Origin of the sequence: Alistipes sp. D31t1_170403_E11, from assembly GCF_015553985.1 — a bacterium.
Classification (GTDB): Bacteria; Bacteroidota; Bacteroidia; order Bacteroidales; family Rikenellaceae; genus Alistipes; species Alistipes montrealensis.
The window spans coordinates 692055-807397 of sequence record NZ_JADNHQ010000001.1; the positions used below are offsets into that span (position 1 = coordinate 692055).

At 58.2% G+C, this 115343-nt stretch carries 106 protein-coding genes, 2 tRNA genes and 1 riboswitch (2 of these 109 cut by a window edge); of the genes, 41 read left to right on the top strand and 67 right to left on the bottom strand.

The features are described 5' to 3' along the window. From I2E69_RS02625 to I2E69_RS02635, 3 genes are all read left to right on the top strand, one after another. Positions 1 to 585, top strand: partial view of a BACON domain-containing protein gene (locus I2E69_RS02625; RefSeq protein ID WP_229095364.1) — the 3' portion only. It extends 1329 nt beyond the left edge of the window; only the last 585 of its 1914 coding nucleotides appear in the window; its start codon lies beyond the left edge, outside the window; it ends in the stop codon at positions 583 to 585. 83 nt (positions 586 to 668) lie between these two features. Next, the gene (locus I2E69_RS02630; RefSeq protein ID WP_195458588.1) at positions 669 to 2603 is read left to right on the top strand and encodes a LamG-like jellyroll fold domain-containing protein; all 1935 of its coding nucleotides are present in this window, start codon (positions 669 to 671) and stop codon (positions 2601 to 2603) included. Between the two features lie 128 nt (positions 2604 to 2731). After that, positions 2732 to 4981 (top strand): CotH kinase family protein, encoded by a 2250-nt coding sequence (locus I2E69_RS02635; RefSeq protein WP_195458589.1) that lies wholly within the window; start codon positions 2732 to 2734, stop codon positions 4979 to 4981. 76 nt (positions 4982 to 5057) lie between these two features. Here I2E69_RS02635 and I2E69_RS02640 read toward each other — a convergent pair whose 3' ends face one another. The 25 genes from I2E69_RS02640 to I2E69_RS02760 form a co-directional block, all read right to left on the bottom strand. Beyond that, positions 5058 to 7292 (bottom strand): GH92 family glycosyl hydrolase, encoded by a 2235-nt coding sequence (locus I2E69_RS02640; RefSeq protein ID WP_195458590.1) that lies wholly within the window; start codon positions 7290 to 7292, stop codon positions 5058 to 5060. Positions 7293 to 7302: 10 nt separating this feature from the next. Continuing rightward, entirely contained in the window at positions 7303 to 10845 is a 3543-nt protein-coding gene (locus tag I2E69_RS15380; protein WP_195458591.1) for a GH92 family glycosyl hydrolase, read from the bottom strand. Beyond that, positions 10846 to 13083, bottom strand: coding sequence for a GH92 family glycosyl hydrolase (locus I2E69_RS02650; RefSeq protein ID WP_195458592.1), 2238 nt, complete (start codon positions 13081 to 13083; stop codon positions 10846 to 10848). After that, positions 13080 to 14090, bottom strand: a complete 1011-nt coding sequence (locus I2E69_RS02655; RefSeq protein ID WP_195458593.1) for a glycoside hydrolase family 130 protein — start codon at positions 14088 to 14090, stop codon at positions 13080 to 13082. The genes I2E69_RS02650 and I2E69_RS02655 overlap by 4 nt, the downstream gene beginning before the upstream one ends. Positions 14091 to 14332: 242 nt before the next feature. Continuing rightward, positions 14333 to 15874, bottom strand: a complete 1542-nt coding sequence (locus I2E69_RS02660; protein WP_195458594.1) for a BACON domain-containing protein — start codon at positions 15872 to 15874, stop codon at positions 14333 to 14335. Positions 15875 to 15909: 35 nt separating this feature from the next. Further along, positions 15910 to 17352, bottom strand: coding sequence for a BT_3987 domain-containing protein (locus I2E69_RS02665; RefSeq protein ID WP_195458595.1), 1443 nt, complete (start codon positions 17350 to 17352; stop codon positions 15910 to 15912). 29 nt (positions 17353 to 17381) lie between these two features. Continuing rightward, positions 17382 to 18563: a DUF1735 and LamG domain-containing protein gene (locus I2E69_RS02670; RefSeq protein WP_195458596.1), complete on the bottom strand. Its 1182-nt coding sequence runs from the start codon at positions 18561 to 18563 to the stop codon at positions 17382 to 17384. A gap of 7 nt (positions 18564 to 18570) precedes the next feature. Then, positions 18571 to 19656: a glycoside hydrolase family 18 gene (locus tag I2E69_RS02675; protein ID WP_195458597.1), complete on the bottom strand. Its 1086-nt coding sequence runs from the start codon at positions 19654 to 19656 to the stop codon at positions 18571 to 18573. Positions 19657 to 19661: 5 nt separating this feature from the next. After that, positions 19662 to 21191: a RagB/SusD family nutrient uptake outer membrane protein gene (locus I2E69_RS02680; RefSeq protein WP_195458598.1), complete on the bottom strand. Its 1530-nt coding sequence runs from the start codon at positions 21189 to 21191 to the stop codon at positions 19662 to 19664. A 12-nt stretch (positions 21192 to 21203) separates the two neighbouring features. Further along, entirely contained in the window at positions 21204 to 24548 is a 3345-nt protein-coding gene (locus tag I2E69_RS02685) for a SusC/RagA family TonB-linked outer membrane protein (protein WP_410489092.1), read from the bottom strand. Between the two features lie 169 nt (positions 24549 to 24717). After that, on the bottom strand, positions 24718 to 25653 hold the full coding sequence (locus tag I2E69_RS02690) for a FecR family protein (RefSeq protein WP_195458600.1): 936 nt from the start codon (positions 25651 to 25653) through the stop codon (positions 24718 to 24720). A gap of 94 nt (positions 25654 to 25747) precedes the next feature. After that, on the bottom strand, positions 25748 to 26320 hold the full coding sequence (locus I2E69_RS02695) for an RNA polymerase sigma-70 factor (RefSeq protein ID WP_229095366.1): 573 nt from the start codon (positions 26318 to 26320) through the stop codon (positions 25748 to 25750). A 261-nt stretch (positions 26321 to 26581) separates the two neighbouring features. Next, the gene (gene pyrB / locus I2E69_RS02700) at positions 26582 to 27667 is read right to left on the bottom strand and encodes an aspartate carbamoyltransferase (protein ID WP_195458602.1); all 1086 of its coding nucleotides are present in this window, start codon (positions 27665 to 27667) and stop codon (positions 26582 to 26584) included. A 184-nt stretch (positions 27668 to 27851) separates the two neighbouring features. Continuing rightward, positions 27852 to 28481, bottom strand: coding sequence for an orotate phosphoribosyltransferase (gene pyrE / locus I2E69_RS02705; RefSeq protein ID WP_195458603.1), 630 nt, complete (start codon positions 28479 to 28481; stop codon positions 27852 to 27854). 9 nt (positions 28482 to 28490) lie between these two features. Next, positions 28491 to 29576, bottom strand: coding sequence for a S41 family peptidase (locus I2E69_RS02710; protein WP_195458604.1), 1086 nt, complete (start codon positions 29574 to 29576; stop codon positions 28491 to 28493). Then, positions 29577 to 29837 carry a thioredoxin family protein gene (locus tag I2E69_RS02715; protein WP_195458605.1) on the bottom strand — a complete coding sequence of 87 codons (261 nt, stop codon included), beginning with the start codon at positions 29835 to 29837 and terminating at the stop codon, positions 29577 to 29579. Between the two features lie 28 nt (positions 29838 to 29865). Further along, positions 29866 to 30570, bottom strand: coding sequence for an orotidine-5'-phosphate decarboxylase (gene pyrF / locus I2E69_RS02720; protein WP_195458606.1), 705 nt, complete (start codon positions 30568 to 30570; stop codon positions 29866 to 29868). A gap of 2 nt (positions 30571 to 30572) precedes the next feature. After that, positions 30573 to 31484 (bottom strand): dihydroorotate dehydrogenase, encoded by a 912-nt coding sequence (locus I2E69_RS02725; protein WP_195458607.1) that lies wholly within the window; start codon positions 31482 to 31484, stop codon positions 30573 to 30575. Beyond that, complete coding sequence (locus I2E69_RS02730; RefSeq protein ID WP_195458608.1) at positions 31478 to 32218, bottom strand: dihydroorotate dehydrogenase electron transfer subunit; 741 nt, start codon at positions 32216 to 32218, stop codon at positions 31478 to 31480. Before I2E69_RS02730 ends, I2E69_RS02725 begins: the two co-directional genes overlap by 7 nt. Positions 32219 to 32298: 80 nt before the next feature. Then, positions 32299 to 35481, bottom strand: a complete 3183-nt coding sequence (carB, locus tag I2E69_RS02735) for a carbamoyl-phosphate synthase large subunit (protein WP_195458609.1) — start codon at positions 35479 to 35481, stop codon at positions 32299 to 32301. After that, positions 35474 to 36565: a glutamine-hydrolyzing carbamoyl-phosphate synthase small subunit gene (carA, locus tag I2E69_RS02740; RefSeq protein WP_195458610.1), complete on the bottom strand. Its 1092-nt coding sequence runs from the start codon at positions 36563 to 36565 to the stop codon at positions 35474 to 35476. Before carA ends, carB begins: the two co-directional genes overlap by 8 nt. Positions 36566 to 36739: 174 nt before the next feature. Continuing rightward, the gene (locus I2E69_RS02745) at positions 36740 to 37999 is read right to left on the bottom strand and encodes a dihydroorotase (RefSeq protein WP_195458611.1); all 1260 of its coding nucleotides are present in this window, start codon (positions 37997 to 37999) and stop codon (positions 36740 to 36742) included. A gap of 414 nt (positions 38000 to 38413) precedes the next feature. Then, positions 38414 to 39187 (bottom strand): DeoR/GlpR family DNA-binding transcription regulator, encoded by a 774-nt coding sequence (locus I2E69_RS02750; RefSeq protein WP_195458612.1) that lies wholly within the window; start codon positions 39185 to 39187, stop codon positions 38414 to 38416. Between the two features lie 136 nt (positions 39188 to 39323). Then, positions 39324 to 40772, bottom strand: coding sequence for an MFS transporter (locus tag I2E69_RS02755; protein WP_195458613.1), 1449 nt, complete (start codon positions 40770 to 40772; stop codon positions 39324 to 39326). A gap of 110 nt (positions 40773 to 40882) precedes the next feature. Beyond that, complete coding sequence (locus tag I2E69_RS02760; RefSeq protein WP_195458614.1) at positions 40883 to 42271, bottom strand: sn-glycerol-1-phosphate dehydrogenase; 1389 nt, start codon at positions 42269 to 42271, stop codon at positions 40883 to 40885. Positions 42272 to 42502: 231 nt separating this feature from the next. On the opposite strand from I2E69_RS02760, the gene I2E69_RS02765 reads away from it, so the two are divergent. The 4 genes from I2E69_RS02765 (at position 42503) to I2E69_RS02780 (ending at position 46575) form a co-directional block, all read left to right on the top strand. Next, positions 42503 to 43699: a purple acid phosphatase family protein gene (locus I2E69_RS02765; protein ID WP_195458615.1), complete on the top strand. Its 1197-nt coding sequence runs from the start codon at positions 42503 to 42505 to the stop codon at positions 43697 to 43699. A 4-nt stretch (positions 43700 to 43703) separates the two neighbouring features. After that, complete coding sequence (locus tag I2E69_RS02770) at positions 43704 to 44573, top strand: HAD-IIA family hydrolase (RefSeq protein ID WP_195458616.1); 870 nt, start codon at positions 43704 to 43706, stop codon at positions 44571 to 44573. A 203-nt stretch (positions 44574 to 44776) separates the two neighbouring features. After that, positions 44777 to 45580 (top strand): zinc transporter ZupT, encoded by an 804-nt coding sequence (zupT, locus tag I2E69_RS02775; protein ID WP_195458617.1) that lies wholly within the window; start codon positions 44777 to 44779, stop codon positions 45578 to 45580. Positions 45581 to 45624: 44 nt separating this feature from the next. Next, on the top strand, positions 45625 to 46575 hold the full coding sequence (locus I2E69_RS02780) for a calcium/sodium antiporter (RefSeq protein ID WP_195458618.1): 951 nt from the start codon (positions 45625 to 45627) through the stop codon (positions 46573 to 46575). On the opposite strand, the gene mutY is transcribed toward I2E69_RS02780, so the two are convergent. Beyond that, on the bottom strand, positions 46551 to 47600 hold the full coding sequence (gene mutY / locus I2E69_RS02785; RefSeq protein WP_195458619.1) for an A/G-specific adenine glycosylase: 1050 nt from the start codon (positions 47598 to 47600) through the stop codon (positions 46551 to 46553). The two genes, I2E69_RS02780 and mutY, sit on opposite strands and share 25 nt — an antisense overlap. Positions 47601 to 47669: 69 nt before the next feature. Between mutY and I2E69_RS02790 the strand changes: the two genes are divergently transcribed. The 6 genes from I2E69_RS02790 (at position 47670) to I2E69_RS02815 (ending at position 50395) form a co-directional block, all read left to right on the top strand. Continuing rightward, positions 47670 to 47966 carry a GNAT family N-acetyltransferase gene (locus I2E69_RS02790; protein ID WP_195458620.1) on the top strand — a complete coding sequence of 99 codons (297 nt, stop codon included), beginning with the start codon at positions 47670 to 47672 and terminating at the stop codon, positions 47964 to 47966. A gap of 226 nt (positions 47967 to 48192) precedes the next feature. Continuing rightward, entirely contained in the window at positions 48193 to 48426 is a 234-nt protein-coding gene (locus tag I2E69_RS02795) for a 2TM domain-containing protein (protein ID WP_195458621.1), read from the top strand. Between the two features lie 12 nt (positions 48427 to 48438). Beyond that, complete coding sequence (locus I2E69_RS02800) at positions 48439 to 48813, top strand: DUF2141 domain-containing protein (RefSeq protein ID WP_195458622.1); 375 nt, start codon at positions 48439 to 48441, stop codon at positions 48811 to 48813. A gap of 74 nt (positions 48814 to 48887) precedes the next feature. Then, positions 48888 to 49514, top strand: coding sequence for a hypothetical protein (locus I2E69_RS02805; RefSeq protein ID WP_195458623.1), 627 nt, complete (start codon positions 48888 to 48890; stop codon positions 49512 to 49514). Between the two features lies 1 nt (position 49515). Beyond that, positions 49516 to 50106 carry a hypothetical protein gene (locus tag I2E69_RS02810; RefSeq protein ID WP_195458624.1) on the top strand — a complete coding sequence of 197 codons (591 nt, stop codon included), beginning with the start codon at positions 49516 to 49518 and terminating at the stop codon, positions 50104 to 50106. A gap of 4 nt (positions 50107 to 50110) precedes the next feature. Beyond that, the gene (locus tag I2E69_RS02815) at positions 50111 to 50395 is read left to right on the top strand and encodes a winged helix-turn-helix domain-containing protein (protein ID WP_195458625.1); all 285 of its coding nucleotides are present in this window, start codon (positions 50111 to 50113) and stop codon (positions 50393 to 50395) included. 86 nt (positions 50396 to 50481) lie between these two features. Here the strand turns inward: I2E69_RS02815 and I2E69_RS02820 are convergent, their stop codons facing one another. Genes I2E69_RS02820 through I2E69_RS02830 form a run of 3 tightly spaced genes read right to left on the bottom strand, consistent with a single transcriptional unit; the run spans position 50482 to position 54502 of the window. Beyond that, the gene (locus I2E69_RS02820) at positions 50482 to 51399 is read right to left on the bottom strand and encodes a lysine exporter LysO family protein (protein WP_195458626.1); all 918 of its coding nucleotides are present in this window, start codon (positions 51397 to 51399) and stop codon (positions 50482 to 50484) included. 5 nt (positions 51400 to 51404) lie between these two features. Further along, positions 51405 to 54065, bottom strand: coding sequence for an AsmA-like C-terminal region-containing protein (locus I2E69_RS02825; RefSeq protein WP_195458627.1), 2661 nt, complete (start codon positions 54063 to 54065; stop codon positions 51405 to 51407). Beyond that, positions 54062 to 54502, bottom strand: a complete 441-nt coding sequence (locus I2E69_RS02830) for a GNAT family N-acetyltransferase (RefSeq protein ID WP_195458628.1) — start codon at positions 54500 to 54502, stop codon at positions 54062 to 54064. The genes I2E69_RS02825 and I2E69_RS02830 overlap by 4 nt, the downstream gene beginning before the upstream one ends. A 67-nt stretch (positions 54503 to 54569) precedes the next feature. Next, positions 54570 to 54770: riboswitch (cobalamin riboswitch) on the top strand. Between the two features lie 93 nt (positions 54771 to 54863). Here I2E69_RS02830 and I2E69_RS02835 point away from each other — a divergent pair. The 5 genes from I2E69_RS02835 to I2E69_RS02855 all read left to right on the top strand — a co-directional run bounded on the left by I2E69_RS02835 (position 54864) and on the right by I2E69_RS02855 (position 60364). After that, positions 54864 to 55901, top strand: a complete 1038-nt coding sequence (locus I2E69_RS02835) for a YncE family protein (RefSeq protein ID WP_195458629.1) — start codon at positions 54864 to 54866, stop codon at positions 55899 to 55901. A 13-nt stretch (positions 55902 to 55914) separates the two neighbouring features. Next, positions 55915 to 56838, top strand: coding sequence for a hypothetical protein (locus I2E69_RS02840; RefSeq protein ID WP_195458630.1), 924 nt, complete (start codon positions 55915 to 55917; stop codon positions 56836 to 56838). Between the two features lie 6 nt (positions 56839 to 56844). Beyond that, on the top strand, positions 56845 to 58899 hold the full coding sequence (locus tag I2E69_RS02845) for a TonB-dependent receptor plug domain-containing protein (protein WP_195458631.1): 2055 nt from the start codon (positions 56845 to 56847) through the stop codon (positions 58897 to 58899). Then, positions 58896 to 59576 (top strand): DNA alkylation repair protein, encoded by a 681-nt coding sequence (locus I2E69_RS02850; protein WP_195458632.1) that lies wholly within the window; start codon positions 58896 to 58898, stop codon positions 59574 to 59576. The genes I2E69_RS02845 and I2E69_RS02850 overlap by 4 nt, the downstream gene beginning before the upstream one ends. 68 nt (positions 59577 to 59644) lie before the next feature. After that, positions 59645 to 60364, top strand: coding sequence for a polyprenol monophosphomannose synthase (locus tag I2E69_RS02855; protein ID WP_195458633.1), 720 nt, complete (start codon positions 59645 to 59647; stop codon positions 60362 to 60364). Between the two features lie 24 nt (positions 60365 to 60388). On the opposite strand, the gene I2E69_RS02860 is transcribed toward I2E69_RS02855, so the two are convergent. Further along, positions 60389 to 60757: a GtrA family protein gene (locus tag I2E69_RS02860; RefSeq protein ID WP_195458634.1), complete on the bottom strand. Its 369-nt coding sequence runs from the start codon at positions 60755 to 60757 to the stop codon at positions 60389 to 60391. Further along, the gene (locus tag I2E69_RS02865; protein WP_195458635.1) at positions 60754 to 62466 is read right to left on the bottom strand and encodes an ArnT family glycosyltransferase; all 1713 of its coding nucleotides are present in this window, start codon (positions 62464 to 62466) and stop codon (positions 60754 to 60756) included. Before I2E69_RS02865 ends, I2E69_RS02860 begins: the two co-directional genes overlap by 4 nt. A 199-nt stretch (positions 62467 to 62665) precedes the next feature. Between I2E69_RS02865 and I2E69_RS02870 the strand changes: the two genes are divergently transcribed. Genes I2E69_RS02870 through I2E69_RS02880 form a run of 3 tightly spaced genes read left to right on the top strand, consistent with a single transcriptional unit; the run spans position 62666 to position 64674 of the window. Next, complete coding sequence (locus I2E69_RS02870; RefSeq protein WP_195458636.1) at positions 62666 to 63433, top strand: threonine/serine exporter ThrE family protein; 768 nt, start codon at positions 62666 to 62668, stop codon at positions 63431 to 63433. Beyond that, positions 63430 to 63930 (top strand): threonine/serine exporter family protein, encoded by a 501-nt coding sequence (locus tag I2E69_RS02875; protein ID WP_195458637.1) that lies wholly within the window; start codon positions 63430 to 63432, stop codon positions 63928 to 63930. Before I2E69_RS02870 ends, I2E69_RS02875 begins: the two co-directional genes overlap by 4 nt. Before the next feature lie 9 nt (positions 63931 to 63939). Then, positions 63940 to 64674, top strand: coding sequence for a DUF6064 family protein (locus I2E69_RS02880; RefSeq protein ID WP_195458638.1), 735 nt, complete (start codon positions 63940 to 63942; stop codon positions 64672 to 64674). Positions 64675 to 64739: 65 nt separating this feature from the next. Here the strand turns inward: I2E69_RS02880 and I2E69_RS02885 are convergent, their stop codons facing one another. The 9 genes from I2E69_RS02885 to uvrC all read right to left on the bottom strand — a co-directional run bounded on the left by I2E69_RS02885 (position 64740) and on the right by uvrC (position 74850). Further along, positions 64740 to 66806 carry a fimbrillin family protein gene (locus I2E69_RS02885; protein ID WP_195458639.1) on the bottom strand — a complete coding sequence of 689 codons (2067 nt, stop codon included), beginning with the start codon at positions 66804 to 66806 and terminating at the stop codon, positions 64740 to 64742. A gap of 229 nt (positions 66807 to 67035) precedes the next feature. After that, positions 67036 to 68391: a fimbrillin family protein gene (locus tag I2E69_RS02890; RefSeq protein ID WP_195458640.1), complete on the bottom strand. Its 1356-nt coding sequence runs from the start codon at positions 68389 to 68391 to the stop codon at positions 67036 to 67038. Between the two features lie 45 nt (positions 68392 to 68436). After that, positions 68437 to 68592 carry a hypothetical protein gene (locus I2E69_RS02895; RefSeq protein ID WP_195458641.1) on the bottom strand — a complete coding sequence of 52 codons (156 nt, stop codon included), beginning with the start codon at positions 68590 to 68592 and terminating at the stop codon, positions 68437 to 68439. A 54-nt stretch (positions 68593 to 68646) separates the two neighbouring features. Continuing rightward, positions 68647 to 68931, bottom strand: a complete 285-nt coding sequence (locus I2E69_RS02900) for a hypothetical protein (RefSeq protein WP_229095339.1) — start codon at positions 68929 to 68931, stop codon at positions 68647 to 68649. Positions 68932 to 68938: 7 nt separating this feature from the next. Beyond that, on the bottom strand, positions 68939 to 70108 hold the full coding sequence (locus tag I2E69_RS02905) for an OmpA family protein (RefSeq protein WP_195458642.1): 1170 nt from the start codon (positions 70106 to 70108) through the stop codon (positions 68939 to 68941). Positions 70109 to 70127: 19 nt separating this feature from the next. Then, positions 70128 to 70538 carry a hypothetical protein gene (locus I2E69_RS02910; RefSeq protein WP_229095341.1) on the bottom strand — a complete coding sequence of 137 codons (411 nt, stop codon included), beginning with the start codon at positions 70536 to 70538 and terminating at the stop codon, positions 70128 to 70130. A 493-nt stretch (positions 70539 to 71031) separates the two neighbouring features. Beyond that, the gene (locus I2E69_RS02915) at positions 71032 to 72003 is read right to left on the bottom strand and encodes a tyrosine-type recombinase/integrase (RefSeq protein WP_195458644.1); all 972 of its coding nucleotides are present in this window, start codon (positions 72001 to 72003) and stop codon (positions 71032 to 71034) included. A gap of 871 nt (positions 72004 to 72874) precedes the next feature. Beyond that, positions 72875 to 72958, bottom strand: a tRNA-Leu gene (locus tag I2E69_RS02920). A 68-nt stretch (positions 72959 to 73026) separates the two neighbouring features. Beyond that, positions 73027 to 74850: an excinuclease ABC subunit UvrC gene (uvrC, locus tag I2E69_RS02925; protein WP_195458645.1), complete on the bottom strand. Its 1824-nt coding sequence runs from the start codon at positions 74848 to 74850 to the stop codon at positions 73027 to 73029. A 116-nt stretch (positions 74851 to 74966) separates the two neighbouring features. On the opposite strand from uvrC, the gene I2E69_RS02930 reads away from it, so the two are divergent. Both I2E69_RS02930 and I2E69_RS02935 read left to right on the top strand, forming a co-directional pair. After that, positions 74967 to 75905 (top strand): hypothetical protein, encoded by a 939-nt coding sequence (locus I2E69_RS02930; RefSeq protein ID WP_195458646.1) that lies wholly within the window; start codon positions 74967 to 74969, stop codon positions 75903 to 75905. Between the two features lie 13 nt (positions 75906 to 75918). Further along, positions 75919 to 77301, top strand: a complete 1383-nt coding sequence (locus I2E69_RS02935) for a DUF5723 family protein (protein ID WP_195458647.1) — start codon at positions 75919 to 75921, stop codon at positions 77299 to 77301. A 309-nt stretch (positions 77302 to 77610) separates the two neighbouring features. Here the strand turns inward: I2E69_RS02935 and I2E69_RS02940 are convergent, their stop codons facing one another. From I2E69_RS02940 to I2E69_RS02950, 3 genes are read right to left on the bottom strand one after another with little or no spacing between them, the layout of a single operon-like run. Continuing rightward, the gene (locus I2E69_RS02940; RefSeq protein ID WP_195458648.1) at positions 77611 to 78456 is read right to left on the bottom strand and encodes a patatin-like phospholipase family protein; all 846 of its coding nucleotides are present in this window, start codon (positions 78454 to 78456) and stop codon (positions 77611 to 77613) included. Continuing rightward, complete coding sequence (locus I2E69_RS02945; protein ID WP_195458649.1) at positions 78453 to 79181, bottom strand: DUF169 domain-containing protein; 729 nt, start codon at positions 79179 to 79181, stop codon at positions 78453 to 78455. Before I2E69_RS02945 ends, I2E69_RS02940 begins: the two co-directional genes overlap by 4 nt. A gap of 2 nt (positions 79182 to 79183) precedes the next feature. After that, entirely contained in the window at positions 79184 to 79717 is a 534-nt protein-coding gene (locus I2E69_RS02950; RefSeq protein WP_195458650.1) for a 5-formyltetrahydrofolate cyclo-ligase, read from the bottom strand. Between the two features lie 209 nt (positions 79718 to 79926). Between I2E69_RS02950 and I2E69_RS02955 the strand changes: the two genes are divergently transcribed. The 3 genes from I2E69_RS02955 to I2E69_RS02965 are packed head-to-tail and all read left to right on the top strand — an operon-like array spanning position 79927 to position 83386. Further along, positions 79927 to 80622: a succinate dehydrogenase cytochrome b subunit gene (locus I2E69_RS02955; protein ID WP_195458651.1), complete on the top strand. Its 696-nt coding sequence runs from the start codon at positions 79927 to 79929 to the stop codon at positions 80620 to 80622. Between the two features lie 35 nt (positions 80623 to 80657). Then, positions 80658 to 82604, top strand: coding sequence for a fumarate reductase/succinate dehydrogenase flavoprotein subunit (locus tag I2E69_RS02960; RefSeq protein ID WP_195458652.1), 1947 nt, complete (start codon positions 80658 to 80660; stop codon positions 82602 to 82604). Positions 82605 to 82642: 38 nt separating this feature from the next. Next, the gene (locus tag I2E69_RS02965) at positions 82643 to 83386 is read left to right on the top strand and encodes a succinate dehydrogenase/fumarate reductase iron-sulfur subunit (protein WP_195458653.1); all 744 of its coding nucleotides are present in this window, start codon (positions 82643 to 82645) and stop codon (positions 83384 to 83386) included. 130 nt (positions 83387 to 83516) lie between these two features. Here I2E69_RS02965 and I2E69_RS02970 read toward each other — a convergent pair whose 3' ends face one another. The 4 genes from I2E69_RS02970 to I2E69_RS02985 are packed head-to-tail and all read right to left on the bottom strand — an operon-like array spanning position 83517 to position 85778. Beyond that, the gene (locus tag I2E69_RS02970) at positions 83517 to 83999 is read right to left on the bottom strand and encodes a DUF4252 domain-containing protein (protein WP_195458654.1); all 483 of its coding nucleotides are present in this window, start codon (positions 83997 to 83999) and stop codon (positions 83517 to 83519) included. 12 nt (positions 84000 to 84011) lie between these two features. Then, on the bottom strand, positions 84012 to 84848 hold the full coding sequence (locus I2E69_RS02975) for an outer membrane beta-barrel protein (RefSeq protein ID WP_195458655.1): 837 nt from the start codon (positions 84846 to 84848) through the stop codon (positions 84012 to 84014). Positions 84849 to 84862: 14 nt separating this feature from the next. Continuing rightward, a complete protein-coding gene (locus I2E69_RS02980; protein ID WP_195458656.1) occupies positions 84863 to 85285 on the bottom strand; it encodes a hypothetical protein in 423 nt (140 codons plus the stop codon). Beyond that, the gene (locus I2E69_RS02985) at positions 85260 to 85778 is read right to left on the bottom strand and encodes an RNA polymerase sigma factor (RefSeq protein WP_195458657.1); all 519 of its coding nucleotides are present in this window, start codon (positions 85776 to 85778) and stop codon (positions 85260 to 85262) included. Before I2E69_RS02985 ends, I2E69_RS02980 begins: the two co-directional genes overlap by 26 nt. Positions 85779 to 86016: 238 nt before the next feature. On the opposite strand from I2E69_RS02985, the gene I2E69_RS02990 reads away from it, so the two are divergent. The 7 genes from I2E69_RS02990 (at position 86017) to I2E69_RS03020 (ending at position 91416) form a co-directional block, all read left to right on the top strand. Beyond that, positions 86017 to 86556, top strand: a complete 540-nt coding sequence (locus I2E69_RS02990; protein ID WP_195458658.1) for a PspC domain-containing protein — start codon at positions 86017 to 86019, stop codon at positions 86554 to 86556. Between the two features lie 3 nt (positions 86557 to 86559). After that, positions 86560 to 86769, top strand: a complete 210-nt coding sequence (locus I2E69_RS02995) for a PspC domain-containing protein (RefSeq protein ID WP_195458659.1) — start codon at positions 86560 to 86562, stop codon at positions 86767 to 86769. A 4-nt stretch (positions 86770 to 86773) separates the two neighbouring features. Further along, positions 86774 to 87115 (top strand): PadR family transcriptional regulator, encoded by a 342-nt coding sequence (locus tag I2E69_RS03000; RefSeq protein WP_195458660.1) that lies wholly within the window; start codon positions 86774 to 86776, stop codon positions 87113 to 87115. A gap of 18 nt (positions 87116 to 87133) precedes the next feature. After that, entirely contained in the window at positions 87134 to 87931 is a 798-nt protein-coding gene (locus I2E69_RS03005) for a head GIN domain-containing protein (protein ID WP_195458661.1), read from the top strand. A 21-nt stretch (positions 87932 to 87952) separates the two neighbouring features. Continuing rightward, positions 87953 to 89275: a PspC domain-containing protein gene (locus I2E69_RS03010; protein ID WP_195458662.1), complete on the top strand. Its 1323-nt coding sequence runs from the start codon at positions 87953 to 87955 to the stop codon at positions 89273 to 89275. A 133-nt stretch (positions 89276 to 89408) separates the two neighbouring features. After that, the gene (gene pfkA, locus I2E69_RS03015; RefSeq protein ID WP_195458663.1) at positions 89409 to 90389 is read left to right on the top strand and encodes a 6-phosphofructokinase; all 981 of its coding nucleotides are present in this window, start codon (positions 89409 to 89411) and stop codon (positions 90387 to 90389) included. 25 nt (positions 90390 to 90414) lie between these two features. Continuing rightward, positions 90415 to 91416, top strand: coding sequence for an adenosine kinase (locus tag I2E69_RS03020; protein ID WP_195458664.1), 1002 nt, complete (start codon positions 90415 to 90417; stop codon positions 91414 to 91416). Positions 91417 to 91465: 49 nt separating this feature from the next. On the opposite strand, the gene I2E69_RS03025 is transcribed toward I2E69_RS03020, so the two are convergent. After that, complete coding sequence (locus tag I2E69_RS03025) at positions 91466 to 92365, bottom strand: glycosyltransferase family 2 protein (protein WP_195458665.1); 900 nt, start codon at positions 92363 to 92365, stop codon at positions 91466 to 91468. Between the two features lie 68 nt (positions 92366 to 92433). On the opposite strand from I2E69_RS03025, the gene I2E69_RS03030 reads away from it, so the two are divergent. Next, positions 92434 to 94500 carry a protein-disulfide reductase DsbD family protein gene (locus tag I2E69_RS03030; RefSeq protein ID WP_195458666.1) on the top strand — a complete coding sequence of 689 codons (2067 nt, stop codon included), beginning with the start codon at positions 92434 to 92436 and terminating at the stop codon, positions 94498 to 94500. A gap of 69 nt (positions 94501 to 94569) precedes the next feature. Here I2E69_RS03030 and I2E69_RS03035 read toward each other — a convergent pair whose 3' ends face one another. Continuing rightward, positions 94570 to 95475 (bottom strand): PLP-dependent cysteine synthase family protein, encoded by a 906-nt coding sequence (locus tag I2E69_RS03035; protein ID WP_195458667.1) that lies wholly within the window; start codon positions 95473 to 95475, stop codon positions 94570 to 94572. Positions 95476 to 95628: 153 nt separating this feature from the next. After that, on the bottom strand, positions 95629 to 95790 hold the full coding sequence (locus tag I2E69_RS03040; RefSeq protein WP_195458668.1) for a hypothetical protein: 162 nt from the start codon (positions 95788 to 95790) through the stop codon (positions 95629 to 95631). Positions 95791 to 95948: 158 nt separating this feature from the next. Between I2E69_RS03040 and I2E69_RS03045 the strand changes: the two genes are divergently transcribed. The 3 genes from I2E69_RS03045 to I2E69_RS03055 all read left to right on the top strand — a co-directional run bounded on the left by I2E69_RS03045 (position 95949) and on the right by I2E69_RS03055 (position 97725). After that, positions 95949 to 96449, top strand: coding sequence for a DUF2867 domain-containing protein (locus I2E69_RS03045; protein WP_195458669.1), 501 nt, complete (start codon positions 95949 to 95951; stop codon positions 96447 to 96449). A gap of 137 nt (positions 96450 to 96586) precedes the next feature. Beyond that, a complete protein-coding gene (locus I2E69_RS03050) occupies positions 96587 to 97030 on the top strand; it encodes a hypothetical protein (protein WP_195458670.1) in 444 nt (147 codons plus the stop codon). Positions 97031 to 97131: 101 nt separating this feature from the next. Continuing rightward, positions 97132 to 97725: a hypothetical protein gene (locus I2E69_RS03055; protein ID WP_195458671.1), complete on the top strand. Its 594-nt coding sequence runs from the start codon at positions 97132 to 97134 to the stop codon at positions 97723 to 97725. A 38-nt stretch (positions 97726 to 97763) separates the two neighbouring features. Here I2E69_RS03055 and I2E69_RS03060 read toward each other — a convergent pair. Continuing rightward, a tRNA-Met gene (locus I2E69_RS03060) sits at positions 97764 to 97839 on the bottom strand. A 63-nt stretch (positions 97840 to 97902) separates the two neighbouring features. Between I2E69_RS03060 and I2E69_RS03065 the strand changes: the two genes are divergently transcribed. Next, the gene (locus tag I2E69_RS03065) at positions 97903 to 98373 is read left to right on the top strand and encodes a hypothetical protein (protein WP_195458672.1); all 471 of its coding nucleotides are present in this window, start codon (positions 97903 to 97905) and stop codon (positions 98371 to 98373) included. 74 nt (positions 98374 to 98447) lie between these two features. Here I2E69_RS03065 and I2E69_RS03070 read toward each other — a convergent pair whose 3' ends face one another. From I2E69_RS03070 to I2E69_RS03120, 11 genes are all read right to left on the bottom strand, one after another. After that, on the bottom strand, positions 98448 to 100229 hold the full coding sequence (locus I2E69_RS03070; protein WP_195458673.1) for a (Fe-S)-binding protein: 1782 nt from the start codon (positions 100227 to 100229) through the stop codon (positions 98448 to 98450). 2 nt (positions 100230 to 100231) lie between these two features. Further along, positions 100232 to 100567 carry a 4Fe-4S dicluster domain-containing protein gene (locus I2E69_RS03075; protein ID WP_009596497.1) on the bottom strand — a complete coding sequence of 112 codons (336 nt, stop codon included), beginning with the start codon at positions 100565 to 100567 and terminating at the stop codon, positions 100232 to 100234. 1 nt (position 100568) lies between these two features. After that, positions 100569 to 101576, bottom strand: coding sequence for an NAD(P)-binding protein (locus I2E69_RS03080; protein WP_195458674.1), 1008 nt, complete (start codon positions 101574 to 101576; stop codon positions 100569 to 100571). Beyond that, positions 101576 to 102667: a CoB--CoM heterodisulfide reductase iron-sulfur subunit B family protein gene (locus tag I2E69_RS03085; protein WP_195458675.1), complete on the bottom strand. Its 1092-nt coding sequence runs from the start codon at positions 102665 to 102667 to the stop codon at positions 101576 to 101578. Before I2E69_RS03085 ends, I2E69_RS03080 begins: the two co-directional genes overlap by 1 nt. Positions 102668 to 102670: 3 nt before the next feature. Continuing rightward, the gene (locus tag I2E69_RS03090; RefSeq protein ID WP_195458676.1) at positions 102671 to 103372 is read right to left on the bottom strand and encodes a 4Fe-4S dicluster domain-containing protein; all 702 of its coding nucleotides are present in this window, start codon (positions 103370 to 103372) and stop codon (positions 102671 to 102673) included. A 265-nt stretch (positions 103373 to 103637) separates the two neighbouring features. Beyond that, the gene (locus tag I2E69_RS03095; protein WP_195458677.1) at positions 103638 to 104117 is read right to left on the bottom strand and encodes a dihydrofolate reductase; all 480 of its coding nucleotides are present in this window, start codon (positions 104115 to 104117) and stop codon (positions 103638 to 103640) included. Then, positions 104114 to 104761 carry an HAD family hydrolase gene (locus I2E69_RS03100; protein ID WP_195458678.1) on the bottom strand — a complete coding sequence of 216 codons (648 nt, stop codon included), beginning with the start codon at positions 104759 to 104761 and terminating at the stop codon, positions 104114 to 104116. The genes I2E69_RS03095 and I2E69_RS03100 overlap by 4 nt, the downstream gene beginning before the upstream one ends. An 11-nt stretch (positions 104762 to 104772) precedes the next feature. Continuing rightward, the gene (gene thyA / locus I2E69_RS03105; protein WP_195458679.1) at positions 104773 to 105666 is read right to left on the bottom strand and encodes a thymidylate synthase; all 894 of its coding nucleotides are present in this window, start codon (positions 105664 to 105666) and stop codon (positions 104773 to 104775) included. Positions 105667 to 105754: 88 nt separating this feature from the next. Next, on the bottom strand, positions 105755 to 106531 hold the full coding sequence (locus I2E69_RS03110; RefSeq protein ID WP_195458680.1) for a UDP-2,3-diacylglucosamine diphosphatase: 777 nt from the start codon (positions 106529 to 106531) through the stop codon (positions 105755 to 105757). After that, on the bottom strand, positions 106531 to 107673 hold the full coding sequence (locus I2E69_RS03115; protein ID WP_195458681.1) for a TlpA disulfide reductase family protein: 1143 nt from the start codon (positions 107671 to 107673) through the stop codon (positions 106531 to 106533). Before I2E69_RS03115 ends, I2E69_RS03110 begins: the two co-directional genes overlap by 1 nt. Positions 107674 to 107803: 130 nt before the next feature. Beyond that, complete coding sequence (locus I2E69_RS03120; RefSeq protein WP_195458682.1) at positions 107804 to 108502, bottom strand: DUF4290 domain-containing protein; 699 nt, start codon at positions 108500 to 108502, stop codon at positions 107804 to 107806. A 282-nt stretch (positions 108503 to 108784) separates the two neighbouring features. Between I2E69_RS03120 and I2E69_RS03125 the strand changes: the two genes are divergently transcribed. After that, positions 108785 to 109921: a sigma-54-dependent transcriptional regulator gene (locus tag I2E69_RS03125; protein ID WP_195458683.1), complete on the top strand. Its 1137-nt coding sequence runs from the start codon at positions 108785 to 108787 to the stop codon at positions 109919 to 109921. Here I2E69_RS03125 and I2E69_RS03130 read toward each other — a convergent pair whose 3' ends face one another. The 5 genes from I2E69_RS03130 to I2E69_RS03150 all read right to left on the bottom strand — a co-directional run bounded on the left by I2E69_RS03130 (position 109922) and on the right by I2E69_RS03150 (position 113980). Then, entirely contained in the window at positions 109922 to 110446 is a 525-nt protein-coding gene (locus tag I2E69_RS03130; RefSeq protein ID WP_195458684.1) for a hypothetical protein, read from the bottom strand. Further along, positions 110443 to 111162 carry a hypothetical protein gene (locus I2E69_RS03135; RefSeq protein ID WP_195458685.1) on the bottom strand — a complete coding sequence of 240 codons (720 nt, stop codon included), beginning with the start codon at positions 111160 to 111162 and terminating at the stop codon, positions 110443 to 110445. The genes I2E69_RS03130 and I2E69_RS03135 overlap by 4 nt, the downstream gene beginning before the upstream one ends. A gap of 68 nt (positions 111163 to 111230) precedes the next feature. Then, on the bottom strand, positions 111231 to 111842 hold the full coding sequence (locus tag I2E69_RS03140; RefSeq protein WP_195458686.1) for a TetR/AcrR family transcriptional regulator: 612 nt from the start codon (positions 111840 to 111842) through the stop codon (positions 111231 to 111233). Positions 111843 to 111893: 51 nt separating this feature from the next. Then, positions 111894 to 112544, bottom strand: coding sequence for an HAD family hydrolase (locus tag I2E69_RS03145; RefSeq protein ID WP_195458687.1), 651 nt, complete (start codon positions 112542 to 112544; stop codon positions 111894 to 111896). Continuing rightward, on the bottom strand, positions 112541 to 113980 hold the full coding sequence (locus I2E69_RS03150; RefSeq protein ID WP_195458688.1) for a Na+/H+ antiporter NhaC family protein: 1440 nt from the start codon (positions 113978 to 113980) through the stop codon (positions 112541 to 112543). The genes I2E69_RS03145 and I2E69_RS03150 overlap by 4 nt, the downstream gene beginning before the upstream one ends. Before the next feature lie 274 nt (positions 113981 to 114254). On the opposite strand from I2E69_RS03150, the gene I2E69_RS03155 reads away from it, so the two are divergent. Together I2E69_RS03155 and I2E69_RS03160 are read left to right on the top strand one after the other, a co-directional pair. Continuing rightward, complete coding sequence (locus tag I2E69_RS03155; protein WP_195458689.1) at positions 114255 to 114461, top strand: DUF4492 domain-containing protein; 207 nt, start codon at positions 114255 to 114257, stop codon at positions 114459 to 114461. Between the two features lie 9 nt (positions 114462 to 114470). After that, on the top strand, positions 114471 to 115343 hold the 5' portion of the coding sequence (locus I2E69_RS03160; RefSeq protein WP_195458690.1) for a cytochrome ubiquinol oxidase subunit I. The gene runs 693 nt beyond the window's last position; the window shows 873 of its 1566 coding nt (coding positions 1-873); the start codon lies at positions 114471 to 114473; its stop codon lies off the right edge, out of view.

Here is a 115343-nt window from a genome sequence, read left to right on the forward strand (position 1 = left end):
GTGTTCGCCGAGCACCTTGCCGAGATGTGCGTCGAATACGGTCTCGACGGTATTTGCATGGACGACGAATATTCGGAGTACTACAAAGCTCCCAACAACGACTATTTCACGGGCAGCAGCACTTCGCTTTTGCAGGCCACCCGCCTTCTGGAGCGCGCGAACTATTACATGAAGAAAGATGTACCCTGGGATACGATGATCGCCGTATTCTACTGGGGCGTCTACGGTTCGGGAATGCCGGAGGTCAACGGCCGCCAGCCGGCTGAGTTCGTCGATATGGTCAATGCCAACTACGGTGGTTCCGCCTGGCCGGTGGCCGGCGGCGACAAGTCGATGTGTTCGTTCATGTCCGTCGAGTGCAACCTCGGAGGCGGTTCGGTTACTGAAGCGTCGGCACGTTCGGCCAAAGAGGCCGGTTACGGCTGGTGCATGTGGTTTGCACTCGACCCTGTACTGTACCGCGAGCCTTGGGGCAAGCTGTCGGCTGCGGCCAAAGGTCTTTACGACCAGGATCTGAAACCGCGCACCGGTTACTACAAGAAACTCGGAGCAGGCAGGTACGATCCCAAACGTTACGAAAACTAATCCAACCAATTCGGCGGCGGTATAAAAAACGCTTGCGCGTACGTACCGCCGCCTTTTTCCCAACAAAAACAAATTAACACACCATGAAAATAGCTAAATGGCTCCTTTTCGCTGCAACCGCACTCGTATGTTGCGGAGCCTGCGACGATAAAGACAACGAGGAACCCGCACCGGGTCCGGACAAAATCGCCATCACTCCGAAAACGGCCAACGTCAGCAGCAAAGGCGGTGAGGCCTCGGTAATGGTTACCAGCTCGGGCGAATGGACGCTTACGGGCGATGCGAACGACTATGTGACCCCTTCCGTCCTGAAAGGTAAGGACGGCGACATCGTAAAGTTCACGGTGAAAGCCAACGACAAGGAGGAGGACCAGACCTTCAACTATACGTTCACCTGCGGCAAGGAGAAGGCTCCCTATGCAATTACCCTTAAGAAGAAAGCCTCGCAGACCGAGGAGCAACTCGAAATTACCTTCGTGCCCGAATCGAACATTCTAACCCGCGAAGGCGGAGATGTCTCGGTGTTGGTAACCAGCTCGGACAAATGGACGCTCGAAGGCTCCTACACCTTCGTACACCCGTCGGCCACCAGCGGCAGCGACGGCGCCGAAGTGACCTTCACCGTCGATCCCAACGAAACCGAAGAGGACAAAGTCGCCGACTACATCTTCAAAATGGGCAGCAAGGAGGTCGCTTTCCAGATCACGCTGAAAGGCGGCGTCATCTATACCCTGGAGATCGTCGGGGAGAAGGAGCTGAAGTTCGCCTACACGAAACAGGACAGAATCGCCGTAACGCTGAACACGAATGTTCCGTACCGCGACCTGGCCGCCGAGATCACCTCGACCGAGGAGGGCTGGCTGACAAAGGGCGTGACCGTTCAGGGAGCCACCGAGACCGAAGCCATCATGTACTTCGACATGACGCAGAACAACGGCCTCAATCCGCGCGAGGCTTCGATAAAGATCACCGGCCCCGAGGGCGGTGAAGACATCCTGAAGATCACGCAGATGCCCCAGTCCAAAATCAGCGTGGAGGAACTTTCCTACTATCTGGAGACAACGGGTACGACGCTCGAAGTTCCCGTAGCGGCCAACGTCGAGTTCGACGTAACGCTCTCCGAATCGGCAGGAACCTGGTTCTCTTACAGTGGAATGGTGGACAACAAACTGAAATTCACGTATCAGGACCTGCCCGAGGGAACCATACGTTCCTGCACGGCGACCCTCACCGAAAAGAATCCCGCCGAAGGCACGCAGCCGCTGACCGTTGTTCTTATGTTCTCGCAGAAGACCAAGGGGATGATCAGCACGGCCGTCAACATGACGGGAACGCGCGCATGGCCCGCATGGACCGACCCTGCGCCCGTTACCAACATGAAGGCCTTCACGCTCGAAGCGCTGGTGAACCCGACAGTCAACAGAACCAGCGGCAGCCTGTCGACGATCATGGGCATCGAGGGCAAATTCCTTCTTCGCCTGGGCGACGTGGGCATTCCCTGGAATCAAGTTCAGGTAGCCTGGGATTCCGGAAAACAGGGAACCTGGGGCAATATCGAGGGGAAACTCTCCAACGCGGACATGAAACTCAACGTCAACGAATGGACCCATGTAGCCGTTACATTCGGAGAAGGTACGGTCAAAGTGTTCATTAACGGCGTGGAGAAAGGCTCGACGACGACAGACGTTCCCTCGACGGTGAATTTCGGCATCGAGCACAACGACGAACAGGCTCCTTCGGGACAGACGATCACCCGTTGTTTCTGGGTAGGCTACTCATATGAGAGCGCACGTGATTTCCGGGGCATGATGTCCGAACTCCGTATCTGGAACCGGGCGCTGACTGCCGACGAACTCGCAAACGAGGCCCGCCGTTACGACGTGGATCCCAAATCGGACGGTCTGGTTACCTACTGGAAATTCGACGAAGGCCAGGGCGATGTCGTCAAAGACCACACGACCTACCGCAACGACCTGGCTTCCGACGGTCTGAAATGGGAAACCGTCAGCCTGCCCTAAACGCACACGACACAAACCGAGCAGAAGCAGCTCCGAACCGGCTGGTTCGGGGCTGCTCCTTTTTCCAACGGATGCACTGCAATCCGACCGACAGGAAAAAAACATTCTTCAACCCAACACAAACCAAAATGAAATTTTCATTCCGTTTTCTCATGCCGGCCTGCACACTGCTTTCAGGCCTGATGTTCGGAGCCTGCTCCGACAAGGACAACCAGATCGACGAATTGCCGGAGCCCCCCTACCTCACCGTCTCCGAAACGACGTTCGATAACGTCGACGTCGACGATATCACGCTTTACACGACGGTAACCTCCAATCGGACCGTACAGATCGAATCCTCCGAAAAATGGTGCGAAGCCGAGCTTCTCGCCGACACCGAGAAAGACAACCTCCGTCTGACCCTCATGGCCAACCCCGACGAAAAGGAACGCACGGCGACCGTCACGGTAAGCGCTCCGGAGTGCGAATCGGCGACAATCACCGTAACGCAGGCCGCACGCACGCCGGAACCGTTTCTCACAGTCTCCGCCAAGGAGTTTCCCGAAGTAGGCAGTGCGGGCGAAAAACTCTCGGCGACGATAACGACCAACCAGCCGGGCGTTCAGGTCGAGTCCAGCGAAAAATGGTGCGAAGCCTCCTATAACCCCTCGGCGGAGAAAAACAACCTCACGCTGACCGTCTCCGCCAACTCCGGCGCACAACGCACCGCAACGGTTACGATAAGCGTTCCGGCGTGCGAACCGAAGCAGATCATCGTTACGCAGCTCAAAAAGGTTAACGGGAACTGCGACCTGCTGACCTTCGGCATTACGAAATCGAAGAATCCTGCACTGACGGGCGACCTCGCGTTCACGTTCGACAAAAACGCGCGTACGCTCAAAGCCATGTACCTGAAATGGATCGAGGGTGTAAACCCGGAGATAATGATTCCTACATTCACGCACAATGGTGAAAAGGTGCTCGTAAACGGTGCGCCGATCGTCTCCGGCGAAACGAAGATTTCCCTGGCTAAAGACGTGGAGGTGGAAGTGGTAGCCGAAAACGGAGATAAGAAAGTCTATACCGTAACGCTGAACTGCCCGCAGATCAACACCGAACTGGCGGTACTCCACATGCGGCCTGCCTCCGAGATCGTCGGCAAGGAGAACTACGTGGATACCCGAATCGAACTCTTCGACAAAACGCCCGGAGCAACCGGAAGCGGATGGTGGAATACGGACGAAAACGGCAAAACAATCCAGATGCGCGGACGCGGCAACTCGACGTGGGGGCTTCCGAAAAAACCCTTCCGCATGAAATTCCCCGAGAAGTTCAGCCCGATCGGCCTCGACCACGCCAAGGAGAAAAGCTGGGTGCTGCTGGCGCAGGATATGGACAAATCGCTGATCCGTACGCATATCGCCTTTTCGTACTCGCGCATTCTCTACAATAAGGCGGATAATTACCACGACAATGCCGCCGTACTTTTCACCCCCTGTTCGAAATACGTCAACGTCTATTTCACGGGTACGTATTACGACAGTTCGACGGGCCGTCGCGAACAGAAGGTCGGCGACTATCTGGGCATTTACCAGATGAGCGACCAGATGGAGCGCGCCCCCGGCCGCATCGAGGTCGACAAACTCAACGAAACGTCACCCTCCGAAGACATCGAAGGCGGTTACATCATCGAAACCGACATCCACGAAGGCAATTTCTATTCGGCCATGAAGCGGGTCAAGATGAGTTACAAATACCCCAAGGACGACGAATGCAAACCCGAGCAGTACACGTATATCACCGATTTCATCAACCGGGCCGAACAGGCGCTTTACGCCTCCGACTACAAAGACCGCGAGAAGGGCTGGCGCAGGTACTTCGACGAGAAGAGCCTCGCGGACTTCGTCATCATCAAGGAACTGGCGGGCGATTTGGACGGCTATACGAGTACCTACATGTACAAACGCCGCGGAGTAGACAAACTCTTCTTCGGTCCGATCTGGGATTGCGACAAGGGTTGGAACAACGACAAGCGCATCCCCCATGCAAGCTACCAGCCGCTGTCGAGCCTGATGATCCATGCCGGATTCTGGATGCCTTCCTACGTCGAGAACGACTGGTTCTGGCGTTTATGGGAGGATGAGAGTTTCCGGGCCTTCGTCGCAAAGCGCTGGGCGGACAAGAAAGCCGAACTGATCGCCGTGACCGATCGAATCCTGGACGAAGTCCCCGTCGACATGGCCAAGGCCGTCGAAGCGAACTTCTCGGTATGGAAATTCTATTACCAGTACAGCGACGAAGCCAACATGCCGGCCAGGACCTACTCCGAAGAAATCGCGCGCATCCGCACGCTGACCCAGCAACGCGCTGCCCTGCTCGACAAACTCTTCAACAAATAACCAGACCTGTAACAACAAAGGGCCGGACTGCAATAGTCCGGCCCTTTGTTGTTGCTTCGAAATACAGAAGCGGCGGTTATTTGTCATTCGGTTCGGACTGCATGTCGAACCGGATACGAGCCCCCTTCACGAGGTCGGAATAATTCAGGAACGTCTTGTCATACGGCTTTCCGTCGATGGCCATTTTACCGACATAACGGTTCTCGGAGCTGTTCTCCGGGGCGTCGATCTCGATCGTATTGCCGTTTTCGAGGTGGATGACGGCCTTGCGGAACAGCGGCGAGCCGACTGCGTATTCGTCCGAACCGGGGCACACGGGATAGAACCCCAGTGCCGAGAAGACGTACCAGGCCGAAGTCTGTCCGTTGTCCTCATCGCCGCAGTAGCCGTCGGGCTTGGCCGAGTAGAGACGATCCATCACCTCGCGCGTCCACCACTGCGCCTTCCACGGCTGGCCGACGTAGTCATACAGGTAAATCATGTGCTGTGCAGGCTGGTTGCCGTGGGCGTAGTTGCCCATGTTAGCCACCTGCATTTCGGTGATCTCGTGGATACGCACCCCGTAGTAACTGTCGTCGTAGATCGGCGGCACGACGAATACTGAATCGAGCATCTGCACGAAGCCCTCCTTGCCGCCCATCAACTCCGCAAGCCCTTCGACATCGTGGAACACCGACCAGGTGTAGTGCCACGAGTTGCCTTCGGTGAAAGCGTCGCCCCACTTGTAGGGGCTGAAAGGCGACTGGAACGTCCCGTCGGCATTGCGTCCCCGCATCAGGCGGGTCTCGGGATCGAACAGGTTTTTATAGTTCTGCGAAGCCTTTTCCAGCATCGCAGCGTCGTCGGTTTTTCCCAGTTTTTTCGCCACCTGCGCAATACACCAGTCGTCGTAGGCATATTCGAGCGTGCGGGCCGCATTTTCGTTGATGCCGACATTATAGGGTACATACCCCAATGTGTTGTAATACGCGTACCCGAGGCGGCCCGTGGAACTTACCGTGGGATGCACCGCGGTACGCCCGTGCAGCATCGCCTCGTAGAGCGTCGCAACGTCCCCCTCGGGAGTGATGCCTTTGAGAATGGCATCCGCCGCTACGGACGCCGAGTTGTTGCCCACCATGCAGCCGCGGTGTCCGGGCGAAGCCCATTCGGGCAGGAAGCCGCTCTCACGGTAGGTATTGGCCAGGCCCGCCTGGATTTCGGCGTTGACCGAAGGGTAAACGAGGTTCAACAGCGGGAACAGGCTCCGGAACGTATCCCAGAAACCCGTGTCGGTATACATGTAACCCGGCAGCACCTCGCCGTTGTAGGGGCTGTAATGGATTGGATTGCCCGCAGCGTCGATTTCGTAAAACTTGCGCGGGAAGAGCGTCGAACGGTAGAGGCACGAATAGAACGTGCGGTATTGTTCTTCGGAACCGCCCGAAACCTCGATCGCTCCCAGCACCTCGTCCCAGCGCGCCTGGGCCTTTCCCTTCACCACATCGAACGAATCGTCGCCCAGTTCTCCCAGGTTACGCACGGCCTGCTCTTCGGAGATAAACGACGAAGCCACACGGGCCGTGACCCGCTCGCCGCGGCGCGTGGTGAAATAGACGGCTGCCAGCGCATGGCCGCCTTCGACCGACGAGCCGGCGATTTCCCGCTCCCCGTCGAACAGCTTGCTGCTCTCGATCGGTTTGTCGAAGCGGATGACGAAGTAATTGCGGAAGTTGTCGGGTACTCCGCCGCTGTTGCGGGTCGTATAGCCCGCAACGGTCCGCTCGTCGAGCACCTTCACCGAGGAACCGCGGTCGAAGGCGTCGATCACAACGCCGCTCTCGGCGCTTTCGGGAAAGGTGAAACGAAGGATCGCCGCACGCTCCGTCGGAGCCATTTCGGCCACAACGTCGTGGTCGGCGAGATATACGCTGTAATAATACGGCCGGGCTGTTTCCGACTGATGCGAAAACCAGCTCTGGCGGGCGTTCTCGTCGATCTTGTCCTTCCCGCGTACGGGCATCAGCGAAAATTGTCCGTAGTCGTTGATCCACGGCGAGGGCTGGTGCGTCTGCTTCAGGCCCCGGATCGTGTGGGCCCCGTAGGTATAAGTCCAGCCGTTGCCCATCTTACCCGTCTGCGGGGTCCAGAAGTTCATACCCCACGGCAGGGCCACCGCCGGATAGGTGTTGCCCGTCGAAAGCGTATAGTCCGACTGCGTGCCGACAAGCGTCGAGACGTATTCCGAAGGCCGCAGAAGTTGCTCCTGCGGCGTGGTTTTGCAACAGGCGGAGGCAAGGACTGCGAGAGTCAGGATTGCGAGGTTTTTCATCGTATTGCGTTTAGTTTATGGAGTTCAGCAGGTCTGTTTTCCCTTCGTTCACGAGTTTGAGTATCAACTCCCCGAACAGCGTATTTTGCCACGCGAACCATGCACGGGTGAAGTTCGCGGCATCGTGGCGCGAGAAGGATTCGTGCATGAAGCCCGTCCCGGCATCGGTCGTCATCAGGGCCACGATACAATCGCGGATTTCAGCGTCGTCGTCCGACGTGAAGGCCCGCATCATGATGCTCATGGGCCAGATCATTTCGACCCCGATATGCGGACCGCCGATACCCTCGCCTGCCGCGCCGCGCCAAAAATAAGGATTATCTCCGCTCCAAACAAATTTTCGGGTATTTTCGTAAACCGGATCGCCGCGATCGACATCGCCCAGGTAGGGCATTGCCAACAGCGACGGCACGTTGGCGTCGTCCATCAACTGACGCGAACCGAAACCGTCGACCTCGAAGGCGTAGATTTTACCGTATTCGGGGTGCTCCACGACCGCATGTTTCTGCAACGCCTCTTCCACCTCTCCGGCCAGCGCCGTGCACTCTGCGGCAAGTTCCCGCTCGCCGTTCACCGCCGTCAGTATTTCGGCGGCCTTGCGCAGCGACGTGACGGCCATGAAGTTCGACGGCACGAGGAATCCGAAGGTCGTGGCGTCGTCCGAGGGACGGAACGCCGAGACGATCAGTCCCACGGGTTTCACCGGATTGCCGCGCCCCACGTGACAGCGGGTATCCAACTGGCGGTCGGTCGTACGCAGAAAGATGTAATCGCCCGGCCCTTCCTTCATCTGCTGCTCTTTCAAAGTTTTCACGATATTGCGCATCGCCTCGACCCATTCGGCATCGAAGACCGACGCGTCGCCCGTGGTTGTCCAGTAATGGTGCGCAAGGCGCAGAGGATAACAGTGCGAGTCAATCTCCCATTTGCGCTCGAAAACCCAGGGACTTTGATCGTTGCCCGGATAGCCGACATCCTCGCCGTCACCCGTAGGGCCGACGTTGAAGGCATTAGCGTAAGGATCGATATTGATCAGTTTCAACTGACGGCGGATTACGCCTGCGATCATCCGCTGCAACTGCGGGTCCTTACGGCACAACTGCACATAGGGCCACACCTGCGCCCCCGAGTCGCGCAGCCACATGGCCGGAATGTCGCCTGTATAGACGTAGGTGTCGGGATTGCCCGCTTCGTCCTCGCCGTAATGCACCGTCGTGTCGAGCGTATTGGGAAAGCAGTTGGCGAACATCCACCGGAGGCGCTCGTTGGTCAGAAGACCGCATACGCGGGCGATCTCCCCTTCCACTGCTTCCGATTTAAAAAGCCGTTTTTCCTCCGCAGGACGCTGGTCGGCGTACGCCTCCGGTTCGTCGGGGCAGTACCATACCTTCTCTTCGGCCCCCATCTCGAAACACAGTTCCCCGCCCTTCATCACGTCGGCATGACCGATCCAGGGCTTCGTGTAGGGTTGGCCGTTGAGCCAAACACGCTGGATATACTTGTTAACGGCGGAGTTGTTCTCGGCTGTGATCGTGAACACGCCGCCCGGAACGCGGATTTCAGCCCGGTCGAACAGGGGCGAGCCGAACCAGTAGCGCCCTCCCGCAGGTTCGACTTCGTACATGCCCAGCGACGAGAGCACATACCAGGCCGACATCTGCCCCACGTCCTCGTTGCCCGACAAACCGTCCGGCCGGTCGTGGTACAAGGTCGTGAGCACCTCGCGGACCTTGTCGGCCGTTTTCCACGGCTGGCCCAGCATCGTGTAGAGGTAGAGGATATGGTGGCTCGGTTCGTTGCCGTGGGCGTACTGGCCGATCAGGCCCGAGATGTCGGGCGAAGTCTCGCCGCCCTCGACGACCGAACTGACCGTAAAGAGCGAGTCCAGTTTTTCGAGCATTTTCTCCCGGCTTCCGAACAACCCTTCGAGCCCCCGAACGTCGTGCGGCGCCAGCCACGTATACTGCCAGGCATTGCCTTCGCAATAATCGTCGGCGCGGTGTGTCGAAGCGAACGCATTGAACGGCGTGCGCCAGCCTTTTTTCGAATCCCTGCCCCGCATAAATCCCGTCTGCGAGTCGAAATAGTTGCGGTAGGAATGGCTGCGGGTTGTGAAGAGCTTCGCATCGGCCTCTTTGCCCAGCGCTTCGGCGGCACGCGCCGCCGCGCCGTCGGCCAGCGCATACTCCATATCATAGGCGACGGCCTCGTTGAACATCTCGCAAGGGATGTAACCGTACTCCATCCGCAGGCCGTTGCCCCGGTCGGGGTTCATGGCCGTCTTACGGATCGCCTCGAAAGCCTTTTCCCGGTCAAAACCCCCGATGCCCTTTACGATGGCGTCGGCAACGGCCACAATACCCGGGTTGCCTACCATGCAGTCGGTCTCGTTGCCCCACAAGTGCCACACCGGAAGGCGGCCCTGCTCGTCGGCGATATGCAGCATCGTCTGCACGATGTCGGGCATCTTTTCAGGATGCAGTACCGTCATCAGCGGCATTGCGGCCCGGTAGGTGTCCCACAGCGAGAAGGTCGTATAATTCGTGAACCCGGCGTTGCGGTGGATTTCATGGTCCGAGCCGTAGTAGTCGCCGTTCACGTCGCAGAAAACCGACGGGGCGATCATCGTATGGTAAAGGGCCGTGTAGAAAATGCGCCGGGCGGCATCGTCCGTGGTCGTGATCTTCACTTTCGACAACTCGGCGTTCCATTTCGCATCGGCATCGGCGGCCGTAGCGTCGAAATCCCACCCGGAAAGCTCCGCGGCGAGGTTCGCTTTCGCGCCTTCGATACTCACGGGCGAAAGGGCCACCTTCAGAAGCAACTGCTCGCCATCCGACGTGCAGAACGATGCCCGGGCGTATTTGTCCCCGACAGTCTCGAACTCCGCGAAGGGCTTCGAGAACTCTGCCACGAAATAGACCCGTTGATCTTTGGCCCAGCCCGTCGAATAACGGTAACCGCATATCTGCTGCGGATTGTCCCCGATGACAAAAGCCGTCTCGGTAGCTTTGTCCCAGCAGCCGCCGTTCTCCAGGTCGAAGACCACGGCGGCCTTTTCAGACACGGGGAAGGTGTAGCGGTGAAATCCTACACGCTCCGTTGCAGTCATCTCGGCCGTAATTCCGTAGCGCGTCAGCGGAACCGAGTAATAACCGGGTTTCGTGATCTCCCGCGTACGGTCGGCGTAGGACCACAGGCCCGAGGCCGGGTCCTTCTCCTCGCCGCGGGCATAGGTCACGTCCCCCGTAACGGGCATAACGGTAATGTCGAACAGGTCGCCGATACCCGTACCGGAGAGGTGTGTGTGCGAGAAGCCGATCACCGTCGAATCCGACACGTGGTAGCCCGAGCACCAGTCCCACGTCTGAGGAATGCTCGTCGGCCCCACCTGCACCAGGCCGAACGGCACGTTGGCCCCCACGAAGACGTGGCCGTGGCCGCCCGTCCCGATCTTCGGGTCCACGAAGCGTGTTAAATCATTGTCCTCCGCAGACTGCGAGCAGGCTCCCAGCAGCAACGCAGCGGCGATCAGTAGTTTTGCATGTTTCATCTATCTCTTGTTTTTAAGTTCGAAGGTCAGTTTGCCGCCGCGGAGCAGTTCGTCGTGGCTCAGGCGGTATTTTGTCAGGGGCTTTCCCCCGAGGGTCATTTTGTCGATATACCCCTCGCCGCTTTTTTCGATTACCAGCGTTCCCCGCTCCGTGTCGATCTCGGCCCGGTCGAACATCGGGGCTGTCAGCGTATAGAACGGTTCGCCGGGGCAGTCGGGGTAAAGACCCAGCATCGTGAAGACCGCCCAGGCCGACATCGTCCCCGTGTCGTCGTTGCCCGGGATGCCGTCGGGCCAGATTGTGAAATACTTCTCCAGCAAACGCCGCGTCTGGCGCTGCGTGCGCCACTCCTCGCCCCGGAAGCGGCTGAACAAATAGGCATAAGCGATGTCGGGTTCGTTCGCCGGGTCATACAACCCCTCGTCGAAGACCATTTGCAGTTTATCGACGAATTTGCGCCGTCCGCCCATCAGCCGCACGAGTCCCTCCACATCGTGCGGGACGTAGAACGTATAGTTCCATGCCGAGCCCTCGTGGAAGCCCGGTGCGGCGGAGAAATTCTCGCCCGCCTTCGGGTCGAAGGGCGCAAGGAACGTTCCGTCGGGGTTAATCGGCCGCAACGTCCCGCTCTCTTGATCGTAATAGTTTTTGTACCCCCGCGAACGTTCTCGGAACAATGCCGCGTCGTCCTTGTGTCCGAGCGAATCGGCCAGCAGCGACAGGGCCGCGTCGGCGACATAGTATTCCAGCGCATGCGAGACGGAGGTGTCGCCCGCAAGGTCCTTGGCATAGAACCCCAGCGGGATATAGCCTTTTTCAATATAGGGGTCGATGTCCGGACGCAGGCGGTTCTCCGCCCCGGGCGTTGTCGCCGACTTGCGCATCGCTTCGTAGGCCTTCGCCACGTCGAAATCCCGAAGGCCCTTCATCCAACTGTCGACGATCACGGGGATCGACGGGTCGCCCTCCATCGTGAAGGTCTCGCGTCCGTAAAGCTCCCATTTGGGAAGCCATCCCCACTCCTCGTACATGCCCACCATCGAGCGCAGCATCTCCGCCTGACGGTCCGGGTAGACCAACGTCAGCAGTTGGTGCAGATTACGGTAGGTGTCCCACAGCGAGAAGACCGTATAGCGGTCGCCGTCCGTAACCCCGACCTCGCCGCTCCGCTCCATCAGCGGGTATTCGCCGTTCACGTCGCTCACGAGGTTCGGGTGGATCAGCGTATGGTAAAGCGCCGTATAGAACACCGTCTGCTGAGCCTCCGTGCCGCCTTCAACGCGAATACGTCCCAGTGCCTCGTTCCAAGCCTTGCGGGCCTGTTCCCGGAGCGCGTCGAACGTCGTGTCCGCAGGCTGTTCCGCATCGAGGTTTTTCCGGGCGTTCTCCGCCGAGACGAACGAGACGCCCATACGCACCTCGACCTGTTCATCTTCCGCCAGTCCGTCGAACGTGAACCAGTAGCCCACGTCGTCGCCCGCCAGCTCGCGGCCGTAGGAGGTGTAAAGTTTGTATTTCCCGTTGTCCTTGTCCCATTCGGCTTCGACACCGTGCTTCGGGGGTTGTTTCTTCCAGTACCCCGAGGCCGTCGGGGTCTTCGAAACGCGCAGCACGAAATAGACCGGAAAAACGGCCTGCGGGTTGTAGCAGAACGTGCCCAGCAGTTTCGTGCCCTCGATCTCGGTCGCGCTAACGCGGCGCACCATCGCCCCCGACTCGTTGGTAAGCCCCTCGCCGAGGTTTAGCAGAATATGCCCTTCTCCTCCGGGGAACGTGTACCGTTCGGCCGAGGTCCGCGCCGTGGCCGCGGCTTCGGCAAGGACGCCGTATTTTTCCAGAAAGACCGAGTAATAGCCCGGAGATGCCTTTTCGTCCCTGTACGACGTGCCGTACTCCCGGTAATCCGCCGTCAGCGGTCCGGTCGTCGCCATCGTCAGCAGCGACCCCATTTCGGGACACCCCACGCCGCTCAGGGCGACGTGCGCGAAACCCGTGAAGAACTTGTTGTGGAACTCGTAAGGCGTACTCCACCACCGCGCGTCCTTGTCGAAAACGTTTTCAGCGGAACCCATCACATTGAACGGAACCACCGACATCATCCCGTTCGGCGTAACCGCCCCGGGATTGGTCGTGCCGAAATTCGTAGTCCCGATAAACGGATCGACCCGGTCGGCGGGCGTCTGCGCACGGGCGGCGAGCGTCAAGGCGAGGGCCGTCAGCAGCGCAAGGCGTTTCATAAGATCGAATTTTTCTTCGTGAAGTCGATAATCTCGTCGATATAACCGAACGCAAGGCCCGTAACCGTGTCGGCACAGCCGTAGTAAACGGCCACCCTTCCCGTTTCGGGATCGTGCAGCGCGGCGCAGGGGAACGTGACGTTCGGAACGTCGCCCATACATTCGTACGTCTCGCGCGGCGAGATCAGGTAGGGACCGCTGCGTGCCAGGACCTTCCACGGCTGGTCGAGGTCCAGCAATGCCGAGCCGAAGGCATAGACATAGCCGTTGCACGAGCGGAGCACACCGTGATAGAACAGCAGCCAGCCCTCCGACGTTTCGATGGGCACGGGACCCGCGCCGACCTTCATGCACTGCCACGCGCTCTTTTCGAACTCGGCGGGCGACATCACGTGCCGGTGGCGGCCCCAGAACTCCATATCCGGACTCTCCGAGTAGAAGATGTCCCCGAAGGCCGTGTGACCGTTGTCGCTCGGGCGCGATAGCATCGCAAACTTACCCCCGATCTTGCGCGGGAACAGCACCCCGTTGCGGTTGAACGGGATAAAGGCGTTCTCCAGCTGGTGGAACGTCTCGAAATCATCCGTCCACGCGATGCCGATCGTAGGACCGTGGTAGCCATTGCACCACGTAACGTAGTATTTATCCTCGATCTTCGCCACGCGAGGGTCGTAGCCGTAGACCCACTCCCCGATTTCGGCGTCCCCGCCTGTCAGGCGGAAATCCGCTTCCTCGATCTCCCATTTCAGTCCGTCCACCGAAAAGCCGACGTGAATACGCATCCGGCGGTTCGTATCGTCGCAGCGGAAGACGCCCGCATAGTTATAGCTCCCCTTTTTGAACGGAACGACTGCCGAGTTAAAGACCGAGTTCGAGGTCGACAAGGCGTCCCGACCGATAATCGGGTTCGCACTGTAACGCCACAGAACCTCTTTGGAGCCCGCGGGACGATCCTCCCAAGGCATATCCGGCAGTGCCGGACCGCATATTTTCAAGTTCGAGTTCATAATTCTATGATTTAATTGATACTGATTTTATTGAGTAGCAAATATACGACTATTTTTCGGGAATAAAAAGCCTCTGGCGCGAAGATAATCAAGGTTTTGTGAACCTTTCGGCTATCATTGCGACGACGCTCCGGTCCCCCGCCCCGATCGGGACGATCGAAAAGTTCGCCACCCCTGAAAAAGACGTGCAGACCGATGTCCGAAAACAAGGGTCTGCACGCTGCGCGTTGTCAAAAAGACCGCTATTTATAAACGATCTGGGTGGTACTGTCCTTGGTAACCGTCACCTTACCCATCTGGGAGGTCGACATGGTCAGCGTCGTAAGTTCGGAGTTCTGCATCCGGCAGTCGAGCGTCTGAAGGTTCGGACAGCCCGAAACATCGAGTGTCGTCAGCTTATTACGCCAGAGATTAACCGTCGTAATGTTTTCGCCCGAAAGCACCAGCGACTGAGACCAGTAATAGGAATAGGGATAAGAGCCGCTCTTGGTGGTATAGTCATAGAGTTTTCCGTCGCTCCAAGCCGAAGACGATCCGAAATTGACAGTGGTTACATTCGGGCCGACATGCAGTGTTTCGAGCGCATTGGGCACACATTTGGAGAGGTCGGCGACCTTCGTCGTACTGATATCCAGCGCACGCAGGCGCCCGTACATACAATTCAGCGTCGTCAGGTTCGTAAACGCCTCGATACCTTCGGCCGACGCGATGCCGCCCTTGCTCCAAAGCGTAGTGTAGGTGTCGAGTGCAGTGGCGGCAGCACCTTCGGCCGTCAACAGATACCCGTCTCCCGAAACCATGATATACCCCAAGCCGAACAGGTATTCCCGGAAATTATCATCGGGGAACAGCAGCAGTTTGGCTTCGCCCTGTTGTATGACAAGCGTTTGGTTCAGAGCCGTGACGCCGGTCGCCAGCGACACCTGCGTCATGCGGAAATCGGCAGCAGCCGCAATGTCGAGCACGATCTCCTGCGACGACCACGCTTCGGGCTCCACGACTTCCGAAGCGAGCGTCACCCAACTGCGGGCATCCTCGGGAATGACCACCTCGAACGGGATGTTGCTCCACACCGTAACGCGCATCTGCCCGGCCGTAAGTTCACCCTTGTATTCCGTTTCGCCGTCGACGCGCAGCATGTCGGTCTGCGCCTGATGCACAGGCAATGAGCGCGGCTCAAGGCCCTCGCCGCTCAGAACGATCGAGCCCGAACGGGGATAATACGTATCGTTGGCTGCAACCCGGTAATATTTGTAAAAAGTCTGCATCGCCCGGGTTTCGGACGCACCCGTGAAAGGCGTAATCCATTCGGTTGCAACAGGATCGATCTCGGCAGTAAACCCTTCGACGTTCGACTCCATGCGCAGGCGGATCAGGCCGCCCTCGCTATCCAGATCGAAACGGTCTTCGGAACATTCGACGATCTTGTCGTTAGCCTGCGTCACGAGCAGGCGCGCCGTACTACCGCCGCAGATAAAGGTGAAGACCTCGCTGCGCGGTTCGGACGAAGGGTTCGCATCGGCGGTGAAAGTCACGGCGTCGCCGCTTTTCCCCTCAACGGCAGACGGGGTGCACCATGTCTTGCGGCCCGTCAGGCGCCACGCGCCGGAACTGGTTACCTCGACGACGTTCGTGCCGTCGGCCGGGTCGCCCCCAGGAAGAAATTCGAGCTTCCCGACGCCTATCTCCACCGAGGCCTGCGGCTGCGGGGATTCCTGCGTGTCGTCATCGTTGCAGGCACACAAAACGGTCGCCGAGAGCAATATCCAAAATAACTTTTTCATCTTTGTAGGATTCATTTCAGGTTAAACGCATCTTGTTACTTCCAGTCGGCATGCCAGCTTTTCCCCGAAAAGACAACCGTATCGTCGTAGAGTTTCGCGGCGACCGTTCCGAGGACATTGCGGTAGATAGATTCGTAGGAAGCCCCACCGTCGCCGTCGGCGGCACGCAGGTGGTAAATAACCTGCACACCGTAACCGTCCCTGCGTATCAGGTCCAGGTTCCAGAGGTTGGCGCCTTCGATCTCAATGGAACATGCGCCCCAACTGCGTTTATCCATACCGAGGATATTCTTGTATCCGTCCAGGTTCAAACTGCCGTACATGGCGTCGTAGGAATAGTCGACGAAATCGCCGGGCATCATGCCGTCAATCAGCATGTCGAAGCCGTTAAAACCTGCACCCGGCGCAACCGGACCAATGTAATAGAGCATACAAAGTTTGTCAGGCATCGCCTTCTTGGTTTCGTACAGCAGACGGGCATAAGGATAGGGACCGCGCTCGACGCATCCGGGACGCATGGGATACTTGTCGTAATCCGACCACTCGTCGTCGAAATCCACGCCGTCGAGCCCGTAAGCAGTGACGATCGACCGCAGTTCGGCGGCGAATTCCCGGGCGGCCTGGTCCGAAAGGTTGGACACGCCCGTGCCGTCGTGGTCACCGAGAATCGTCAGGCAAACCTTGATACCCTTGTCCTGCAACGGTTTGATATACTTGTCGCGGTGGTCCAGCAGATGCTGGATGTTCGGATTGATCTTCACACCGATACGCCCCGTCTCCTCGATGTAGCGGATGTTCGCCGCAAAGAGATTTACAATATCGAAAAGCGGCTTTCCGCCCTTGCGAACCGTCCATTCCCCGGTATTGAGGGGATTGTTGCTGTTGCACTCGACGTAGCAGATCGTCACGATGCCGGTCCCCTTGTCCGTCGAAGGCCGCTTGCCGAGCGCCTTGACAAAAAGCAGGTAATTTTTCGAATCGGCCGAAATCGTAACGCCTTCGGTCCGGGATTCGACGGCCAGCGGAAGGACATAAGTCTTACCTTCAGCGAGTATCTCTCCCGGCCGCAGCGTCACGGCCACGGGGTGCGACTGCCGATCGCCCGGGGCGATCAGCACAGCGCCCTGCTGCTCGACGGAAACGAGACTGGCCGGGAAGATTTCATATCCGGTCTTATTGGCTTCGTTATAAGCCTCCAGCAGGCTTTCATCCACTTTCAGGACGGCATCGACGGCCTGCGTCGCAGCTTTCGAAAGCGCGATGCGAAATTCGGGAGCCACGGCTTCCGTACGCAGTTCGATACTTTGGGCTCGCACCCCGGCGCAGTTTTCGATGCGGCAGTAAACGTCGTCGACGGTCGTCAGGCCGTTACCGTCGGCCTTCCCCACCTCGATATCGTCGTTGCAGGAAACAAGTACCCCGGCCAGCGCAAGCGCCGCGGCGTACAGCCCCGCACGCATATATTTCATTGGAATCATGTTCGTTTTCATTTTAATCCGTTAAAAACCTATTTGGGTTCGGGAAGCGTCACCGGCGTCCACTTGACCGGGCTTTTCGCCACACCGTCGTTGCCGTTGCCTGTATGGTCGGTGATGGTGAGGCCGTTGCCCTCGTTGAACTTCCAGTAAGCAACCAATCCCGGCGCATCGGGCTCCACTTCGTAGGGATTCTCGGCGATCTCCTCCGGGGTACGCACAACGTTCCAGATGCGGAATTCACTCATTTCACCGTCCAGCTCGCGGCCCGGTTCGTAGGAGAATCCGATGTAGAATTTCTGCTTCTGGAATCCGGCCGGTTTACCGAAGTTCGCAGGCTCGGTATAGTTCAGATTACCCTGCTCGCCGACCAGGGCTCCGTCGATATAGAGTTTCACCTCTTTGGCATTCATGTCGTAGGTCGCCGCAATATGTATCCACTTGTCGGTGGGCAGCAGGCAGGCGTCGTTCGAAATGTTACCATACGGCGTCACATATTGCAGTTGATTGGGTTTAAGCCCGTTATCACTGATACGCAGCAGGAAGTTACCTTCGATACCCATCACGGTCTGGATGCCGGGATCGAACTTGCGGACACGGATCAGCGCTTCGAGCGTGAACTGCTCCAGATCATTGCAGACCGCAGCCGAGGGTTTTTCATCCAGGAACGTCGGGATCGAAACATAGTTTTTCTTCTCCATGTCGGCGACCACGCTGATCGAGGGCACACCCTTGAAGACATAGTAATGCGTGCTCGCGCTTTGCAGCACGGAGATACCGTCGGCTGCGGCGATGGTAACCGGAAGCACATAAACCTTGTCGCGGTCGAGCAGGTTCAGGTTACGGAAAGAGACCGTTACCTCGGACGACTGCACCGTACCCTGGTTCAGCAGCGCCTTTCCGTCGAGAAGTTCGTAAAACTCCTCCCCCAGCGGTTCGGCGTTATCGTAATAAGCCGAATTGTAGGTGGCGGCCAACGAAGGATCGACACGGAATTCCAGGTTGACATCCTGCCCGGCAGGTTTGGGAACGGCCGCCCGGATGGTGCGCGTCGTTTCGCGGAAAGAGTTTTTCAGCGGCATGGTTTCGGTCTTCGAAGCCGCGTCGATATAGACTTTGTTGTCGAACGGGGCATTGCGCGTCACATCGTCGCCACAGCCCGTAAACGCCGCACCCGAGAGCAGCAGCGCCATGAGATATATTCGAAGTTTCATCGTTCGTCTATTTTTGGGGAGAGGGATTCATGATGTCGATCGCCTCCCGGGTGTATTTATAGATCAATGTCGTATTGTAGAAGTCGTCCTGGATGTTGTAGATACCCAGTCCGGCCTTGGTGAAACCCGCCTCGGGAGCCGTCACCCAGGCCGCGGCTTCGGTCAGGGCGCGGAGCGTGAGCTGTCCGTCCGCACCGGCGAAGCGCCCCGTGGTCGGGTCGTTCGGATCGGTCGAAACAGGGGCTACGGCCACGATGAACCGGTCGGCGGGAACACCTTCGCGAAGAGCCATCAGCACACTCTGGCTCAGCATGTAAGGCGTCGTCGCAGTCATCTTGCGCAGCACGATGTAGCGGCTGAGGTCCAGCAAGCTCTTGTCTATAAGCCATTGGGGATCGCCTTCGTAGACGAACAGTTTGTCGGCGTGCGCAGCAGCCCACGTCTTGAGCCGGGCGGTGAACAGCGCCTGCCGCGCCGTCTGCTTCACGCGCTCGGCCTCCTCCATGTAATGCGTATCGAGGGGCGTGTAGTGCACGGCTGCGCCGTCGTACCCGTACTTGTCCACCAGTTCCAGCGCGGCATCCGTATGTTCGGCAAGGAACGCCAGAAAACCATCCGCCGCAGGCTCTCCGTCGCCCTCCGTGGATGTAGGTTCGGGCTCAGGTTCGGGGTCCGGAGCCTGCGAAGCCTCCCAGAGCGCTTCGATCCGGTCGTAATCGAAGGTAAAGATCACCTTGGTCCCCTTTTCGCGCAGGGTCTTTATCTCCGCGAGCTCCCGTTCGCAAAGGCCGTCGGGATGCAGCAGCGATACGATGTCCACGCTGTCGGGAATGGCATCCATACGGTGGGCGCGGGTGACGGGGACCTTGACGCTGTTGTCGAACCACGCGTAGACGACCTTGTGATCCGAAGCCTTGTACGCATTCAGGTTTTCGAGGTAGCGGGCATAGAGCCCGGGGTTATCCCCGGAGATGTCGGGACGTTCGATGGAGAGCGATTCCGGCTCCGTCCAGTCGTCGCAGGCCGTCACGGCCGCAACGGCAAGAAGACAGAGCAAAGGGACCGTCAACTTATATTTCAGCATGTAGTTCATAGCGATTATTTGTTAGGTTTGCAATCCCACCACAAGCGGGTGGCCATGTTGTCGGGACCTCCGAGCAGTTTCAGCGCTTCGGCGTAATTCACAGCATTGTCGGTAAACTCGTTCTGCGGATAGGGCACACGGCCGGGCATGCCACCCTGCTCGATACCCATGCCCGACGCATCGGGCGACGGCAGCAGGCGGGGATACCCTGTCCGGCGATACTCGGCCCAGGCTTCGTTGCCCAGCGGGAAGCAGGCGATCCACTTCTGGGTGATGATGCGTTCGAGATTCTCCTCGTCGTCCGCTGCCGGATCCCAGGCAACGGTTATCGAGCTCTGCCGCGGCGCGCTGTAACGGCCCGTAGGATCGTCGTAGGCCGCAGGTATTGCGACGGCATTGCCCGCATAGACATCGGCGCCGGCAAGGCCGTACTGCCGAAACGAAAGTTCGATCCCCTGTTTGTAGAAATCTTCGGCTTCGCCGCCGACTTCCCAGCCGCGCAGGGCCGCTTCCGCCTTGAGGAAAGCGACTTCGGCAGCATTCATCCACAAAATAGGTGTAGCGTTCTCCACCACCATTCCCGAGTAGTCCGAACGGTTGCGGTCATCGTAACGCACTCCCGAACGAAGGCCGTTGTATCCCCCGTTGGCGGTTCCGGCCTTGGTGAAATAGGACTCGCGGCGCGGATCGGCATATCCGTTCATATACGACGTAAGGTCGGCCGAAATACGCGAATCGCGCCACGAAGTGACGGTCAGCGTATTGGGGTTCTTCGTCACCGGCATCAGCGCATTGTCGGCGTTATCCACCATCGTGTTCGGAGCGGCGGCTTCGGCCATTTCGCGGGCCTTTTTTTCATCGACGTAACTCAGCCGCAGAGCCATGCGGAGTTTGAGCGAATTGGCGAAGCGAATCCATTTCGAGATGTTGCCGCCGTAGACTTTGTCGGCTTTGGAATTGAAACTGCCGGTACGGTGCGCCATAAGGATGGCGATAGCCTTGTCGAGCTGTTCGAACAGCGTGTCGTAGACTTTTTCCTGTGAATCGTAGGGAGCCGTAAGCGAACCGTCGCGCCCCACCTGTGAGTAGGGAATCGGGCCGTAAATGTCGGTCACGCGGTGGATGGCCGCCGCACGGATCACCTCAGCAACCGCCAGGATCACGGGATCGTCGGTATTCGCCTGCAGTTTGACATAGTTCTTATAGATTTCGGGCAGGACCACCTTGAACGCCGGACGGGTCCAGTCGTCGGTCGGATTGTAGAGCGTGGTGCGGGTGTCCCACGAGCCGGAATCGGCCATGTAACCGCCGAACGGACAGCCCATCAGGTTCTCGATAAACTGGTATTGATGCTCTTCGAGCGGAATAACCCACCCCTGCATACCGGTCAGTGCCGCACTTACGATGTAGGCGTCGGCCCCCATCTGATCCTTGGTGGCGTCGTTGGGATCGGTGTTGATCTCCTCGTAGTTGGCCGTGCAGGCGGCAACACAGAGGACTCCCAGCGCCAGCAGCGTCTTGATAATTAATTTATTGCGTGTCATAGCTGTTACGGATTAAAATTTCAGTCGCACGTTGAAGCCGATGTTCCGGGTATTGGGCATCATGTAGTAGTCGATGCCCTGGTAGTAGTTGCCCGTAGTGGCTACCGACTCGGGATCGAAGGGCGCCTTGTTGTAGATCATCCAGAGGTTGCGGCCCACGAGCGAAACAGTGATATCACACACTTTAAGCCACTTGCGGGGGATCGTATAGCCGACCGAAGCCTCCGAGAGGCGCACGTTCGTAGCGCTGTAAGTGTAGTACTGCGGAACACCGGTATTGCCGCCGACCACCGAATACCAGTTATAGGCGGGAATCAGGTTGCCCTCTACCGAAACGCCTCCCGCATCGCGCGCCGCGGCCGAAGCCTCCGACACGCCGTAACGGTCCAGTTGGGCCTGCGTGGCCGAATAGACGATGCCTCCCAGGCGGGCCGACACCATGAATCCGAAATTGAGGTTTCCCCACGCGAAATCGTTGCGCCACGCCATATTGGCCTTGGGAAAGACGCTGCCGAGTTTGATGTCCCCGGCCTTGGAATTGGTCGCCACCTTACCGTCGGCATCTACATAGATATATCCGTCGGCATCGCGCTTGAGGTCGATGATCGAATAGAGGTCGCCGAGGCTGCCGCCCGGCTTGAGGATGAAACGCGCATCGCCCAGACCGCCGATATCGAGCCGGTCCTTGGTGATGACGGCTCCCGTCTCGGGATGGACATAACCGTCGACCAGTTCCAGAATGCGGTTGCGGTTGGAGGAGAGCGTATAGCCCGACCGCCAGGAGAATTTACCCCACGTATTCTTGTAGTCGAGTTTCAGTTCGACACCCTGGTTGCGGACGCTGCCCGTCTGCACGTAGAGCTTCGAGTAGCCGCTCGACACCGAGATTTCGGGGTTGAAGGTCTGGTTGAAAGTCTTGGTGTCGTAATAGCTCACGTCGAGCGAGAAATGCCGCAGGAAGCGCATCGTAAGGCCCACCTCCCACGAATTCGTCCGTTCGGGCTTGAGGTTGTACATCGGATAGAAGGTCTCCTGCTGCCATTGCTTGTTGGCATTATCCCACTGATAGGTGGGATTGGCCAGAAAACGCGCAAAGGGAAGACCCACCGAGGCGAACGAGCCGCGCAGTTTCAGGTAGGAGAGGTTTTTGGGCATGCCGGGGATTATCTCCGAGAGCACGACAGCAGCACCTACCGAAGGATAGAAGAAGGAGCTTTTGACCGATTGGGGTCCGGCCAGCTGCGAAGGCCAGTCGTTGCGGCCCGTAAGGGTCAGGTAATAAGCGCCCTTGAAACCGACTTCGACACTGGCGAAGACGGACTGCGTCTGTTCGTGCCAGCCGCTCTGGATACGCTTGGTTTCCGTATCATCGAGCTGGAAGATGTTAAAGACATTGGGAAGGCCGTCGGCGCGGATCGGTCCGCGGTTCTGGTTCGAAGTCTGGCGCATGTCCGAGAACGAAGCGCCGATGTTTGCCTGTAACGACCAGTCGTCGCCGAACGTTTTGTTGATGTTGAGCATCGCATCGCCGTAGGTCTGTTTGTCCTTGGTGATCGTAATGCCGTAAAGACCGTTCTGGGCGTCCTCGCTGTTCTCGGAGTTCACCAGGTTGGTCGTGGCATAGAGTTTTTCAGTGAAGTCGTTGTTCGAATTGTCGATCCTGATACGGCCCGCAACGCTCATCCAGTCGAAAATCCGGTAGGTCAGGCCCATGTTCATCATGTAACGGTCGCGGTTGTTTTCACGCAGGATGCGGTGGTTCACCCAGTAGGGGTTATCGACCGGATAGTCGAATTTCTCCATCAGGGGCCAGTACTGCGTATAGATATTGCGTTGGGGATCGAAACGCTCGAACATCCGGATATCGTCCCAGTCGTCGCCGCGCGGGAACAGGTAGGCGCCCACCAGCGGGTTCATATAGGTTCCCTGGTTGACCATATTGCGGTCCTTCTGCTTGATGAAACTGCCGCCCAGGTCGAGTGTCATCCGCTCGTCGAGAAACGACGTGGTATTGCGGAAGGTGAAGTTGTAACGCTCGTAATCGTTATTCGGCACGATGCCGCGCGAATTGACGGCTCCCGCCGAAACATAAGTCTGGTTCCGCTCCGTACCGGTCGAAAGCGACACGGTCTCGGTTCCGACCACGCCGCGCTGGAAATAGTCGTCGCGGGGCGAATAGCCCATGTAGTTCGATTCGTTCAGCCGGTGTCCCCAGCTCAACTGCGGAGCAGGCATTTCGGAACTGAGGTTGCCCGTACCGTAACGGGTCTGGAAACGAGGAAGCACGAACGGTGCGAGCAGTTCCGTGTTGCTCGTTACGGTCACGGTCGTACGGCCCGCCTGCCCGGTCTTGGTCGTGACGACGATGGCGCCGTTCGAAGCGTGGCTACCGTAGAGCGCGGCAGCAGCCGCACCCGTCAGAACCGAGATGGATTCGATATCTTCGGGATTGATGTCGGCAATGGGCTCCGACGTACCGTACGAGTCGTATCCCGTACCGCCTTCGCCGCCGAGGTTATACATCGGGATGCCGTCGATAACGTACAATGCGTTCGACGACTGGTCGATACCCTTCGTACCGCGCATGATGACCTTCGAGGCGCCGCCCACGCCCGACGAAGAGGCGTTGATGTTCACGCCGGCGATCTTGCCGCTGAGCGAATTGACGAAGTTGACATCTTTCACGGCCACGACATCCTCGCCGTCCATTTTCTGAACATTGTACGAAAGAGCCTTTTCCGAGCGCTTGATACCCAGCGCAGTCACCACCACGGCATCCACGTCCACGGCAGACTCCCGGAGGGTGATCCGGAAATCGGTGCGGCTGCCGACGACGACATCCACCGGCTCATAGCCCAGGTAGTTAACCGCAAGCACGGCCTCCGCGGCGGGGGGGGGTATTTGGAGCGAGAAAGCGCCGTTCACGTCGGTGCTCGCGCCGATCGCAGTACCTTTGACGACCACGGCTACGCCGACCATCCCCTGTCCCGCGGCATCGACGACAACGCCGCTCACGGTAACTGCCTTTGCAGGTTCGCCGACGGCCCTGCGGGAGAGGACGATCGAAGTCTTTTCTACCGCATAGGCGATATCGGTGGACCGGAACAGGCTCTCCAGCACGCCTTTCAACGGCATGGCCTCGACATCGAGCGAGATTTTGCGCGTGACGTCGACGCTCTTGTCATACACGAAAAGATAGGTGGTTTGTTTCTCGATTGCATTGAGCACCTGTTCCAGGGGAACGTCCGCCACCCGGAGCGTCACCGGCACGGACTGGGCACGCGTCGGCACGGCAAAAAGGCAGCACACCAGCGTCAAAACAGGCAAGAGCAGACGCGCCCTCGCTTGATCTTTCATTTTCATAGGTTCACATATTTAGGTTTGGGATTGTCTTCCCGGCAGGAAGACATCCGGATCGGTCTGCCTCCGGAAGGGCATCCGCCAAATAGACGGAAGAATTCAGTTCAGGCATGGAATGGTTTCGATCACATAGGCTTTTTCTTTTTTACGGAGTTGGCGGAATTATTCAGCGGATATACAGTATATCTTTCGTCTCGTTGCGCGTATAGGTGAATTCGGCGCTCTGCTGCAACACCCACAAGGCATGGTCGATGCCTTCGGCAATGCGAATCTTTCCCGTGAACAGATCGTCGGTCACGACATCACGCTGCACCACGATCTTCACGCCGTAATACTTCTCGAACTCGCCGAGCAATTCCCTGAACGAAGCGTCGCGGAATGCGATCAGGCCCTCGCGCCACTGGAACTGCTCATGGTCGGGAATACGCTCCACGACCAGACGGCCGTCGGACCTCAAAGCCCGGTGCTCGGGCTGCAGCACCACCTGGTTCCGGGAAGCTGTTCTGTCGGTAATGCGCACACAGCCCTCAACCAGCGATGCAACGAACCGGTCCGTCTCGGGATGCGCCTCGACATCGAACTTCGTGCCCAGCACCTCCACGTCACAGGCATAGGTCTCGACAACGAAGGGATGCCTTTCATCGTGCGAGACATCGAAGAACGCTTCGCCCCTGAGCTGCACCTTACGCCGCCCGCCTATAAAGGAGGAGGGATAGCGCAGTTCCGAAAGCGCATTCATGCAGACCTTCGTACCGTCGGGAAGCGTCACGTCGACATGCTGCCCGGCAGGGACGGCAATCGTATTGTACGACTGCGCAAGCCTGTCGTGCAGGCTGGAAAAATAAGCTCCGCCCACCCCCGCAGCCACGATAAGCACGGCGGCATATTTGACAGTTTCACGCACCCAGCGGGGAACCGGGAATATTTTGGCTTTCGGACTCCGTCCGGGCTTGGCGTGCATCAGCACCGCATCGAACAGACGGCGTTCGGCAAGCAACTGCTTTTGATGCGCGGGATCTTCGTCGAGCCAGTCGAGGACGATTTTTTCCTCCGCAACCGAAGCCCGACCACTAAAAAAACGATACAATAATTCTCTTTCCATGACATACTAATAACACGCCTCCGGCGAATATCCCTGAAAAAAATCGCACTTTTTCAGGCGGCATCCGCGGAAGGAGAAACCAGACAATCCGTAATCAGTTGATATAAAACCAGAAAATAAAAAAAGCGAGGTAGTCTTTCAGAGCGACGCGCAGCAGCTTCATCGCTTTCGAGACCTCGAATTCAACACTCTTGACCGTCGTGCCCATCTCGGCGGCGATCTCCTTGTAACTTTGTCCGCGGAAGCGGCTGCGGACGAAGATTTCACGGGTACGTTCGGGCAGGGCATCGAGCGTCCGGTCGACCAGCCGGCGGGCCTCCTCGCTGAAAAGCTCTTCGGGATCGCAGGCCTGCAGGGTCGCAATGCGCGTGCGGAGCATCCGCGCACCGTGGGAATGGATGTTTTCCGCCGCACGGGTACGAACATCCTGCGCACGCAGGTGGTTCAGGCATTTGTTCTTGATAATAGTGAGCGCATAAGGCGGGAACGAGCCGACCGAAAGCATATCGCGCCGGCCCCAAGCCGCAACGAAACTCTCCATGACAATGTCCTCAGCGACGACAGGATCGGCGATATAGCTTACGGCGAAACGGATGAATCGCTGCTGGTACTCCCCGAAAAGGCGGTTGAAAGCCGCGAGATCCAAAGCCGCGTCGGATTGAAACATCTCCAAACTCATCGTCGTTCTACTTCTTTCTCAAAAACAAATATATAATAAAACGGCTACGAAACCCCGGAAAAGGACAAAAAAAGATGCACTGCACCGGACCCGAACTGCGAATCCGGATGCAGCGCCGCGATTAAATTTATTGCCCAAAGCTCCGGCCATTATTTATATAACACTTCACCGCACCGCATCCCTGATAAAAAACAAAAAACGGACCGCATTTCCTGCGGTCCGTATCTGACAAATACGGATCTCCGTCGTCTACCTGGCTTTCGCTTCGCAGTAGGCGCAGCGGCAGGTTCCGTCCGCCTGGCGGTGGAAAAGCCGGTCCACATCCTCCGAAGCGGAGATGCAACGGCGGTTGGGGCATTCGTATTCGTTGACGACATACTGTTCGCCGAAGACCGGGGTATGCTCGAAGGGTTTGTTCTCGTCGGCCCAGCGCAGCAGCGTGTAGATCAGCGCCATCCGGACGAACTTACCGTTCTCGACCTGGCGGAAATAAGCGGCACGGGGGTCGTTGTCCACGGCGCGCGTGATTTCGTTGACGCGCGGCAGCGGATGGAGGATGATCATATCCTCTTTGGCAGTCGTCAGTTTCTCGGGATCGAGCACGAAGCTGTTTTTCACGCGGTCAAACTCCTCCTCGTCGAGGAAGCGCTCCTTCTGGACACGCGTCATGTAGAGAATATCCAGCTCGGGCATCACCTCCTCCATCGTCTCGACCTCGCGGAACTCCAGTTTCGAGTTCTCGGCCATCTCGGTGAGCATGTAGTCCGGCAGGCGCAGCTCCTGGGGAGCGATCAGGATCACCTTGATATTCGAATAACGCGACAGCGCCTTGATCAGCGAATGGACTGTGCGGCCGAATTTCAGGTCGCCGCAGAACCCGATCGTCATGTTGTCGAAGCGGCCTTTTTCGCGCTTGATCGTCAGCAGGTCCGTAAGGGTCTGCGTCGGATGGGCATGGCTGCCGTCACCGGCGTTGATAACCGGAATGCCCGCATACTGCGAAGCTACGAGCGGCGCGCCCTCCTTGAAGTGGCGCATGGCGATGATGTCGGCGAAGCAACGGATCACACGTACCGTGTCGGCCACCGTCTCGCCCTTGGACACCGACGAAGAGTTGGCGTCGGAGAAGCCGATGACCTGTCCCCCGAGTTCGAGCATCGCCGAGGTAAAACTCAGGCGCGTACGGGTCGAAGGTTCGTAAAAGAGCGTAGCCAGCTTCTTGCCCTTGCACGCCTCGCTGTATTTGGCGCGGTTGGCGATGATGTCCTCCGCCAGGGCTACGATCTGCTCGGTTTCCTGTACCGTAAGGTCGGTGGGATCAATTAAGTGTCGCATAGGTTTTCATTCTAAAGTTTCGGGTTTTCACCTAATTCTGCTTTCAGGGTCTCGGAGTTTGTCGTCAGCGTGCGGCAGATTCCGCAGATCGAGAAGCGGGATGCGGACGGGATATACAAGGCGTATCTCCCGTTCGCGGCACGCAAAGGATCTACGGAAGATGCCGTGCGATCACGGCAAACGATTATTCCATCCAGCTTTCGTCCGACGGATTATTGCGGAATGCAATCAACCGGGCCTTGTCCTCGGGCTTGATATACCCCTCCTCGGCGGCCACTTCCACGAGCGCGTCGAGGTTCGAAAGGCTGTAATTGATCACATTCGCCTCCTTCATGCGGTCGAGACCTTTTTTCATACCGTAGGTGAAGATCGACGCCACACCGAGCACCTCGGCTCCGGCTTCGCGCAGGGCGTTGACCACCTCGATACACGAACCTCCTGTCGAAATGAGGTCCTCGATCACCACGACCTTCTGGCCCTTTTCGAGTTTACCCTCGATCTGGTTGCCGCGGCCGTGGTCCTTCGAACCCGAACGCACATAGCCCATCGGCATGTCGAGGATGGTGGCCGTGATGGCTGCATGGGCGATTCCGGCGGTCGAAGTTCCCATCAGCACCTCGGCTTCGGGGAATTTCGTGCGGACGATTTCGGCAAGGCCCGCCTCGACATGTTTACGTACCACAGGAGCCGTAAGTGTCAGGCGGTTGTCGCAGTAGATCGGGCTTTTGATGCCGCTCGCCCAGGTGAAAGGCTGTTCAGGGCGCAGGAATACCGCACCGATCGACAGCAGGTCTTTTGCAATAGACTTCTCCATATTATTTTTTCAGTTTTTGGTTTTCAAATCTTCGGCCACCCAACGTACCCATTCGTCGACGTTGTCGGTCAGCGTTTCGGGCAGCGGCAGCATAATCCGCACATCGGGAGCGATGCCCGCGGAGTCGATCCCGCGGCCTTCCGAAACCCGGCAGGAACGAGTCGTGGGGAGCATCATCCAGCGCGTCGTGTCCTGCGGGAAATAAAGAATCTCGCAGTTCGAGTAATCGAGGCATCCCAGCGTGTTGTCCTGCCCGTAAACAGTCGTCCGGCTGCTGCCGGCCCGGACTTCAAGCACCAACTGCTCACCTGACGAGCCGACCGAACCGTCGATCAGCAGCGCCGCCCGGCGGGGCCGCGGCGACACGGAATCGTAACGAATCCGGTAGGTCTTCGCCCCGCCCGTCAGAAACTCCCCGGCCGGAGTCCGCTTCATCCGTGCGATCTTCGCACGTCCCCGCTCCGTATCCCCGGCGAACTCCCTCACATGGGCGATGGCCAGATCCGAAACGCGGTATTCCATGGCATCCTCCACTCCTTCGTGGTCGTAGAGCAGTTTGAGCAACGGTTCATAGGCACTGTCGCTCCCGCCGCCGTTGCCGCGAATGTCGAGGACCAGATTCTCACAGCCCGAAGCCAGATAAGCCTCGACCGCCGCCTGCACACCGACTATTTCAGCGTCGGTCAGATCACACGACGGAAAACGGATCAGATACGTGTCGGCATCCACCCGGCAGTGGATGAACTGCGGGGCATAACACTTCATCCGCCCGGCGTAATCCGGATTGCGGCGGATCGATTTGGGGCGATAGGTCCGCACGCCGGCTGTTCCGAGGTGCGAATCGTCGAACCAGCCGAGGTATTCGGCAATGGCGTCATACGTGTCGCGCCCCGAAGCGATCCCGCGTTGCAGCCGCTCTTTCAGCGCCCCGTATTCCGCCCTGCGGCCTGCGGTCTTGTCCGGATAACCTGCATAGGCACGCTCCACGACATCGACAGCGTAGTCGAAATCCCCCGCAGCCGGAGTTTGCGCCCCGGCAGACAGCAGGCCGACGAGGGCCGCGACAAACGACAGAACACGCAGCAAGGGCTTCATCTACTCCAGTGCCGAGCGTAAAATCTTCTCCACCTCCTCGGGATAGATGCCGCCCTCATGAACCTTCACGCCGTCCACATAGAACGTGGGCACATAATAGTAGTCGAACGTATCGGCCACGTCGGGCTGCTCCGACTCCTCGATCATCTCGATATTGACGGCTGCCAGTTCCGGATGGGCGGTTTTGGCCTCCTCGATGTAGCGCAGCGCCTTCTTGCAGAAGGGGCACGATTGCAGGTAGAAAAGTTTTACCGGTTTCATATCTTCCTTGTTTTAAAAGGTTTGTCCGTTATCCGACGAACTCGGCGACGCACCGGCGGTAGGCCGCCACAGGGTCCCCGGCAGCCGTGATCGGGCGGCCCACGACGATGAAGTCGGAACCGATCTCACGGGCGCGGGCGGGCGTCGTGACGCGCACCTGGTCCGCTACGTCCCCATCTGCAAAACGCACGCCGGGAGTGATCGTGAAGAACTCTTTTCCACACGCCTCGTGCACCATGCCGGCTTCGAGCGGCGAGCAGACTACGCCGTCCAGCCCTGCGGCCTTGGTGTTCTGCGCATATTTCACGATCGTGTCGTTGATCGAAGCGTCGATCAGCAGTTCGCTGCGCATGCGCTCCTCGCTCGTCGAGGTAAGTTGCGTCACGGCGATCAGCAGGGGCCGCGTGCCGTCCTCGCGCGTAAGGCCTTCGAGCGCGGCTTTCATCATCTCGATCGTTCCGGCAGCATGGACGTTGCACATGTCCACATCCAGCCGCGACAGCACGGACATCGCTTTCTTCACCGTGTTGGGAATGTCGTGGAGCTTCAGGTCGAGGAAAATCTTATGTTCCCGGCGCTTGATCTCGCGCACGATCGAAGGTCCTTCGGCGTAGAAGAGTTCCATGCCGATTTTCAGAAAAGGTTTACGCTCCTCGTCCTTGAAAAGATCGAGAAACCGGAAAGTATCTTCCGCCGACTTGAAGTCGCAGGCTATAATTACGTCGCGTTGCATGTTTATTCGATTATTCCGATTATGTCACTCAGTTTTTCGATGCCCAGTTTCCGCATTTCGCCGGGCAGGGCCTCGACGATCTCCTTCGAGGCATAGGGGTTTACCAGGTTTGCAGCCCCGACCTGCACGGCCGTAGCACCGGCCATCATCATTTCGATCACGTCGCGGGCTGTCGTCACGCCGCCGCACCCCATGACCGGAATCCGGCAGGCCTTGGCGACCTGATAGACCATTCGCAGGGCGACGGGGAAGACCGCAGTGCCCGAAAATCCGCCCATCGTGTTGGCGACGACCGGACGGCGGCGGGCAACGTCGATGCGCATGCCCAGCAGCGTATTGATCAGGCAGATGCCGTCGGCTCCGGCCTCTTCGCACGCCCGGGCGATCGACACGATGTCCGTAACGTTGGGCGAGAGCTTGATGAAGACGGGTTTGGTCGTCACCGCCTTGACGGCCCTCGTCACTTCGGCCGCGGCGTCGGGACAGGTCCCGAACGACATGCCGCCGTGCCGCACGTTGGGACACGAGACGTTGACTTCGATGATGCCCACCTGCTCCTGCTTGTCGATCCGCTCGCAGCAATAGGCATACTCTTCGACCGAGAAACCCGAAATATTGGCAATGACGGGTTTTCGGAAAAAAGTCTTCAGCCGCGGCAGCTCCTCGCGGATGACGGCGTCGATACCGGGATTTTGCAGACCCACGGCATTGATCATGCCCGCACCGCACTCGGCGATGCGCGGCGTAGGATTGCCGAAGCGCGCGTCGCGCGTCGTACCCTTGAACGAGAACGACCCGAGGACGTTGATGTCGTAAAATTCGCGGAACTCGTTGCCGTAGCCGAAGGTTCCGCTGGCCGGCACGACCGGATTATCCAGTCTGAGGCCGCACAGTTCGACCGATGTGTCTACCATATGATCTCTCCTTTCTCCAGAACAGGCCCCTCCTTGCAGATGCGTTTGTAGCCGTATTTGGTTTTACACGAACAGCCCATGCAGGCGCCGAATCCGCACCCCATGCGCTCCTCGAACGACAATTGACCGTCCTGCTCCGTCGCGTTGTAAAGCGCATGGAGCATCGGCAGCGGCCCGCAGGCATAGAAATAGTCGAAGTCGAGTTCCTTTTCGGCAATAGCCGTGGTGACGAAACCTTCGACGCCCTGCGAACCATCGACCGTAGCGACGGTGACTTCACAGCCCAACGAGCGGAACTCCTCTTCGTAGAAGACCTCCGAGGCCGTATTGAACCCCAGCACCACCTGCACGGGTTTACCCGCGGCGAGCAGCACCTTGGCCAGGTTGTAGAGCGGCGGCACGCCCACGCCGCCCCCGACCAACAGAGGCCGCCGGGCGTCGTTGCCGGTCGAAAATCCGTTACCCAGGCCCGTCAGCAGGTCGAGCTGCATGCCCGGAGCCATGCGGCTCATCTGTTCGGTTCCACCGCCTACGACCTTGTAGATCAGCGTGATCGAACTGTCATCGTAATCGCAGACTGAAATAGGGCGGCGCAAGTACTTGCCTTCCAATGCAATATTGACGAACTGCCCCGGCGCAGCGATCCATTGAGTATCGCCCGCCAGGGTCATCCGCCAGACCGCGTCGGTCAGCGGCTCGTTCGTGAGAATTTTGTAAGTATCCTTTTTATACATAATTTTCATCGACACTTTTGATCCGGCAAAAGTGCCAAAACCATCCGCATGTCGGTCTCCGCGGGGTCGACGTCGGAATTTTATTTTGAATCGATGGTCGAAACCCGCAGCGTAATCTCTTCGAGCACGTCGAGCAGCACCTTCACCGTTTCGAGCGCCGTGAACACTGTCACGTTGTTCTCGACGGCCGTGCGGCGGATTTCGTAACCGTCGAGGCGCGTGTTGTGCTGATTGATGTCGATCGTATTGATCACGTAGCTTACATGGCCCTGGCGCAGCGCTTCGATGATCTCGTTGCTGCCCTCGTTGAGTTTGCGGCGCGTACGGGTACGGATACCGTGTGCACGCAGGAACTCGGCGGTCCCGGTCGTCGCCTCGATGTTGAAGCCCAGGTCGTAGAACCGCTTCACCTGCGGCAGCGCCTGCTCCTTGTCGTGGTCGGCGATGGTCACGAAGATCGTTCCGTAGTTCGAAACGTGCATGCCCGTAGCCTGCAATGCCTTGTAGAGCGCACGCGTCAGTTTGTCGTCGTAGCCGATCGCCTCGCCCGTCGATTTCATCTCGGGCGAGAGGTAGGAATCCATGCCGCGGATCTTGGCGAACGAGAAGGCCGGGGCTTTGACATACCAGCGCTCCTTCTCCTTGCCGTAGACCTCGGTGATGCCCTGCTCGCGCAGCGACTTGCCCAGAATCACCTGCGTGGCGATATGGGCCATCGGCACACCCGTCGACTTCGAGAGGAAGGGCACGGTGCGCGACGAACGCGGGTTGACCTCGATGACATAGACATCGTCCTCGCCGGCAACGATGAACTGGATGTTATACAGGCCGACGATGCCGATCCTCAGACCCAATTTTACCGTGTAGTCGAGAATCTTGTCCTTGGCTTTCTGGCTTACGCTGAAGGTCGGATAAACGCTGATCGAGTCGCCCGAGTGGATACCCGTGTGCTCGACATGCTCCATGATGCCGGGGATGAAGACATCCTTTCCGTCGCAGATGGCGTCCACCTCCAACTCCTTGCCCATGATGTAGCGGTCGACCAGCACAGGCTGGTCCACGTCGATCTCCACAGCGGTCTGGAGGTAGTGGCGCAGGCGTTCCTCGTTCGATACGATCTGCATGGCGCGTCCGCCCAGCACGTAGCTCGGACGCACCAGCACCGGATAACCGATGCGTGCAGCCGCCTTCACGCCCGACTCGATGTCGGTCACGGCCTCGGCCTCGGGCTGGGGAATGCCCAGTTCCTCCATAATCTTCTCGAAGCAGCCGCGGTCCTCGGCGTTCTTGATCGCCTGGGTGTCGGTTCCGATGATGGGCACACCCAGCGCGGAGAGCGGCTCGGCGAGGTTGATGGCCGTCTGTCCGCCGAGCGACACCACGATGGCCTTCGGGTTTTCGAGGTGAATGACATTCATCACGTCCTCCACCATCAGCGGCTCGAAGTAGAGTTTGTCGCTGGTGGTATAGTCGGTCGAGACGGTCTCGGGATTGTTATTGATGATGATGGCCTCGTAGCCCGCGGCGCGGATCGACCAGATGGCATGCACGGTCGAGTAGTCGAATTCGACGCCCTGACCGATACGGATCGGACCCGAACCGAGCACGATGATCTTCTCCTTGTTGCAGACGATCGACTCGTTCTCCTCTTCGTAGGTCGAGTAGAAATAAGGCACGTAGGAGGCGAACTCGCTGGCGCAGGTGTCAATCATCTTGTAGACCGGGAAGATGTTGTTTTTCTCACGCAGGAGATACATGTCGCGCTGCGAAAGGCCCCACAACTGGCCGATAAACTTGTCGCTGAAGCCCATGCGCTTGGCGGCGCGGAGCGTCTCGACATCCATCGGATTCGCGCGGACGACGTTCTCGAACTCGACGATGTTCTTGAACTTCTCGAGGAAGAACATGTCGATTTTGGTGTTGTTGTAGATCAGTGCCAGGTCGACGCCGTTGCGGATCAACTGGGAAATGGCGTAAAGACGGTCGTCCGTGCCCTCCTTGATATAGGCCAGCAGGTCGTCGTTCGACCATTTGTCGAATTTCTTGTGGTAGATGTGGCAGACGCCCGTTTCGAGCGAACGCATGGCTTTCAGAAGCGACTCTTCCATCGTACGGCCGATCGACATCACCTCGCCCGTGGCCTTCATCTGCGTGCCGAGTTTGTTCGAAGCGTCGGAGAACTTGTCGAAGGGGAAGCGGGCGACCTTCGTTACGATGTAGTCCAGCGTGGGCTCGAACGAGGCCGGGGTGTTGGCGATCCGGATTTCGTCGAGCGTGAGGCCTACGGCGATCTTCGCGCTGACGCGGGCGATGGGATAGCCCGAAGCCTTCGACGCCAGGGCCGAGGAGCGCGACACACGGGGGTTGACCTCGATCAGGTAGTATTTGAACGAGAGGGGGTCCAGCGCGAACTGCACGTTGCAGCCGCCTTCGATCTTCAGTTCGCGGATGATCTTCAGCGCCGAGTCGCGCAGCATCTGGAACTCCTTGTTGGTGAGCGTCTGGCTCGGGGCAACGACGATCGAGTCGCCCGTATGGATGCCCACGGGGTCGATGTTCTCCATGCAGCAGATCGAGATGGCCGTATCGTTGTGGTCGCGCATCACCTCGTACTCGATCTCCTTATAGCCTTTGATGCTCTTTTCGATGAGCACCTGATGCACCGGCGAGAGTGAAAGTGCATTGCGCATCATCTCGCGCAGTTCGGCCTCGTCGTCGGCAAAACCGCCGCCCGTACCGCCGAGAGTATAGGCCGGACGCAGCACCACGGGATAGCCGATCTGCTCGGCGACCGAAACGGCCTCCTCGATCGACATGGCGATATGCGAAGGAAGCACCGGTTCGCCCAGCGATTCGCACAGCTCCTTGAACAGTTCACGGTCCTCGGCTCGCTCGATCGACTCGAACGAAGTGCCCAGGATTTCGACCTGACACTCTTTCAGGATGCCTTTCTTGGCAAGTTGAACCGCCAGGTTCAGGCCCGTCTGACCGCCCAATCCCGGGACGATGGCGTCGGGACGCTCGAAGCGAATGATCTTGGCAACGTATTCCAGCGTCAGCGGCTCCATGTAGACCTTGTCCGCGATATGGGTGTCGGTCATGATGGTAGCGGGGTTCGAGTTGGCGAGGATCACCTCGTAGCCCTCTTCCTTGAGCGCGAGGCACGCCTGCGTACCCGCATAGTCGAACTCGGCGGCCTGTCCGATGACGATGGGACCCGAACCGATGACCAAAACCTTCTTGATATCTTTTCTCCTAGGCATTTTTGTACTCCTCCATGATATTAGTGAACTTCTTGAACAAATAAGCGCTGTCCTGCGGACCCGAAGCGCTCTCGGGGTGATACTGCATCGAGAAAACCCGGTCGGCAACACACTCTACGCCCTCGGCCGTGCCGTCGAGCAGGTTGACGTGCGTCAGCGTAAGCCCCGTGCCGGACAGCGAATCGACATCCACGGCATAGCTGTGGTTCTGACTCGTGATTTCGATCTTGTTGGTCACGAGATTCTTCACGGGATGGTTGGCGCCGCGGTGGCCGAACTTCATCTTGAAAGTCTTCGCGCCGTAGGCGAGCGAAATCAACTGGTGGCCCATGCAGATGCCGAAGATGGGCAGTTTGCCGCGAAGCCGCTTCACCAGTTCGATCACCGGCGTCACGTCCTCGGGGTTGCCGGGGCCGTTCGAAAGCACCAGACCGTCGGGATGGAAGGCCATGATCTCCTCCACGGTGGAGTCGTACGGCATGACGGTCACGTTACAGCCTACGCGGTTCAGCAGGCGGATGATATTGTTCTTGATACCGCAGTCGATAGCCACAACGTCGTACTGGTGGTTGGGAACGCGCGACATCCACCGTTTACGGCAACTTACACGCGAAACCATGTCGTGCGGGGTGACGTATTCGCCCAGTTTGCGCATAGCCTCCCCGTGGGGCGTCGCAGCATCGGTGATGAGCACCTTCTGGCTCCCCTCGTCGCGGATGATGCGTGTCAGGGCGCGGGTGTCCACGCCCCAGATAGCCGGAATGTCGTGCTCTTCGAAAACCTCGTTGAGCGTCTTCGTGTAGCGGAAATTCGACGGCGAGTCGTTGTACTCGCGCACGATCATACCGCCGATGGTCGGCGTTTTGGTCTCGTAGTCCTCGTCGGTCATACCGTAGTTGCCGATCAGCGGGTAGGTCATCACGACCATCTGATCCGTGTACGACGGATCGGACATGATCTCCTGATACCCCACCATCGAGGTATTGAAGACGATCTCGTTGATAGCCTCGCGATCGGCTCCGAAACCGTATCCGTAGAACTCACGACCGTTCTCCAAGACAATTTTTTTCGTAAATGCTTTCATCCTTATCTGTTTGATTCGTAGTTAGCGTATTAATGTAAATTACATCGGTTCTGCACCTTGGATCTCTTCCGGAATCCGAGCGCCGTATTCGCCGCCTGCGGCAGCGTTTACAGGTCTGACCCCACCCCAATCCCCTCCCTCGGGAGGGGCTTACGGCGCAAAAACACGCGCCGTTCATCGTTCGTCGTACACCTCCCGGCCTCCGACCACCGTCAGCGCGGCGCGTCCTTGGACATCCCATCCGGCAAAAGGCGTGGCGCGCCCTTTCGAAAGGAACGTTTCGGGGTCTATCGCATACTCCGTCCCGAGGTCCAGCACCGTAAAGTCAGCAGCGTCGCCCATTTCCACACCCCCTTCGAGCGAAAAGATCCGCCGGGGATTCACCGACATCAGGGCAATGAGTTTTTCGAGGGTTATCACCCCGTCCAGCACCAGGTATTTATAGAGCAGCGGGAAGGCGGTCTCCAGCCCCACGATGCCCATGGCGCTCCCGGCCAGCCCGCGCGACTTCTCTTCGGCGGTGTGGGGCGCATGATCCGTGGCTACGACCTCGATCGTGCCGTCCTGGATGCCTGCAACGAGCGCCTCCCGGTCGGCACGGCTTCTGAGCGGCGGGTTCATCTTGAAACGCCCGTCCTCCTGCAAATCCTCGTCGCACAACAGCAGGTAGTGCGGCGCAGTCTCGCAGCTTACACGCAGTCCGCGGGCCTTGGCCTGCCGCACCAGCTCGACGCTCTCTTTGGTCGAGACGTGACAGACATGGTACTGACAGCCGGTCTTTTCCGCGAGCGCGATGTCGCGCTCGACCTGCTGCCACTCGCTTTCGGAGCAGATACCCTTATGTCCGTGTTCGCGGCAGTAAACGCCGTCGTGAATATACCCCCCGCGCAGCAGGGAGTCGACCTCGCAGTGGGCCACGACCGGCTTACTGACGGCTGCGGCCCGGCGCATCGCCTCCTCCATCAATTCCGCCGACTGCACGCCACGGCCGTCGTCGGAGAATCCGGCCACCTCCGGGGCCAAGGCTGCGAAATCGACCAGTTCGCCGCATCCGCACTGGCCCATCGTAATGGTCCCGTAGGGTTTCACGCGCACCACGGCGTCGCGGCGGATGATTTCCAACTGCTTTTCGAGCGTCTCGGGCGTATCGGGAGCCGGATTCAGGTTAGGCATCGAGCAGACCGTGGTATACCCTCCGCGGGCGGCGGCGGCAGTACCCGTCGCAATGGTCTCCTTCTGCGAAAAACCCGGCTCGCGCAGGTGTACATGCACGTCGACGAGACCCGGCACGAGGTGCTTGCCCCCGAGGTCCACCACCCGGTCGCCCGGCTGCGGTTCCCCGGCAGCCACGATGCGGCCCCCCTCGACGGCGAGCTGCCCCGGCTCGAAACGGCCGTTGCGGAAAATCTTCGCGTTGGTATAAAATGTCTTCATTCGTCGCTGGACACAAAAAAATAGGGCAACTAAAACAGTTACCCTAATAAAACAATAATACCTAAATCTTTCGGAGACTGGAAACCCGACCAGTAATCCTGCTGCCAGAACGCTTGCGCCGATGCTATGTTGGGTTTACAATTCATAGGATTTAGGTGTCGCTATAATTGTGCACAAAGATAGGGCATTTTCGCCGGGCATGCAAAACTTTTCCGGAAATTTTTTTCAACAATTCATACACAACCCACCGCCCGCACCCTGCATACGGCGGTCCGAAAGCATTATCCCATCGCCTCCCGGCAGGCAATCCAGCCGACGCGCCGGCGTTCGGGCTCAAGGCCCGCAAATGCATCGGGACGCAGCGACAAGCGCGATCCCCGGCACAACTTCCGATCAAACAGGCCTGAGCCAGCCCTATTTGACAATGACCAGGTCGACGCCCGCCTCTTCGATGATCGAAACCATCGGCTCGGGAATCCGGTCGTCAGTGACGATCACGTCGATGTCCTCCAGAGCACAGATGCGGCCGAAACCGCGCTGTCCGAATTTCGACGAATCGGCCAGCACGATCACCTGCGAAGCGGCATGCATCATCCGGCGCGTGAGTTTGGCTTCGTCGATCGTCGAGGTCGTGATGCCGTGTTCGGGGTCGATGCCGTCCACACCGAAGAAGACCTTCGAGCAGATACAGTCGTCGAGTTCACGGGCCGCCTCCTCGCCCAGCACCGACAGCGATTTCTTGTGCACCGTACCTCCCAGCTGCACGACGTTGACGTTCTCCGATTCGTTGAGCAGTACACCCAGCCGCAGGAACGGCGTGACGATGTTCAGGTGATGCCACATGCGCATCTTGATCTCCTCGGCGAAGGCGTAGACCGTCGAACCCGAAGCCACGATGATCGAGTCGGTTTCGTTGAGCATCTCTGCGGCCCGCTGGGCGATACGCCGCTTGGAGTCGCGGTTGATATTGTCCTTCACATGCACGTCAAGGTCGGCGACATGGGGGTTTGCGGGGCGCGCGCTGCCGTGTACCTTATATAATAGACCTTTGCTTTCGAGGATTTTGATATCCTTGCGGATAGTCACCTTCGTAACACCCAGTTCGTTGGCGACATCGGTAATCCGGACAAAGCCGTGTTTGTTCAGGCTGTCGAGGATGTATTTGTGCCGTTCGGCAATGCTCAGCATATCGATTGGAAATTTAAACAGTTATAAAAACAAAGATAAGAAAAGATTCGGACTTCGCAAAAAAGGGTCCGAAACCCATCACGGGCCGGACCCTCCCGGACCGAAGTCCGTATCATCATCTAAAATGGAACTTTCGTTATTCCGTCTCGGCTTCGTAGCCGTCGGCCTTGGCGCCCCACATCAGCAGGAAGACCAGCATACCCACGACGGCCATACCGAGGATGCCGATGTAAGCCCAGTTCCAGCCGTAGTGCTGGGCCACGAAGCCCAGTCCCACGCCCGAAACGAGTGTCGAAGCGTAACCGAACAGGCCCGTAAGGCCGTTTGCCGTAGCGGCGGCTTTCTTCGTAGCCTGGTTGGCGGCGGCAATACCGATCAGCGCCTGCGGGCCGTAGATGCAGAATCCGGCGGCGCAGAGCGTAGTGAACAGCAGCCAAATCGGAGCGTCGGCAGGGAGTTGCCAGAAGAGGAAGACGAACAATGCGGCCCCCGCCATGCAGAAGACGCAGGTGCGGTGTGCACGGCCTTTGAGCCATTTGTCCGTCGCCCAGCCGGCGAAGAGCATGCCGAGGATTCCGGCGATCTCGAACATCGCCACGAGCCATCCGGCGTGCGACATCGAGACGCCCTTCGACTGACTCAGCAGCGAAGGTCCCCAGTCGAGCACCGAGAAACGGACGATATAAACGAAGAAATTGGCGAAGCCCAGAATCCAGATCAGCGGATTCTTGAAGACGTATTTCATCAGGAAGGCCTTGTGCTCGGCGCCCTTCTTTTCGGTTTTCACCTGTTTGGTCTCGGTTCCCTCCAATTCGGGAAGCCCCACCGAAGTCGGGGTGTCGCGCAGGAAGACGACCAGGCCGATGGCTCCCGCGAAAGCGATCGCCGAAGGGATCCAGAAACACCATTTCCACGCCCCTACGTGCGCCGCAGACTCCATCACGCGCTCCATACCCTCGGCATCGCCGGGCTGAACGCCCAGATTGGCGGCAATCGAGGCCACAGCATCGGGATCGCCCGTCATGTTAGTGCCCAGCGTACCCATGATATAACCGCAGAGAATCACCACCAAACCCGCACCGATCGAGTGCGAAGTATTCCAGACCGACATCTTCGTCGCCAGTTCCGTGGGCGGAATCCAATGGGTCAGCAGGCGCGCACAGGGAGGAAATCCCGTGCCCTGCAACAGGCCGTTGATGACCCACATGACACCCATGAAGAGAATCATCGTATTGCCGAACTGACTGCCGTCGTGCTGGCCCGTGATCCAATAGGACACGTCCTCGCCGAAACCGAACGCAAAGTTGGCCAGCGCACACAACGCCAGGCCGATGGCCATGTACCAGCGGGCGTTCATGCGGTCGGCCAGAATACCGTTAGCAAAACGTGAAAAACCGTAGATCAGGCCGTTAAGGGTGAGGAAAATACCGAGGCTCGTCTTCGAAATACCGAGATCGGCTTCCAGACCGGGCATGGCCAGCGAAAAGTTTTTGCGCACGAAATAGAAGAGCGCATAACCGACCATCGTTGCGATAATCGTGCGCATCTGCCAATACTTGAAGCGCTTGGTTTGTTCAGATGTCATTTCGAAATGAAAGTTAGTAGTTTCAGAAGCCAAATATACAACTTTCGGTGCGATAATCTAAATTATTTCTGCGTTTTTTCCGATTTACTACCCAAAGTTTACGGACCGGACTACTTGCGGGAAGCCGCAAGGGCCGGCTCTTCGTGACCTTGCCCGGGGCTTTCGACCGCCCAGATACCGCCTTTGCCGAACAGACGGTCGAGCCACTCCTCCATCCATCCGCAGCGGAAAGCCGTGTCGATGACCGTATAGCGGCTGCGCATGTAGGGAATTTTCTCGAATGCTCCGCGGAACCGGGCGCGTGAAACGCCGATGTGCTCGGGTTCGTAGGGAGCGCCGACCAGTTCCAGGCGGCGGCGCACCTCGTCGAAGGGGATAATCTGACGGCGAATGCGTTCGCGCAGTGCGGGCCAAGCCTGCTTCAATCGCGTGAGTTGGTCGCGCAAACCCTCCTCATCCACATATTTGTCGCGCGTCTCCTTCAGGCCGCGGGCCACGAACTCAGGATCGTTGTCGAAGATGGCGCGGATATCCTTTTCGGTCTCGTCCCACGATTTCCATGCGGCGACGCACTTCTCGATGTCCAGTTGTTCCACAGGAGCGTCGAGCAGCATTTCGAGAAACGCCGTCGAGGCAAGCGTACCGATGCCGACCTTGAAACCGTGAGACACCGAAGCGCCGTTGAAACGCAGGTGTTCCATGTCCCAGAGGTGGCTGAACTGGTGTTCTGCCCCCGAAGCCGGGCGGCTCGACTGCGTCGCCTGCATGGCGAAACCGCTCAGCAGCAGCCCTTCGGCCAACTGTTCGACCTTTTCCACATTGCCGGCATGCACGCCTGCGGGATCGCTCAGGGCCTCTTTCAGTCCATCCTGTACCAGCCCGAAAGCGAAGTCGTCCATCGCCTCGGAACCTACCGCGTCGGAGAGCATCCAGTCGGCCCCGGCAGGAATCTTGGCGATCAGGTCGGCATAGCCCGAAGCGGACATTTTGGCGGGCGCAGCGGCCGAGATCGAGGGGTCGAGAACCATGCCCAGCGGAGCCGGGCAGTCGAACGTCTGTTTGTTGCCGTCTTTCGTAATCGAAGCGCCATAGGCCGTGTAGCCGTCCATCGAAGCGGCCGTGCCGACCACCATATACCGGCGGCCGTTGTGGTGGGAACAGAGCTTCGTCAGGTCGTTGATCACGCCCGAACCGACAGCCACGGGAATGGCGCGGGTCTTTGCCAGCACACCGTCCAGCTCCTCGACGAACGACCATTCGGCGTAAAGTTTCGGATCGGTGAAAACATGCGGTTCGTCCTGCGCGATACCCGCATCGGCGAGGATGCGGTGCACCTCGCTGCCGGCGACACGCCACGTATTGGTATCGGCGACCACAACGGCGCGGCAGCCGGGGAACAACTCGTTGAACATCTCCGACGTACGCGGAAGAGTGCCGACACCGATTACCAGTGCCTTAGTGTCGGTCGTGCGCTGAAGGGCACTTTCTACCTTATTCATATTACTATCTGTTTTGTTTTAATGTTTTCACAAACGAAACCCCGCAGGGTGATTTCAGTTTCCCCAAAGTAAAGGCAAATATAGACATTATTTTCCTTTTACCAACCATGAACAACACAAAATTTTTCTTTTTACATACTATTTGATTTCCATTTGAATTATCAAAACGAAAAATTGGATAAAAGAAAATAAAAACATACCTTTGGAGCTCCAATCGATAAAACTTTCACCATGAAACGACTTACCCTACTGCTGGGCGCGTTCCTGCTGACAGCCGCCTCCTTCGCCCAGCCCGCCATGCCGCCTACGGCACGCATCGCCAACGGACCTTATGTATTAAACGTCACCGAAGACGGTTTCACGGTCGTCTGGAATTCGAAGGCCGACGCCATGGGATGGGTCGAAGTAGCCCCGATGGACGGCTCGCACTTCTACTCGACAGACCGACCGAAATATTACAATTCACACCTCGGACGCCACGTCGTGGGACGTATGCACCAGGTGCGTGTGAGCGGCCTTCAGCCCGGCACGACCTATCGCTACCGCATCATGCAGCGGGGAATCTTCGTAGATGAAGGCAACAAGAGGACCATTTTGGACGACGGGGACGGCAGCGAAGTATACAGACAGAAGCCATACACCATCAAGACGCTTGATCCGGCGCAGCAGCGCGTCGATTTCTGGATGGTCAACGACATCCACTCGCGCGATTCCGTTTTCCAGCTCCTGATCAAGGACGCTCCCAAGGCGCAGCCGGATTTCGTCTGCCTGAACGGCGACCTGGCCAGCCAGACCGAAAACGAACAGACGCTCTGGGACGCCTGTCTTTCGTCGGCATCGAAGATTCTCACCCCTGCGGGCATTCCGCTCGTCGTGACGCACGGAAACCACGAACACCGCGGCTCCTATGCCGGTCACTGGCTCGACTACTTCCCCACGCCGACCGGAGAGACCTACTACACGTTCCGGCGCGGACCGGCCTTTTTCATCGTACTCGACGGCTGCGAGGACAAACCCGACAACGACCTCCGATACTACGGACTGGGCGACTGGGACGCTTACCGCCAGCAGCAGGCCGAATGGCTCAAGGGCGTCGTGGCGAGCGATGAATTCCGGGCGGCTCCGGTACGCATCGTGCTGATCCACATGATCCCGGGCAAGGAAGACAGTTGGTACGGCGAACAGCAGATCCGCAAACTCTTCGTGCCGGAGCTCGTCGGCAAAGGCATCGACCTGATGCTCTGCGGCCACTACCACCGTTACTTCTGGATCGACGACGACAGCCGCGGAGTGGACTTCCCGATCCTCGTCAATTCGAACAACGACTGTCTCCGCGTGTCGGCCGGCCCGAAAGGCATCGACTTGAAGGTGGTCGACACCGCGGGCGCTGTGATCAAGCAACACCACATCGACAAAAAAACCAGATAACGACATGGAAAACAAGCCCTTTCACAAATACCGCTCCGTCTGGGAGCACGACGAACTGACGGAACGCCTGCGCCGCATCCGCCACGTGGCGCTCGATATGGACGGCACGATCTACATGGGGATGTCGCTGTTTCCCTACACGCAGGCTTTCCTGCACGGGCTCAAGGAGCAGGGAATCGGCTATTCGTTCCTGACGAACAACCCTTCGAAATGCATCGCCGACTACCTCCACAAGCTCGAAACGCTGGGTATCAAGGCCTCGCGCGACGAGATGTACACCACGGCGCTGGCCACCATCGATTACATCAAGACCCATTATCCCGCAGCCAAGCGGCTGTTCCTGCTCGGCACGCCGTCGATGATCTCGGAGTTCGAGGCTGCGGGCTTCGAATCGTGCGCCGATTCGGCCGACGACGTACCCGACGTGATCGTGGCGGCGTTCGACATGACACTCTGCTACGAACGGCTGTGCCGCGCAGCGTGGTGGATCAAGCAGGGCGTGCCCTACATTGCCACCAACCCCGACCGGGTATGCCCCACCGACCTGCCGACGGTGCTGGTCGACTGTGGCTCGATCTGCGCGTGCCTCGAACACGCCACGGGACGCCGCCCGGACATTACGCTGGGTAAGCCCGACCCGAATATGCTCTCGGGCATCCTCGCCCGCCACGGGTTGCAACCCTACGAAATCGCCATGGTCGGCGACCGCATCTACACCGATGTCCAGATGGCCCACAATGCCGGGGCGATGGGCGTGCTGGTGCTCTCGGGCGAGACGACGCTCGACGTGGCCGACCAGGCCGAACCGCAGCCCCACATCACGGCCGACAGCATCGAGGTATTGGGCGAACTGATCCGCGAGGCGCATAAATAGCCCGACGGCGGAACGAAATGCCCCGGCAAACGCCGGAAGAGGGCATTCAATAAAGTCCAATAAGTTATAACAATAGCTCTATCAGAAAAAACCGGGTCTTTCGAGGCCCGGTTTTTCGTATCCTTTGCTATCTTTGCCTGAAGCAAACCCGGACATGTCCGGCTGTTTGTACTGTTTTTGCGAAACAAACCGAAACGATCCGCATGGAAGAACACAACATACTTATTCCCCTGCTGCTGACGCTCGGCGCGGGCCTCGCAACGGGCATCGGCAGCGCTATCGCCTTCTTCGCCAAACGCACCAACAAGCGGCTGCTGTCGTTTTCGCTGGGCTTGTCGGGCGGCGTGATGATTTACGTCTCGTTCGTGGAGCTGTTCCAGCAGGCGAATACGACCCTCTCGGCCGAATGGGGCGGACATACGGGCACGATCGTCACCGTGGCGAGTTTCTTCGCAGGCATCCTGCTGATCGGCATTATCGACCGGCTGGTTCCCTCGTTCGAGAACCCCCACGAAGCCCACCGCGTCGAGGAGATGGACCATCAGCCCCGCAACCCGAAACTGATGCGCATGGGCGTGATGACGGCGCTGGCCATCGGCATCCACAACTTCCCGGAAGGCATCGCCACCTTCACGGCAGCGGTGGACAACATGACCCTGGGCGTCGCGATCGCCGTGGCCATCGCCATCCACAACATCCCGGAAGGCATCGCCGTCTCGATCCCGATTTACTACGCCACGGGCGACCGCAAGAAGGCTTTCCGGCTGTCGCTGCTCTCGGGCCTCGCCGAGCCGGTCGGGGCCGTGCTGGCATGGCTGGTGCTGACGCCCTTCATGTCGCCGACGCTGATGGGCTGCATCCTGGCCGGGGTGGCGGGCATCATGGTCTTCATCTCGATCGACGAACTGCTGCCCGCAGCCCGTGAATACGGCGAAGCGCACATCTCCATCTACGGCGTAGTGGCCGGAATGGCGCTGATGGCCGTAAGTCTGATTATGCTGGCATAATCAGACAATTAAGAATTAAAAATGAAAAATTAAAAATTACGTTCTTGGATATTTTTTTACTCATCGTCGGCCTGGGGCTGATTCTCGCGGGAGCGAATTTTCTGACGGACGGTTCCGCGGCACTGGCCCAGCGGTTCCGCGTCCCGGAGTTCATCATCGGACTCACGGTGGTCGCCGTCGGGACCTCGACGCCCGAACTGGTCGTATCGGTCCTGTCAGCCATCGCGGGCAAGAGCGACGTGGCAATCGGCAACGTCGTGGGATCGAACATCTTCAACGTCTTCGTGATCCTGGGCGTCTGCGCCCTGATCCGCCCCCTGCCGCTCACGGCAGGCAACATCCGCCGCGACATCCCGTTCGGGGTGATTACGTCGCTGTTGCTGCTGGCGCTGGCCTCGGATTCGTTTTTCCGCACGGGGGCAGCGGACCGCATCGGCCGCATCGACGGCGTGGCGATGCTCCTGCTCTACATGGCGCTGATGTGGTATACGATCCGCTCGACGAAACGCCCCGAAACACCGCCGGCAGAAGAGGCGAAGCCGGGAATGGCCGGATGGCTCATGGCGGCGATGATCGTCGGAGGCCTCGCAGGACTGGTTTTCGGCGGTGAGATGTTCCTCCGCAGCGCTACGTCGATTGCCCGAAGCCTCGGAATCAGCGAATCGGTGATCGCCATCACGCTGGTGGCCGGCGGCACGTCGCTGCCCGAACTGGCCTCGTCGCTCGTGTCGCTGTTCAAGGGCAAGGCCGACATGGCGCTGGGCAACGTCATCGGATCGAACATCGCCAACATCCTGCTGATCCTGGGCGTGAGCGCGACGATCCATCCGCTCTCGATGGGCGGAATCACGGTCTGGGACCTGCTGATGGTGGTATTGAGTTCGGTGTTGTTGTTCTTTGCGGCCTTCACGTTCAAACGCAGGGCCATCGACCGCTGGGAGGGAGCGATCTTCCTGGCGATTTACATCGCCTACATCGGATATTTGATCAGGTAGCGGTCGACGAGCCGAGGTACGGCATAATCGCCCAATGCGGAGGCCGGGACGGCCATGGCGGCGGCGAAAGGGGTAAACAGGGGCGTTTCGATGCGGTGGAAGACCGCATGGAGCGTCTGGTGGGAAAGCTGGTGTTTCGGCATCGGAACGCTGCGCACCAACCGCCACGGAGCGTCGCCCAACAACTCGCGGAACTGCGGCAGGTCCAGGAGTCCGGCCAGGTCGACGGAAACGCCGGTCTCGATCAGCGGAAATTCGTAAAGCCCCTGCCAGATGTCGCGCCCTTCGCGGCGGTGCAGCAGAACTTTGTCGCCCGAAGAGATGTGCAGGTAGTTGAACCAACGGTCGCGAACCCGGGTTTTGCCCTGCTTCACAGGGCGGTCGGCAACGGTTCCGGCGGCCAGGGCAAGGCACTGTTCCGCAAGCGGACACACCTCGCAGCGGGGCGAAGCCGGGGTGCATTGGATAGCTCCGAAGTCCATGATCGCCTGGTTGTAACGGCCCGGCTGCGCAGTGTCCAGTTGCGACTGGGCCAGGCTGGCGAAAGCCCGCTTTCCGGCCGTGGTGTCGATCGGCTCATCGAGGTCGAAGAGCCGGGAGAGCACCCGGTAGACGTTGCCGTCCACGACGGCGCACGGAGCGTCGTAGGCCGCCGAACAGATGGCCGCAGCGGTATAATCGCCCACGCCGCGCAGCGAACGCACGTCGTCCGGCGACACGGGGAACACCCCGCCGAAGCGTTCGACGACCTGCCGGGCAGCGGCACGGAGGTTACGGGCACGGCTGTAATAACCCAGTCCCTGCCAAAGTTTCAGCACCTCGTCCTCGGGAGCGGCTGCCAGCGATGCGACATCGGGAAAACGCTCCGTGAAACGGAGGTAGTACTCCAATCCCTGCGCCACGCGGGTCTGCTGAAGGATCACCTCCGAGAGCCAAATACGGTAAGGATCGTGCGTACGGCGCCACGGCAGGTCACGGCCTTCGCGGGCATACCAGTCGAGCAGTATTTCGGCAATGCGATTCATAACGGAAGACAAAAATACGACATCGGAACTGAATTTGAAGCATTCCAACCTAATTAAAACGATATGCATATGGAAAAGAAACACTCTTTAGTAGACAACGCCGCTGAAAAGCGCTATGAACTCGACCTGGGAGACGACATGGCCCTTATCGAATACGTATTGGGCCGCGGGCTGATCGTGCTGACGCACACCGAAGTTCCCGAGCAGTACGAAGGCCAGGGTATCGGCAAGGAACTGGTGCAGGCCGTACTGGAAGACATCCGCACAAAAGAAATCAAGGTCGTCCCGCAATGCCCGTTCGTCGCGGCCTATATCCGCCGCCATCCCGAATGGATGGATCTCGTATTGACCGCCGAGAACAAGTAAACAGGCCCCTACATTCCGGGATCAGGCCGCAAAGGCCGTCCCGCCGCAAAGCCGGACTCTTCGAAAGGGTCCGGTTTTGCGTATCCATACGGGCACGTTTCGCTTATAAACATATGTATTCACTTTTTTGAAAAATTTCCGGCTTGAAATTTGGTTTATTTTATAAACTACTTTATATTTGCAACAGATTTACAAACCGAGCCTTGGCTCACAACCGGAAAAAACCATGGAAATCAACTCTGCACACACCGACAAACGCCGCCTTTTCGCGCGCTGGTTCTGCCGCCGCCTGACCACCTACACCGTCATCTGCGCCTTCCTTGCCTTCGTCAACTGGCAAACCTCGCCCCACTACTGGTGGGTGCTGTGGGTCATCGCCGGATGGGGGCTGAACATCGTGCTGTCGCTGGTCTATTACCTGTTCGACTGCGACGACGAACGCAATTACCGCAACTACTAAAAAACACACGCCATGAAAACGTTACTCGCAATGCTCGCCGCCCTTGCCCTGGGCAGTGCCGCCGCAACGGCAAAGACGCTCGAAATCACGGTCGAAGATGTCCGCAGCGACAAAGGACAGATTCTCGTAATGGCCGCCGCTGCCGGACAGGAACAGCCCGTTTACGGCAAAGCCGACGCTAAAAAAGGTTCGGTCGTCGTGACTCTCACGGGCCTCGAAGCCGACACGGTCGAAGTCTCGCTCTTCCACGACGAAGACGGCGACTTCAAGATGAAGACGGGCAGTCGCGGCCCGCAGGAGGGCTACGCCGCCAGGAAATGCAAACTCCCGGCCGACACGAACGCCGCAAAACTGCGCCTCTACTACCCCGCACCTGAAAACGAATAGCCCCATGCGCCGCCTCGCCAAAACGGACGGACAATCGAAATAAATTCGTAACTTTAACCCCCAAATAACACCTCATGGACGACAAAAACCTCAAAGCCGACCAAAGCATCGAACTCATCCGGCAGATGATCCGCGACACACGCCGCCGCCTCTCGCCGGGGAGCAGCAACCTGTTCCTCGTATGGGGATACCTCATCGCGGCGACCGCCGTCGGGATTTTCTTCCTGCTGACCTTCACCGGCTGCCGCGCCTGGCAATGGCTATGGCTGCCGGCGCTGGCCGCCGGAGGTATTTTCACGTGGTGGTACAACCGTTGCCACGCCGCACAGGTCAAAAGCTACACCGACCGGCTGCTGGAACAAATCTGGGGTTGCGTGGGAGGCCTCATCGCCTTTTCGACCTTCGTGATATGCTTGGAAACCGAATGGCCCGTCGACCCGCTGTTCCCCGCTCTGCTGCTGATCAGCGCAGGACTTTTCATCTCGGGAACCGTGATTCACAACAAATACATGTATTACGCTTCGTGCCTGCTGCTGCCGGTGAGTTTCGGCATCATCCGCGAATCGTGGATCAACACCGACTCCGAGGGCAACCTCATCCAGTTCGCCGTGGCAGTCCTCATCGGACTTGCAGGCTCGGGATACGCACTCAAACGACAGGTCAAACACGACGCCGCAAAGACGCCGGAAAACGAACAATAAGATGGAAGAGCGTAAATTGGAAGCCGCCGAAAGCCTTGCGCTGATCGGCCGCATGATCGAAAACACCCGCAGCCGCATGGTCCGCAACTCGGGCCGTCCACTGCTGGCATGGGGTTACGCCACCGTCCTGACGACGCTCGTCGTCTGGGGTGCGGTCGCCTACTTCCGGGATGCACACTGGAACTACCTCTGGATGCTGCTGCCCCTGTTAGGATGGTTGCTGATGTGGCTTACGCGCGGAAAAAAGCCCGAAGGCGAAGTACGGACGTTCGTCGACCGCGTGATCGGAAACGTCTGGCTGGTAATGGGTCTCACGGCCTGGTTTGTCAGCATGCTCTCGCTTTTCTCGCCGATGCGGCTCCCCATCCTGTTCATCATCCTGCTGATGATGGGCATGGGAACGGCCATAACGGGACTGATTATCCGTTTCACGCCGGTCACCGCGGGCGGTATTGCGGCAATCGTCATCGCACCCTTCTCGATGATCGCGCCCAACATGTGGCAGCCGCTCCTTTTCATCGCCGGCTTCACGGTGATGATGATCATCCCGGGCCACATCCTCAACTACAAGTCGAACCACCCTGCCCGATAACACAATGTTCAAAGAACTGAATCCACTGCTGCACTCCGAGCTGAGGCTGGCCGTCGTTTCGATCCTCATCGGGGTCGAAAGCGCCGACTTCGTCTTCATCCGGCAGCAGACCGGAGCTACGGCGGGCAACCTTTCGGTGCAGTTGGACAAGCTTTCGAAGGCGGGTTACATCGAAATGGAAAAGACTTTCCGGGGCAAGATACCCTGCACGATATGCCGCATTACCGACGCCGGGCGGGACGCCTTCGCCGAGTATGTCGAGGCATTGCAAAGCTATATAAAACGATAAGTCCGCGCAATCCACGGCGTTCCGCCGTGTTTACAAATTCGCCCTGCCCCTGAATCCCCGCCTCAGCGGGGATTTCCGGACACGCATTACAGCGAACAGAAGAACGTCACCAGAAACGGGACGCTGAAATCGAGCACACAGCCGTGGAAAATCGAAACCACGGCATAAGGCCGTCCGGCAGACTGCGTGATGATCGGCAGCGTCGTATCGAAAGTCGTCGCGCCGCCGATCGACACCGCAGCGAGGGGACCGCACCAGCGCGCCACGAGCGGCGCAGCCAGCAGGGTGAATATTTCGCGCATGACATTGCACAGCAGGGCGATCGTAGCCAGTTCCGGCCCCCGGAAATCGGCAATGAAGATGCTCGACAGCGAATAGTAACCGAATCCCGCCCCTACGGCCAGCGAGTCGGTCAGCGACCATCCGCCGAGCAGCGGCGCAGCTACGGCGGCTCCGGCCAGTGTGCCGACCGCCGTAGCGACCGGCAGCAGCGCCAGCCGCGGATCGAGGCGCCGGACACGCCCGGCTAACGTGCGGTCGTTGCCCAGTGTCATGCCGACGCAGAACATCAGGGCATACAACACATAAGTGCTGACCCGCGACCCGGCCACGTCGAGCGGCGTCAAAAGGCCTGCAGCGCATCCCGCCACAAAGAAAGCCACGATCACCAGGCTGCCTTTCAGGGCCGCCCAGGTGGAAACCGGTTCTTCCGACGCAACCCCGCTTTCGTCCGCAGGCACGGCGCGGCCCCGAAGGCGCCGCCACAGCAGCCACGCCGCAAAGATGCTCCCCGCAACGGACAAAACAAAGATCGCAAAGGCCGCCGCCCCCAGCGTCGCCAGTCCGCCGACGACCGCGGGATCGGAGCCGACCTCGACACCCAGCAGGAACAACAGCGCCCAGATAATGAAGGTGATGAGGCGCTGTACAAAGGCGAGGCGCCAACCGATAAGCAGGCGCCCCGTCACAATGCCTCCGATGATGACGGCGAATATTACAAACATCCCGGTTATTCCTTTTTCGCCGTGAGTTTTTCGATCTGCCGCTCGGTCTCGGCTTCGAGGTTGGCAGCCTGCTTCTCAGCCTCCTGCACCAGTTTATCCCCGGCCTTCTCGGCGGCAATCTTAGCCAAAGCCCCCTTCGAGGATGCACCCTCGATGAGTTTCGTGCGCTGCGCCTGTGCCGCTTCGACGAGTTTCGCACCGCCCCGCTTTGCCTCCGCGCGGAGGTTCTCGATCTGTTTGGCGACCTCCTCGGAAAGCGACTCGCTGCCCGTAAGTTTCTGGATCTGCTCGTTGACGACGTTCTTCACCGCCTCCTCGGCAGCCTCCTTCACCCCGAGGGTGATCTTCGGCGAAGAGAACGTGCCTCCTATGTTCACACCGACCGACTGGAGCGCCTTCCCGCCCGGAATAGCCACCTTGGCCTTATAGTCGATAGTCTGGTCGAGGCCCGTCGAACCCGCGAGGTTGATATTGACGCCGCCCATCTTCAGGTCGAAGGGCTGCGTGGTGATGCGTCCGTCCTTGATTGCAAAGCGGATCGCTACATCCTTAGCCTCGATTTTCCGCAGGTCGTCGTTGCCCAGCGCCTTAGCCAGGGCATCGAACGCTTCGATGTTCTGGATATGGATGTTGGCCGACTTGATCTCGCCCGTAGCGTTGAGCGAATGCAGGTCGGGAGACATTTCGGCGTCGAGCGACGTACGCAGGTCCAACGCCAGCGAATAATCGCCGCCCGTCTTGGCAAAAATCGGCACGAGTTTCTGCACCATCTCCAACTCCTCGAAGGTCTTCTGGAACGAAGCGCCCGAAATATCGGCATTGAGTTTCAGGGCCGGATGCGCGGGATCGGCAGCCGTCGAATAGCTGCCCGAAGCAGTGGCTTTGCCGCCGAAGACACCCAACCGGAGCCGTTCGAGCGACAGCGCACCGTCGGCGATGCGCATTTCACCCGTTATTTCATGGATCGTCATCTGCCCGAACAGGACTTTACGCAGGTCGGTGTTGAGCGAAAGGTTCAGGTTGCGCGGGACCACGACTGCCTGCATCGGCTCGGCCGGAGCCTCCTCGACAGCAGTGTCCTCCTCCGCAGCGGGGAGCGCGTCCATAATTTCGTTCACATCGAGCAGTTCCGACTTCACATAGAGTCGGCCCGAAAGCATGTCGCCGCGCAGCAGGTAACCGATGTAGTTGGCCAGTTGGCCGTTAGCTGCAAGATCGCTCTTGCCGATCGTCACGCCGAATTCGCCGAGCGTCATCGCGGCCGGGGTAATGGTGGCCGCAGCACGGCGGATATGGACCGCCGGCAGGTCGGGAAGCGTCAGACCCAGGCCTTCGACGACGAAAGTCCCCTGTGCACCGAGTTGCTCATACCGGTTTTTCTCGATGTCGGACATGCGGCCCGAAAGTTTCAGGTCCACGGTGAACAGGCCGCCCAGTTCGACGCCCTTTTCCAGCGGGTAAACCTCCTTGACGGCCCCCAGGTCGACGCGCCCGTCGGCCGAAACACGAAAAACGGGGTCGCTGATGAGGTTGGTGGCGTAGAAAGTCGCCGCAAGGGAGTTCCCGGCCATTTGAAGGCCGAACTTCGAGAGGTCGATAACAGTTTTGTCCATCACGCCCCCGGGGTTCGAAACCTTGGCGGCGATGTTGATACCGGTCACGGCCTTGGGCAGCGACGAGTATTGGAAGCTGCCGTTGCGGACCTCGGTTTTCAATTCGAAGGCCGGAAGCGCCGTACCGCGCATTTCGCCCTTGGCCCAAAGCCCCATCGACAACTCACCGCCCGCCGCGAGATTTTTGAATTCACGGGTGTAGAAAGCCGGAATCAGCGACAGTACATCCTTGAACTGCACCTTGTCGCAACCGGCCTTGAGGTCGAGGGCCAGCGCATCGTCACGCATCTCGACCCAGCCATCGAGGCCGACCGAGACGGCGTTCAGGCGCAGCGTATTGTGCGAGAAGGTAAAGCGGTTGTTTTTCAGGTCGGCATCGATCACGGCGACAAGTTCCGCCTCGGCGTCGCTCAGCAGCGGAATGCCGCCCGACACGAAGCGCAGGCCTGCGGCTGTCAACCGCAGGTCGAGGTCGGTACGGTCGGCCGACATGTTGCCCTGCAGGCGCAGCGAAAGAGGCGTCGTCGAAAAACGCATATTCGTCGAATCGTCCTCGTAACGGATCGCAGCATCGGAAATGCGGAAATCGCGGACCGAAAGCCGGAACGACGAAGGTCCGGCATCCTCCGCCGGTTCTTCCGCCCCGGGTTCGTCCGATGGTTTCATCACGTCCCAGTTAACGGCTCCGTCGGCAAGTTTGTGCGCATGCACCGCCGGCGATGCGAGGATGACTTTGGTCACCTCGAATCCGCTGTCGCCGAAAAGCGACATCAGGTTGACGACCACCGAGATACGCCGTGCGGCGACGATCGTGTCGCCCTCGAAACGGTCGACGCCAACCAGCGTCAGCCCCTTCAGCTCCAGCGAAGCGTTGGGGAAGTGGCGCAAAAGGCTGATATCGAGTTTCTCGAAATCCAGCTTTGCCGCGAGCATCGCATTGGCCTCGCGTTTCACGATGTCGGCGATCTTACCCTTCAGCGCGATCGGCGCGATCAGGGCGATTGCCAGAATAACGGCCACCACGATGGCCGCGATCTTCACGAATTTTTTCATTCCACATCTATTTTACAGGCGAAAAGCGTAGTTTCCGCCTCTTTGAATCCGAGTTTTCCATACAATCCGTGCGCCGCCCTGCGGGCAGGATTGGAGGTAAGCATCACTTTTCCGGCCCCGACGGCAGCCGCATGCCCCAGCGCCGCGCGCACGAGCGCTTCGCCTGCGCCCACTCCCCGGACCGCGGCGTCGACCACCACGTCCTCGATCCACGCCTTGCGCCCCGAAGGTACGTCATACCACACCAGGGTCAGGACCCCGACGACAGTTCCACCGGCCTCGGCCGTGAAAAGCGCAGCCGACGAACTTCCCGCCACCGTCTGCAACCGCTCCGCCGAAGGAGCGGCAAGCCGCGGCGAAAGCTGCGGCATCAGCCGCGCAAACGCTTCTGTCAGAGAATCGGTAACTTCGGTCACCCGGCGCACGTTAAGTTCCATCGTCAGCATATTTAGTACAAAGATAGCCTTTTTAGCCGAAACGTTATGGCTATCTGCGGAAAAAAGCGTACTTTTGCCCCGCAACGGTTCCATCGGCGCCCCGGAAGGGCGCATGGGATTAAAAGGGAATGCCGTGAAAACCGGCAACAGTTCCCGCTGCTGTGAGTTACGCCATGCGTTCCGGCACTCTTTGGCCACTGTCCCAACGGACGGGAAGGCGCCGGAACGGTAACGAGTCAGAAGACCTGCCGCTGCAATTCGAAATACGGATCAACCCTGCGGAGAATGGGGGCGGCAAGCGATCACGAGGAGTCATCCTTCAGGCACTTAACCTCCCGGAAACGCACTTTAGTTTACGACGATGAAACGCTTCGTGCGAAATACGGCGGCATGCGCCCTTGCAATGCTCTGCTGCGCCTGCATGGACTACGGACCGCTCCCCGAAGAGCCGTTCAGCCAGACCGCGCGCGGCGTGTTCATCACCTGCGAAGGCAATTTCATGTGGGACAACGCTTCGCTTTCGTTCTACAACCCGGCGACGCGGACGGTCGAAAACGAAATCTTCCTGCGCGCCAACGGCATGAAACTCGGCGACGTAGCCCAGTCGATGGCCATCCGCGACGGACGGGGTTACGTCGTGGTCAACAATTCGGGTGTGGTTTACGTGATCGACACCGACACGTACCGCGTCACGGGATTGATCGAGGGCATCGTATCGCCGCGTTATATCCACTTCCCCAACGACACTACGGCCTACATTACGGACCTTTACGACCCGCGCATCACCGTCGTGGATACGCGCAACAACCGCATCCGGGGCCGGATCGGCATGAACGGCCACAAATCGACCGAACAGATGGTCCAATGGAATGACAAAGTGTTCGTCAACTGCTGGTCGTACGATAACAAAATCCTCGTAGTCGACGCCGCACGCGACATGCTGGTCGATTCGATCGAAGTGGGCTGGCAGCCCTCATCGCTGGTCCTCGACCGCCACGGAAAACTCTGGACCGCAACCGACGGACGCAACGGGGAAGCCCCCGCCCTGTGGCGCATCGACGCCCAAACGCAACAGGTCGAACAACGTTTCGACCTTCCGGAAGAACTCCGGCCTTCGGAACTGACGCTCAACGGCGCGCGTGACACGCTTTATTACATCGGCCGCGACATCTGGCGCATGCCCGTCATCGCGGAATCACTGCCCGCAACCCCGTTCCTGCCCTATTCCGAGACGATCTACTACGGAGTGGCGGTCGACCCCGACACCTCGGAAGTCTACGTCGCCGACGCCATCGACTACGTGCAGCATGCCGTGGTTTACCGCTTCACGCCGCGCGGCGTACCTGTGGACACCATCCGGGTCGGCATCACCCCCGGGGCATTCTGTTTCAAACGATAAATTCAACCGCACCATGAAAAAATACGCATTCCTCCTGCTTTTGGCCACCGCCTGCAACTCGGGCGAAACGATCACGAAAACCGAGATCGAAGAACCGGCGTCCACAGTCATCGAATACACTCCCGCACCGGGACAGTTTATCAATAGTCCGACCGCAGGATTCGACACGCAGGCCATCACGACGGCCGCAGACGCCGTCGCCTACGCCGAACGCCGCCTGGCCATGGGCGGCGACCCCGATCCCGACAGTCCGACAGCCGATTACGGCTTCGTATCGCTCGGAGGCTGGGGCGGTTACCTCGTCGTCGGGTTCGACACCCCGGTGGCCAGCACGGGCGGCTACGACCTCTACGTTACAGGCAACTCGTTCAACGGCTCTTCGGAACCGGGAATCGTCTGGGTGGCCCAGGATGCCAACGGCGACGGATCGCCCGCCGGCGAAACCTGGTATGAACTCAAAGGCAGCGAATACGGTAACGGCAAAACGATTTTCAATTACGAAGTCACCTACACCGAACAGGCCGACGGCAGCATTGCATGGACCGACAACCAGACTCCCGCCGGCAGCGGCACGATCGACCGCATCGGCGCGCACGCACAGGCCAGCTACGCCCCGGCGTGGGTCAAAACCCGGACTTACACCGGCACACGCCTGCCTGACAACGTTCGCTACGACGAAGCGACGAACCGCTACGTCATGACGGCCTTCGCATGGGGCTACGCCGACAACAGCTCGAAGATCGACGGCATAGGCTCAAAGAACCGTTTCAAAATCTCGGACGCCGTCGACAAGGACGGCCATCCCGCCAACCTCACGCAGATCGACTTCATGAAGGTTCAGACGGGCGTGAACTGCAAAGCCGAAAACAACGTGGGCGAAATCTCGACCGAGGTCTGCGGCATCGGCTGTTACCGCATCGTCACCAAAACCGAATAACGCGGCGTGTTACGGAATGCAACCCTGCTTCTCTGCCTCGTCTGCGCAGCCCCCGCGGCAGCGCAGCGGGATTCGGCGGCCCGCACGGTCGCGATCGAGCGCGTGGAGATTGCCGGGCAGCGGCCGATGAAGGAGATCGGCGTACAGCGCACGGCGCTCGACAGCGCCGTCCTGCGCGACAACATCAGCGCCTCGCTGGCCGACGCACTGAGTTCGGGATCGACCATCTTCATCAAATCCTACGGCCGGGCGACGCTCTCGACCGCCTCGTTCCGCGGCACGGCCCCTTCGCACACGCAGGTGACATGGAACGGCATGAAGGTCAACTCCCCGATGCTGGGACAGGTCGATTTCTCGCTAATCCCCTCCTATTTCATCGACGACGCCTCGATCTACCACGGAGCCAGTTCGGTAGGCATCACCGGCGGCGGGCTGGGCGGCGCCATCACGCTGGCGACCAAAGCCCCGGAGGAGCCGGGATTGGGACTGCGCTACGTGCAGGGCATCGGCTCGTTTACGACCTTCGACGAATTCCTGCGCCTGAGCTACCACGGCGAGCGGTGGAGTTCGTCGACACGCGTGTTGGTGAGTACCTCGGAGAACGACTTCCGCTACCGCAACTACGACTGCAAAAACTTCGTCACGGACGAAAACGGGCAGGTCATCGACAACTACTATCCCCTCCAACGCAACCGCAACGGCGCATTCCGCGACATACACGTCATGCAGGAGGTTTATCACACCACGCGCGGCGGCGACCGGCTGTCGCTGGCGGCATGGTACATGGATTCGCACCGCGGGCTGGCTCTGCTGACCTCCGACCGCAACTCGACGCGCGAAAAGCGCAATTCACAGGACGAGCGCACGCTGCGCGCCGTCGCGGGATGGGACCGGCTGCGCGGAGGGCTTAAACTGAGCGCGAAAGCCGGTTATACCTATTCCGACCTGCGCTACCTGATGGAATCCGACCCCGACGGGCAGGGAAATTTCTCGCCGATAACCGATGCGCGCAGCCGCATACACACCTTCTTCGCCAAAGCCGAAGCGGAGTATGCACCGGGTGAAAAATGGCTCTTCACTGCCAACGCCGCCGCGCACCAGCACCGCGTACACAGCGGCGATTTGTCGGTCATCGACGCCACCTCGGGCCGCCGCGCCGACACGCTCTACCGGCAGCAACGGTTCGAACTCTCGGCCTTCGCGGCGGTCAAATGGCGTCCCGTACCCCGGCTGGGCCTGGCGGCAGACCTGCGCTGGGAACTCTACGGCAACCGTTCGACGCCCATCATCCCGGCGCTGTTCGCCGACTGGCTCCTGTCGCGGCGCGGCAACGTCGTGGTGAAAGCATCGGCGGCCCGCAACTACCGCTTTCCCACACTCAACGACCTCTATTTCCAGCCCGGGGGCAATCCCAACCTGAAACCCGAACGCGGATGGACTTATGACGCAGGAGCCGAAACATCGCTCAAAGGCAGTGGGAAATCGCTGCACGCGTCGGTCACGGCATTCGATTCGCGCATCGACGACTGGATTCTCTGGATCGAAACCACGAAGCAGGGAGTTTACACCCCGATCAACGTCCGCCGCGTGCACAGCTACGGCATCGAGGCGAAACTCTCGGCCCACGCCACGACCGCCGGGGGCTGGCGGCTGGCCTTCGACGGAAACTGCGCCTGGACCCGCTCGGTCAACCGCGGCGACAAATTCTCCCCGGCGGACGAATCGGTCGGCAAACAGTTGGTCTACATCCCGGTCTGGTCGGCGGCCTTCACCGCACGCGTAGCATGGCGGCACTGGGAACTGAGCTACAAATGGAACTGGTACAGCGAACGCTTCACCATGTCGAGCAACAACCTCGGGGTCCTGGGGCGCGTGAAGCCCTATTTCATGAGCGACATCTCGCTCGAAAAGGGATTTGAACTCCGCTGGGCGTCGCTCTCGCTCAAAGGCGTCGTCTACAACCTGCTGAACGAAGAGTACCAGTCGGTGCTCTCACGGCCGATGCCGCGGCTCAACGCTTCATTTTTCATCGGCATAACCCCTAAATTCCGCAAACGATGACCATTCGCGAACAACTCCTCGAAATGGCCGAACCCGGTTATCGCGATTTCCACGCCTCGCTGCTGCCGGGCGTCACAAATATCATCGGCATCCGCCTGCCGCTGCTGCGCGGGATCGCCCGCGAGATCGCCCGCGGCGACTGGCGCGCCTTCCTCGCCTCGGACGACATACTCTACTACGAAGAACGGATGCTGCGGGGACTGGTGATCGGATACGCCAAATGCTCGCCCGAAGAGAAGCTCAGACACGTCGCGCGTTTCGTCCCGAAGATCGACAACTGGGCCGTCTGCGACTGCTTCTGCTGGAAACTCAAAGCCGCCGAACGCGAACCGATGTGGCGGTTTATCCAGCCCTATTTCCGCTCCGAAGCCGAATACGACCAGCGTTTTGCGGTGGTGATGGCGTTAAGCAATTTCGTGGATGCGGAGCACCTGGAAGCGCTGCTGAAACACTTCGAAGCCTTCCGCCATGAAGGTTATTACGCCCGCATGGGCGTCGCATGGGCCGTATCGCTCTGCTTCATCCGTTTTCCGGAACGGACGATGCGCTGGCTCGCGGCGCAATGCCCGCTCGACGACTGGACCTACAACAAATCGTTACAGAAGATCGTCGAATCATACCGCGTCACGGACACCGACAAGAGCGCCGTCCGGGCCCTGAAGCGGCGTGCAAAATAACCGGGGCCGGCGAAAAGGATTCGGAAAATAATATTATCTTTGTATTACAAAAAGATACGACACCCGCCATGCGCAAACTGGTAATCATTCCGACCTATAACGAAAAAGAGAACATTTCGGCGATGATCGACAAGGTCTTCTCGCTGTCCGAACCCTTTGAGATGCTCGTCATCGACGACGGTTCGCCCGACGGCACGGCCTCGATCGTCAAGGATCGCCAGAAAGAGTTCCCGGGGACGCTCCACCTCGTGGAGCGCGCGGGAAAACAGGGTCTGGGCACAGCCTACCTCACGGGATTCCGCTGGGGACTGGAAAACGGATTCGACTATATCTGCGAAATGGACTGCGATTTTTCGCACAATCCCGACGATCTCGTGCGCCTCTACCGGGCTGCCGCCGAAGGCAACGATGTGGTGGTGGGTTCGCGTTACATACAGGGCGTCAACGTCGTCAACTGGCCCATGTCGCGCCTGTTGATGTCCTATTTCGCCTCGATGTACGTGCGCATCGTCACGCGCATGCCGCTGCGCGACGCCACCGCCGGATTCGTCTGCTACTCGCGCCGGGCGCTGGAGACGATCGACCTCGACGCAATCCGCATGAAGGGCTACGGCTTCCAGATCGAGATGAAATATTCGGCCTGGCGGCTGGGGATGAAACTCAAGGAGGTGTCGATCATCTTCGTCGAACGCCGCGAGGGAACGTCGAAAATGAGCGGCGGCATCTTCGGGGAAGCTTTCTTCGGGGTGCTGAAACTCCCCTTCCGCCGAATCCGCAAACGTCAGTAGGGAACCGGGAACAGCGCGGCCCGGCTAAAAGGTAAAGAAATAATTCATAAAGAAATTCCAGAACGTCACCACGCCGATGGCAAAGAGTTTCGCCAGGTAGAAATTAAGGTGGAACCGGTCGTGCAGGACGTAGATGGTGGCGTTGTTGATCACCAGCCCGACAGCCGCAATGCCCAGGAACCGAAAGTACTGGCCCGTGATGTCGGGATTTTCGTTCTGGAACGTCCAGATGCGGTTGAGAACGTAATTCGAGGTCGAAGCACAGAGAAATCCCAGTGAATTGGCCACGTATTTATTCAGCCGCAGCCACTCCTTCGAGAGGTAGGTGATGCCGAAATCGACGAAGACGCCCGAGCCGCCGACAACGCAAAATTTAATAAACTGTTCGATCATATTTTTCCGACCTCCGTCGGGACGGATTTTCCGTTAAACCAATTCGTATAGCCTGCGCGGCGCAGCGCAAATCCCACATCGAAAGTTTCGCCAGCCAACTGCGGCGGGACCGTGAACGTAACGGTGCGCATCAGCGTATCGCCGGCCGGAATCCGGAAGGATTCCCCGATCGGGAACTCGTCGACCCGGAAACGGCCGTGCTTCCACAGGATCACCAACTGCGTATCGCCCCTCCCCACCTCGATCGGATAGGGATAGGGATTCGAGATGCGCAGTTCAAGGTGCAGCGTATCGCCCGCAGCCACCTTTTCGGGCAGGCCCGTAAAGGCTACGTCCACCAGGCGCACGGGATGAAACTTCGGGTCGACGAACCAGGTGAAATGTTTCCCGTTAGCCATTCGGATGGTCCGCACCTGCCGGGTGCTGTCCGAAACCGTTCCGTCGGGGCACTCGATGAGCACCTCGCGGTCGATGAAACGCGTATCGTCGTCGCGGAACTGCCATTGATGGGTACGGTAGCGGATGTTGGGCTGGCAGTAGGCCTCGCCGCCCGTGTAAAAGGCGTATTTGGCCGCAACGGCGTAACCGTAGCGGAAAACCACCGGGCGGCCGTCGGCCTCCTCGGCAATGGCGGCGTAACTCTCCGGATTGTTGAATACTTCGAAGCGGATGCCCAGCGGGTTGAAAATCATCACCAGACGCACCAGCGCGATCAGCCCGATGGTCACGCCTCCGGCCCGCATCAGGTAACGGCGCGTGCGGGGATGCCGCCGTGCATAGGTGAAAAGCACATATACCAACCCGAAGCAGGCGACGATGACCCACTGGGGCTGGACGTATCCGCGCAGCGACGAGAGCACGAAGAAGGCGATGAAGGCGACGGGCAGGAGTTTCAGCGCCCGGCCGACAGGGGTCTGCGGCTTCACCTTCCGCCACGCCTGCACGTAAAGCGGCAGGAAGAAGGGATTGAAAACCACCAGCATGTTGGCCAGGAATTCGAAGACGTAGTTGGGTTTGAAGACCGAATTGCGGCCCGAAAGGTGGTAGGCGAACGACGCCCAGTCGTGGTCGTACTGCCACATGAGGTGCGGAACGAGCAGCAGCAGCGCAACGGCCCCGCTCAGGTAGAGCGCCGGGCGCAGCAGTTGGCGCGGATTGGCGGCCAGTGCGAAAAGGACCACCAGTGCACCGTGGTATTTGCTGTATGCCATCAGCGCCATGGCAGCGCCCATCCACAGCCACGCCCAGCGGCGGCCTTCGGAAAACCATCTGAAAGTCAGCAGGAACAGCGCCGTGGTAAACATCAGCGGCCCGTCGGGCACGGCGATAAAACCGTAGAGCTGGAGCATCAGCGTCGCAGCCGACAGCACGACGAACAACCCGGCATCGCGGCGGTCGGCATCCGCCGGACGGATCAGGCGCCACAGGATCCAGAGGTAGAGGGGTTGCAGCACGGTGAAGAAAAACCGCACGCCCAGTTCCCCGCCGAAGAGATGTTCCCCGGCCCAGACCAGCAACGCCGTCACAGGCGGATGGTCGAAATACCCCCACGCGAGCCGCTCGGCGAACATGTGGTAATAGGCCTCGTCGTTGGCGAGCTGGGTAAATCCGGCCTGCACGAGGTTAGCGACCCACCACACCCCGAGCCACAGGAGGACCAGTTTGTCGGCCCCCAGCGAGGCATATGACTTTTTGAAAGATGCTTCCATACCGGGAAGCAAAGGTAGAAAAATTTCTCCGTTCCGCCTAAAAATGCCCCGGATTGTCCCCGAAAAGCAAGACGCATCCCCGCCGTGCACATCCAAACTTGGATTTGCCAGGCCGACCGGAGCGGGAACACGGTGCAAATTATTTTTTCAGGCCGGGACAGGGGCGGTCTGATAAAAATGAATTACTTTTGCAATCGCTATGAAAACCAGACAAGAACTGACCGAAATCCTCGATTTCATTGCCGATTATTCGACCTACCTGCTCGCGTCCGGCGTCCACACCTCGCGTGTGATCCGCAACTCGCAACGCATCGGCGCATCGCAGGGAATCGACATTCAGTTATCGAGTTTCCAGAAAAGCACGATCCTCACCGTCCGCGACGAAGAGACGGGCGAAGCCATCACCCGCGTGGTGCGGATTCCGGCCCTCCCGATCAGTTTCGAACGTAATTCCGACCTCAGCGCCCTGAGTTGGGACGCCGTCGACGAACAGCTCCCGCTGGATGAAATCCGCCGGCGTTACGGAGAACTGATCGAAAAGCCGCGCATCGATCCGATTTTCGTACTGGTGACCGTCGGACTAGCCAACGCCTCGTTCTGCCGGCTCTTCGGCGGCGACTGGACAGCCGTGGGGATCGTATTTACCGCAACGCTCGTAGGCTTTGCGGCCCGGCAGCGGATGCAGGCGCATGGCGTCAACCATTTCCTGATTTTCATCATCTCGGCCTTCATGGCGTCGCTGTGCGCGTCGTCGGCCCTGCGCTTCGACTGTACGGCTGAAACGGCCCTCGCCACGAGCGTCCTGTACCTCGTACCGGGCGTACCGCTGATCAACGGCGTGATCGACATCGTCGAAGGCCACATCCTGATCGGGTTCAGCCGCCTGATCAACGCCCTGCTGCTGATCATCTGCATCGCCATCGGGCTTTCGGCCACGTTGTTAATGGTTAAAAACAGCCTGTTATGATTGTTGCCGACATCCTTCTCGACGGGCTTTTCGCGGCCGTGGCGGCCGTCGGCTTCGGCGCCATCTCCGACCCTCCGATGCGGGCTTTCCCGCGCATCGCCCTGCTGGCCGCCGTGGGGCACGCCCTGCGTTTCTGCCTGATGAATTACACCGGAACGGACATCGCCACCTCGTCGCTCTGCGCGGCGATGGTCATCGGATTCGGCAGCCTCTGGCTGGGCCGGGGCATTCACTGCCCGATGACGGCGCTCTACATCCCGGCACTGCTGCCGATGGTTCCGGGCATCTACGCCTACAAGACGGTCTTTTCGCTCATCATGTTCCTCCAGTCGCTCAACGACCCGGGACAGGGCATGCAGTACATGCAGTTGTTCTTCCTCAACGCGACCGTATCGCTGAGCGTGATCGCCCTGCTGGCCGCAGGAGCCACCCTGCCGATTTTCGTCTTCAACCGTCGGGCCTTCTCGCTCACGCGGCGTACAAAAAACAACAAATAAACGCCCTGCATGGAAACATTCTGGAATACCATCGCCTCTTACAACGCCGCAACCTGGCCCGCGCAGATCGTACTGACCCTGGCAGCAGTCGTACTGACCCTGCTGCTCTACTTCCGCCCCTCGCCCGGCGTGCGCATCGCAATGAAGGTGTTCATGGCGCTGCTCAATTTCTGGATCGCCGGGGTCTATTACCTCGTCTATTGCGAACCGCGCGAATACAACGACCTGCTGGCGCTCTTCTGGGCCATCATGGGGTCCATCTGGGTCTACGACCTCGTGGTCAAACACGCCTCGCTGGAACGCACGGGCAACCACACGGCGTTCGCGGTGCTGTTGTTCGCCATGCCGCTCATCTACCCGCTGTTCTCGCTGGCGCTGGGCCGCACGTTCCCGATGATCACCTCGCCGGTGATGCCCTGTTCGGTGGCGGTCTTCACGATCGGGCTGATGCTGGCGTTTTCGGAACGCGTCAACATCGTGCTGGCGATGTTCCTCTGCCACTGGGCGCTGATCGGGCTTTCGAAAGTCTACTTCTTCGGCATCCCGGAAGATTACCTGCTCGCTTGCAGCATCGTCCCGGCGCTCTACCTCTTTTTCCGCGAATACATCCGCAGCAACGCCGGGCGGCCGATGAAGCCTTCGCCCAAGGTGCTCAATGCGCTGCTGGTCGTACTGTGCCTGATCATCGGATGCTTCTTCGCCTTTACGATGCTGCACCAGCTCAACCTGTTCACCGACATTTAACGACGCATACCGCAAAAAAGAAGCACCCGGCAATCGGGTGCTTCTTTTTTGCGGACCGGCGACAATTACTCGTTGCGGCGCAGGTCCCATTTGTTATTGACGTTGATGACGGCCTTCACCAGATCGTCGCCGTAAACCGCCACGTTCGAATGGGTCTGTCCGTAAGTCATCGTAGCGTTCGCGGCCCCGGCGAAATCCATCAGGACGATGCCGGCATTTCCGCGGAAATCGAACCGGTTCAGCTTGTCCGCCGTATAGCGGTTGTAGAGGTTGGCGCAGTAGTCGTAGTCGCCCACAGCTCCGAAAATACTGATACCCGACACACTGCAATGGGCCGTATCGTAACAACTCACGTAGTTCATGCACCAACGCACAGGATCGGTCGCATTGTAGGCGTAGGCGATGCAGTCGTCGATGGCGGAATACTTGCTCACACCGTCCGAAGAGCCGTTCTTGATGTTGTAGAGGTCGTTGACCTTGATCTGTGCCACCTCGCCCGTATTGCCGTGGAGCGTGGTTTCGAAGACGACCTTGTCGTGCGTCCAGTTCAGGTAAGCGCCGAAATACGCCCCGTTGTTCGAAGACTTGTAATCCTCGCGGACGACGAAGAGAATTTTGCCCCGGGCGTCGGCCAGCGTCATCCGGGGGCTGAAATCGGCGACGTATCCGTTGCAGTGGGTTTTGATAAGATTCACCACACTCTTGTCCCAGCCCGTTTTGCCCGAGCCGCTGGTGTTCTCGTATTTCATGTGCACGAGGACCGTCTCACCCGGATGCTCGTCGAGGAAACGCACGAAACGGTCGAGCAGGTGCGAGAGCATAAAGGGCGACAACTCCTGCCGTCCCTCGGCGCCGGGCGTGAAGCCGCCGAGCGTCGGGTCGCCCAGCAGGGCGATGCCGTGCTGGATCGGAAGGTCCTGCACCGAAGAACCCGATGCGCTGGGGCGCAGGTCGAACATGCGGACTCCGGCGGCAAGCTGCTCCTCGATGGAGAGCTCCTGCGCCTTGATTATCTTGGTCACGTTCATATAGCCGAATACGACATTCTGCAACCATTTGAGATGATAACGGTCGCCGGGCATGCCGGCCTTGTACTCGTAGTGCGAACCGTACATCGTGCAGGCGTCGTGCGAACCGGGCATGGATACCTGCGACAGGTAGGCGTTGTCGGGCAGGTATTTCATCCAGTCAGAGTAGTCCTCGGTTATGCGCTGCGCCTGTGCCGGCATGTCGCCGATCGTAAACGAATAGCGGTGTCCGGCCTTGAGCGTGGCCGGCGTCGTGTAACTGTAAGTCTTCCCTTCCGTGGTTACGGCCGACAGCGTTAGGCCATGAATGTCCTGCGGCAGCATGAATGCCGTAACCAGTATTTTCGAACCGGCGTTCAGCTCGATATAAGGCGTACTCCCGGTCGTCATGTGCAGCGCCAGCACTTTGGAACTCCGCTCCGGATCGACCGTACTGCTGTTCGTCGCGATGTCGTGCGTAAACGTTCCGGCCACCGCGTCGTTCTCGCTCGACAGGACGAGCTTCTGAACTTCGACGGTCTCGGAGAATCCCACCTGGACCGTCACCGTAGTCATCAGCGGGCGGAAGGTAAACGGAACCTCCTCGCCGCGCGCAACGCCTTCGGCACAGGCCGACATATAGGCATACTGCATGTTGCACTCCCCGTTGTTGTAGGTCTGTACGGCCGGGATCGCCGTCAGGACGATCGAGCCGCTGTTGGCCTTGATCGCTTCCGAGGGGTAGAACGCATAAAAATCGTGGTGCGTTCCCGAGCCCCAGGACATCCCGGTATCGCTCAGGTCGGCTTCGCTTTCGGTCGGCCCGGACACACGGACTTCGACCGAAGCCTGCTGCGGGGCGGCCAGGGGACAGATGATCTCTACCCGGTCGCCGGTGCGCCAGTAGATCGGATAGGAACCGCTCGTAAGCGGGCCATAGGCTGTACGGGTTTCGGGCTCCGGCGAAGGATCGTCGTTGTCGATCGAAAGGCGGTATGCGATGGGATCGCCCGCTGCCGCAGGTTCTTCGGGCTGGGGCCACGCCGTTGTTTCGACATCGTCCTTCCCGCATCCCGCCAGCAGAAGCGCCAGTATCGACAACCGGAAAACAGAGGTATACTTCATACTTTTATCGATTATCAATAGGTTAAACTTCCGTCGTCCGAATAGTCTACCGAGGCCGGCCCGAGTTCGCCCCCATTGGGCTGAGAGATCGCGAACCCTGCCTCCACCACAACAGCGAATACCTCCAATTCCGGCCTTATGTAAGTTGCTTTCATCAGGTATATACTTTAATATATAAATCGGGACGGCTGTCACCCGTCCCGATAGTATAGAATTTGTCTTCCCGGAATTACTCGATCGTGTAGGTGAAGTTCGCAAACTCTACGTGGTAAGAACCGGCGGTACTCATAATCTTGATCATGATGCGCTGTCCGTTCGAAACCGTGAACGTGTGGGTCTGCGTGCCGGAACGGCATTCGTTGTCGTTTCCGGCAATGATGTTGTTACGGTCTCGGAGCCAAGCCTCGGTAATCGGACCGTTGCCCGTCACGCCGATACGGTACTTGATATTCACCAAGGCCCGGTTGGTCGCAACCTCGAAGGAGATTTTCACGGTCTTCTGGCCGTCGCACTGGATCGGAGCCGTCACGAACGCACCGTTATTACTGCTGTTGGTTCCGGCGGGAACCTGCAACTGGATACGGTTCTTCTTGAGTTTGTCGTCGCCGTTCTTGTCGCTCTTGATCTCGGCGCGGTAGAAATACCAGCCGTCGAAAAGGCCTGCCGGATCGTACTGCGGATCGACATAGTAGAAACCGTTGTCCTTCCAGGTATCCGAACCGTATTTTTTGTCGATTTCATCGGGAACCGTGATCGTAACGGTCTTCTTGTTGCAGGGAACGCTCATCGTGTAGTGATGGTTGCGCTTCAGACCGGCCAGCGTAAACGACTTGTCCGAATAAGTCAGGCCGTCGGTGGTCGTAACCTGCACGTTCATCGTCGAATGGATGCTTACCGGCAGCATACCGATCACGAACTCTTTTTGGCTGGTGGGAATGACGATCTTGTTGCATACGCTCGATGCGATGAAAGCGCCGTCCGAACCGACCGAACCAGCCGTCGGCATCACGTTGGCGCTGGTGGTAATCGTAACCAGCTTGGGGGTTTCGTTGGCGCCCAGCCCGAGGGTCATCTTGATACGGGCCATCAACGGCTTGAAAGTCAACTGGACGGGCAGGATAGTAGTATCTTCGTCGATCACGAACGGCTCCTCCCACACGTTCGAATACATATAGTCGTAATCGGCCAGGTTCGCCGTGCAGTAGGCGTCGCCCCACGTATGCTTGAACGTTTTGTTGACAGCGTCGAACGTAGCGCCGCAACTGTACGGATAGTGAGCCGCAGCGAGCATATAGCTGCCGACGGGAACATCGCCCGAGAACGTCGTGGTAGCACCCGATTTGTCGGCCGTGAATTCGAACTTCTGCGTCGTGGCGCCATTGTAGAGGAACACGGCGACTTTGTCGCCTGCAACCCACGAGGTCGTCGTTCCGTCCACCGAGGTGCGGGTTTCGGAAACCGCATCTTCGGGAATCGTCACCTGGACGTATTTCTGCATGTCTGCGGGAGCGGATACACCGTCGTCCTTGCTACATGCGCTCATGCCGACTGCGGCAAGCATGGCTATAACTACTAATTTTTTCATAGTGCATTCTGTTGTTTTGAGGGTTGATTTTCGGAAACTCGGTCGTTATTCGTAGTCATCGTAGGACATCGATCGCGTGCCTCCGAGCTCACCGCCGCCGGTTCCCGGCTCGATGTCGCTGCTTGCAGCAAATCCTTTTTCGACACGTACGGAGATCTGGAACAACTCCGGGGCCTCATAGGGCATTAACATTTTTTTCATAACTTTCTTCGTTGAATGTGACGTTGCGTTTAATTTATTTTTGAATTCTGTGGTTCAGGTTCTTACGCAGAGCACCCTGACGCTGCGCGTTTCTTCGTGTCCGAAAAGGCGTATCTCCACGACGGCCGTCCGCTCATTGGTGCGGTGCAGTTCATGCAACTGCGCTTCGACCCTCAGTTCCTCCTCCTCCGGAAGCCGTTGCACGGACCACTGGTCCTGCAGGCGGGGAGCATACACACATACCCTCCCCTCCTCCAGATAAGCCAGCAGATAGCGCATCGCCGGATTCGGCGTCTCCTTTGCCGCGAATGTTACAGACTGGGACATACAATAGATCATTCCCGGATTATTCGACAATGACTGCACGGTTCAGTTCCGGTTCGGCAAAACGGTTGTTCGTATCGCCCTCGGCCTTCTTGACCAGACGTTCGGGAGCTACACCGTACTTATTCTTCAGCAGGTTGTAGACATACTCCATCCGCTGCTCGCTCAGGCGCTGGTTCAGCTCCTTGCTGCCGGTAGCCTTGTCGGCCGAACCGATCAGCGTGAAAGTCTTGTCCTTGTCGGCCTTGATGGCGTTCTTGACATAGAATTCGAGGTTCGTAAGCTCCTTGCTGTCGAGCGTAGCCTTGCCGATCTTGAAGAAGAGCACCACGGGCGATGCGGAAACCTTCTGCTCGACAACGACCTTGGCCGGCGCGTTACGCAGTTTCTCGTTCTCGTCGCTCAGGGCCGAGTTCTTCAACGAAAGGTCGTCGTTGTTCGCCTCGAGGCGCTGGATGCGGTTGAGATAGGGTGTAACATCCACCGGCTGCACGCTCGATACGCGCGAGAAACCACGGCGGTTGAATTTGTAAGCCAGGCCGGCCGTTACCGAGAGCATGCCCTCGCCGATACGTCCGCCGGTTACGCCGTCGAAGCGCTGGTTGACAAGCAGGCAGCGGGCCTCGAGCGTCAGGTCGAGCGACTTGCAGAGGCGCACGACATTCAGCAGACCGATATCGAAGCCGATTTCGTTGTCATGAGTATCGTTGCCGTAAGAGCGCGCCCAGCCGACACCGGCATAGGGTACGAAGTTCCACGTACGGTCCTCTTTGTAGCCGCTCACGGCATTCGAGAAGTTCCACATAGCGTCGGCATGCAGGTACATTACGCCGAATTTCTCCTGGAACAGGCCGCCGTCGGCGCCCTTGGCATAGATCGTTCCGGCGGTCGTCCAGCCTTTGGCCTGAAGGCCCGCGTATCCGACACGCGCACCGATCGACGGCGTGAACCATTTACCGACATGGATGTCCAGCGCCGGGGCCAGGCGTTTACCGAATTTACCTTCGGAATCGTTCTCGCCGAAATAGAGGTTTACACCACCGGCGACTCCGACGAAAATATTATCGAAAAAGCGATTGGTTTCATAAGGACCGCGTACAATGCGGTTTTGCGCATCCCGGTTGCCATTCTCCTGAGCCGAAGCAACTCCGCCGGCGAAGACAAATAATGCAATGATGTAGAGACGTTTCATTTTGTTGTTTATTAAATGGTTAATTGTGTTGTTCTGCATGTTCTGTTGTTTGTAAGTTAATATGTGGTAATTTGGCCCTGCTTCGCTCCGACAATGCAGGGGAATCGAGTTCATCGATGTAGATGTTCGAAAGGTATTCGCGCGTCAGCGCATCGTACTGTCTGTTCACCTTGTACAAAGGCTGCATGGTGTAAGTGTTCTCGTACGACCAGAACCCGTTTGAAATTTCATGCATGCCGCCTTCCAGCCGTACGACCAGATCGTACAGGCTCGGCCGGACATTGGGATTCCATTCGTAGGTAGTGCGGCTCGACTGGATGTCGCAGGTCACGAAGTCGGTCCTGGCGACCAGTTCCCGCAGGGCCCGGCGATACATATAGGTATCCGCATTCGGGGTCAGGCATGCCGTCAGCAACTCGGGACTCTTCATAGGAGGAACCCCGGCTTCCGCAGCTTTGCGCAATGTGAGCAGAATCTTGACTGCCCATAAAACCTTAGGAGAGAGTGTCAATTTGTAAGTTATTTTATTTCAAATAGTTACACTATCTTCCCGAGTCCCATTACTATAAATAATGGGTCTTGTTTACCTAAAGCACTGACAGTCAGCTAAAAAATAGCAGATTTGGACACGATGAAGAGTAAAAAAACCGAATGTTATGCCCGTCCACCGGTTTTGAAGATCAGACGATGATTCAAAATGCAGATAATCAACAGATTAAATGACAATATGCATTTTTTTCTTATAAAATATTTGGTTATAATTATAAATAACCTTACTTTTGCAGATGACGGGAATTGTTTAAATAGCAATCATTTATATCCTGAAGACACATTATTTATAGTAATGGGCCTTGTTTCTTACATCTGCAAAGATTTTCCCTTTCATTTATTTAGTCCGAATGTCGCCAAAGTTGGCCTGAACGTCACAGATTAATGATTTTCCGATTGGCTCTGTCGATGACGTTGTGATCGAGTTGCGCAAGATAGACGCGCGTCGTTCGTTCGGAGGTATGACCCATGCCGGCGCTGATGATCGTAAGCGGAGTTCCGCAGTCGCGAGCCAGCGTCGCCCATGAATGCCGGGCCACATAAAATGTCAGCGGTTCGGAGATTTCCAGCAGTTCGCCGATTTTACGGATAAACTTGTTCAGTTCGCGCTGTTGCTGGCGGTAGGCGCGGTAACTGTCGTCCCCGTTCAGCACGGGCAGCACATACAAAGAGTCGCTATCGTATCGGTCGATGATCTCCTGCAGGGGCGCCTCGATGCGCAGGGAGAGCATCTGCCCGGTTTTCTTGCGTTTATAGGTCAGCACACCGTCGCTGATGTCGCATTTCCGCAGGTAGATCATGTCCACGAACGACATTCCCCGGGTGTAAAAACTGAACATGAAAAGGTCGCGGGCCAACGCATATTTGGGGTGCATGGCCGACAGGTCGGCATCGTAGATTCGCCGGAGGGTCTCACGCGGCAGGGCGCGCTTGCGGGTGGCCACCTGCTTGATGCGTTTTCGGTAAAAGGGATTGCCGGAAGTCGCGGGGAAAAGCCCGCTTTCGATCGCCCGGTTATAAACGGCGCGCAAGTATCTCAGGTGAAATACAATGGTATTGGTCCCCAAGCCCCGGGCCAGAAGCCATCGTTCGTAACGTTCGAGCCATTCGGCCGTGAATTGCTCGGGATACAATTTACTGCCACCCAGATACCGGGTAAGCATGCGGTATGCCATTTGGTAATTTGCAGTAGAACCGATCCGTCCCGTTCGCTCATACTCCGCGATGTGGAGCGCGAAACAGGACATGAAATCAGGGCCTGTCTTGTTGCGGGATCGCCCCGCGAATAGAGTTTGTCCCATGTAGGTACGGCGGGACGTGCCGACTAAATCTGGTGAGTGCGTCATAGAATAAAATTTAGTGAAATTGCGTTGCAAGATATAAAACCACAAATCAAAGACCGCTTAAAGTCTTGTAAATATTTGCAGTAACGGAGGGACGTTCGACCTCCGGGCACAGTTTCGAGAACCGAAAAGACCATGGGCAGGCCTAACTGTACACTGATATGGGAAACAAGGAATGCAAAACAGCGAGAATTATCTTTCTGTCGCTATACTAACGCAACAAAATATAATAATATTGCCGGGCCAACACGCCCAAACAGCGTATTTACCATACTGACAACATGCTATTTAGGAGAGAAAACCTGTTATTTCGAAACATGATCGACCACAATCACGAAGCAAAGTAAACGGCCAAAAACGTCCGGCAGCCGATCCCCCAAAAACGGCTGTTACATACTTACGGCCTCGTTTTTATAATTTTTTAAAAACTCCCGAACGAAATTGTCCGGGAAGTGATTCTGGGTTCTTCTTTTTTCCATTTGCCAAAGTTGCTTCGGCATAAAACAAACAGTCTCTTTTTTTCAATTTTTTTTGCATTTTTCTTCATTTCCGGTGTTTTTCAGATCTCCGACACCCGGGATTTTAGTGAAATTCCACCGGATTTTTACCCGACCTGAATCGTTTTTGAATCGTTTAAGTAGCCTGATCGAATCGAGATACCACCCCAAAACAAAAAAACGATCCCTCTCAGGATCGTTTTCCGCACGGCCTCAAAACTTGGAAGAAACCGTCGATAAGATATTTGATTATTTCAGTAAAACAGTTACCCGTATTACCCAGCTTTTCGCAGCAGATTTATCCGTCAGATGTCCACCGGCCAAACCCCGACAAAAGCAAAACGCCGCTTAATCAGTTGATTAAGCGGCGTTCTCCGTACCCGGAGCCGGGGTCGAACCGGCACGACATTGCTGTCATTGGTGTTTGAGACCAACGCGTCTACCGATTCCGCCATCCGGGCAAGTCTGCTTACGCAGCGAATCGGGTGGACAAAGATAGGAGATTTTCGTAACTTTTCAAAAAATACGGCTATTTTTCGAAGAAAGCCCTGATTTTTTTCGCTTTGGCCGCACCGACGAGCGCTGACAACTCCTCGATATTGGCGGCACGGACTTTCTCCACCGTACGGAAATGTTGCAGCAGGGTCTGGATCGTCTTGCCGCCAACACCCTCGATCTGCTCCAGTTCGCTGTGGATAAACGCCTTGCTGCGTTTCTGGCGGTGGAAGCTGATCGCAAAACGGTGTACCTCTTCCTGAATATGCGACAAAAAATGGAAAAGAGGCGAAGTGGGACGGACGCCGACCAGGAGGGGCGGAAAACCATAGAGCAATTCGGAGGTGCGGTGACGGTCGTTCTTGGCCAGTCCGGCAATAGGTATATCCAGCCCGAGATACTCCAACACTTCGTGAATCACGCCCATCTGCCCTTTTCCGCCGTCGGCGATAATGAGATCGGGCAATTCAGCTCCCTCTTCCTGCAGACGGCTGTAACGGCGGTAGACGACCTCACGCATCGAAGCGTAGTCGTCGGCGCCCACCACGGTCTTGATGTTAAAATGGCGATACTCCTTACGCGACGGCTTTCCATCACGGAACACCACGCATGAGGCCACCGGATGGGCGCCCTGCAGATTGGAGTTATCGAAACATTCGATATGCCGCGGTTGTTTATCGAGGCACAACGCTTTTTGGACGGCATCCATCAGCCGCTCGGTATACCGTTCGGGATTCTTGATTTCGAGGTTTTTCAACTGTTCGGCGCGGTAGATGCGGGCGCTCTTCTGCGAAAATTCCAGCAGTTCGAGTTTTTCGCCGCGCTTCGGGACCGTAAAGGTAACGCCGTCGAACAACAGCGTTGTCGAAGGCAGGAACGGAACGATCACCTCCCGGGCCAATTCGCCCCCGGCGATATGTTCGACGATATGCTGGATGGCCAGCGTCAGCATGTCCCGCTCGTCGCCCCCGATACCGGTCGAGAGTTTCACCGTCGAGACGCCCACGATCGAACCGTGGCGGATGCGCACGAAATTGCAATAGGCCACATCGTCGTCAGGCAGCAGCGAAAAAACATCGACATCGACGATCTTCGCACTGACGATCACCGACTTGCCCGCATAGTTATCCAGCGCGTCGATACGTTGTTTATACCGCTGCGCCAGTTCGAATTTCAGCCCGGCGGCGGCGCGTTCCATCTCTGCTTCGAGGTACTGGCGCACGGGGCGCAGGTCGCCTTTCAGCACCGAAACGACCATATCGACGAGTTGCGCATACTCCTCCCCGGACTGCAGCCCGACACACGGTCCCTTGCAGTTGCCCAAGTGATACTGGAGGCAGACCGTATACTTACCCTTGGCGATCAGGTCCGGCGCGAGATTGAGTTTGCAGGTCCGCAGGGGAACCACCTCGCGGATGAAGTCGAGCACGCTGTGCTGCATCATCACCGAGCCGTAGGGGCCGAAATACTGCGAGCCGTCGCGCGTCAGGATGCGCGTGGACTGCACGCGGGGAAAATGCTCCTTCCGCACGACGATCCACGGATAGGTTTTATCGTCTTTGAGCAGGATGTTGTAACGCGGCTGAAGGCTTTTGATCAGCGAGTTCTCCAGCAGCAGCGCATCGGTCTCGCTTCCCACGACGATATGACGGATTTCGGCGATCTGCTTCACCAGCGCGCGCACCTTCGCGCTGTGCTCCTTCGACTGCACGAAATACGACGACACGCGTTTGCGCAGGCTCTTGGCCTTACCCACATAGATAATCGTCCCCGAGCGGTCCACGAATTGGTAGACGCCTGGCGACAGCGGCAATAAGGCCACCTGTTCCTTCAGATTCGGTTTTTCCGTTTCAGCCATACGACCTGCAAATTTAACAAATATATTGCAAAACAGAAGGATTGTAAAAAGGTTCTCATTTTTTGTTATATTCGTCGAAAGCAGTATATTTGTGGCTCACTATCAGACCCAAGCCCATGAGAAAACTTTTCCTCCTGCTCCTCGCCGGGACACTCTCCACAGCGTGTATCGACAAGGATTACGATTTAGAAGACATCGACACCGACAACGTCACCATCGGCGGCGATGAATCCAAGTTCACGATTCCGCTGGCCAAAGTGCTCGTTTCGATGAACGAACTCGCCGACGGCGGCGTCAACATCGAGGCCATTTTCCGGGAAGCCGACATCTGGCTTCCGTCGCCGCTTCCCGAAAACAAACAATCGGTCGACCTGCAACTGTTGCAGACCAGCCAGAGCGAAGTCGACAAGCTGCTCGAAGCGCTGACGGCGCAGATGCTCGCCGACGACAATAAACTAAATGCCGTCGCCGACCTGCTGTGCGAAGACAAATACATCGGAACATTCCTGCCCCTGCTGCCCGCAGGCACGACCGTCGACCAGTTCAAACCGGTCTTCATCACGGTCTTCAAGAACGATGCAACACTGCGCAAAACGCTCAGCGACGCAGTGGAAGCCGAGGCCAGCAGCTACCTGACCACGCTCCGCATCGAACCGCTCGACTATGAGGTCGGCCACATCGACATCGGCAGCGACATCGTGGACATGCTCGCCGACAACCTCGACCCGGCGACTGTGACCAACCCCAAGAATACGCTCTACCTGAAAGGCTCGATCGCCAACGAACTTCCGGTTTCCCTGCATATCGCCCCGCTCTTCGACCCGACGGAAATTTCATTCAACGTCGACGTAGTCGCCAACACGCAGGCAAACCCGATCCCCGACACGCGGCTTTTCGCCGAAGACCTGCGGAAGATCGTCGAGGGCATCACGATCCGGATTCCCGTGACGCTTAAAACCTATTTCCCCGGCAAAGGATTCCAGGGAAATATCCAGCACCAGATCGCCATCGACCTGAGCCTCCTCAAAACGGGAGGACTGAAACTCGACATCTAACCCGCATTCCACCATGAGAAAGATAATCACCCTTATAGCGGCTGCATTCCTGGCGGCCGGCGCCGCAGCCCAAAATCCCACGGCCTACTTTATGGAGGGTTCGACCCTCCGCAGCCAGTTCAACCCCGCCTTCGCTCCGCTGCGCGGCTACGTAAACATCCCCGGCCTGGGCGGACTGGACATCAACGCCAGCGGCAACCTGGCCCTCGACAACATCCTCTATCCGCGCAACGGCAAGCTGGTGACGCTGCTCGACAGTTCCGTATCGTCGGCCGATGCGTTGGCCAACCTCAAGAACAAGAACCTGCTGGGCTCCGACTCGCGGATCAACATCATCGGCTTCGGCGCTTTCACCCGGAACCACAAGAATTTCTGGTCGTTCGACCTCAACGCCCGCGTAAATGCCGATGTCAACCTCCCCTACTCGCTCTTCGAGTTCCTCAAGCGCGGCCAGGACGGCGACATTCGCGACATCGGCGTCACGACCCACAACTACCTCGAAGCGGGCTTCAACTACTCGTTCCCGCTGATGAACGACCGGCTCTACGTCGGTGTACGCGCCAAGTTCCTGATGGGTATCGCCCGTGCCAAACTCAACTACGACCATTTCCGGGTATCGCTTGCCGACGACGCCTGGAAGATCGACGCCATCGGTCAACTGAACGTTACCGGCGCCGGAGCCGCACCCGAAGACATCAACTACGCTGAAGACGGGACCTACAAACTGGGGGACTTCGACAACTTCAAACCCACCAAACCCGCCGGCTACGGTTTCGCCGTCGACCTGGGCGCCACGTACGACATCCTCGACAACCTGCAGGCGTCGCTGGCAGTCACCGACCTCGGATTCATCAGTTGGAGCAAGAAGTACAACAGCATCGGCCTTTCGTCCAAGTCAATGGAGTTCTCGGGCGTGATCGTCGACGAGAACGGACAGAGCGAACAGCCCGATTTCGACCTCAACATCCTGGAATTCACCCCCAACGGCTCGAAGAGCGTTTCGAAGATGCTCCGCGCATCGATCAACGCCGGACTCGAATACGAGGTATGGCGCCATAAAATCGGCATCGGCCTCCTGTACACGGCCCGCGTCTGGGAGTACAAGACCCTGCACAACATCACCGGATCGGTCAACTTCCACCCCATACGCTGGTTCACGGTTTCGGGAAGCTACTCGGTGATCGACAACCGTGGCGGAGCCATCGGCTTGGCGCTGAACCTCTGCCCGAGCTGGATCAACTTCTTCCTCGCAACCGACATCGTAACGGCCAAGCACACGCCCCAATGGATTCCCATCAAGCAAAGCACGATGAACGTGACGCTCGGTCTGGGCGTACCCATCGGCAAGCGCAGCCACCGCATCGCGGCGTATGTCCGCGAAAACGACAAGCGGTAAAAACCCGCCCCGCAACCAAAACAAATCCCGGCTTGACAGCCGGGATTTGTTTTGCACGACCGGACTAAAAAAGGCCGGCACAGACACCTCGGTGCGAAAAAAAGCGGATTGACCGGGTAAAAAGGCCCTACCGCTTCGATTTTTTGGGCGCACCCATATCACTTTCAGGCAAAGACGTTGTAAATTCAGAAACTTTCTTTATCTTTGTTGCGTAAGGAAGCCGGAAATGTCTTTCGACACTCCCGGTTCTCGAATACATTGCGGCGGCCCTAAAATCTGTGTGAAGTTGCGTCACTATTTTTGAATTCTTCAAAAACGGGCCGTCGCAATCTTTTCTTCACTTTCAGCAAGAACCATACCATTTTTATCCCCGGTCCAACGCTCCAGCGCTGCACGCGTCGCTTCGCGTCCGGCTTCGATAATCTCGTCCGAATGGTAAAATTCGAACATGCCGAAGCTGTCAGCCGGCATTTCGACCATGATGTCGGGCTTGTAAAGCCGGCTCATCAGTTGCGTAATACGCTGCTGCATGATCTGCGACGAGGCGATCAGCACTTTATAATAATTCAGCGAGGCATTGGCCCGCTGAGCAGGGTTGGCCCCGAACCGGGCACTGACATCCACAGCGATCAGCAGGTCGCCCTCCGCACGCTTCACGCGGTTCAGCGGCAGCGGGTTGACCGTGCCGCCGTCGACCAACACCTGTCCTTCGCGATGCACGGGCCTGAAAACCGAGGGGATCGAGATCGACGCACGAATGGCGTCGTACAGACCGCCCTTGTCGAGCACGACCTCGCTTCCCGTCAGCAGGTCGGCCGCCACAGCCGTAAACGGCACGGGCATCTGCTCGATTTCCATGTCCGGAACCAACTCCTTCATGGCCTCCATCACCCGGTCGCCCTTGACCAGCCCTTCGGTGCTCAGCGCAAAATCGACCAGGCTGAAAACCTTGTACTTATCGAGTGCACGCATCCATTCCTTGAACGGTTCGAGATGTCCCGAAGCATATACGCCCCCGACCAACGCCCCCATCGAGGTCCCGGCAACGGACGTTATTTCAAATCCCTGGCTCTCCAACTCTTCAATGGCCCCGATATGGGCCACGCCCCGCGCGCCGCCGCCTGCAAGCACCAGCGCCGCTTTTCTCTTTTTCATATATTCTTCTTATTAATACGGTCCCGAACCTTATTCCATGCGTGGGTCCCGAAAAGACAGCTTGCACGCATCGTGCCGCACATCTCCCGCAAACGCGACATCGGCGCGACAAAACTCAGCACCGACTCCCCGACCCACGGACGCACCGAAGGGTCGAACAACCCCAGGAAGACGCTGCGCCCGCCCCGGCGGTTCTCCTGCACGGCCTGCGTCACGACGGCGCTGCACCCCGATCCGAACGGCGCACGCACGGCGTCGTCGGCATTGTTGTCGTAAACGGCCCACGACACCAGTCCGGACAGCACGTCCGGCGTAGCCAGAAAAAGCATGCCGTCTGCCATACCGAACGCTTCCACAGCCTGCGGCGTGTCGATACGCGCAAAATTGAGCCATGCCCCCGAAGCCTCCGGCACGCCGAGCCGTCCGATAAAATCCAACACCATTTCGGGCGTCTGCTTATAGTGTTCCTTCTGCGACACGAAAGTCGGCACGAACGGCGGCATCGGGGTAAAGCCGGTATAGAACTTTCCACCTCCGCAACCGATATTCCCGGCATTGAGACTCACCGGAAGTCCTTCGCAGGCCTCTCCCAGCGCCTTGAAAAAGCACCCTTCGATTTTGGGAACAGTACGCACCGACTCCGGCGAATACCAGAACAGCAGCGGCAGTCCCGCTGCCGGGCCGAACGCCTCCGCATAGGCGGCGGCAAACTCTTTTGCATCCATAATCAATCCGTTATTACATAATCCATTGCCACGTCGTGCGGCTCTGCAGGCAGTTCCCCGATCAACTGGCAGGCAAAACACACGCCGACCTTCACGGCCTTCACTCCCGGCTGCGAGAGGTATTTGTCGTAGTAACCCCGCCCACGGCCGCAGCGAACGCCCGAGGCCGTGAACGCCGTACCGGGAACGATCATGAGGTCGATCTCCGAGGGGCCGCACAACTGCGCTGCCGGCCCCGGCTCGGCGATACCGAAAGCGCCCGGGCGCAATGTCTGCGGATCGTACTCATAAAACCGCATCACGTCGCCTTCGACGCGCGGGACAACGATGCGTTTCACCGCACCCCACTGCACCAGCGCCTCCGCCGTGTCCGGCTCATCGGACAGCGAGCAAAAAAGCCCCACCGTCCGGGCCGCGCCGAAAGCCTCCAGCCGCCCGGCCCGGCCGAAAATCCGCCGCGAGGCCTCGGCCCGCTCCGCAGGAGTCATTCCGAGCGTCTGTTTGCGCATTGCGGCGCGTAGTTCTTTTTTGGTCATAAAACCCTCCTTTCAGGCATAAAATTCCCGCCCGTTTTTATTGTTATTCCGCAAACAATGGCTATCTTTGCCGAAAATAAATTTCGGCTTAGATAGGCTGCACCTCGGCATAGTCAATAACTGGCCTCTGCCCTCGGTTTGTGCTATCTTTGCGTGCGAAATAAAAGCAGAACACAAATCATTAACAAATATAACAAATTAAAATCATTATGAGCTGTTTTCTATCTAATTCCTCGCTTGGCAAGAAGTTAGTAATGAGCGTGACGGGCGTGTTCCTCGTGCTCTTCATCCTCTTCCACATGTCGATGAACATTACGGCGATCATCTCGCCCGAGGCGTACAACATGATTTGCGAGCTGCTGGGCGCAAACTGGTATGCGCTGGCCGGAACGGCCGTACTGGCGCTGGGCGTCTTCGTCCACTTCCTCTACGCCGTCATCCTCACGCTGAACAACTACAAGGCGCGCGGCTCGCAGCGTTACGCCGTGACGGTTCAGGAGCCGGGCGTGGCCTGGGCTTCGAAAAACATGCTCGTACTGGGCTTCATCATCCTGGGCGGCCTTTTGATCCACCTTTTCAACTTCTGGTCGAAGATGCAGCTCGTGGAGATTCTGGGCGGACACGAGAACTCGCTGGGCCTCGATCCCGCAGACGGCGCTTCGCTGATCGCCTACACCTTCTCGCAGTGGTACTACGTGGTGATCTACCTCGTATGGTTCGCCGCCCTGTGGTTCCACCTCACGCACGGCGTATGGTCGATGTTCCAGACCGTGGGCTGGGCCAACGACACGTGGTATCCCCGTCTGAAGTGCATCGCCAACATCGTGGCCACGATCGTATTCCTCGGGTTTGCAGCCGTGGTGCTCGTTTACTTCCTTTTCCCCTGCATCGCAGGCGTATGCTAATCACCCCATTGTAGAATAATAAACACACAAACGATATGGCTTTAAAATTAGATGCTAAAATTCCTGCCGGTGCTCTGGCCGAAAAGTGGAGCAACCATAAGACAGCTATCAAAGTCGTAAGCCCCGCCAACAAGCGCAAACTCGACATCATTATTATCGGTACGGGTCTCGGAGGCGCTTCCGCAGCCGCTTCGCTCGGCGAACTGGGTTACAACGTCAAAGTATTCTGCATTCAGGATTCGCCCCGCCGCGCCCACTCGATCGCAGCCCAGGGCGGTATCAACGCCGCCAAGAACTACCAGAACGACAACGACTCGGTATACCGCCTGTTCTACGACACGATCAAGGGCGGCGACTACCGCGCCCGCGAAGCCAACGTCTACCGTCTGGCCGAGGTTGCCAACCTGATCATCGATCAGTGCGTGGGCCAGGGCGTTCCTTTCGCCCGCGAATACGGCGGCCTGCTGGCCAACCGTTCGTTCGGCGGCGCGCAGGTATCGCGTACGTTCTATGCCCGCGGCCAGACGGGACAGCAGCTTCTGCTGGGCGCCTATGCAGCCCTCAACAAGGAGATCGCAGCCGGTTCGGTGAAGAGCTACCCGCGCCACGAGATGCTCGACATCGTGATCGAGGACGGCGAGGCCAAGGGTATCATCGCCCGCAACCTCGTAACGGGCGAGATCGAGCGCCACGGCGCTCACGCCGTCGTTATCGCCACGGGCGGTTACGGCAACGTCTTCTTCCTGTCGACCAACGCCATGGCGTCGAACGGCTCGGCCGCATTCCAGTGCTACCGCAAGGGTGCAGGTTTTGCCAACCCCTGCTTCACGCAGATCCACCCCACCTGTATCCCCGTTCACGGCGACCAGCAGTCGAAGCTGACGCTGATGTCGGAGTCGCTGCGTAACGACGGCCGCATCTGGGTTCCCAAGAAGATCGAGGACGTAAAGGCTATCCGCTCGGGCGCCAAAAAGCCTTCGGACATCGCCGAGGAGGACCGCGACTACTACCTGGAGCGCCGTTACCCGGCCTTCGGTAACCTCGTGCCGCGCGACGTGGCTTCGCGCGCCGCCAAGGAGCGCTGCGACGCAGGCTTCGGCGTGAACGAGACCGGCCTGGCCGTATTCCTCGACTTCAAGACCGCCATCGAGCGTCTGGGCAAGGACATCATCAAACAGCGTTACGGCAACCTCTTCGACATGTACGAGGAGATCACCGACGTGAGCCCCTACGAGCAGCCGATGCAGATTTTCCCCGCCGTGCACTACACGATGGGCGGTATCTGGGTCGACTACAACCTCATGACCACCATCCCGGGCCTCTACGCCATCGGCGAGGCAAACTTCTCGGACCACGGTGCAAACCGCCTGGGAGCTTCGGCCCTGATGCAGGGTCTTGCAGACGGCTACTTCGTACTTCCCTACACCATCGGCGACTACCTGGCCAAGAAGATCCAGGCCCCGAAGGTGAAGACCGATACCAAAGCCTTCGACGAAGCCGAAAAGGGCGTCAAGGAGAAGATCGCAAAACTGCTTTCGATCAACGGCAAGCAGTCGGTGGACGACATCCACAAGAAGCTGGGCCACATCATGTGGGAGAACGTCGGCATGGCCCGTACGAAGGAGTCGCTCGAAAAGGCCATCGTCGAGATTCAGGCGCTGCGCAAGGAGTTCTGGAAGGACGTGAAGGTCGTAGGCCAGGAGAACGATTTCAACGTCGAACTCGAAAAGGCGCTGCGTCTGGTCGACTTCCTCGAACTGGGCGAACTGATGGCACGCGACGCACTCAACCGCGAGGAGTCGTGCGGCGGTCACTTCCGCACGGAGCACCAGACCGAAGAGGGCGAGGCCAAGCGTGACGACGAAAACTTCGTATATGCTGCCGTATGGGAGTACAAGGGCGCGGACGAGGCTCCGGAACTGACCAAAGAGCCGCTGAACTTCGAGTTCGTACACCCTGCACAGCGCAACTACAAAGACTAAGGCCATTTGACGTTGAACTTTAATATCGAATCGAAACTATGAATTTTACATTAAAGATATGGCGTCAAAAGGACGCTAAATCCAAAGGCGCTTTCGAGAGCTACAAGGTAACGGACATCTCGGCCGACACTTCGTTCCTCGAGATGCTGGACATCCTGAACAACAACCTCATCCACGAGGGCAAGGAACCCGTGGCATTCGACCACGACTGCCGCGAAGGGATCTGCGGCATGTGCTCGCTGCACATCGACGGACAGGCGCACGGCCCCAGCCAGGGCGCCACGACCTGCCAGATTTACATGCGCAAGTTCAAGGACGGCGCTACGATCACCATCGAGCCGTGGCGCTCGGCGGCATTCCCCGTCATCAAGGACCTCGTGGTGAACCGTTCGGCTTACGACCAGATTTTGCAGGCCGGAGGTTTTATCTCGGTACGCACGAACTCGGTTCCCGACGCCAACGCCATTCCGATTCCGCAGGCCGACGCCGAGGAGTCGATGGACGCCGCTGCCTGCGTAGGCTGCGGAGCCTGCGCCGCAACCTGCAAGAACGGTTCGGCCATGCTCTTCGTAGCTGCCCGCGTGTCGTCGCTCGCCAAGCTGCCCCAGGGCCGCGTGGAGGGAGCACGCCGCGCCAAGGCGATGGTCGCCAAGATGGACGAACTGGGCTTCGGCAACTGCACCAACACGGGAGCCTGCCAGGCCGAGTGCCCCAAGCAGATCTCGATCGCGCATATCGCCCGGCTCAACCGCGAGTTCCTCTCGGCGAAGTTCGAGGACTAACGACAGCCGGAAACGATCCGAAGAAAACGGCGGGAGTTCAGCTCCCGCCGTTTTTGTGTCGGCTGATATAATAACCCATACAAAAAAGCCTGCAACACAATGTTGCAGGCTTTTTACCGAATCCGTCCGCTTATTTCTTCGGCCTGATCGTCGAGAGCCGCGCGACCTGCTTGAGGTCGAACCGGCCGTAGATATTTACCGCGACGGTTTCTTTCGCACCGTAGGTCAGCATCAACAGCTCCGAATTATTGTAAAACTCCGCTTCGCGGATGTAGAATTTCGTAGTCTGCCCTTCCTCGGTCCCGGACATCACCAGTTGGAACTTATATTCCGGCGTTGCTGCCAACTTCTCCGCATCGGCGACGAACTGCCCGCCGTCTCCCGCATCGAGAGCCACGATGCGGATATATTCGATGCCGCCCAGCAACTTGGCCAGTCCCTCATCCCCTTTTTCGGCCGCTTCCCGGCCCATCATCCGCATCATTTTCCGTTCGAGCTGCACGCTGGTAAATCCCTCGGCTTTGGCATAGCGGTCGAAGAATTTCCAGGAGGCATTCTGCGCACGCGCCAACAGGGGCAACGTAATCAGCAGGATCAATAACAATCGTTTCATAGCCGCGCAGTTTTACATGAAAACACAAACGCCGAACGACACCGGATGGCAGACGGGCCCCGCACTGCTCTTGAAGAGCGAGGTTACACCGTAACGGACATACACGCCGAACCCGCGGTAGGAGACCGAGCCCCCGAGCCCGAACTGGAAGGGATTGACGCCGGAAAGGGAGTTCTTCTCCTTCGGCTTCTTATAGATGGCATTAGCCCCGAGCGTGAAGTCGCAATACCCCACGACAGCGACGCGCAGATGCCGGACCGGATCGAACGAGAACTGCAACGGAAATCCCAGCGACGTGATGCGGAATTTCGACTTGTCGGCCTTGTCGTCCAGCGGCAGCGGAACAACCATGCCTCCGTCACGGCCCAGTGTAATCGAGTTGTCGGACAACCGGTAATTATCGACCGTGTAGCGCAGTCCGGTCGAAAACTCGAACCGCCGCTTCCGATCCAGCGCCACACTCAAACCGACGGGCGTAATGCCGAAGTGGAACGAATTGCCGCCCCTGACATCGAGGAAATCCCCCGCTTCGGCCGGATAACCCGCATAATCTGCGCCGGTCAGGAAGTTAAAACCCATCTCGACACCGCTTAAAAACGAACCGCAGACCCGCGGAAGCGCCTTCACCTTCTGCTTTTCACCCCCCGAGGCCTGCCCGAGCGTGATGCCGAAACCAGCCACTTCGAGCACCATCCCCTCTCCGTCGGCGGCACGGCGCATGGTGACCGGGCCGGTATCGACATCCCCGATCCGCCGGAGGGAGTCCGCAGCCGGAACATCCGTCGCCTGTGCCGACGCACACAGCGCCAGCAAAATAAAAATACCCGTAAAAACAAATCGTTTATTCATGGCAATATTGGTTTTTAATTGTTCCTGATCAGTTCGTCGACCATCCGGGCCGACTCGTCGAGCGCCGAAAACGATTCGAGGTAAACGGTCGCCTGCATGGCCGCTTCCTTGTCGTAGACCGCTACACCGTCGATGTAGCAATAGGGCTTACGCATCAACTCCGCACAAACGAAAAGCCCGAGGACCGTAACGGCTGCCGCCACGAATCCCCAAAGCGACGGCATCCGCCGGCGCAGGGGCACTTTCCGCCCGGCGGGAAAGCGCTCTTCGGCCAGCGTGTCCAGGCCCACGATCATCGCCCGCACGTCGCTCAGGGAAGCGGGCAAATCCTCCGTCCGGCGCAACCAGTCGCGCAGTTCACGTTCCTCGGCATCGGTCGTCTCGGCTGCAAACCAGCGCTCCGCCAGTTGTTCAATCCGTTCTTGTCGTTCGTTCATCGTCCATCATTTTTTTCAATACCTCCCTCAAAGAGTTACGGGCGCGGGAGAGGATCACGCGCACCTGCGCTTCGTCACGGCCTACCATTCCGGCAATCTCACGGGTCGGATACCCCTCGATGTCCTTCAGGTGGAGCACCTCGCGCTGCCGTTCGGGCAAACAGGTCATCGCCCGCCGCACCAGTTCACGCATCTCCCACCGTTCGGCCTCCGCCGCCGTGGAACGCTCGACCCACCCCGCCACCGCATCGTCACGCCGACTATCGGCCTGCCGCCTGCGCAGCAGGTCGTAGCAGCGGTTACGCACGGCGGTCATCACGAAGGAATCGACGCTGCGGCATTCGTCCAACCGGGTCCGCTCGGCCCACAACCGCTCCAGCAGGTCGTGCACCGCGTCCTCCGCCTCCGCCGATGAGAGCAGCAGACTATGCGCGTAACGGAACATACGGTCGCGCAACGGCAGGACAAGCGAGGTGAATTCAATTTCCTTCATTGTATCTGTAAGACGAAGCTAAGGAGCAAAACGCAACATTGCGACGCCAAATATCGTGATTTTTTGGGTTGCATGGCCTGTTCCGGGACCGAAATATCCGTCGGTATAAATATAGGTACAAAAATATTTTCAAAAAATTAGGTACTTTGTATTGCATAGTATTAAAATAAGTTTTATATTTGCATTGTAATAATAGTAAACCCCGCAAAACATTAACCGCGACAATACTTTTACGACTATGAAACAGACTGTAAACGTGAACATCGGCTCCATGGCATTCATCCTCGACGAGGACGCCTACCGGGTACTGGGCAGTTATTTCGACGACATACGCCGGCGCCTGCCGGAGGGCGACGCCGAGACGATGGGCGACATCGAAGTCCGCGTGGCGGAGATTTTCAGCGAGAAGGTCGCATCGCCCATGCGGGTCGTTACACTCGACACGGTCCGCGCGACGATGGCCCAGATGGGTTCCCCGGCCGATTTCGGTGAACCGCGCGGTGCAGAGCCGTCGCAACAGACCGACAAGGCCGATGCCGGCGACACATCCGCCCAGCCGGCGCCGCGCAAACTCTACCGTTCACGCACCGACCGGTCGATCGCCGGCATCTGCGGGGGACTCGGCGACTATTTCGACGCCGACCCGACGCTGATCCGACTCCTGATGCTGCTGCTGATTCTTTTCGGAGGTCTTTCGATCTGGGCCTACATCATTCTCTGGATCGTCATCCCCGAGGAACCGGCCCGAAAATTCAATATCAACAACAAAAACCGATAAATTATGGCAACGAACGAAAACAGACGGTTATTCCGCTCCCAAGACAGCATTATCGCAGGCGTCTGCGCCGGCCTGGCCGAATTCTTCGGACTCGACACGTCGCTCGTACGCATCGCAACCCTCATCCTCATCTTCTTCGGAGGTCTCTCGCTCTGGGTATACATCATCCTCTGGCTGATCGTTCCCAAGGCCCCCAAAAGGTTAAACGCATAGCACCATGGCTGAAGACAACGTAAAAGCGCAGATGCGCAAAGGAATCCTGGAGTACTGCATCCTCGCCATTCTCTCCCGCGAGGACTCCTATGCTCCGAAGATCATCGCCGAACTCAAGCAGGCGGAGATGATCGTAGTCGAGGGTACGCTCTACCCGATCCTCACCCGGCAGAAAAACGCCGGACTGCTGACCTACCGCTGGGAGGAATCCCCGCAGGGTCCGCCCCGCAAATACTACGCACTCACCGACAAGGGCCGCGAGTACCTCACGACGCTCGACGAAGCCTGGGATGAACTCGTCGGACAAATCCAACTCATCCGCCACGGAAAAAGCGAAAACAATTAACCCATAAAAAAGACAACCATGAAAAAGATTCTTCTGATAGCCGTCCTGATCGGAGCTATGTTCTCCATAACCGCCTACGTCGCCTGCGTGGCAATGCCGATGCTGGGTAAAAGCATCAAAGGCAGCGGCAATATTGTCACGAAAACCCTTCCTGCACCCGATTTCAACGCCGTCGACGCATCGCGCGCCGTGAAGGTCGTCATCTCGGCCGAGGCGTCGGACATCCGCATCGAGGCCGACGACAACCTGATCGACCTGGTGGTCGCCGAAACCAGGGGCAAGACCCTCGAAGTGACCCTCGACAAAAAGGTGAACAACATCCAGAACGGCAGCGTCACGGTAACCGTACCGGCCAACGGCGGGAACATCGGCTCACTCAAAGCATCGAGCGCTTCGAAGATCACGAGCGATGCGACGCTCCGGGCCGACAAGTTCACGATCGACGCTTCGAGCGCCGCCAAAATCAAGGCCTCGGTGGAGGCTACGTCGTGCTCCATCGGTTCCTCGAGCGCTTCGAAAGTCAGCGCGGAGGTAAAGGCCGTCACCTGCACGGTCGACGCTTCGAGCGCCTCGAAGATCGCACTCACCGGCTCGGCCGAGAATTTCAAGGCCGACCTTAGCTCGGCATCGAAACTCGACGCTTCGAAATTCACCGCCGTCAACGCCTCGATAGACACGTCGAGCGCCGCAAGCGTCACGATCGACTGCAGCGGCAAACTCACGGCCAGCGCATCGAGCGGTTCGTCGATCCGCTACACGGGCGACTGCCAGACCTCGCTGAGCAAATCGAGCGGCGGCAGCGTCCGTAAAAACTAACACCCGAAACACCCGACAACCATGAAAGAGGTTAAAAAATGCAGCATCTCGGGCGTGGCGTTCACGATGGATACCGACGCCTACGAAGCCCTCGAAGCCTATCTCGACAGTCTGAAAAAGACCTATAAAGATACGGCCGACGGCGCGGAAATCGTTGCCGACATCGAGGCACGCATCGCCGAACTGATTCTTTCGGCGCAGGACAACACCCGCATCGTGGAGCAGCCCCTGATCCTGAATATCATTCAGCAGATGGGCTCCGCCGAGGACATATCCGAGCAGAGCACCGACCGCGACCTGCAATGCGACACGCCGCGCATCCCGCGCCGCCTGTACCGCGACACGGAAAACGCCAAGCTGGGCGGCGTCTGCGCCGGCATCGGCAAATATTTCGACATCGACCCCGTATGGGTGCGGCTCGGGCTGTTCCTGCCCCTGCTGTTCACCTGCTTCGGATGGATTCCCTTCCTGCACTGGTTCAGTCCGATGTTCGGCAACCTGTTCGGCATCTTCCTGATCTGCTACTTCATCATGTGGTTCGCCGTTCCGGCGGCCCGATCGGCGCGGCAGAAACTCGAAATGAACGGCGAGAAGATCACCGCACAGTCCATCGGCGAGGTAACCACCGCTACGGCTACGGCCTGTGCCGAACCCGACTCTAAAGCCAAACCGATCGTCGCCGAGGTCGTCTCGCTCTTCGGCAAAGTGGTGCTGATCCTGCTGAAAATCATCGCCGGGTTCATCGTCTTCGGGCTCATCATGGCGGCCTGCGCCCTGATCATCGGCATGTTTGCCCTGATCGTCGGCGGAGAAGGATTCTTCACCCCCGCCGTCTTCGGCAACACGATGTCGATCTGGACCGCGAGCCTGGGCATACTGGCCGGACTCATTCCCGTCATTCTGCTGATTTACGTGTTGATGTGCCTGATCGCCTCGCGCAAACCCGGCGGTAAAACCGTGCTGGCGATCTTCCTGCTGTGGCTGGCCTCGATCATCGCCGTCTCGTGCGTCGCTATCCGTGAAAACGTGGGCGATAAATTCCGCAAAAAACGCAATGCCATCGAACAGATATTCAAAAGCGAAATCATCATCGACGGCGACACCACGACCCTCGAACGCCTGCTGGAGGATTACGACGACGAAAGCGTGATCGAGGAAGGGCGCAAGATGCTGCATATCTCCGTACCTTCGAAGTCGATCGACATCACCATCGACAAGAAGCAGGGCGAACTGCGGGTCAACTCCGACGGCAAACAGGTGTCGGTCCAGGCCCGGAACGATGCGAACGAGGCATCGGTTACGGTGAAAGCCCAAACCGGCGAGCAAACCGAGAACGACGAATAACCCATGAGCGTAAGTTGAAATAAAAAGTTTTTTCACCGAAGTACGGGCGGCATCCTTTTTGGGCCGCCCGTATTTTTGAAATTTTTAAAATTATTACTACCTTTGAACGGTTTTGTTTTTAACAAATGAGAGTATGGCCGGAATCAAAAGCATAGGTATTCTGACATCGGGCGGCGACGCACCGGGCATGAATGCCGCAATCCGCGCGGTAACGCGCAGCGCAATCTACAACGGATTTACCGTAAAAGGCATCATGCGCGGTTTCAAAGGTTTGGTATTCAACGAGATCGTTGAATTCAAATCGCAGAGCGTAAGCAACATCATCCAGTTGGGCGGCACGATCCTGAAGACTGCCCGCAGCGAGGAGTTCAAGACCGTCGAAGGCCGCAAGGCGGCTTACGACAACATGGTCGCCGCAGGTATCGACGCCCTGGTGGTGATCGGCGGCGACGGCTCGCTGACCGGCGCGGGACTTTTCGCCGAAGAATACAATGTCCCGATCGTGGGACTTCCCGGAACGATCGACAACGACCTCGGCGGCACGGACTCGACGATCGGCTACGACACGGCGCTGAACACCATCGTGGAGGCCGTCGACAAACTGCGCGATACGGCGTCGAGCCACGAACGCCTTTTCTTCGTCGAGGTGATGGGTCACACGGCCGGCTACCTGGCGCTAAACAGCGCCATCGCCACAGGGTCCGAGGCAGCGATCATCCCGGAGATGGACACTGAAGTCGACCAACTGGCCGAACTGATCAACCACGGCTTCCGCAAGAGCAAAAACTCGGCGATCGTGATCGTCGCGGAGAATCCCAAGACGGGCGGCGCCACGGCACTGGCCGAGCGTGTGAAAAAGGAGTTCCCGCAGTATGACGCACGCGTGACGATCCTGGGCCACATTCAGCGCGGCGGTTCGCCGACGGCTGTGGACCGCATCCTTGCTTCGCGCATGGGCGAAGCGGCGATCGAAGCTATACTCGACGGACAGCGCAACGTGATGATCGGCACGATGAACGGCAAGATCGTCTATGTTCCGTTCGCCAAGGCCGTGAAACACGACAAGGGCATCGACCGCGGCGCCCTGGAGTTGGTGAAAATCCTCTCGATATAGACATCTAAAACCCGAACATAAGCGAATGAAACGCGTAATTGGCATCGGCAATGCCCTGACCGACATGCTGGTCAACCTGAAAACCGACTCCGTACTGGGAAGGTTCAAATTAGCCAAAGGCTCGATGAGCCTCGTGGACACCCGGCTCCAGACCGAAATTTCGAAATCGGTAGCCGGACTCCCCTACTCCCTGTCGCTCGGAGGATCGGCCGGCAACACCATCCGCGCCATGGCGCAGTTGGGCAGCAGCGTCGGTTTCATCGGCAAGGTCGGTCCCGACACCACGGGTGATTTCTTCGTACAGGCGCTGGACAACCTCGGCATCGAGCCGATTATCTTCCGGGGCAAAGAGCGTTCGGGCAAATGCGTATCGCTGATCTCCGCAGACGGCGAACGCACGATGGTCACCTACCTCGGTGCAGCCCTGGAGCTTTCGGCCGAAGAGATCGAACCGTCGATCTTCGAGGGTTACGACTGTCTTTACGTCGAGGGTTACCTGGTACAGAACCACGACCTGATCCTCAAGGCCGCCTGCACGGCCAAAAAATGCGGTCTGAAGGTCGCTATCGACCTGGCAAGTTTCAACATCGTGGCCGAGAACCTCGAATTCCTGCGCGAACTGGTGCGCGAATACGTCGACATCGTCTTCGCCAACGAGGACGAGGCCAAGACCTTCACCTGCGAAGCCGAACCGCTGAACGCCCTGCAGGCCATCTCGAAGCTGTGCGACCTCGCCATCGTCAAGATCGGCACGAAGGGCGCGCTGATCAAGCAGGGCGAAGAGGTCGTGCATGTGGGCATCATGGCTGCCGCCAAACGCGTCGACACCACGGGCGCCGGGGATTTCTATGCCGCCGGGTTCCTGGCAGGGCTCTGCGACGGGCTTTCGCTGCGCCAATGCGGTACGATCGGGGCCATCACCGCCGGCAAGGTGATCGAAGTCGTAGGCACGACCTTCGGCGAGGAGGCCTGGGCCGACATCCACCAGTTGGTAAACAAAGTCAAAAACGAGAAATATCTGTTTTAACGGATTTTTCCGCTCGAATACAAAAACCGCAGTTTTTGACTGCGGTTTTTTATTTTCCAATCCGGGTAAACAGCCCCCGGCTGATCCCCCAGCGCATACGCAGCAGCCACACCGATTTACGGGGCGCCATCGTACAGCAGAGCACGAGCGTAGCCGCCCATTTGGCGATTTCCAGCACGAAAGTCTTCGGCAACCGGCCGTGAATCTCGGCCCGAAGCCGTTGGCTCACACCGACATTGTAGCTCAGCCGCCGGAAATAGGCTTCGTTGAGCTTCGCGGGCGGGATGATGTGCCACATCACCGCTCCCGGCACATACCAGATCGTCTCGCCGCCAAGCAGGAGCCTTTCGAAAAAATCGTTCTCCTCGCCGCCGATCAACTCGCCGTTCACGCGCCCCAGCGCAGGGTCGAAACCGTCGTAACCGGCCAGTCCCGCACGCCGGAAAGCCATATTTCCGCCTCCCGGAACCCGTCCCGCAGGGAACGGACGCACCTCGGGACCGAAATCCATCGGATTGGCAATCGGCATCTCGACGTATTTCGACATCCACACAGGACGCCCCGTCGGGTATTCGGCAATGATCCGCCCCCCGGCCACGACGGCCCCGGGATGCGCCTCGAAGAATTCGAGGTAAGCCCGGAGAAAACCCGCGTTGATCCGTTCATCGTCGTCGATAAAAGCCACCAGCGGCGCCTGCGCCTCCCTTAGTCCGCGGTTGCGGGCATACGACACGCCGGGCCCCTTCTCCGCGACAAGCCGCAGGCTGCATGCCGGGTGCGCAGCGGCGAAGGCCGCGAAACGCGCTTCGGTATCGTCCGCGGAGTTGTTGCTCACCACGACGCACTCCCACTCCGCACGCGGCAAATCCTGCCGCACGACAGATTCGAGCGCGGCAACGAGTTGTGCGGCACGGTTATGGGTGGGAATGACGAGCGAGATCCGAATCATCGTGCGAATGTAACAATTTATCCGTAAAAAACCCGTATATTTGTTGGAAATATAAAAGCGATACGACAATGTATAAACTGATTCGTACCCTCATGCTGACCCTTGCCGCGATGGTCGTCACTACCGCCTCGGCACAGAGCGTCAGTTGGAAAAATTCGGTGGAACATCTCGGCGGCGACAGCTACCGGATCGTGCTCGAAGCCGCTATTCCCGCCCCTTACCACATGTACGATATGGGCCCCTACGACGGCGGTCCCAACGCCACGGAATTCTCCTTTACCCCGGGCGAAGGCGCTGTCCTCGAAGGAGGCGTCGAACAACTGACCCGGCCCGAGCGCCATTACGACAAGACGTTCGAAATGGAGATCGGGACCTTCGCCAAAAAAGCCCGGTTCGCCCAGAAGGTAAAACTCACGGCACAAGCCGCGAACGTCGGAGTCAGAATCGACTGGATGATCTGCGACGACACGAGCTGCCTGCCGCCCGACGACACGGAGCTGACGATCACGATACCCGCCGGCGCAACGGTCGCAAGTCAGCCTGCGGCAACTCCGGAGGGCACAATAGCTCAGGCTGGGAGCACGACCACTCCTGCCGAAAAAACAGTGTCCCCGGCCGCTGAAATCGTTCCCGCACAGAAAGACGCCGCAGGCGGAGGTTCGCTGTGGGGACTGATCATCGAGGCCATTCTCTGGGGCTTTGCCGCGCTGCTTACCCCCTGCGTATTCCCGATGGTCCCGATGACCGTATCGTTCTTCATGAAAGGCTCCGGAAGCCCCGTACTGGGCCGCATCCGCGCCGGCATGTACGGATTCTTCATCGTAGCCCTCTACACGCTGCCGATCGCCGCGATCATCCTGATTACGCGCGTCGTTGGCGGCGACACCGTGACGGCGGATATTTTCAACTGGCTGGCGACACACTGGCTCCCGAACATCCTCTTCTTTTTGGTGTTCATGGTCTTCGCGGCGTCGTTCTTCGGGGCGTTCGAGATCACGATGCCCTCGTGGATGGTCAATAAAACCGACTCGAAAGCCGACTCGAAGGGCCTTGCAGGCATCTTCTTCATGGCCCTGACGCTCGTGCTGGTGTCGTTCTCGTGCACCGGCCCCATCGTCGGCTCGGTGCTGATCAAATCGACCGCCGGGGAGTTCTGGACCCCGATCATCACGATGCTGGCCTTCTCCATCGCCTTCGCGCTGCCGTTCACGATCTTCGCCATTTTCCCCTCGATGCTCAAGAAGCTGCCCAAGAGCGGCGGATGGCTCAACTCGGTGAAGGTCGTGCTGGGTTTCATCGAAGTTGCGCTGGGCATGAAATTCCTTTCGGTCGCCGACCAGACCTACCACTGGGGACTGCTCGACCGCGAAATTTACCTCGCCGTATGGATCGTGACCTTCTCCCTGCTGGGTCTCTACCTACTCGGCAAAATCAAATTCGCCCATGACAGCGAAATGCCCTACCTCGGCGTAGGCCGCCTGGCACTGGCAATCATCACCTTCTCGTTCGTCGTCTACCTCGTCCCCGGCATGTGGGGCGCCCCGCTCAAGGGTCTTTCGGGCTACCTGCCGCCCCTGCACACGCAGGACTTCGTACTCGGACAGGAGGGTCCGGCCTCAACAACTCCGGGCGGCGATGCGCGCATGCTGCTGACCGTCGACGGCAAGAAACCCAAATACAGCGACTTCCTTCACCTGCCGCACAACCTCGAAGGATTTTTCGACCTGAAAGAAGCCGAGGCGTACGCCGCGAAGGTCGGCAAACCCCTCTTCATCGACTTCACGGGCCACGGATGCGTCAACTGCCGCGAAATGGAGGCCCGCGTATGGTCCGACCCGCAGGTGTTGGACATCCTGCGGAACGACTACGTGATCGTGGCGCTCTACTCCGACGACAAGAAGGTGCTGCCCGAAAGCGACTGGGTAACCACCGACTCGGGGAAAGTACTGAAAAGCCTCGGCAAGATCAACTCCTACTTCGCCCTGAAGACTTTCGGGGTCAACGCCCAGCCCTACTACGTATTGCAGGGCCGCAACGGGAGAGAGCTCGTGCCGCCCCGCGGCTACGACCTCAACGTGCAGGGATTCATCGATTTCCTCCGTAGCGGCGTCGAAGCGTACAACAAACAGCAATAGGAAGCCTCTTTCCACGAAAAAGCCTGCGACCGCAATGGGTCGCAGGCTTTTTCGTCAATTCCGGCAGAATCAGTCCGAAAACTCGTCGAACATCCGCGTGCTGAGGTATTTTTCAGCCCGGTCGGGGAAGACTACCACGATGTTGCCCTGCTCGATTTTCTGCGCCGTACGCACGGCGGCCAACATCGCAGCACCGCTGCTCATGCCAGCGAAAATCGCCTCCTTCTTAATAATCTCCCGAGCCATGGCAATCGCCTCCTCGCTCTCGATCATCTCCTGCACGTCGATCTGCGAGGAATCGTAGATATCGGGCACGATGGCTTCCTCCATATTCTTGAGTCCCTGGATGTAGTGGCCGCGGATCGGCTGTGCGCAGACGACCTTGATGTCGGGCTTCATCACTTTGAGGAAGCGCGAAAGGCCCATCAGCGTTCCCGACGTTCCGATGGCACACACGAGGTAATCGATATGACCGCCCGTCTGCTGCCAGATTTCCAGTGCCGTCGACTGGTAGTGCGCCAGATAGTTGCTGGCATTGGCAAACTGGTCGGGCATGAAATAGTTGTCGGGATCGTCGGCCACCTTCTTCCGCGCAAGACGTATTGCCCCGTCGGTCCCCTCCTCGGCAGGCGTCAGGATCACCTTCGCCCCGTAGGAGCGGATAATCTTCCGCCGTTCGATCGACACCGCCTCGCTCATCACGATCTCCACGGGATAACCCTTGACGATCCCCACGATGGCCAGGCCGATGCCCGTATTGCCCGACGTGGGTTCGATGATGGTCTTCCCGGGCGTCAGGCGGCCATCCTGCTCGGCAGCTTCGATCATCCGGAGCGCAATGCGATCCTTGATGCTCCCCGTAGGATTGAAGCCTTCGAGTTTGGCAAAGATTTTAACTTTCGGATTGGGGCACAGCCGATTGATCCGTACCATCGGGGTTGTACCGATGGTCCCCAGAATATTTTTTTTAACCATAATAGCCTCTCATTTAACCGCGTAAAGATAATCATTTTCCGGAAATAACAGAAAAATCCCGGAGCATCCTCTCATTACGATGCACAGCATAAACGAAACGCCTGCACATTCATTGTGCAGGCGTCCGGTACATACATGCCCGAAAGGAGCGGATTACTTCTCCTTCCCGGTTCCGGCAAATGCCGATTCGATCTCCCGCTCCTTTTGCTGGCGCTCTTTGGCCGTAGGAGCCTTGCCCTCGCTGACCAGTTCGTCGATGTTACGTTCGAAATTCTGCTCACAAGGGTCACAAACAGTGTTTTTGTCCTCTTTCATATGCTTCGTATTATGCATTTCAAACCCCTTTGCTGCAAATAGTGCGCCGCAGCATGCAATTTTATCAGACCTTTTACAGGCTGTTCCTGCCAGTTCTCCCGGCAACAATTTGTCCGCCGGCAAAATTTCACTATCTTTATACAAATCCGACGCAACCCATGAAAATCGAAAAATCAACGTTCCCCGCAGACTCCATTCTCGCACAATACCGGGATGTGAATTACAGCGACTGTTTCCGCACCTGCCTTCCGGAACCGATAACGGCCAGCCCCGACGACCTGATGGGCGCATTCTGGACAACGAAACCCGGTTGGCTGCGACTGCTCTTCAAAATCCGGGACCTGCTGGTCAGGCCCTTCGGCCTAAAAACCGGAGACGACGGAGATTCCGAAGAATTAAAGTCGGCCATCAGGAGCGGCGGAAGTTACCGCTTTATGTCCGTCGTCGGGAAAACACCCCACGAAACAGTCATCGCCCTCGACGACAAACACCTCAAAGCCTGGTTTTCGGTCCATATCGAAGACCGCTGCATCAGCCTGAGTACCCTGGTCCGGTATCACAACAAACTGGGGGTCGCCTACTTCACCCTGATCCGTCCGTTCCACAACATCGTCGTGAAATCCTTGTTCCGGCAGGTGATACGGGCGCAAGGATATTAGTTATTTCATACCCCGAATTCTCCGCCTGGTCAATAAAAATCAGAAATTCAAATCTTCGACGAAATATAATCTGTTTTTTAGAACCGGATTATGGAGAAATCCGCTATTTTTGAAATGTCAACTACACAAAGCATCCGATGAAATTCCAACCGCCGGTCGAAGAGCGCAGCAATGAAGAACTTATAGGAATTGCCAATTCGACGACCGAATACTGGCAACAGGAGATAATCGACCAGTCGCGCAAAGAACTCGACCGCCGGGGCGTATCCAAGGAAGAAGAATCGGCCCTGCTAGCCAAATGGGCTGAAGAATCCCGACAATACGAAGCCGAACAGGCAAAATGGCTGGAACAAAATGCCACCGAACAATATAAGCTACATGAAAAATTGTTCATCCTCCTGCTCGGACCGCTTATCCTAATCGGGAGATCCATCTACGGAGCATCCCTGTCCGAACTGAAAGCCGGAAACTACAAATTGAAATACCGGCAGCGTTGGCTGCTCCTGTTATCGGGGGTGGGTCTCTGGATCATTGCACTCAACGTCCTCGAAATGATTCTCGAATACACAGAATCATCCTAAATCGGCCTTTCGAGAAACAATGCGGCAACAGGAAAAGCAAAAACATATAACCAATTTCAAAAAGTGGCCCGATTGTTCTATGAATTAGGAATCCCACCAATATGAAAAAAGCCCTATTCATCGCAGCAACACTGTACCTTCTGACTTCATGCGGGCAGCAACGCCATCCAACAGAAAATACAGAGTCCGCACAAGTCTCACGACTGGAGCAGATCGTTCTCCAGTTCATGCCCTGTTTCAGTTCACCGTCCATTTTGATTTGGGATGCCCGGAATTCCGATATTATTTTTCAGAATATAAGCATCCTGCACAAATCGTATAACAAAGAGGAAATAATTGCCGAGAACTCAATCAGGGATTACGATTATAGACCGCAAAGTCTTTATTGCAAGGCCGATTCTGCTTCGGCAGCCTTCATTCGTGACTCTTTGATTCTTTCGCCCGAAGACTTTGAAGACAACATGCCCCAAATTGAAGACGGAATGTCCATCCGGATAACAGGAATTTATAGCGACGGAACCCTTTTGAGCGGGGAGTTTAATACACCCAATGAGAATCAAGCTTCGTTATGCTATCTTCTACTCCATATTGCGGCGCAAAACCAAGCCGATTCATTGAGCAATGAATACCTAAAGTACATTCGTAAATACTTTGACCGGAAAGCAACCAAAATAGAGCGATTCAAGACCAGATAGCTCCAAAAAAACGGATAATTCTTTCGAATTGTCCGTTTTGGTAGCGGGAGGAGGACTCGAACCTCCGACCTTCGGGTTATGAGCCCGACGAGCTGCCAACTGCTCCATCCCGCGATATGTCTTCAGATTAGGATCTATCGCTTTTGCGTGTGCAAAGATAAGGCAAAAATCCGGATTATGCAAATATTTCTGGTCCGGACCCTGTCGAACATACCCTATCCGTCTCGCTGTCAGCCGCAAAAAAAATTATTTTTTATATTTCTCGCACGTCATTTCCATCCGGAACTTCTGATAATCGTCCCCGGAAACGAATCCGTTGCTATTGAAAATATATTCACCTCCCGGCGAGGAGACAAGCATCCGTTCATCGTCATTTTCAACGAACGTAACCTCCCGGATATCCAACTCGACCGGCTCCATCCGGTTTCCGCGCTGCACGGTCATCTGCAACCGGCCTGCTTCGATCCGGATGTCGCCCTCGATTTTCGGCCCGCCGAGCATCCTCCGGGATGCCGCATAGGCAAAACCGGCAACCACTACGCAGAAAACCACAAACAAATAGGGGCGCATCTCCGGCGAGAAAAAACGGAAGATACTGCGATCGGAATCGGCATATACATAATCGACCGCCAAATATACCGCCCATGAAGCCGGTATTCCGTAGCGAACCAGATTGACCGTCCGCTTCAGGTTGCAGTTTCCATACTTGTAGCATCCCATAATCAGCAGATATTAGATGCGACGATCTCCGCCAGGTCACGGATTTCACCCTTCGTGCCGCGGCCGATGGCCTTCTTGCAGAGCGGGCAGGCCGTAACGATCACCTCGGCGCCCGTAGCGTCGAGTTCCGCGGCAACCGACTGCGCAATCCGCACCTGCTGGCCGTCGGAAATAGCCGTATTAGCCACCGAGGACCCGCAGCAAAGGGCGTTCTCACGCGTCGAAGCGGGTTCCAGCAACTCACCCACGGCTTCGATCACCGCACGCGGTTCGTCGTAGATGCCGCTGCCGCGTCCCAGTTCGCAAGGGTCGTGATAGGTAAAACGCGTAGTGCCGTGCGTCAGCGCAAGACGCCCGGCGCGAATCAGCCGCAGGATGTATTCCGAATGGTGCAGGACCTCGATACCCGGCAGGTCGTAATCCTCGCGGAAAACCTTGAGGCAGATCGGACACGAGGTCACGAGCGTCGTAATGCCGTGCTTACGGAACAGTTCGGCATTGTATTTCATCATTTTGCGCGCCGAATCGGTCTCGCCCGCAAGTTTCAGCGGCCGGCCGCAGCAGACACCGCCTTCGCGGTCGGCCCACCAGACCTCCTCGCCCGCAGCCTCGAAGATCGTGGACATCGCCGACATCGTACGCGGGGTCAGCAGGGTCATGCAGCCTGCAAAGTACCCCACCTTGCCTTCGCCCTGCGAACGGTCCAGTCCCTTGAAATAGCCGTAGCGGCGTTCGTCGGGGACATTGCGCATCTTGTCGCGCGAATTGATACGGAGCGTATTGAGGTCGATGTCGACGGGGCATTTCTCGGCGCAGCGGCCGCACATCAGGCAATTATCGGCCGTCTGGAGGCGCAGCATGTTGTAGCGGCGGTCGCGCAGGAAGTAAACCGACTGCACGTCGTTGATCCCAAGCACGCTTTGCAACTGGCAAGGGTCGATGCAGATGCCGCAGCGCGAGCAGGCCTCGACCTGGAAATTATCGTAAGAAGACTCCTTCTCACCCGAGCGCAATTTGTAATGGCGCAGGAAAATAAGGGGTATCTCCGTAAAAATATGCATGTAACGCGAGAACGGCAGCGCCACGAAGAACACCCCGAGACACGACGAGTAGAACCACCATGCCACGGCTTCGAGGTTCATCAGCGGCATCACGCCGATATGCCCGGCCATCCATGAACCGAGGCTTCCGGTGAGGAATCCGCCGCCGCCGTAGAGCGCGCACGTGGCGCTTTCAGCCACCAGACGCGCCGGAAATATGAACCACAGCGCCGAAAGAGCCACCCTGTCGCCCAGGACATGTTTCGTCGTGCGGCGCATACCCATTGCCCGGGAGTAGAAACGCTTTCCCCAGGCCAGCGCCACACCCGAAAGGACAAGCAGCAGCAGCAGGTCCATCACGAAATCGAAGAAGGGTTTGTGCTCCAGGCCCGTAGCGAAATACTTGAAAAAGACGTGCCCCTGCAACGGCACATAACGGAAACCGAGATAAGATATGGTCTCGATCCACCCCACGGCAATCAGCAGGAACCAACCGAAGGCCAGCGACATGTGCATGTAGCCCAGCAGCGGATTGACCTTGAAGATGCGGCGGTGGAGCAGCGATTCGCTCACCACCTCCCACGCCGCCGCAAAGGTGCGGCGCGTCGGCAGCCCGAACAGGATGCGTTTCTTATCGGCGCGGGGCAGGCGGTACAGCCACGAACCCCACTTCCACGCCAGGATGGCGAACATCACCGCGGCGCCGATTATGAACGGTATGCAGAATGGTGCGTAGAAAGTCATCGTCAGAAATCCCCCAGTTTACGTTTGATAAGCATTACCACGCCGCGCGTATTGATGCCGCGCGGGCAAACCAGCCGGCATTTGCCGCACAGCATGCACTTGTTCATCTCTTCGTAGGCCCCCTGGTATTCGCCGCGGCGCACCAGCGTGTGCACCTTGCGGAAGTTGAACTCCGTGAGGTTGCCCGCCGTACAGACCGCCGTACAGGCCCCGCATCCGATGCAGGCCTGCAACTCGGGCATCTCGTGCAGAATCTCGTCGCTCTTGCGCAGATTGTTGCGGTCGATGTCGATGGCCCGGGGCTTCGAGATGGTATATCCGAAATTGATTGCCGCCATACTATGCCCCCACGTATTTGGCCGCAGCGTCAGCCGCAACGATCCCCTCATTCAGCGATTCGCCGATATTCTTGGGCGCGGAGATGGTTCCGGCATAGAAAATACCGTCGACATTGCTCTTCACATTGCCCAGGAACATATCACGCGGGGCCATGAAACCGCTCGCGGCGCGCTTAAGCCCGGCCCCTTCGGCAAACGCCTCGTTGTCGTCGTTGGCGCGCATGCCCACGATCAGAATCAGCATATCGACGCTCATGCGCAGGGGACGGCCCGTCAGCGTATCCTCGGCCTTGATCTGCACCCGTCCGTCGATCATCGGACTGGCCTCGGAAATTCGCCCGCGCAGGAAGTGGATGTTATACTTCTGCTGCGCTTCGCGGTACATCTCCTCGTAACCGGGACCGAACATGCGGATGTCCATGTAAAAGTTGAAAACGTCGGCCTCGGGAAAGAGCTGCTTCATCTCCATCGCCTGCTTCACGCCCGTGATGCAGCACACCTTCGAGCAGTGCTGCTGGCAGACCTTCTCGTCGCGCGAACCCACACAATGAAGGAAAGCAATCCGTTTGGGACGCGAACCGTCGGATTTGGCCACGCGGCCCTCGTTGAGCATCCGCTCGATATCGACCGTCGTGAAGACGTTGTCGTAGATGCCGTAACCGTACTCCTCCTTGACCGAGGCGTCGAAAAGCGTGAATCCGCTGGCCACGACCACCGAGTCGCACGGCAGCGTCCGGCCATCGGCGAGCGTCACGGAGTTTTTCGAAAACCCTTTGACTTCCGTCGAGGTCAGGACCTCGATACCGCTCTCGTTGATCCTGCGGCGCAGTTCGGTCAGCACCTCCTGTGCGGGCGTAAACGACGGGAACAGCACGTGCCAGCCCCGGAGTTTGCCGCCCAGTTCGGCCTCCTTCTCGATGATGACGGGCTCGACGCCCTGGTCCGCGAGGCGCAGGGCCGTCTGCATGCCTGCAACGCCGCCGCCTATGATTATAACCTTCTTCTTCATTACTCTCTGATGTCGTAAATGGTATCCGTCGGGCAGCAGTTGACGACCGCCGACGCAGGTTTTCCGATATATTTTCCATTGCGGCCGAGGTATTTGGCCGCGGGGTCGTATTCGACGCCCATTTTGTCGAGCAGGGGCTCCACATCGACCTGGTGCATCTGCATACCCAGTTCCCAGGGATCGTAGCCCAGCACCAGCCCGGCCATCTCCTCATAGGTGAGCACCGGGATTCCGTGGCCGTTCTGGCCGTAGGTCGTACCCTCCATCTCGGCGATGGTATACTGCCACTTGTCGAGGAACATCGCACAGCCCGGGCAGTTGGCCACGATGAAATCGGGCTTATAAGGGGCCATGCTCTCCAGTTTCTTGTGCGAGTTGGCGATCGAATAACCGCGGTTGGCCTGCACGAGGTAGTTGCGGAAACCGAATCCGCAGCAATGCCGGCGTTCGGGATAGTCGACGCACTCGCCGCCCCACGACTCGACCATGCCGGCCAATACATAGGGAAATTCCGAGCCTCCGATACCCGATTTCGGGAATATCTTGGCATAGTGGCAGCCGATGTGCTCGACGACCTTCAGCGGCTCGCCCGTCGCTGCGTTGACCAGCCGTTTTTTGGCTTTCGCTGCGATCTCCTCCCGGAAATGGAACACGATGTCGGAGGTATGGGCCAGGCTGGCCGGTTTCCTGAACTCGCGTTTGGTAGCTTTATAGAGGTTCTCACGCGCCTTCTCTTCCGTCTCGGGAAACTCGTGCCACGTGGCCAGAATTTCCGAATAGACGCCGAACGAGGTGATGCACGACGACACGAGGTTTTCATACCCCGCTTCGGTCATCAGCGCGAACTGGCGCGCCACGACGGTCATGATGGTCTCCAGCGGCACGATGTCCGAATGGTAACCGATGCCCGTGCACGAGGAGTGCAGCGGATCGTCCGTCAGGTCCTTGCCCAGGTCGTTGCGCAGCATGTCGATAAACAACTTCTCGCTGCCCGGGAAAAAATTCTGCCGGATACAGCTTCGCGCATAATAATAGTGGTCGTCGGCGATCTCCTTCTGGTAATCCTGCCAACTTTTTCGCTTCATAGTCATCTTTTAGTAATGCTCGTTACTGTTACTGAGGAAGACATCCATCATGTACTTCTGGTCGGCTCCCTCTTCGTAACCCAGTTCGCGGGCCTTGCGGTCGGAGTGCTGTTCGATCGTGTCGAACATCTCGCTGCCGCCGCTGACCTTGAATATCTCGTTGATTTCCGAGAGCGACTGCTCGTCCAGGCGGCGCAGGGCCCCGGCGCCGTGGCGCATGTAAACGGGCGTGAACTGGCCGTAAATCTCCTTGTCGTTGTCGTAAATCCACTGCCAGACGGTTCCCTGCTCGGGGTGCAGTTCAGGCTTGACGAGCCGCGGCACGATGCAGTAACCCGTGCGGAGGATATTCTCGCCGATGATGCGCTTCAGCGCCAACTGTTGACGGCCCTTCTCGCTCTCGACGAAAAACCCGAGTTTCTGCGACAACGTGCGCAGCGCCTGGATCACATAACCCGGTGTATTGCCCCGCGGGCAGCGCGGACGGCACGACATACACTCGCCGCAATACCAGATCGTATCGCTCTTGAGCAGCTCTTCGATGGCCTCGTCGTCGCGCGTCTGGACAATCGAGACGATCTGCCGGGGGTCGTAATTATAGAACTCGGCCGCCGGGCAGACACCCGTACAGACACCGCAGTTCATGCACGATTGAAGGCCCTCCTTCATCCGCACATCCTCCATGAGCATATCGAAATACTTGGTAGTCATAGATTCATTTTTTTTGAGGTTTTCCGCACCGGCCGTTCCATATCGTCGCCCCTTGCCCTCGCAGGGAAAGGCTTGCCGCACGCGGCCGGACCGCGGACAGGACGGAAACGGAAGGCACAAAAAAACCTTTGCAGTGCAAAGGTAGGGAATCCGGCCGAGCCGGGAAGTAGTATAAATACCTAATTTGCCCCACACGACGGCGGGAACCGGGGAGGGAAGTTCCGAAACAAGCCCCGGAACAAGCGGCACGGGAGGCTCCGGATGCTTACTGCCGCTCCCAGGTCTCGAAAGCAAAGGGCCAGGGATAATCCTTGCCGCAGGGGAACGATTCCGAGGCCACGAGCCGCCACTCCCGTTCGTCCCACTCCGGGAAGCGCGTATCGCCCTCATAGGCATGGAAAACGCGCGTCAGGTAGAACCGCCGGGCCAGCGGCAGAGCTTCGGCGTAGATTTGCGCCCCGCCGATCACGAAAACCTCCTCGCCGGCCGGAAACAGCGCCACGGCCTCCTCCAGCGAATGCACCACCGTGCAGCCCGCAATTTCGACCGCCTGCCGCGTAATCACTACATTCGTTCGGTTGGGAAGCGGACGTCCGAGCGATTCGTAGGTCTTCCGGCCCATAATCACGGCATGGCCCGTCGTCGTGGCCTTGAAATGCTTCAGGTCCTCGGAAATATGCCACAACAGGGCATTCTTATTGCCGATAACGCCGTTCTCGGCAACGGCAACGATGATTGAGATCATAATTCGAACAAGTCCGTAATGCGTTCTCCGCAGCTCAGGTAATATGCCTGCCATCCCTGGCTGCGGGCCGCAGAGACGTTGGCTTGGTTGTCGTCGATAAACAGAAGTTTTCCGGCAGACAGCCCGATCTCCCGGGCGACGTGACGGTAGATTTCGGGATCGGGTTTACGCAGGTGTAATTCGTCCGAATAGAAGCAGCGCACAAACAGGTCGTCGAACCGTCCCCCGAACTGCTTGCCGAACAACTCCCGAAAATAAACGCGATGCGGCAGGTTCGTATTGCTCAGCAGGTAGACCGGACGATACCGCCCCAGTTCCCGGATCAACGCCACACGGCGCTCGTCGAAGGGCAGCAGCATTGCGTTCCAGGCGTCCTGTACCGAAGCGTCGCTGACAGCCCCTGCGGCGGGATACTCGCTGCGAAACGCCCGGATAAATCCGGCCCAGTCGAGCAAGCCCAGTTCGAGATCGCAGAAAACCGACGCTTTGCCGGCCACAATATCCTGCACATCGATCGTCGCAGCGCTCAACCGGCTCAACGCCGCGAGGGAACGCTCAATATCAATATCGAGGACGACACCTCCCAGATCGAAAACAAGGGCTTCGACGCTTTCGGGCAAAACAGCCGGAATCGAAATCTTCATCTATCGGAATGTTAAAATGACATCGGGGCCTTGATCGCAGGCCACGGGTCGTAGCCCTCGAGCGTGAAATCTTCGTAACGGAAATCGAAAACCGATTTCACATCGGGATTCAACCGTAGCCGCGGCAGCGGACGCGGCGTGCGTGCAAGCTGCTCGTCGACCTGCTCCAGGTGATTCAGGTAGAGGTGCGTGTCGCCCAGCGTATGGATGAACTCGCCGGGCTGCAAACCGCATACCTGGGCCATCATTGCGGTCAGCAGGGCGTAGGAGGCGATGTTGAACGGCACTCCGAGGAATGTATCGGCGCTGCGCTGGTACAACTGGCACGACAGCCGCCCTTCGGCCACATAGAACTGAAACAGCACATGACACGGCGGCAGGGCCATCTCTTCGATTTCGGCGACGTTCCACGCCGAGACGATGATGCGGCGCGATTCAGGATTACGGCGGATCAGGTCGACCGCCTGGGCAATCTGATCGACGAAACCGCCGTCGGGCCTGGGCCACGAACGCCACTGGTAACCGTAGACGTGGTTCAGATCACCGAAGCGGTAACCCTCGACGGGCGACTCGACGCCCGCCGCCGAAAGGAAGGTCTCCCGGTCGACGGGCAGCACCCCGTGGCACACACACAATTCGTTGTAATAACGGTAAGCGTCGTTGTCCCAGATGTGGACGCCGTTGTCGACGAGGTATTTGATATTGGTCTCCCCTTTCAAAAACCACAACAGTTCGTGGATCACGCCTTTGAGGAAAACCTTCTTGGTCGTCAGCAGCGGGAACCCGGCTCCCAGGTCGAAGCGCATCTGGTGACCGAAAATCCCTTTGGTCCCGGTTCCGGTGCGGTCGCCCCGCACGACGCCTTCTTCCTTGATCCGGCGCAGCAAATCGAGGTATTGTTTCATGGTCTAAATCGATAGGATCGTTATTTGTTATTCCCCGTTCCCCGGGAAAGTCGTTTGAATACCGCCCCAAACAGCACCCGGCCGGGTTTTATCTCGTATACATTTTCAACGTCAGCTCCCCCGTCCCGTCGAGCACCGCATAGGAGGGATTTTCGGCCCAGCAACCGAGGTTCACCACGTGCAGCCGCCCGTCGCGGTAGTCGCGCGGGAAATGCATGTGCCCGAAGACGAAGTGATCGACTTCGTGCGTCTCGGCGTATTCGCGGGCATATGCGATCAGCGGCTCGGTATGCGGCTCGCCGCAAGGCCCCGTATAGGGTTCGGTCATCATGGTTCCGCGGACCGACTCTGCGTTGTGTCCTTTGCGCGATTTGCCGCTCCACCAGGAGCCGAAGCGCAGCGCCCAGTCGGGGTGTACGCCCCACGAAAAGAGCCATTTCAGCGTCCGCGAACGGAATATGCGGTTCAGGAGTTTGAGCATCGGCATGCCGTCGATGTTCATGTTGTCGCCGTGGGCGATAAAGATTTTTTTACCGGAAAGGATCAGGACCTGCGGGGAAGTATAGATTTCGAGCCCGCATTCGCGCGTGAGGTAGTCGCCGACCCACATATCGTGGTTACCCGTGAAGAAGACCACCCTTACACCCCGGTCGGTCAGCTCGGCCAGTTTGCCCAGCGTCCGCACGAAGCCCTTGGGGACCACGCGGCGGTATTCGAACCAGAAGTCGAAGATATCCCCGACCAGAAAAATCGCCTCCGCATCCCGGGCCGCAGCGTCGAGCCATGCGACGAAACGCCGTTCGACCGCCCGCGCAGACTTGTCGTCACCCGCCCCCAAATGTATGTCGGATGCGAAATAATACATTATTTGGTCAGTTCATCCAGTTTTGCTTCGAGACTCTTGCCGTAGATGTTCTTGGCCACGATCGTGCCCTCCTTGTCGATCAGGAAGTTCGCCGGAAGCCGCTGTACATTGTAGAGACCCAGCGCCACGGAAGCGCGCCCGCGCAGGTCGCTGACCGAAACCCAGGGCAGTTGCTGCTCCTGCACCGCCGTGATCCACAGGGGCTTCGACGTATCGACAGCCACCTGATAAACCTCGAATCCGACAGGGGCGTCGGTGTATTTCTTATACACCTCCTTCAGGTCTGCGTTCAGCGCGTTGCTCGTCCCGAGTTCCGCGGACCAGAAGTCCAGCAGCACGACCTTACCGGCCAGCGACGAGAGTTTGATCTTCTTGCCGTAAATATCGGTCATCTCGATATCCGGATGGCGGGCTTCGGTGATCTGCGAGGAGAGGCTGATGCGCGCGTCCATACGGGCGATCTCGGCCAGCAGCGACTGCAGGTAAGGCGACTCGGGATAGGTCTCTTCGAGAGCCTCGGCAACGGTACGGTAGTAAACCACGTCGCTGTCACCGTTGAAGAGGTATGTATCGCCCGGAAGCCGCTGATAGAGGGCGTAAACCGCCGCCAGCGACGACTTGTGCTCGATGATGAACCGCAACTGCTCGCGGCGGATGCGGTAGTATTCGGCCGTGTACTCCTTGATCAGCGTCTTACGCTCCTCCTCCGAAAGGTTCGTGCGCGCAAACTGCATGCCCATGTTCTCCAACTGTTGGGCCCCGGTGACGAAAGCCTGGTAGAACTGGCGCAGCAACTCCGACTCGGCGGAACCCTCCACCGTGTAGTTGCGGATAATGCTGCCCACGGAACTGACCGTCACCCGGTCGCCGCCGGCGATAAGCAGCGGGATACGCTCACCGTCGTAGATCACATTATATAAGGAGGGATTTTTCGCTACACCCGTAAGTTCCATGCGGTAACTGCCGTCCGCGGCCAATGCCGCCGAGTCCACGACCGACTGAGTCAGCGGCAGAACCTGCTCCAGATAGATATTTTTCGCGTCGCCGCCGACAAAGCGGCCCGAAATCCTCACTTTCGACGACTGGCAGCCGCACATCAGGGCAGCGGTCGTAAGCGTTACGAAAAGCGTTTGCTTGTTCATTTACTATCGTTTTCGCGGTTAATGGAGAACAAAGATAATACAAACCGGGTGGAGTGCCAAATTTATTTTGAGCGCCCCGGGGTACTGTTTATCTTTGTAAAGATAATGATTTTCCGCATATGCGCACCATTTATTTCGACGAATTACGGTGCTGTCCGTTGTTTTTCGTGAAATTGCGGTACGGTTGCTGATTACGGTTTTTCTGCTGCCGCTGCTGCTGATGAGGCTGGCGGTGCTGCTGTGCGCCCTTCTGGGGACGCGCCGAAAAGGGCTGTTTATAGTCGCTTCGGAGATTATTTAAGGCCACTTCGTCGATTTGGATAGTGCCGCCGGACATTCGTTTGATGTCTTTTACGATCACTTCGTTGTTGGGGTGCTCCTGGTTGTATTCGTAACTCTTCGTGCGCATGTAGCGGGCCAGGTTGTCGACCGTCCGGGCAACGGCCTGCGGATTGCGTTCGCCGGCAAGATTATGAATCATCCGCTCGACGTATTTGCCGTAATGTTTATAGGTGATACGCCCCTGCGAATAGGGCATCCGGCGGGGTGAAACGGTCAGTTCCTGACGCGACGGCTGGGGATAGGGAGAGTCCACATCCAACTGGAAATCAGACATAATAAAGAGGTGATCCCAGAGTTTGTGGGTAAAGTCGGCCGTATCGCGCAGCAGGGGGTTCAGGTTGCCCATCACGGCAATCACGGCCCGGGCCTGACGGTTGCGCTCGCGGCGGTCTTCGATCTCCAGCAGCGAGTCGATCATCTCCTGGATATGGCGCCCGTATTCGGGCAGGTACAACTTGCGTCGTGTGTAATTATAATTCTTCTTCATATTGTATTTGCGGTCCGGCGCACTGTTGCAATTCGTCCGCCGAAGCCTCCGGCAGGGCCATTGCGATAGACCTGTTCAAGACGTTTTTCCGGGTTTTCCGCACCTCGTGACCGGACCAGCCGAAATTGGTTTTACACCGCAGAATGCCCTAACTTTGGGACACGGGCAGTGTAAAACCGGGTGTGAATAAACCGGAATCTTCCGGCCTTCACCAAGGCTTCACCTGCTTAAGTCGGTGTTTTTCACCGGCAAAATTACGTAAAATTTCAGGAAAAACAAGCTATGGCAAAGGTTTTAATTCTGGACCAATCAAAAAGTGTGCGAAACATTCTGCGCGAACGGTTGGAGTATGAAGGTTTTTCGACGGAAGCCGTCGAGAACGAGGCTGCGGCCTCGGTGTTGTGTGAAAAGATTCCGTTCGACGTGATCCTGTCCGATACGGAATGCAAAGTCCCGGACGCAGGCATACCGTTCATAGCGCTTTCGTCCGACACCTCGATCGATACCGCGCTCCAGGCCGTACGCAACGGCGCGCAGGATTTCCTCACCAAACCCATCGACATGAACCGGCTGCTGCAATCGCTGCACCGTACCATCGACAACCCCGCACCCGCACAGACAGCCCCTCAACAGGCTCCCGCAAGGCGCAGCCGCCGCGCACACCCCTCGCAGGCGGAACAGATCATCGGCATCTCGCCCGAAATCGAACATGTCCGCCGGCTGATCGACAAGGTGGCCCCGTGCGAGGCCCGCGTGCTGATCACGGGCGAAAACGGCACGGGCAAAGAGCTCGTGGCCCGCTGGCTCCATGCCAAGAGCGTCCGTGCTGCGGCCCCGTTCGTCGAGGTCAACTGTGCAGCCATCCCTTCGGAGCTGATCGAGAGCGAACTCTTCGGCCACGAGCGCGGAGCCTTCACCTCGGCCGTCAAACAGCGCAAAGGCAAGTTCGAGCAGGCCGACGGCGGCACGCTCTTCATGGACGAAATCGGCGACATGTCGCTGGCGGCGCAGGCCAAAGTCCTGCGGGCCCTGCAGGAGAGCCGCATCAGCCGCGTGGGCAGCGACAAGGACATCGAAGTCAACGTGCGGGTGGTGGCGGCCACGAACAAGAACCTCCGCGAGGAGATCCAGAAAGGCAATTTCCGCGAGGACCTCTACCACCGCCTGGCGGTGATCGTGGTGCGGGTTCCGCCGCTGCGCGAACACGCCGGGGACATCCCGGCGCTCGTCGACCACTTCATCCGCACGATCGCGGCCGAATACGACTCCGCGCCGAAGCAGATCGATGCCGACGCGCTGGCGGCCCTGCAACGGATGCAGTGGAGCGGCAATATCCGCGAACTGAGAAACGTCATCGAGCGGCTGATCATCCTCTCCGGGGAGCGCATCACGGCCCAGGACGTGAAAGAGTACTGCTGATCAGAACTGAAACCCGATTTGCAGCAGGAGCGAGCCGTGACTCAGCTTTTCAGCGAACTGTGCCGAGAAATAAGGCCCGTCGTAGCTGCGGAGCCGTTCCAGCTTCTGCAATTCGTAACCCGCAGCGACAAATATCCGCCGCCCGCCGCACAACGCATACAGCACACCGACGGCGGGACTCAACAAAAAACCGCCCTTCGCCTCTTTCTGCAGAGCAAAAGCATATCCGGCGGCGCACCCGGCATAGGGCGTGAAGCGGCGGGGCCGCAGGAGCAGCAGCCGCGCTTCGGCGTAGAGCGGAATCAAAGTCTTCTCATAACGGGAAATCCCCGTTCCGGCGCCTGTCCAAAAACGGGCGCTTATTTTATAATACCCCGCCGCACGCCACACGAAGGGCGTCGAAGCAGGTTCGTTCAGGGCAATGCCCACACCCAGGGCTGTCGAGTAAGCGAAGCGCGACTCGGACTGTCCCGAGGCGGTCACGGCAGCAAGCACCGCCGCCAGCAGGAAAACAGCGCTTTTCATCGGATGCAGACGGTGATGCGTTTCACGATGCGGAGCGCCGTCGTCAGTCCCGAAAGGTCATCGTAAACCGCCCCGCAACTGCCGTCGGGACTGCAGTGTCCCAACAATACGGCTTCGAACTCCCGTTCGCCCGACGACAGGTCGACCTCCGCGGCATAGACCAGCGCAGGCTGTCCGCTGCCGTTTTTCCCGCCCGAATAGCCGGGGTCGCCTTCCCGGGCCGACGCAGGATAAGCCTCGTTGAAATCGGTCGAGTGGTTGACCTCGACCTTCACCACAAAATGTGTCAACCCTTCGGCAGGCGACAGTTTCAGGTCGAACGAACCGCGCGGCGTAGCTCCCGAAATACCGTCGGTCAGCGGCTTGTCCTTCGTCGGCAGGTAAAGCCCGTCGGCGTACCGTACACCCCGGGCGTGACACCAATGGGGCAAAGCCTCTGCACGGCGGCTGCCCCCGGCCATGGTCCACGACTGGGTGGCGATCTTGTGGCTCACGTAGACCGTCGCGAGATAAGTGCCCGCCGTGTCTTCCACCCACACCGCAACCTGCGGCGCATTTTTCTTTTTCATCCCCATGAACAGCGGATAGTCGTGCAGCCACGCATCTCCCTGCTCGACGACCACTTTCAGGCTTCCCTGCTCGTACCCGACCAGTTCCTTGTCGCACCCGGCGAACAACACCAAAGGCAAAATCCATCCTAATCCCATTTTTCGCATCGTTTTAATTCGTTTATAACATGTTACCAATAAGTAACATTTCCGTCAAAAAAAAGCCGCACCGACGGCTACGATTTCAGGATCGCATCGACAAGCCGGTCTATCCCCTGTCCGATCCGCTCCCAACCTGCATCTTCCTGCAACGAAATGCCGTTGTAAACGGGACAGAACTCCCCGAGCAAGACCAGGTAGGTCACCGACGCCGACAGCAGTGAAGCCAGCGGGGCTATCTGCTCTTCCGGATGGCCCGTCACGACGCAAACCCGGCGGATCAACTCCCGCCCGACCTGCTCGCGCTGTTCGCGCAGGCGCACGATCAGCTCGTTATCCGACGACAATTCCCACCGGTACAACCGTTTCAGCGTCGCATCCCCGCGGAGCCGCGCAATCTGCTCCCGGAACGTCCGCTTCAGGAACTCCGGCAACTCCCCGCGGTCCGGAAGGTCCTGCGGAAAATTCAGCCACAGGTCGTAACGCCGGATATAGGCCGCCAGCAAGCCCTCCACCGAACCGAAATAGCGATACACCAGAATCTTGGAAACGTCCGACCGGGCGGCAACCGCGTTGACCCCGATCTTCTCGAATCCGTTCTCCCGGACCAGTTCGCCCACCGTATCGACCAAACGCCGTTCGGTCGCTTCCCGGTCGCGCTCTGCTGTTATTTTTCGACTTGTTACCATTCGGGAACAAATATAAGGCGCAAAAACGGATTCTGCAAATTTTTCCGGATTTTATAGCAATTCCAACAGTTCGTCAGGACGGTCGACCAGATGCCGCGCCCCGGCTGCGACGAGCTCCTCCCGGTCGCGAAAACCCCACGTCACCCCTGCCGAGCGCACTCCGGCAGCCGCCGCGGTTTCGATATCCACACCCGAATCACCGACGTACAGCACGCGTTCTTTAGCCGTGCCCGTCAGCGCGAGAATTTCCTCGACGACTGCCGGCGAAGGTTTCAGCGGCACGTCGGGCCGCTGGCCGAAGACTGCCGCGAACTCCACCTCCGGGAAAAACAGCCTGACGAGCTTTTCGGTTCCGGCCTGGAACTTGTTCGACGCTACGGCCATCCGTACGCCCCGCCGTGCCAGTTCGGCGAGCAGTCCGGGAATTCCCGAATAGGGTTTTGTATAGGTGTCGATATGCTCCGTGTAGTATTTTACGAAATCGGCCCGCACGAGCGCGACGTTTTCAGGCGTGCGCAGCGGTTCGGGCAGCGCCCGTTCCACCAGCCGCATGATGCCGTTGCCGACAAAATGACAGTATTCCTCGTAGGAGTGCTGCGGAAGTCCCCTGAGGGCCAGCACGGCGTTGCATGCGACAGCCAGGTCCCCGATCGTATCGAGCAGCGTGCCGTCGAGGTCGAAGATGACGAGTTCGGTATTCATTTTTTCCGTTTTATTTTCCACCCCACAGCCGCGACGAGCAGCGACATCAGCGGGGAGACGATATTAAAAATACAATAGGGCGCATAAACGAAGGTCGAAACCCCGAGCACCGTGGCCTGCGTCATGCCGCACGAGTTCCACGGGATGAGCACCGAGCAGACCGTCGCCGAGTCTTCCACCGAACGGCTCAGCAGCCGGGGCTCCAGCCCCCGTTCGGCATAGAGTTCCTTGAAAAGCCGCCCCGAAAGGATGATCGAGATATACTGGTCGGCGGTGCAGAGGTTGAAGAAGATTCCCGCGCCCACCGTGGAAGCCACGGCCGAAAAGGTGCGGCGCACGAACCGCAGGAAAATAACCGTCAGCGAACGCAGCATGCCGCTGCCGGTCATCACCCCGCCGAAGCACATGGCGCAAATAATCAGCCACACGGTGTTGAGCATCCCGGCCATGCCGCGCGTAGCGACCAGTTCATCCAGTTGCGGCGTTCCCGTCGGGATGGCCGTCGGCCCGAAGCAGGTCATCAGCACCCCCTTGAACCCCGACATGAAGTCCAGCCCCTCGACACCCGCCACCCGGGCCACCATTTCGGGCTGGGCCGCGAGCATCGCCGCGCAGGCAAAGACCACGGCGCAGAACAACGTCACGATGGCCGGCAGTTTTTTCGCGATGAGTATTCCCGTGGCCAGCGGGACCAGCAAAAGCCACGGCGAGATGCGGAACGTCGCGGCGAGCGTCGCAGCATACTGTTCGGCATGCGTTGCGGCCCCGTGGTCGAGCGCCAAACCCGCGACGGTAAAAACTCCCAGGGCGATGAGCATCGACGGCACGGTGGTGTAAAGCATATAGCGGATATGGGTAAACACGCTGACGCCGACCGTCGACGAGGCCAGCACCGTGGTATCGGACAGCAGCGAAAGTTTGTCGCCGAAATAGGCCCCCGAAATGATGGCTCCGGCAACCCACCCTTCGGGGAATCCCATCGCCTCGCCGATGCCCATCAGGGCGACGCCGATCGTAGCGATGGTGGTCCACGAACTTCCGGTCATCAGCGACACTACGGCGCAGATCGCACACGAGGCCACGAGGAAAAACGACGGATGGAGGATTTGCAATCCGTAGTAGATCATTGTCGGAACCACGCCCGAAATCATCCACGTACCCGCGATGGCGCCGATCAGCAGCAGGATGACAATCGCCGAAGCCGACGCGCGGATATTGTCGATGATGGACTCCTCCAGTACGGCCCAGCGGCAGCGGTAAACACCGATTGCGAGCATCACACAGACCGACGTGGCCGACAGCAGGGCGATCTGGCTTCCGCCGTTGATCGCATCGCCCCCGAAGGCCCGGATCACCACATAGAGAAGCAGCGTCAGCACCACCAGCGGAATGGCCGACACCCACGGCGACGGCAGTTTTTCGGTATTTTCCTTCATCGTTTTTCCCGATTGACTTTTACGGGGGACAAAAGTACGAATTTTCCCCGGACTTTTCGGCCGCAAAAAGGATAAACCCCGGTTTTCATCCGTCGTATTGCAGTGTTTTCCGGCAACAAAAAGCCACAAGACCCTTACCGCGGCAACCGCAAAATTCCACCTTCGGGTAGCCGTTTCCGGCCGTATCATACCCCCGGCGTGTTTTTTCGGGCCCGAGACTTTCATATTTCCTTTTTTCTGTTTAACTTTGATAGAACATCCAAAACGCAGCAAGATGGAAACGATCCGCAAAGTGATCCGGTTTTACGTCGAGGGATTCCGCGAAATGACCGTGGGACGCACCCTGTGGGCCATCATCCTCATCAAACTTTTCATCATGTTCGCCGTTCTGAAAGTCTTCTTCTTCCCCGACCTGCTCGCGGGCAAAAGCCCCGGCGAAAAGGCCGACTACGTGCTGGAAAACCTGACCCCCGATAATTAACCTACCCTTATGATTTCCGACTACCTATCCACCGTCGACTGGTCGCGGGCGCAATTCGCCATGACGGCTATCTACCACTGGCTGTTCGTCCCGCTGACACTCGGGCTGGGCGTCCTGATCGCCATCATGGAGACCCTCTACGTCCGCACGAACGACCAATTCTGGCTGCGCACGACCAAATTCTGGATGCGCCTGTTCGGCATCAACTTCGCCATCGGCGTCGCCACGGGGCTGATCCTCGAATTCGAGTTCGGAACCAACTGGTCCAACTACTCCCACTTCGTGGGCGACATTTTCGGCGCCCCGCTGGCCATCGAAGGCATCTTCGCCTTCTTCCTCGAATCGACCTTCATCGCCGTGATGTTCTTCGGCTGGCGCAAGGTGAGCCGGGGTTTCCACCTCACGGCTACATGGCTCACGGCCGTCGGCGCCAACCTCTCGGCCTGGTGGATTCTGGTGGCCAACTCGTGGATGCAGTACCCCGTGGGCTGCGACTTCAACCTCGAAACCGTGCGCAACGAAATGACCTCGTTCTCGGCCGTGGCGCTGTCGCCCGTCGCGGTCAACAAATTCTTCCACACCGTCACTTCGTCATTCGTACTGGCTGCCCTGTTCGTCGTGGGCGTCTCGGCCTGGTATCTGCTGCGGGGACGCGAGCAGAAAATGGCCCGCAAAAGCATCGCCATCGCCTCGGCCTTCGGGTTCGTATTCGCACTGGTCACGGCGTTCACGGGCGACAAGTCAGGCTCCATCGTGGCCCGCGTACAGCCCATGAAACTGGCGGCCATGGAAGCCCTCTACGAGGGCCAGCAGGGCGCGCCGCTCACCGCCGTCGGGGTTCTGCGCCCCGAGCAGCAGCGCACCAACAACGACGACGCTTTC

Bases quoted from the DNA above. Each gene is read 5' to 3' on its own strand.
- I2E69_RS02680 (WP_195458598.1), bottom strand. From the start codon at position 21,191: ATGACACGCAATAAATTAATTATCAAGACGCTGCTGGCGCTGGGAGTC.
- I2E69_RS03070 (WP_195458673.1), bottom strand. From the start codon at position 100,229: ATGACTTTCTACGCACCATTCTGCATACCGTTCATAATCGGCGCCGCG.
- carA (WP_195458610.1), bottom strand. From the start codon at position 36,565: ATGAAAGCATTTACGAAAAAAATTGTCTTGGAGAACGGTCGTGAGTTC.
- I2E69_RS03155 (WP_195458689.1), top strand. From the start codon at position 114,255: ATGGAAACGATCCGCAAAGTGATCCGGTTTTACGTCGAGGGATTCCGC.
- I2E69_RS03005 (WP_195458661.1), top strand. From the start codon at position 87,134: ATGAAAAAGATTCTTCTGATAGCCGTCCTGATCGGAGCTATGTTCTCC.
- I2E69_RS02805 (WP_195458623.1), top strand. From the start codon at position 48,888: ATGGACGACAAAAACCTCAAAGCCGACCAAAGCATCGAACTCATCCGG.
- I2E69_RS02715 (WP_195458605.1), bottom strand. From the start codon at position 29,837: ATGAAACCGGTAAAACTTTTCTACCTGCAATCGTGCCCCTTCTGCAAG.
- I2E69_RS02860 (WP_195458634.1), bottom strand. From the start codon at position 60,757: ATGATCGAACAGTTTATTAAATTTTGCGTTGTCGGCGGCTCGGGCGTC.
- I2E69_RS03095 (WP_195458677.1), bottom strand. From the start codon at position 104,117: ATGATCTCAATCATCGTTGCCGTTGCCGAGAACGGCGTTATCGGCAAT.
- I2E69_RS02910 (WP_229095341.1), bottom strand. From the start codon at position 70,538: ATGAAGAGTCCCGAGTTGCTGACGGCATGCCTGACCCCGAATGCGGAT.
- I2E69_RS03135 (WP_195458685.1), bottom strand. From the start codon at position 111,162: ATGCGAAAAATGGGATTAGGATGGATTTTGCCTTTGGTGTTGTTCGCC.
- I2E69_RS02790 (WP_195458620.1), top strand. From the start codon at position 47,670: ATGGAAAAGAAACACTCTTTAGTAGACAACGCCGCTGAAAAGCGCTAT.
- I2E69_RS02885 (WP_195458639.1), bottom strand. From the start codon at position 66,806: ATGAAGTATACCTCTGTTTTCCGGTTGTCGATACTGGCGCTTCTGCTG.
- I2E69_RS02750 (WP_195458612.1), bottom strand. From the start codon at position 39,187: ATGCTGAGCATTGCCGAACGGCACAAATACATCCTCGACAGCCTGAAC.
- I2E69_RS03030 (WP_195458666.1), top strand. From the start codon at position 92,434: ATGTATAAACTGATTCGTACCCTCATGCTGACCCTTGCCGCGATGGTC.
- uvrC (WP_195458645.1), bottom strand. From the start codon at position 74,850: ATGGCTGAAACGGAAAAACCGAATCTGAAGGAACAGGTGGCCTTATTG.
- I2E69_RS03025 (WP_195458665.1), bottom strand. From the start codon at position 92,365: ATGATTCGGATCTCGCTCGTCATTCCCACCCATAACCGTGCCGCACAA.
- I2E69_RS03150 (WP_195458688.1), bottom strand. From the start codon at position 113,980: ATGAAGGAAAATACCGAAAAACTGCCGTCGCCGTGGGTGTCGGCCATT.
- I2E69_RS02900 (WP_229095339.1), bottom strand. From the start codon at position 68,931: ATGATCTATTGTATGTCCCAGTCTGTAACATTCGCGGCAAAGGAGACG.
- I2E69_RS02905 (WP_195458642.1), bottom strand. From the start codon at position 70,108: ATGAAACGTCTCTACATCATTGCATTATTTGTCTTCGCCGGCGGAGTT.
- mutY (WP_195458619.1), bottom strand. From the start codon at position 47,600: ATGAATCGCATTGCCGAAATACTGCTCGACTGGTATGCCCGCGAAGGC.
- I2E69_RS03045 (WP_195458669.1), top strand. From the start codon at position 95,949: ATGAAAATCGAAAAATCAACGTTCCCCGCAGACTCCATTCTCGCACAA.
- I2E69_RS02880 (WP_195458638.1), top strand. From the start codon at position 63,940: ATGGAAACATTCTGGAATACCATCGCCTCTTACAACGCCGCAACCTGG.
- I2E69_RS02875 (WP_195458637.1), top strand. From the start codon at position 63,430: ATGATTGTTGCCGACATCCTTCTCGACGGGCTTTTCGCGGCCGTGGCG.
- I2E69_RS02915 (WP_195458644.1), bottom strand. From the start codon at position 72,003: ATGACGCACTCACCAGATTTAGTCGGCACGTCCCGCCGTACCTACATG.
- I2E69_RS02980 (WP_195458656.1), bottom strand. From the start codon at position 85,285: ATGAACGAACGACAAGAACGGATTGAACAACTGGCGGAGCGCTGGTTT.
- I2E69_RS02870 (WP_195458636.1), top strand. From the start codon at position 62,666: ATGAAAACCAGACAAGAACTGACCGAAATCCTCGATTTCATTGCCGAT.
- I2E69_RS02985 (WP_195458657.1), bottom strand. From the start codon at position 85,778: ATGAAGGAAATTGAATTCACCTCGCTTGTCCTGCCGTTGCGCGACCGT.
- I2E69_RS03110 (WP_195458680.1), bottom strand. From the start codon at position 106,531: ATGTATTATTTCGCATCCGACATACATTTGGGGGCGGGTGACGACAAG.
- I2E69_RS02795 (WP_195458621.1), top strand. From the start codon at position 48,193: ATGGAAATCAACTCTGCACACACCGACAAACGCCGCCTTTTCGCGCGC.
- I2E69_RS02965 (WP_195458653.1), top strand. From the start codon at position 82,643: ATGAATTTTACATTAAAGATATGGCGTCAAAAGGACGCTAAATCCAAA.
- pfkA (WP_195458663.1), top strand. From the start codon at position 89,409: ATGGCCGGAATCAAAAGCATAGGTATTCTGACATCGGGCGGCGACGCA.
- I2E69_RS02855 (WP_195458633.1), top strand. From the start codon at position 59,645: ATGCGCAAACTGGTAATCATTCCGACCTATAACGAAAAAGAGAACATT.
- I2E69_RS02675 (WP_195458597.1), bottom strand. From the start codon at position 19,656: ATGAACTACATGCTGAAATATAAGTTGACGGTCCCTTTGCTCTGTCTT.
- I2E69_RS03130 (WP_195458684.1), bottom strand. From the start codon at position 110,446: ATGAAAAGCGCTGTTTTCCTGCTGGCGGCGGTGCTTGCTGCCGTGACC.
- I2E69_RS03125 (WP_195458683.1), top strand. From the start codon at position 108,785: ATGGCAAAGGTTTTAATTCTGGACCAATCAAAAAGTGTGCGAAACATT.
- I2E69_RS02975 (WP_195458655.1), bottom strand. From the start codon at position 84,848: ATGAATAAACGATTTGTTTTTACGGGTATTTTTATTTTGCTGGCGCTG.
- I2E69_RS02685 (WP_410489092.1), bottom strand. From the start codon at position 24,548: ATGAAAGATCAAGCGAGGGCGCGTCTGCTCTTGCCTGTTTTGACGCTG.
- I2E69_RS02810 (WP_195458624.1), top strand. From the start codon at position 49,516: ATGGAAGAGCGTAAATTGGAAGCCGCCGAAAGCCTTGCGCTGATCGGC.
- I2E69_RS03050 (WP_195458670.1), top strand. From the start codon at position 96,587: ATGAAATTCCAACCGCCGGTCGAAGAGCGCAGCAATGAAGAACTTATA.
- I2E69_RS02995 (WP_195458659.1), top strand. From the start codon at position 86,560: ATGGCAACGAACGAAAACAGACGGTTATTCCGCTCCCAAGACAGCATT.
- zupT (WP_195458617.1), top strand. From the start codon at position 44,777: ATGGAAGAACACAACATACTTATTCCCCTGCTGCTGACGCTCGGCGCG.
- I2E69_RS02760 (WP_195458614.1), bottom strand. From the start codon at position 42,271: ATGAATAAGGTAGAAAGTGCCCTTCAGCGCACGACCGACACTAAGGCA.
- I2E69_RS02745 (WP_195458611.1), bottom strand. From the start codon at position 37,999: ATGAAGACATTTTATACCAACGCGAAGATTTTCCGCAACGGCCGTTTC.
- I2E69_RS02695 (WP_229095366.1), bottom strand. From the start codon at position 26,320: ATGTTTCAATCCGACGCGGCTTTGGATCTCGCGGCTTTCAACCGCCTT.
- pyrB (WP_195458602.1), bottom strand. From the start codon at position 27,667: ATGCGACACTTAATTGATCCCACCGACCTTACGGTACAGGAAACCGAG.
- pyrE (WP_195458603.1), bottom strand. From the start codon at position 28,481: ATGGAGAAGTCTATTGCAAAAGACCTGCTGTCGATCGGTGCGGTATTC.
- I2E69_RS03065 (WP_195458672.1), top strand. From the start codon at position 97,903: ATGCAAATATTTCTGGTCCGGACCCTGTCGAACATACCCTATCCGTCT.
- I2E69_RS02935 (WP_195458647.1), top strand. From the start codon at position 75,919: ATGAGAAAGATAATCACCCTTATAGCGGCTGCATTCCTGGCGGCCGGC.
- pyrF (WP_195458606.1), bottom strand. From the start codon at position 30,570: ATGCAACGCGACGTAATTATAGCCTGCGACTTCAAGTCGGCGGAAGAT.
- I2E69_RS02755 (WP_195458613.1), bottom strand. From the start codon at position 40,772: ATGACATCTGAACAAACCAAGCGCTTCAAGTATTGGCAGATGCGCACG.
- I2E69_RS02830 (WP_195458628.1), bottom strand. From the start codon at position 54,502: ATGGAACTTAACGTGCGCCGGGTGACCGAAGTTACCGATTCTCTGACA.
- I2E69_RS02950 (WP_195458650.1), bottom strand. From the start codon at position 79,717: ATGACCAAAAAAGAACTACGCGCCGCAATGCGCAAACAGACGCTCGGA.
- I2E69_RS02850 (WP_195458632.1), top strand. From the start codon at position 58,896: ATGACCATTCGCGAACAACTCCTCGAAATGGCCGAACCCGGTTATCGC.
- I2E69_RS02840 (WP_195458630.1), top strand. From the start codon at position 55,915: ATGAAAAAATACGCATTCCTCCTGCTTTTGGCCACCGCCTGCAACTCG.
- I2E69_RS02710 (WP_195458604.1), bottom strand. From the start codon at position 29,576: ATGAAGCCCTTGCTGCGTGTTCTGTCGTTTGTCGCGGCCCTCGTCGGC.
- I2E69_RS02990 (WP_195458658.1), top strand. From the start codon at position 86,017: ATGAAACAGACTGTAAACGTGAACATCGGCTCCATGGCATTCATCCTC.
- I2E69_RS02865 (WP_195458635.1), bottom strand. From the start codon at position 62,466: ATGGAAGCATCTTTCAAAAAGTCATATGCCTCGCTGGGGGCCGACAAA.
- I2E69_RS03075 (WP_009596497.1), bottom strand. From the start codon at position 100,567: ATGGCGGCAATCAATTTCGGATATACCATCTCGAAGCCCCGGGCCATC.
- I2E69_RS02690 (WP_195458600.1), bottom strand. From the start codon at position 25,653: ATGGAAAGAGAATTATTGTATCGTTTTTTTAGTGGTCGGGCTTCGGTT.
- I2E69_RS02660 (WP_195458594.1), bottom strand. From the start codon at position 15,874: ATGAAAAAGTTATTTTGGATATTGCTCTCGGCGACCGTTTTGTGTGCC.
- I2E69_RS03020 (WP_195458664.1), top strand. From the start codon at position 90,415: ATGAAACGCGTAATTGGCATCGGCAATGCCCTGACCGACATGCTGGTC.
- I2E69_RS15380 (WP_195458591.1), bottom strand. From the start codon at position 10,845: ATGAAACATGCAAAACTACTGATCGCCGCTGCGTTGCTGCTGGGAGCC.
- I2E69_RS02930 (WP_195458646.1), top strand. From the start codon at position 74,967: ATGAGAAAACTTTTCCTCCTGCTCCTCGCCGGGACACTCTCCACAGCG.
- I2E69_RS02815 (WP_195458625.1), top strand. From the start codon at position 50,111: ATGTTCAAAGAACTGAATCCACTGCTGCACTCCGAGCTGAGGCTGGCC.
- I2E69_RS03040 (WP_195458668.1), bottom strand. From the start codon at position 95,790: ATGAAAGAGGACAAAAACACTGTTTGTGACCCTTGTGAGCAGAATTTC.
- I2E69_RS03080 (WP_195458674.1), bottom strand. From the start codon at position 101,576: ATGAAGAAGAAGGTTATAATCATAGGCGGCGGCGTTGCAGGCATGCAG.
- I2E69_RS02650 (WP_195458592.1), bottom strand. From the start codon at position 13,083: ATGAAACGCCTTGCGCTGCTGACGGCCCTCGCCTTGACGCTCGCCGCC.
- I2E69_RS02940 (WP_195458648.1), bottom strand. From the start codon at position 78,456: ATGAAAAAGAGAAAAGCGGCGCTGGTGCTTGCAGGCGGCGGCGCGCGG.
- I2E69_RS02655 (WP_195458593.1), bottom strand. From the start codon at position 14,090: ATGAACTCGAACTTGAAAATATGCGGTCCGGCACTGCCGGATATGCCT.
- I2E69_RS03145 (WP_195458687.1), bottom strand. From the start codon at position 112,544: ATGAATACCGAACTCGTCATCTTCGACCTCGACGGCACGCTGCTCGAT.
- I2E69_RS02945 (WP_195458649.1), bottom strand. From the start codon at position 79,181: ATGGATGCAAAAGAGTTTGCCGCCGCCTATGCGGAGGCGTTCGGCCCG.
- carB (WP_195458609.1), bottom strand. From the start codon at position 35,481: ATGCCTAGGAGAAAAGATATCAAGAAGGTTTTGGTCATCGGTTCGGGT.
- I2E69_RS03010 (WP_195458662.1), top strand. From the start codon at position 87,953: ATGAAAGAGGTTAAAAAATGCAGCATCTCGGGCGTGGCGTTCACGATG.
- I2E69_RS02635 (WP_195458589.1), top strand. From the start codon at position 2,732: ATGAAATTTTCATTCCGTTTTCTCATGCCGGCCTGCACACTGCTTTCA.
- I2E69_RS03140 (WP_195458686.1), bottom strand. From the start codon at position 111,842: ATGGTAACAAGTCGAAAAATAACAGCAGAGCGCGACCGGGAAGCGACC.
- I2E69_RS02960 (WP_195458652.1), top strand. From the start codon at position 80,658: ATGGCTTTAAAATTAGATGCTAAAATTCCTGCCGGTGCTCTGGCCGAA.
- I2E69_RS03055 (WP_195458671.1), top strand. From the start codon at position 97,132: ATGAAAAAAGCCCTATTCATCGCAGCAACACTGTACCTTCTGACTTCA.
- I2E69_RS03000 (WP_195458660.1), top strand. From the start codon at position 86,774: ATGGCTGAAGACAACGTAAAAGCGCAGATGCGCAAAGGAATCCTGGAG.
- I2E69_RS02730 (WP_195458608.1), bottom strand. From the start codon at position 32,218: ATGTATAAAAAGGATACTTACAAAATTCTCACGAACGAGCCGCTGACC.
- I2E69_RS02765 (WP_195458615.1), top strand. From the start codon at position 42,503: ATGAAACGACTTACCCTACTGCTGGGCGCGTTCCTGCTGACAGCCGCC.
- I2E69_RS03085 (WP_195458675.1), bottom strand. From the start codon at position 102,667: ATGACTATGAAGCGAAAAAGTTGGCAGGATTACCAGAAGGAGATCGCC.
- I2E69_RS02670 (WP_195458596.1), bottom strand. From the start codon at position 18,563: ATGAAACTTCGAATATATCTCATGGCGCTGCTGCTCTCGGGTGCGGCG.
- I2E69_RS02725 (WP_195458607.1), bottom strand. From the start codon at position 31,484: ATGGTAGACACATCGGTCGAACTGTGCGGCCTCAGACTGGATAATCCG.
- I2E69_RS02665 (WP_195458595.1), bottom strand. From the start codon at position 17,352: ATGATTCCAATGAAATATATGCGTGCGGGGCTGTACGCCGCGGCGCTT.
- I2E69_RS02770 (WP_195458616.1), top strand. From the start codon at position 43,704: ATGGAAAACAAGCCCTTTCACAAATACCGCTCCGTCTGGGAGCACGAC.
- I2E69_RS02630 (WP_195458588.1), top strand. From the start codon at position 669: ATGAAAATAGCTAAATGGCTCCTTTTCGCTGCAACCGCACTCGTATGT.
- I2E69_RS02955 (WP_195458651.1), top strand. From the start codon at position 79,927: ATGAGCTGTTTTCTATCTAATTCCTCGCTTGGCAAGAAGTTAGTAATG.
- I2E69_RS03100 (WP_195458678.1), bottom strand. From the start codon at position 104,761: ATGAAGATTTCGATTCCGGCTGTTTTGCCCGAAAGCGTCGAAGCCCTT.
- I2E69_RS02890 (WP_195458640.1), bottom strand. From the start codon at position 68,391: ATGAAAAAATTAGTAGTTATAGCCATGCTTGCCGCAGTCGGCATGAGC.
- I2E69_RS02895 (WP_195458641.1), bottom strand. From the start codon at position 68,592: ATGAAAAAAATGTTAATGCCCTATGAGGCCCCGGAGTTGTTCCAGATC.
- I2E69_RS02970 (WP_195458654.1), bottom strand. From the start codon at position 83,999: ATGAAACGATTGTTATTGATCCTGCTGATTACGTTGCCCCTGTTGGCG.
- I2E69_RS03120 (WP_195458682.1), bottom strand. From the start codon at position 108,502: ATGAAGAAGAATTATAATTACACACGACGCAAGTTGTACCTGCCCGAA.
- I2E69_RS02835 (WP_195458629.1), top strand. From the start codon at position 54,864: ATGAAACGCTTCGTGCGAAATACGGCGGCATGCGCCCTTGCAATGCTC.
- I2E69_RS02820 (WP_195458626.1), bottom strand. From the start codon at position 51,399: ATGTTTGTAATATTCGCCGTCATCATCGGAGGCATTGTGACGGGGCGC.
- I2E69_RS02640 (WP_195458590.1), bottom strand. From the start codon at position 7,292: ATGAAAAACCTCGCAATCCTGACTCTCGCAGTCCTTGCCTCCGCCTGT.
- I2E69_RS02800 (WP_195458622.1), top strand. From the start codon at position 48,439: ATGAAAACGTTACTCGCAATGCTCGCCGCCCTTGCCCTGGGCAGTGCC.
- thyA (WP_195458679.1), bottom strand. From the start codon at position 105,666: ATGAAACAATACCTCGATTTGCTGCGCCGGATCAAGGAAGAAGGCGTC.
- I2E69_RS02825 (WP_195458627.1), bottom strand. From the start codon at position 54,065: ATGAAAAAATTCGTGAAGATCGCGGCCATCGTGGTGGCCGTTATTCTG.
- I2E69_RS03115 (WP_195458681.1), bottom strand. From the start codon at position 107,673: ATGAACAAGCAAACGCTTTTCGTAACGCTTACGACCGCTGCCCTGATG.
- I2E69_RS03035 (WP_195458667.1), bottom strand. From the start codon at position 95,475: ATGGTTAAAAAAAATATTCTGGGGACCATCGGTACAACCCCGATGGTA.
- I2E69_RS03090 (WP_195458676.1), bottom strand. From the start codon at position 103,372: ATGACTACCAAGTATTTCGATATGCTCATGGAGGATGTGCGGATGAAG.